Origin of the sequence: Thermophagus sp. OGC60D27 (assembly GCF_052400625.1) — a bacterium.
GTDB lineage: Bacteria > Bacteroidota > Bacteroidia > Bacteroidales > Marinilabiliaceae > Thermophagus.
Genome location: NZ_JBQTGH010000007.1, coordinates 173,015 through 288,357, shown reverse-complemented (window position 1 = coordinate 288,357; position 115,343 = coordinate 173,015). Strand labels below are relative to the sequence as shown.

88 protein-coding genes and 1 tRNA gene (2 of these 89 running past the window's edge) are annotated in these 115,343 nt (G+C 43.0%); 35 read left to right on the top strand and 54 right to left on the bottom strand.

What is annotated here, in order from left to right:
* The 4 genes from ACT29H_RS10860 to pncA all read left to right on the top strand — a co-directional run.
* Nucleotides 1-225 carry the end of a dihydroorotase gene (locus tag ACT29H_RS10860; protein WP_444821656.1) on the top strand. The gene continues 1,110 nt to the left of window position 1, outside the view, so only the last 225 of its 1,335 coding nucleotides appear in the window; the start codon falls outside the window, past its left edge; it ends in the stop codon at nt 223-225.
* 127 nt (nt 226-352) lie between these two features.
* Complete coding sequence (locus ACT29H_RS10855) at nt 353-850, top strand: hypothetical protein (RefSeq protein ID WP_444821655.1); 498 nt, start codon at nt 353-355, stop codon at nt 848-850.
* A 149-nt stretch (nt 851-999) separates the two neighbouring features.
* Complete coding sequence (locus tag ACT29H_RS10850) at nt 1,000-2,496, top strand: nicotinate phosphoribosyltransferase (protein WP_444821654.1); 1,497 nt, start codon at nt 1,000-1,002, stop codon at nt 2,494-2,496.
* Between the two features lie 131 nt (nt 2,497-2,627).
* Nucleotides 2,628-3,242 (top strand): bifunctional nicotinamidase/pyrazinamidase, encoded by a 615-nt coding sequence (pncA, locus tag ACT29H_RS10845; RefSeq protein WP_444821653.1) that lies wholly within the window; start codon nt 2,628-2,630, stop codon nt 3,240-3,242.
* Nucleotides 3,243-3,257: 15 nt separating this feature from the next.
* Here pncA and ACT29H_RS10840 read toward each other — a convergent pair whose 3' ends face one another.
* The 7 genes from ACT29H_RS10840 to ACT29H_RS10810 form a co-directional block, all read right to left on the bottom strand.
* Nucleotides 3,258-4,517, bottom strand: coding sequence for an aspartate kinase (locus ACT29H_RS10840; protein ID WP_444821652.1), 1,260 nt, complete (start codon nt 4,515-4,517; stop codon nt 3,258-3,260).
* Nucleotides 4,518-5,237: 720 nt separating this feature from the next.
* On the bottom strand, nt 5,238-5,606 hold the full coding sequence (locus ACT29H_RS10835) for a helix-turn-helix domain-containing protein (RefSeq protein WP_444821651.1): 369 nt from the start codon (nt 5,604-5,606) through the stop codon (nt 5,238-5,240).
* An 11-nt stretch (nt 5,607-5,617) separates the two neighbouring features.
* Nucleotides 5,618-5,713 carry a type II toxin-antitoxin system HigB family toxin gene (locus ACT29H_RS10830; protein WP_444821650.1) on the bottom strand — a complete coding sequence of 32 codons (96 nt, stop codon included), beginning with the start codon at nt 5,711-5,713 and terminating at the stop codon, nt 5,618-5,620.
* A 24-nt stretch (nt 5,714-5,737) separates the two neighbouring features.
* Nucleotides 5,738-6,154, bottom strand: coding sequence for a DUF3284 domain-containing protein (locus ACT29H_RS10825; protein ID WP_444821649.1), 417 nt, complete (start codon nt 6,152-6,154; stop codon nt 5,738-5,740).
* 407 nt (nt 6,155-6,561) lie between these two features.
* A complete protein-coding gene (locus ACT29H_RS10820) occupies nt 6,562-6,795 on the bottom strand; it encodes a type I restriction endonuclease (RefSeq protein WP_444821648.1) in 234 nt (77 codons plus the stop codon).
* 74 nt (nt 6,796-6,869) lie between these two features.
* Nucleotides 6,870-8,315 (bottom strand): RNA-binding domain-containing protein, encoded by a 1,446-nt coding sequence (locus ACT29H_RS10815; RefSeq protein ID WP_444821647.1) that lies wholly within the window; start codon nt 8,313-8,315, stop codon nt 6,870-6,872.
* A gap of 178 nt (nt 8,316-8,493) precedes the next feature.
* The gene (locus ACT29H_RS10810; protein WP_444821646.1) at nt 8,494-8,919 is read right to left on the bottom strand and encodes an SRPBCC family protein; all 426 of its coding nucleotides are present in this window, start codon (nt 8,917-8,919) and stop codon (nt 8,494-8,496) included.
* A gap of 622 nt (nt 8,920-9,541) precedes the next feature.
* Between ACT29H_RS10810 and ACT29H_RS10805 the strand changes: the two genes are divergently transcribed.
* Genes ACT29H_RS10805 through ACT29H_RS10795 form a run of 3 tightly spaced genes read left to right on the top strand, consistent with a single transcriptional unit; the run spans nt 9,542 to nt 13,670 of the window.
* Nucleotides 9,542-11,908 (top strand): outer membrane beta-barrel protein, encoded by a 2,367-nt coding sequence (locus ACT29H_RS10805; RefSeq protein ID WP_444821645.1) that lies wholly within the window; start codon nt 9,542-9,544, stop codon nt 11,906-11,908.
* Nucleotides 11,909-11,952: 44 nt separating this feature from the next.
* On the top strand, nt 11,953-12,984 hold the full coding sequence (locus tag ACT29H_RS10800) for a sensor histidine kinase (protein ID WP_444821644.1): 1,032 nt from the start codon (nt 11,953-11,955) through the stop codon (nt 12,982-12,984).
* A complete protein-coding gene (locus tag ACT29H_RS10795; protein WP_444821643.1) occupies nt 12,978-13,670 on the top strand; it encodes a LytR/AlgR family response regulator transcription factor in 693 nt (230 codons plus the stop codon). Before ACT29H_RS10800 ends, ACT29H_RS10795 begins: the two co-directional genes overlap by 7 nt.
* A gap of 525 nt (nt 13,671-14,195) precedes the next feature.
* Here ACT29H_RS10795 and ACT29H_RS10790 read toward each other — a convergent pair.
* Entirely contained in the window at nt 14,196-14,537 is a 342-nt protein-coding gene (locus tag ACT29H_RS10790) for a hypothetical protein (RefSeq protein ID WP_444821642.1), read from the bottom strand.
* 563 nt (nt 14,538-15,100) lie between these two features.
* Here ACT29H_RS10790 and mfd point away from each other — a divergent pair.
* Nucleotides 15,101-18,454, top strand: coding sequence for a transcription-repair coupling factor (gene mfd, locus ACT29H_RS10785; RefSeq protein ID WP_444821641.1), 3,354 nt, complete (start codon nt 15,101-15,103; stop codon nt 18,452-18,454).
* 8 nt (nt 18,455-18,462) lie between these two features.
* Here the strand turns inward: mfd and ACT29H_RS10780 are convergent, their stop codons facing one another.
* Nucleotides 18,463-19,551: a response regulator gene (locus ACT29H_RS10780; protein ID WP_444821640.1), complete on the bottom strand. Its 1,089-nt coding sequence runs from the start codon at nt 19,549-19,551 to the stop codon at nt 18,463-18,465.
* Nucleotides 19,552-19,845: 294 nt separating this feature from the next.
* Here ACT29H_RS10780 and ACT29H_RS10775 point away from each other — a divergent pair, with 294 nt between their 5' ends.
* The 6 genes from ACT29H_RS10775 to ACT29H_RS10750 all read left to right on the top strand — a co-directional run bounded on the left by ACT29H_RS10775 (nt 19,846) and on the right by ACT29H_RS10750 (nt 27,705).
* Nucleotides 19,846-20,562: a type III pantothenate kinase gene (locus tag ACT29H_RS10775; RefSeq protein ID WP_444821639.1), complete on the top strand. Its 717-nt coding sequence runs from the start codon at nt 19,846-19,848 to the stop codon at nt 20,560-20,562.
* A gap of 19 nt (nt 20,563-20,581) precedes the next feature.
* A complete protein-coding gene (locus ACT29H_RS10770) occupies nt 20,582-21,826 on the top strand; it encodes a hypothetical protein (RefSeq protein WP_444821638.1) in 1,245 nt (414 codons plus the stop codon).
* Nucleotides 21,827-22,003: 177 nt separating this feature from the next.
* Nucleotides 22,004-23,362, top strand: a complete 1,359-nt coding sequence (locus tag ACT29H_RS10765) for a tetratricopeptide repeat protein (RefSeq protein ID WP_444821637.1) — start codon at nt 22,004-22,006, stop codon at nt 23,360-23,362.
* Between the two features lie 9 nt (nt 23,363-23,371).
* Entirely contained in the window at nt 23,372-23,953 is a 582-nt protein-coding gene (gene lptC / locus ACT29H_RS10760; RefSeq protein WP_444821636.1) for an LPS export ABC transporter periplasmic protein LptC, read from the top strand.
* 272 nt (nt 23,954-24,225) lie between these two features.
* On the top strand, nt 24,226-25,488 hold the full coding sequence (locus tag ACT29H_RS10755; protein ID WP_444821635.1) for a hemolysin family protein: 1,263 nt from the start codon (nt 24,226-24,228) through the stop codon (nt 25,486-25,488).
* Between the two features lie 123 nt (nt 25,489-25,611).
* Entirely contained in the window at nt 25,612-27,705 is a 2,094-nt protein-coding gene (locus tag ACT29H_RS10750) for a SurA N-terminal domain-containing protein (RefSeq protein WP_444821634.1), read from the top strand.
* 210 nt (nt 27,706-27,915) lie between these two features.
* Here the strand turns inward: ACT29H_RS10750 and ACT29H_RS10745 are convergent, their stop codons facing one another.
* The 14 genes from ACT29H_RS10745 to ACT29H_RS10680 all read right to left on the bottom strand — a co-directional run bounded on the left by ACT29H_RS10745 (nt 27,916) and on the right by ACT29H_RS10680 (nt 44,098).
* Nucleotides 27,916-28,371, bottom strand: a complete 456-nt coding sequence (locus ACT29H_RS10745) for a GatB/YqeY domain-containing protein (RefSeq protein WP_444821633.1) — start codon at nt 28,369-28,371, stop codon at nt 27,916-27,918.
* Between the two features lie 42 nt (nt 28,372-28,413).
* Entirely contained in the window at nt 28,414-29,925 is a 1,512-nt protein-coding gene (gene ftsZ, locus ACT29H_RS10740) for a cell division protein FtsZ (protein ID WP_444821632.1), read from the bottom strand.
* Nucleotides 29,926-29,952: 27 nt separating this feature from the next.
* Complete coding sequence (ftsA, locus tag ACT29H_RS10735; RefSeq protein WP_444821631.1) at nt 29,953-31,308, bottom strand: cell division protein FtsA; 1,356 nt, start codon at nt 31,306-31,308, stop codon at nt 29,953-29,955.
* Nucleotides 31,305-32,036, bottom strand: a complete 732-nt coding sequence (locus ACT29H_RS10730) for a cell division protein FtsQ/DivIB (protein ID WP_444821630.1) — start codon at nt 32,034-32,036, stop codon at nt 31,305-31,307. Before ACT29H_RS10730 ends, ftsA begins: the two co-directional genes overlap by 4 nt.
* 13 nt (nt 32,037-32,049) lie before the next feature.
* Entirely contained in the window at nt 32,050-33,453 is a 1,404-nt protein-coding gene (murC, locus tag ACT29H_RS10725; protein WP_444821629.1) for a UDP-N-acetylmuramate--L-alanine ligase, read from the bottom strand.
* A 3-nt stretch (nt 33,454-33,456) separates the two neighbouring features.
* Nucleotides 33,457-34,563: an undecaprenyldiphospho-muramoylpentapeptide beta-N-acetylglucosaminyltransferase gene (murG, locus tag ACT29H_RS10720; RefSeq protein WP_444821628.1), complete on the bottom strand. Its 1,107-nt coding sequence runs from the start codon at nt 34,561-34,563 to the stop codon at nt 33,457-33,459.
* Between the two features lie 81 nt (nt 34,564-34,644).
* Nucleotides 34,645-35,838, bottom strand: coding sequence for an FtsW/RodA/SpoVE family cell cycle protein (locus ACT29H_RS10715; protein ID WP_444821627.1), 1,194 nt, complete (start codon nt 35,836-35,838; stop codon nt 34,645-34,647).
* Nucleotides 35,831-37,189 carry a UDP-N-acetylmuramoyl-L-alanine--D-glutamate ligase gene (gene murD / locus ACT29H_RS10710; RefSeq protein WP_444821626.1) on the bottom strand — a complete coding sequence of 453 codons (1,359 nt, stop codon included), beginning with the start codon at nt 37,187-37,189 and terminating at the stop codon, nt 35,831-35,833. Before murD ends, ACT29H_RS10715 begins: the two co-directional genes overlap by 8 nt.
* Nucleotides 37,186-38,418 (bottom strand): phospho-N-acetylmuramoyl-pentapeptide-transferase, encoded by a 1,233-nt coding sequence (gene mraY, locus ACT29H_RS10705; protein ID WP_444821625.1) that lies wholly within the window; start codon nt 38,416-38,418, stop codon nt 37,186-37,188. The genes murD and mraY overlap by 4 nt, the downstream gene beginning before the upstream one ends.
* 2 nt (nt 38,419-38,420) lie before the next feature.
* Complete coding sequence (locus ACT29H_RS10700) at nt 38,421-39,890, bottom strand: UDP-N-acetylmuramoyl-L-alanyl-D-glutamate--2,6-diaminopimelate ligase (RefSeq protein ID WP_444821624.1); 1,470 nt, start codon at nt 39,888-39,890, stop codon at nt 38,421-38,423.
* A gap of 9 nt (nt 39,891-39,899) precedes the next feature.
* Nucleotides 39,900-42,014: a penicillin-binding protein gene (locus ACT29H_RS10695; protein ID WP_444821623.1), complete on the bottom strand. Its 2,115-nt coding sequence runs from the start codon at nt 42,012-42,014 to the stop codon at nt 39,900-39,902.
* Between the two features lie 119 nt (nt 42,015-42,133).
* Nucleotides 42,134-42,532 carry an FtsL-like putative cell division protein gene (locus ACT29H_RS10690; RefSeq protein WP_444821622.1) on the bottom strand — a complete coding sequence of 133 codons (399 nt, stop codon included), beginning with the start codon at nt 42,530-42,532 and terminating at the stop codon, nt 42,134-42,136.
* The gene (rsmH, locus tag ACT29H_RS10685; RefSeq protein WP_444821621.1) at nt 42,529-43,440 is read right to left on the bottom strand and encodes a 16S rRNA (cytosine(1402)-N(4))-methyltransferase RsmH; all 912 of its coding nucleotides are present in this window, start codon (nt 43,438-43,440) and stop codon (nt 42,529-42,531) included. Before rsmH ends, ACT29H_RS10690 begins: the two co-directional genes overlap by 4 nt.
* A gap of 202 nt (nt 43,441-43,642) precedes the next feature.
* Entirely contained in the window at nt 43,643-44,098 is a 456-nt protein-coding gene (locus tag ACT29H_RS10680; RefSeq protein WP_444821620.1) for a division/cell wall cluster transcriptional repressor MraZ, read from the bottom strand.
* A gap of 686 nt (nt 44,099-44,784) precedes the next feature.
* Between ACT29H_RS10680 and ACT29H_RS10675 the strand changes: the two genes are divergently transcribed.
* The 5 genes from ACT29H_RS10675 to ACT29H_RS10655 all read left to right on the top strand — a co-directional run bounded on the left by ACT29H_RS10675 (nt 44,785) and on the right by ACT29H_RS10655 (nt 50,133).
* On the top strand, nt 44,785-45,327 hold the full coding sequence (locus ACT29H_RS10675) for a glutathione peroxidase (protein WP_444821619.1): 543 nt from the start codon (nt 44,785-44,787) through the stop codon (nt 45,325-45,327).
* A gap of 175 nt (nt 45,328-45,502) precedes the next feature.
* Complete coding sequence (locus ACT29H_RS10670; RefSeq protein ID WP_444821618.1) at nt 45,503-46,354, top strand: 1-acyl-sn-glycerol-3-phosphate acyltransferase; 852 nt, start codon at nt 45,503-45,505, stop codon at nt 46,352-46,354.
* Between the two features lie 56 nt (nt 46,355-46,410).
* Nucleotides 46,411-47,358, top strand: coding sequence for a GNAT family N-acetyltransferase (locus ACT29H_RS10665; protein ID WP_444821617.1), 948 nt, complete (start codon nt 46,411-46,413; stop codon nt 47,356-47,358).
* A 1-nt stretch (nt 47,359) separates the two neighbouring features.
* Nucleotides 47,360-48,880: a dihydrolipoyl dehydrogenase family protein gene (locus tag ACT29H_RS10660; protein ID WP_444821616.1), complete on the top strand. Its 1,521-nt coding sequence runs from the start codon at nt 47,360-47,362 to the stop codon at nt 48,878-48,880.
* Between the two features lie 83 nt (nt 48,881-48,963).
* Nucleotides 48,964-50,133 carry a serine hydrolase domain-containing protein gene (locus ACT29H_RS10655; protein ID WP_444821615.1) on the top strand — a complete coding sequence of 390 codons (1,170 nt, stop codon included), beginning with the start codon at nt 48,964-48,966 and terminating at the stop codon, nt 50,131-50,133.
* Here the strand turns inward: ACT29H_RS10655 and ACT29H_RS10650 are convergent.
* The 4 genes from ACT29H_RS10650 to ACT29H_RS10635 all read right to left on the bottom strand — a co-directional run bounded on the left by ACT29H_RS10650 (nt 50,127) and on the right by ACT29H_RS10635 (nt 54,590).
* Nucleotides 50,127-52,031, bottom strand: coding sequence for an amidophosphoribosyltransferase (locus ACT29H_RS10650; RefSeq protein ID WP_444821614.1), 1,905 nt, complete (start codon nt 52,029-52,031; stop codon nt 50,127-50,129). The two genes, ACT29H_RS10655 and ACT29H_RS10650, sit on opposite strands and share 7 nt — an antisense overlap.
* An 89-nt stretch (nt 52,032-52,120) precedes the next feature.
* The gene (locus tag ACT29H_RS10645; protein WP_444821613.1) at nt 52,121-52,594 is read right to left on the bottom strand and encodes an SPOR domain-containing protein; all 474 of its coding nucleotides are present in this window, start codon (nt 52,592-52,594) and stop codon (nt 52,121-52,123) included.
* 37 nt (nt 52,595-52,631) lie between these two features.
* Nucleotides 52,632-53,471: a universal stress protein gene (locus ACT29H_RS10640; RefSeq protein ID WP_444821612.1), complete on the bottom strand. Its 840-nt coding sequence runs from the start codon at nt 53,469-53,471 to the stop codon at nt 52,632-52,634.
* Between the two features lie 366 nt (nt 53,472-53,837).
* Nucleotides 53,838-54,590, bottom strand: coding sequence for a YebC/PmpR family DNA-binding transcriptional regulator (locus ACT29H_RS10635; protein ID WP_444821611.1), 753 nt, complete (start codon nt 54,588-54,590; stop codon nt 53,838-53,840).
* A gap of 239 nt (nt 54,591-54,829) precedes the next feature.
* On the opposite strand from ACT29H_RS10635, the gene miaB (ACT29H_RS10630) reads away from it, so the two are divergent.
* Together miaB (ACT29H_RS10630) and ACT29H_RS10625 are read left to right on the top strand one after the other, a co-directional pair.
* Nucleotides 54,830-56,224, top strand: a complete 1,395-nt coding sequence (gene miaB / locus ACT29H_RS10630; RefSeq protein WP_444821610.1) for a tRNA (N6-isopentenyl adenosine(37)-C2)-methylthiotransferase MiaB — start codon at nt 54,830-54,832, stop codon at nt 56,222-56,224.
* A 209-nt stretch (nt 56,225-56,433) separates the two neighbouring features.
* Nucleotides 56,434-57,600 carry a 1-acyl-sn-glycerol-3-phosphate acyltransferase gene (locus ACT29H_RS10625; protein ID WP_444821609.1) on the top strand — a complete coding sequence of 389 codons (1,167 nt, stop codon included), beginning with the start codon at nt 56,434-56,436 and terminating at the stop codon, nt 57,598-57,600.
* A gap of 518 nt (nt 57,601-58,118) precedes the next feature.
* Here the strand turns inward: ACT29H_RS10625 and aspS are convergent.
* Nucleotides 58,119-59,873: an aspartate--tRNA ligase gene (aspS, locus tag ACT29H_RS10620; protein ID WP_444821608.1), complete on the bottom strand. Its 1,755-nt coding sequence runs from the start codon at nt 59,871-59,873 to the stop codon at nt 58,119-58,121.
* A 321-nt stretch (nt 59,874-60,194) separates the two neighbouring features.
* On the opposite strand from aspS, the gene ACT29H_RS10615 reads away from it, so the two are divergent.
* Nucleotides 60,195-60,641 (top strand): nucleoside deaminase, encoded by a 447-nt coding sequence (locus ACT29H_RS10615; protein ID WP_444821607.1) that lies wholly within the window; start codon nt 60,195-60,197, stop codon nt 60,639-60,641.
* Nucleotides 60,642-60,727: 86 nt separating this feature from the next.
* Here ACT29H_RS10615 and ACT29H_RS10610 read toward each other — a convergent pair whose 3' ends face one another.
* From ACT29H_RS10610 to amrB, 4 genes are all read right to left on the bottom strand, one after another.
* Nucleotides 60,728-61,558, bottom strand: coding sequence for a T9SS type A sorting domain-containing protein (locus ACT29H_RS10610; RefSeq protein ID WP_444821606.1), 831 nt, complete (start codon nt 61,556-61,558; stop codon nt 60,728-60,730).
* A 412-nt stretch (nt 61,559-61,970) separates the two neighbouring features.
* Nucleotides 61,971-63,143 (bottom strand): hypothetical protein, encoded by a 1,173-nt coding sequence (locus ACT29H_RS10605; RefSeq protein ID WP_444821605.1) that lies wholly within the window; start codon nt 63,141-63,143, stop codon nt 61,971-61,973.
* Nucleotides 63,144-63,256: 113 nt separating this feature from the next.
* Nucleotides 63,257-65,401 (bottom strand): spermine synthase, encoded by a 2,145-nt coding sequence (locus tag ACT29H_RS10600; protein ID WP_444821604.1) that lies wholly within the window; start codon nt 65,399-65,401, stop codon nt 63,257-63,259.
* Nucleotides 65,402-65,460: 59 nt separating this feature from the next.
* Nucleotides 65,461-66,888, bottom strand: coding sequence for an AmmeMemoRadiSam system protein B (gene amrB / locus ACT29H_RS10595; protein ID WP_444821603.1), 1,428 nt, complete (start codon nt 66,886-66,888; stop codon nt 65,461-65,463).
* A 331-nt stretch (nt 66,889-67,219) separates the two neighbouring features.
* Between amrB and ACT29H_RS10590 the strand changes: the two genes are divergently transcribed.
* Nucleotides 67,220-67,295: transfer RNA gene (locus ACT29H_RS10590), tRNA-Lys, on the top strand.
* Nucleotides 67,296-67,665: 370 nt separating this feature from the next.
* Here ACT29H_RS10590 and ACT29H_RS10585 read toward each other — a convergent pair.
* Nucleotides 67,666-69,069, bottom strand: a complete 1,404-nt coding sequence (locus ACT29H_RS10585; RefSeq protein ID WP_444821602.1) for a S41 family peptidase — start codon at nt 69,067-69,069, stop codon at nt 67,666-67,668.
* Nucleotides 69,070-70,225: 1,156 nt separating this feature from the next.
* On the opposite strand from ACT29H_RS10585, the gene ACT29H_RS10580 reads away from it, so the two are divergent.
* From ACT29H_RS10580 to ACT29H_RS10570, 3 genes are all read left to right on the top strand, one after another.
* Nucleotides 70,226-72,469: a glycosyltransferase gene (locus ACT29H_RS10580; protein ID WP_444821601.1), complete on the top strand. Its 2,244-nt coding sequence runs from the start codon at nt 70,226-70,228 to the stop codon at nt 72,467-72,469.
* Between the two features lie 14 nt (nt 72,470-72,483).
* Nucleotides 72,484-73,410 carry a glycoside hydrolase family 130 protein gene (locus ACT29H_RS10575; protein ID WP_444821600.1) on the top strand — a complete coding sequence of 309 codons (927 nt, stop codon included), beginning with the start codon at nt 72,484-72,486 and terminating at the stop codon, nt 73,408-73,410.
* Nucleotides 73,411-73,581: 171 nt separating this feature from the next.
* Nucleotides 73,582-74,589 (top strand): glycosyltransferase family 4 protein, encoded by a 1,008-nt coding sequence (locus ACT29H_RS10570; RefSeq protein ID WP_444821599.1) that lies wholly within the window; start codon nt 73,582-73,584, stop codon nt 74,587-74,589.
* Nucleotides 74,590-74,628: 39 nt separating this feature from the next.
* Here ACT29H_RS10570 and ACT29H_RS10565 read toward each other — a convergent pair whose 3' ends face one another.
* The 3 genes from ACT29H_RS10565 to ACT29H_RS10555 form a co-directional block, all read right to left on the bottom strand.
* Nucleotides 74,629-75,141, bottom strand: a complete 513-nt coding sequence (locus tag ACT29H_RS10565; protein ID WP_444821598.1) for a hypothetical protein — start codon at nt 75,139-75,141, stop codon at nt 74,629-74,631.
* A gap of 28 nt (nt 75,142-75,169) precedes the next feature.
* A complete protein-coding gene (locus ACT29H_RS10560) occupies nt 75,170-75,592 on the bottom strand; it encodes a hypothetical protein (protein WP_444821597.1) in 423 nt (140 codons plus the stop codon).
* A gap of 91 nt (nt 75,593-75,683) precedes the next feature.
* Nucleotides 75,684-76,235: an RNA polymerase sigma factor gene (locus ACT29H_RS10555; RefSeq protein ID WP_444821596.1), complete on the bottom strand. Its 552-nt coding sequence runs from the start codon at nt 76,233-76,235 to the stop codon at nt 75,684-75,686.
* A 245-nt stretch (nt 76,236-76,480) separates the two neighbouring features.
* Here ACT29H_RS10555 and ychF point away from each other — a divergent pair, with 245 nt between their 5' ends.
* Complete coding sequence (gene ychF, locus ACT29H_RS10550) at nt 76,481-77,581, top strand: redox-regulated ATPase YchF (protein WP_444821595.1); 1,101 nt, start codon at nt 76,481-76,483, stop codon at nt 77,579-77,581.
* Between the two features lie 504 nt (nt 77,582-78,085).
* Here ychF and ACT29H_RS10545 read toward each other — a convergent pair.
* The 4 genes from ACT29H_RS10545 to ACT29H_RS10530 form a co-directional block, all read right to left on the bottom strand.
* Nucleotides 78,086-78,475, bottom strand: a complete 390-nt coding sequence (locus ACT29H_RS10545; protein ID WP_444821594.1) for a DUF3859 domain-containing protein — start codon at nt 78,473-78,475, stop codon at nt 78,086-78,088.
* Entirely contained in the window at nt 78,462-80,690 is a 2,229-nt protein-coding gene (locus ACT29H_RS10540; protein WP_444821593.1) for a tetratricopeptide repeat protein, read from the bottom strand. The genes ACT29H_RS10545 and ACT29H_RS10540 overlap by 14 nt, the downstream gene beginning before the upstream one ends.
* Nucleotides 80,691-80,695: 5 nt before the next feature.
* Nucleotides 80,696-84,565, bottom strand: coding sequence for a translocation/assembly module TamB domain-containing protein (locus ACT29H_RS10535; RefSeq protein ID WP_444821592.1), 3,870 nt, complete (start codon nt 84,563-84,565; stop codon nt 80,696-80,698).
* Nucleotides 84,566-84,797: 232 nt separating this feature from the next.
* Nucleotides 84,798-86,681, bottom strand: a complete 1,884-nt coding sequence (locus ACT29H_RS10530; protein WP_444821591.1) for a BamA/OMP85 family outer membrane protein — start codon at nt 86,679-86,681, stop codon at nt 84,798-84,800.
* A 507-nt stretch (nt 86,682-87,188) separates the two neighbouring features.
* On the opposite strand from ACT29H_RS10530, the gene ACT29H_RS10525 reads away from it, so the two are divergent.
* Complete coding sequence (locus tag ACT29H_RS10525) at nt 87,189-88,655, top strand: glycoside hydrolase family 130 protein (RefSeq protein ID WP_444821590.1); 1,467 nt, start codon at nt 87,189-87,191, stop codon at nt 88,653-88,655.
* Here ACT29H_RS10525 and hemE read toward each other — a convergent pair.
* The 9 genes from hemE to ACT29H_RS10480 form a co-directional block, all read right to left on the bottom strand.
* Complete coding sequence (gene hemE, locus ACT29H_RS10520; protein ID WP_444821589.1) at nt 88,647-89,678, bottom strand: uroporphyrinogen decarboxylase; 1,032 nt, start codon at nt 89,676-89,678, stop codon at nt 88,647-88,649. The two genes, ACT29H_RS10525 and hemE, sit on opposite strands and share 9 nt — an antisense overlap.
* Nucleotides 89,679-89,857: 179 nt before the next feature.
* Nucleotides 89,858-91,147, bottom strand: coding sequence for a glutamate-1-semialdehyde 2,1-aminomutase (hemL, locus tag ACT29H_RS10515; protein WP_444821588.1), 1,290 nt, complete (start codon nt 91,145-91,147; stop codon nt 89,858-89,860).
* A 139-nt stretch (nt 91,148-91,286) separates the two neighbouring features.
* Nucleotides 91,287-92,261, bottom strand: coding sequence for a porphobilinogen synthase (gene hemB, locus ACT29H_RS10510; RefSeq protein ID WP_444821587.1), 975 nt, complete (start codon nt 92,259-92,261; stop codon nt 91,287-91,289).
* A gap of 283 nt (nt 92,262-92,544) precedes the next feature.
* Nucleotides 92,545-93,267: a uroporphyrinogen-III synthase gene (locus ACT29H_RS10505; RefSeq protein WP_444821586.1), complete on the bottom strand. Its 723-nt coding sequence runs from the start codon at nt 93,265-93,267 to the stop codon at nt 92,545-92,547.
* Between the two features lie 23 nt (nt 93,268-93,290).
* The gene (hemC, locus tag ACT29H_RS10500; protein ID WP_444821585.1) at nt 93,291-94,214 is read right to left on the bottom strand and encodes a hydroxymethylbilane synthase; all 924 of its coding nucleotides are present in this window, start codon (nt 94,212-94,214) and stop codon (nt 93,291-93,293) included.
* 140 nt (nt 94,215-94,354) lie between these two features.
* The gene (hemA, locus tag ACT29H_RS10495) at nt 94,355-95,593 is read right to left on the bottom strand and encodes a glutamyl-tRNA reductase (RefSeq protein WP_444821584.1); all 1,239 of its coding nucleotides are present in this window, start codon (nt 95,591-95,593) and stop codon (nt 94,355-94,357) included.
* An 88-nt stretch (nt 95,594-95,681) separates the two neighbouring features.
* Nucleotides 95,682-96,104 (bottom strand): hypothetical protein, encoded by a 423-nt coding sequence (locus tag ACT29H_RS10490; RefSeq protein ID WP_444821583.1) that lies wholly within the window; start codon nt 96,102-96,104, stop codon nt 95,682-95,684.
* 51 nt (nt 96,105-96,155) lie between these two features.
* Nucleotides 96,156-97,520 (bottom strand): histidine--tRNA ligase, encoded by a 1,365-nt coding sequence (hisS, locus tag ACT29H_RS10485; protein ID WP_444821582.1) that lies wholly within the window; start codon nt 97,518-97,520, stop codon nt 96,156-96,158.
* Between the two features lie 181 nt (nt 97,521-97,701).
* On the bottom strand, nt 97,702-98,862 hold the full coding sequence (locus ACT29H_RS10480; RefSeq protein WP_444821581.1) for an AI-2E family transporter: 1,161 nt from the start codon (nt 98,860-98,862) through the stop codon (nt 97,702-97,704).
* 1,055 nt (nt 98,863-99,917) lie between these two features.
* Here ACT29H_RS10480 and ACT29H_RS10475 point away from each other — a divergent pair.
* The 5 genes from ACT29H_RS10475 (at nt 99,918) to ACT29H_RS10455 (ending at nt 105,689) form a co-directional block, all read left to right on the top strand.
* Entirely contained in the window at nt 99,918-100,586 is a 669-nt protein-coding gene (locus ACT29H_RS10475) for a ferredoxin--NADP reductase (RefSeq protein WP_444821580.1), read from the top strand.
* A 549-nt stretch (nt 100,587-101,135) separates the two neighbouring features.
* Entirely contained in the window at nt 101,136-102,497 is a 1,362-nt protein-coding gene (gene miaB, locus ACT29H_RS10470; protein ID WP_444821579.1) for a tRNA (N6-isopentenyl adenosine(37)-C2)-methylthiotransferase MiaB, read from the top strand.
* Between the two features lie 48 nt (nt 102,498-102,545).
* A complete protein-coding gene (gene mtaB, locus ACT29H_RS10465) occupies nt 102,546-103,877 on the top strand; it encodes a tRNA (N(6)-L-threonylcarbamoyladenosine(37)-C(2))-methylthiotransferase MtaB (RefSeq protein ID WP_444821578.1) in 1,332 nt (443 codons plus the stop codon).
* Between the two features lie 88 nt (nt 103,878-103,965).
* On the top strand, nt 103,966-104,238 hold the full coding sequence (locus tag ACT29H_RS10460) for a hypothetical protein (RefSeq protein WP_444821577.1): 273 nt from the start codon (nt 103,966-103,968) through the stop codon (nt 104,236-104,238).
* A gap of 140 nt (nt 104,239-104,378) precedes the next feature.
* Entirely contained in the window at nt 104,379-105,689 is a 1,311-nt protein-coding gene (locus ACT29H_RS10455) for an NAD(P)/FAD-dependent oxidoreductase (RefSeq protein WP_444821576.1), read from the top strand.
* A gap of 47 nt (nt 105,690-105,736) precedes the next feature.
* Here ACT29H_RS10455 and ACT29H_RS10450 read toward each other — a convergent pair whose 3' ends face one another.
* The 3 genes from ACT29H_RS10450 to ACT29H_RS10440 form a co-directional block, all read right to left on the bottom strand.
* Nucleotides 105,737-106,438 carry an aspartate/glutamate racemase family protein gene (locus tag ACT29H_RS10450; RefSeq protein ID WP_444821575.1) on the bottom strand — a complete coding sequence of 234 codons (702 nt, stop codon included), beginning with the start codon at nt 106,436-106,438 and terminating at the stop codon, nt 105,737-105,739.
* Between the two features lie 4 nt (nt 106,439-106,442).
* Nucleotides 106,443-106,898, bottom strand: coding sequence for a hypothetical protein (locus tag ACT29H_RS10445; protein ID WP_444821574.1), 456 nt, complete (start codon nt 106,896-106,898; stop codon nt 106,443-106,445).
* A gap of 272 nt (nt 106,899-107,170) precedes the next feature.
* Nucleotides 107,171-107,530 carry a DUF4870 domain-containing protein gene (locus ACT29H_RS10440; protein ID WP_444821573.1) on the bottom strand — a complete coding sequence of 120 codons (360 nt, stop codon included), beginning with the start codon at nt 107,528-107,530 and terminating at the stop codon, nt 107,171-107,173.
* Between the two features lie 553 nt (nt 107,531-108,083).
* On the opposite strand from ACT29H_RS10440, the gene ACT29H_RS10435 reads away from it, so the two are divergent.
* Nucleotides 108,084-109,202, top strand: coding sequence for an adenylate/guanylate cyclase domain-containing protein (locus ACT29H_RS10435; protein ID WP_444821572.1), 1,119 nt, complete (start codon nt 108,084-108,086; stop codon nt 109,200-109,202).
* A 23-nt stretch (nt 109,203-109,225) separates the two neighbouring features.
* Here ACT29H_RS10435 and ACT29H_RS10430 read toward each other — a convergent pair whose 3' ends face one another.
* A complete protein-coding gene (locus ACT29H_RS10430; protein ID WP_444821571.1) occupies nt 109,226-110,071 on the bottom strand; it encodes a hypothetical protein in 846 nt (281 codons plus the stop codon).
* Nucleotides 110,072-110,346: 275 nt separating this feature from the next.
* Here ACT29H_RS10430 and ACT29H_RS10425 point away from each other — a divergent pair, with 275 nt between their 5' ends.
* On the top strand, nt 110,347-112,095 hold the full coding sequence (locus tag ACT29H_RS10425; RefSeq protein ID WP_444821570.1) for a response regulator: 1,749 nt from the start codon (nt 110,347-110,349) through the stop codon (nt 112,093-112,095).
* 24 nt (nt 112,096-112,119) lie between these two features.
* Here the strand turns inward: ACT29H_RS10425 and ACT29H_RS10420 are convergent, their stop codons facing one another.
* On the bottom strand, nt 112,120-115,343 hold the 3' portion of the coding sequence (locus tag ACT29H_RS10420; protein WP_444821569.1) for a ligand-binding sensor domain-containing protein. Its footprint extends 139 nt past the window's final position; the window shows 3,224 of its 3,363 coding nt (coding positions 140-3,363); its start codon lies beyond the right edge, outside the window; it ends in the stop codon at nt 112,120-112,122.

Below are 115,343 nucleotides of genomic sequence, written 5' to 3'. Positions count from 1 at the left end.
GGATTTATTAAAGAGGGCTATTATGCCGATTTAGTTCTGGTAGCCCCTCATCAAAAAAACACCATCAGTGATGCGGCGGTACATTATAAATGCCAGTGGAGTCCATTTTCAGGGACCACCTTCTCACACGCGGTTACCCATACCCTCATAAACGGACAAGTTGTTTTTGAAAAGGGAGTCATCAACCCTAACCGTTCGGGCATGCCCCTTACCTTTAACCGATGATATAATAATAGAGATGGATTGGCATCTGTCTCTGCTTAAAACATACCGATTGTCAAACGTCGTTAATCAGTTAGGATAATAATAGATTGTCAAGGCGGGATAAATCCGTCTCCAAATAGAATCCAATATGAAACACCAACCATTCGTTCCATTAATCATCTTGATTCCCTTGATATTCATGGCTGCCTGTGGAAAAAACAATCCTTCCTCCTCTTCGTCCAACTCCCCTTTAACGGGGATAGAGCTGGCCGACACCATCATTTACCCGGTAGATATTGTCAACCTTGACACCACCGACACCTGGGCCGATCAGCGATTAAAACGCCTTCAGCGCCAACGCATGATCAATTTGCTTTTCGAGTCGGTCTATCAGGGTAAAGCACAGGCATGTGACTATTTTACCGACCAACCTCTCAGCACAGAAAAGCTACGAGAAATGGAGGCATCGGGAGGTTTTGACCGGGATAAAGTCTCTCAGCTTCAATTTGAGGAGGCTTGGCATCTCGACACCGTCAGTAACAGAATGATTAAAGAAGTTCAATCGGTGCTTCTGGCCTGGCCGGTATATGACAACAAGGGGAATTTCATTGCCTATAAGGCGGGTTTTGTGGTGAAGTTTGATTGAGAATGTTGAAGTTTAATTTGTAAATGACGGATAGAAGATAGATTTTTAGATTTAAGCTATAAAATGCAGAAGACATAGACCATTGATTTTAAAATACATTAAACACTCAAATGGTCGGAGCGTCTGCAAAACATATTAAAAACCGGAAAATGGATATTTTAAAAAACACCTATAAAGGTTCTTTAGCCTTGCTCACCGACTTCTATGAGCTGACCATGGGCTACGGATTTTGGAAAAACAACATGCACGACCGACCTGCGGTCTTCCATCTTTTTTTCCGCAATAATCCTTTTAACGGAGGCTTTGCCATAAGCTGCGGATTGGAATACGTGATCGACTACTTAAATGATTTCCATTTTTCGGATTCAGATCTCAGCTATCTTGCCGGCATCAAGGGGAATGATCAAAAACCCATCTTTGAACCGGCATTCCTCGACTACCTTAAAAATATGAAATTCGAGTGTGACCTTGATGCCATCCCCGAAGGCACTGTTGTCTTTCCACATGAGCCGTTGGTAAGAGTCAAAGGTCCCATTCTGCAATGCCAGTTGATTGAATCGGCGCTTCTCAATTTCATCAATTTTCAGACGCTGATCGCCACCAAGTCGGCGCGAATCAACATTGCCGCCAAGGGAGATCCGGTGATGGAGTTCGGATTAAGACGTGCTCAGGGGATTGACGGATCACTGGCGGCCACCCGTGCCTCTTTTATCGGGGGATGTGCCGGCACCTCCAATGTACTGGCCGGAAAAAAATTCGGCATTCCGGTCTTAGGAACGCATGCCCACAGCTGGGTACAAGCCTTTGACGACGAGCTCGAAGCCTTTGAAGCCTTTGCCAACGCGTTGCCCAACAACACCACTTTTTTGGTCGACACCTATAATACCCCTAAAGGCATCGACAAAGCCATCACCGTAACCCAAAAAATGGAAGCCAAAGGATACAAAATTGCCGGCATACGATTAGATTCGGGCGACCTGGCTTACCTGAGCCAACTGGCTCGCAAAAAGCTCAAAAATGCCGGGCTGGGACATCTGAAGATTGTAGGTGGCAACGACGTGGACGAATATATCCTGGCGAGTCTGAAACAACAGGAGGCCGAAATAGACAGCTGGGGCATCGGCACCAGACTGGTCACAGCCTTCGATCAGCCCGCACTGGGAGGTGTCTATAAACTATCGGCCATCCAAAACCGAGAAGGCCAATGGGACGATCGAATAAAACTATCCGAACAGTCGATCAAAGTCAACATTCCCGGTGTTCAAAAAGTTAAAAGGTTTTTCAAAGAAGGTCTGATGGTCGGTGATATGATCTACGACGAACAGACCGATCTTTCGGGAAGGATTAAAATTATTGACCCCGCCGATCCGACACGGTCGAAAGTCCTGGACAAACAAAATCTGGAATGTAAAGACCTGCTTATGCCGGTGTTCAGAAAAGGTCAATGTATTTATCAAAAAGAAAATATTCATGACCTCCAAAAACGAACATCGGAACAGCTTCAATTGTTAGATAAAACCATCAAGCGTTTTATTAACCCGCACAGCTACCCTGTAGGATTGGAAGAAGGACTCTATAAACGTAGATTGGAATTGATACTCAAATATAAAGAAGAATCCCGAAATGGACATTCTCGAAACAGGTAGCTACCGTTTTAACACTGATGGGTAAGCATTCATAAAAACGCTTTGCCCATGAAGAACAGAAAAGATATAACTAACCTTTAAAAACAATTTGGGGATAAACCAAAAATTGATATCCGTAAAAAGAACAAATCATGGATGCTTTACTGATCGTGGATGTACAAAACGACTTTCTGCCGGGTGGCTCTCTCGAAGTGGCCGATGGGGATAAAATCATTCCGGTAATTAATGCGCTCCAGCCGCGATTTAAACATATCATTGCCACTAAAGACTGGCATCCCGCCAATCATGGCAGTTTCGCTTCCAATCACCCGGGACAAAAGCCCGGAGAGGTCATCAAGCTGCATGGACTCGACCAGATATTGTGGCCCGACCATTGCGTAAAAGGCAGTCCGGGGGCCGAATTATCCCCGCTTCTCAACCACGGGCTCATTCAAAAAGTGATATTAAAAGGCTCGGACCCTACGGTGGATTCATACAGCGCCTTCTTTGATAATGGTCGCCGCATTCAAACAGAGCTTCACAACTACCTTCGTCATAAAGGAATAAAACGACTGTATGTTACAGGCCTGGCTGCCGATGTTTGTGTCTATTTTACCGTGAAAGACGCCCTCGAACTGGGGTATGAAACCATTCTGGTGACCGACGCCACCAAGGGGGTAAATCTGCAACCCGACGACACGGCCAGGGCCTTTGCCGACATGCAAAAAAGAGGGGCTACTCTGCTGCGATCCGATGAAATCATCTAAGACCGGGGATAACGGTTAAGCTTCCGTTTTAATCACAAACCGGGCATTCTTGCGGGTGATTTGCGAATCGATAACCGTTCGGCCGCTAAGTTTTTCGTCAATCACGCTTTGCGTGTAATACCTTATTGTCAGAAGCTCCACATGATCATTGTATCGGAGAATCATTGTCTCTTTCAATTTCTCCATCAACGGCATCAGTTCCCTTCGGTTATCCACGCAAGCGGTAAAATTCAACGCCGAAGTTTGCAACAGGTTGATTCTGACATGGTATTTCCCAAACATGGCCAGTATGTCACTTAAGTTACCTTCCGTAATAAAGGAAAAGTCGCGTGGTGAAAGTGTCAGAAACACCTGATTTTTCTTAAGAATATAAACCGGCAGGGTAGGCTCCTCCCCTTGTTGCTGAATAGTGGTTCCGGAAAAATGGGGATTCAGAAAAGATTTCACGTACAGCGGGATTTGTTTATTCTGAAGCGGCTTTAAAGTCTTGGGATGGATCACCTGGGCTCCGTAATAGGAGAGCTCAATGGTTTCGGCATACGACAGCGCATCAATCTTTTGGGCATCGGGGAAGATTCTCGGGTCGGCATTCAACACGCCGGGCACATCTTTCCATACAGTGACCCTTTCTGCATTCATCACGTTGCCGATGACGGCAGCCGTGTAATCGGACCCTTCACGTCCCAGCGTGGTGGTGATATTACTCATGGTACCCCCCAAAAAACCCTGAGTAACATAGAGGTCTGTCTCATCAAAACTGAAGGCTTCCTGCATCAGTTGGGTAGTCAGCGCCCAATTGACATTGGCATCGCGATACAAATCGTCGGTTTTCAAGATCTGCCGAACGTCCACCCATGCAGCCCTGAAGCCCGAATGCTTAAGGAAAGCACTTACCAGCAAGGTGGAAAACAATTCCCCGTACGAAACTATCTGATCATATTCGTAATCAAAGTGCAAGGATGGTTGCTGTTCCAAACGCTGAGATAGCGATTCCACACAGTCGTAAAAAGGACGCAATTCGGGGATATCAACCTCCCCGAACAGGTCTTTTGCTATTTTTTCATGATAGGCGATTATGTTCCGTAACCGCTCCTTCAGCTCCGCATCGTTGCCGGAGAAATAGCTCTCTACCAGCGCTTCCATGGCGTTGGTGGTCTTCCCCATGGCCGATATCACCACCACGAGTGGTTTTTCCAAACCCTCAACAATTCGCACTAAATTACGCACAGCATTGGCATCTTTCACCGATGCCCCGCCAAATTTGGATACCTGCATGAAATATTAGATACTAGATTAATAGATTATTAGATGTAAGATAAAATTCATATACATCTTAAACCATTTAAGCGTGGGTAAAGATAGTATTCGTGGATATGAAATTGAACAAAAGCTGGCGCCAATTTTGAAATAGATGATTAGATGCCAGATTAATAGATTTTTAGATGCAAGATTAAAGATGATTCACATTCATCTTAAACCATTTAAGCATCGGAAATGATAGTATTCGTGAATAGGAAATTGAACAAAAGCTGGCGCCAATTTTGAAATAGATGATTAGATGCCAGAATAATAGATTTTTAGATGCAAGATTAAAGATGATTCACATTCATTTTAAACCATTTAAGCGTGGGGAATGATAGTATTCGTGGATAGGAAATTGAACAAAAGCTGGCGCCAAATTTGAAATAGATGATTAGATTCCAGATTAATAGATTTTTAGATGCAAGATTAAAGATGATTCACATTCATTTTAAACCATTTAAGCGTGGGGAATGATAATATTCGTGGATAGGAAATTGAACAAAAGCAGACCCCAATTTTGAAATAGATGATTAGATTCCAGAATAATAGATTTTCAGATGCAAGATTAAAGATGATTCATATTCATTTTAAACCATTTAAGCGTGGATAAAGATGGTATTCGTGGAGATGAAATTGAACAAATGCTGGCGCCAAATATTATAACTGTACTATAAAGAAAATTACCGAAGTCCCTTATTTGACCAATTGATAATCCCGCACCAGCAAATCGGCTGGCAGATTCAATCGGGTAGAGAGCTTTCGAATCATTTCTACCGTCAGTCTTCGTTTACGGTTTAGGATTTCGGACACCCGACTTTTACCGCCGATTTCCGGAACCAAATCCACCTGTCTCAGATGCATTTCCTCCATCCGTATCTTTATAGCCTCAACAGGATCCGGCGCCTCAATCGGATAGTGTTTCTTTTCATACTCATCTACTAATAATCCAAGAATCTCCAACTCATCGCTCTCGGGTGTCCCCGGCTTTGCATCGAAAAGGTCTTCCAACCTTTTCAGGGCAGCTATGTAATCCGATTCTGTTTTAATTGGCTTCAATAACATAACCACCATTATTAAATACGGTTGGAATTGATCTTATCATACTCTTCATGCGTAGCTATGAAACGGATAAATGCCATTTGATGCTCAAAATTGAATTTTACGACCAATCAACACATCCCCATTCACCCATTTCATGATGTTTCGGACAGTTTCTTCTTCAAATCTCGAATATATTTCTCCTGAATAGCTTTAAGGTTGATAAAGAGAGATGAAAAAAATTTCAGAAAAAGGTTCTTATAGATTATGGATTCTGTAAATGTAATCCTTGTCCTCTCATCCGATAATTTTTCAAAATAACCTGTCCACTCTCCCGAGAAATATTTACTATTCATCGTGAATTGGTAGACTTTAAACTTTTCTTTACGGGTTATATTAAAGCGAATTTCTAAACCGCCCTTGCCATACTCAACAAACTCATTATCATTTAATATCTTAATATTTTGAAGATCGTTTCGCCATTGCCAATTTTTATTATCTGTAATGGTATTCCAAACGTCTTCAACGCTAAAATTTAATACTTCCGAAACTGTTGATACGCTTTTCCTCATGATTTAAAAAATGCAAACATTCAGGGCCGTTTTCCCAAAAATGGCAAAAAATGCCCTATCGGCCAAATTGAGAATTACAACCTGTACATTATTAATGATTCGAGAATTATCACCATCCATCCTTTAATCGGTTGACACAAGGTTTTCCGTAACTCCGGGAAAGTATTATACCAACATCCGGGAAAGGTTATACCAACACCCGGGATAAGGTTATCCCAAGACCCAGGAAAGGTTTTACCAAGACCAGGTATAAGGTTATACCAATACCGTGTATAAGCTTATCCCAACATCTGGTATAAGGTTATACCGACACCATGTAAAAGCTTATCCCAAGACCAGGGAAAGGTTATACCAATACTTGGGAAAGGTTTTCCCGACACTTGCTAACCATTGGGTTATAATTCTACTTACTCTTGGGGATAAAACAACAGAGTTCTTGCAAATATATTTTCTCCCTTCCGTAGTGCTATTAATAAATATCCGGCCCCATGGATGGCTAACCCTATAACCAGATTGAAGTATTGATATAATGAACGAATTCCGTCTTCTTGCTGATTTCTTAAATGTTGCTCTATGGCCTTATCTATTGGGACTTTGACCTTAGGGCTTTTGCACTCGATGACGACAACCGGGATGCACATTGATAAACAATGCCGGAAGTTGTGATATGTGGTCTTCTTTTAATGATGGTATAGTCATTGTCTTTTATTATCCGTTATGAATTGTGAATGATTAGTTTCCAGTATCCTGATCTTTCTCCCTCCATACGCACAAGGAGTTTTTGTTCTTTGAGCTTTTGAATATTCTTTTCTACCCCACGTTCAGTGATATTTAACTTCTTTGCCATTTCAGGAATGGTTATATACTGATTGTAATAGACCATTTCCAAAATTTTTAAAGAACTCTTGCCAATTTTTGAAGTGGCTTTTTCAATCAGTAGTTGTTTTACTGCAGCCCAACTATCAGAAGAACTTTTCCCCGAACTTTTCCCCGAACTTTTTCCCGAACTTTTTCCGAAACGTTGAAGAATAACCGTAAACATCCCTTCCGTTTTAAACTGTGGGGCAGGAAGTTTTGCGGCTTTCATTTGGTCTTTAATTCTTCCAATACCTGAACCAACTTGCTCTACCATGCGAATGCGCACAAATAATCCAAAAACAAGCGGATTTCTACTGTGACTTTTCGTCCCGAAATCTTCGGGAGAAATAGCACTGGTCAACCCACCCGGATTGGTTATTTCGATTCTATCCTTAAAAAGCTCGACAGTAATTCTGGCTCCTTTGTCATAATAATCACGATGACACAAAGCGTTAATCAGCGCTTCTTTTAAAGCCGTTTCCGGAATTTCCCAAATTTCTTTACGAGGACCGCCACCTTCAATCTCATATCGTATATTTAATTTACTTTTAAGCCATTGCATGGCGTGTTCATACTGTTTTAACAAAGGCCCGCCAAAGCTCTTATCATCAATGATCTGGGTTTTATTGGTTCCTTCAAAAGCAAGGCAACGAACTTCTGCAGTCTCAATAAACCGCTCAGGTGCCGTCCCAAAGAATAAAACGCCTCCTTTTTTAAAAGAGCCATCATTTAAAAACAGTTTTAGGTTGTAAAGGATTTGTTCTTGTGAAATGGTTTTAGACAATCCACTTTCCGTACGAAAGGCTTCAAACCAATTTTCATCGATATCCTTTTGAGGGTCAAATTTGGAGCAAGGGGCTTCATCAAAATAAATTCGATTTGATTGTTGAAAAAAATCCCGCATCTGTTCCACTGTAGTCAATTTTTGGGTATTAGGGCCTTGCCGAACATAAATGGCACCGGAAAGTGCATAAGGTTTTTGTGTGCCACTATCTACTTCAATCACCCATACCGTATTCCCTTCTATTTCAACTGAATATAGTTGAGTTGGAATATGAGGGTTTATTTCGTTCAGCGCATTTTGAATAGACGAGCGTCTGGCATTATCAATCTTAGCTCCGCAAATTTTATTTTCATCATCAACCCCAATCAATAAAACCCCTCCGGCTGCATTGGCAAACGCACATATTTCCTCACTAAGCTCCTTGAGTTTATTTGGCACACAAACTTTAAATTCCGCATTATAGCCTTCTCCGGAATGGATAATGCTTTGAATAGCTTCCGAGGTGAGGTGGTTATTCATCAGCATAAAAATTACTTGACTTATTGTACCAATAAAATTTACACATTACACAACAATTCATAAATTGGCAATATTCTTTCCCTTTGGGGCATTGCTGTAAACTTAAGGAATAAGGTACGCATTTTTGTGATGAACCGATTTTTTAATCTGAATTAAATTTCAAACTATCTCAATACATTTAGCCATTTCCGGATGTTTCTCCCAGTTTCTTTTTTAAATCTCTCATATATTTCATTTGGATAGCTTTAAGGTTGATAAAGAGAGATGAAAAAAATTTCAGAAAAAGGTACTTATAGATTATGGATTCTGTAAATGTAATCCTTGTCCTCTCATCCGATAATTTTTCAAAATAACCTGTCCACTCTCCCGAGAAATATTTACTATTCATCGTGAATTGGTAGACTTTAAACTTTTCTTTACGGGTTATATTAAAGCGAATTTCTAAACCGCTCTTGCCACACTCAACAAACTCCTTATCATTTAATATCTTAATATTTTGAAGATCGCTCCGCCATTGCCAATTTTTATTATCTGTAATGGTATTCCAAACGTCTTCAACGCTAAAATTTAATACTTCCGAAACTGTTGATACGCTTTTCCTCATGATTTAAAAAATGCAAACATTCAGGGCCGTTTCCCCAAAAATGGCAAAAAATGCCCTATCGCCCAAATTGAGGGTTACAACCTGTACATTATTAATGATTCGAGAATTATCACCATCCATCCTTTAATCGGTTGACACAAGGTTTTCCGTAACTCCGGGAAAGTATTATACCTACATCCGGGAAAGGTTATACCAACACCCGGGATAAGGTTATCCCAAGACCAGGTATAAGGTTATACCAATACCGTGTATAAGCTTATCCCAACATCTGGTATAAGGTTATACCAAAGCTATGTATAAGCTTAGACCGACACCATGTAAAAGCTTATCCCAGTTCTTGAAATGGGGTATTTAATATTCTTACATAAAACCGCTCTGCGTCATGGCGTCTCTGCGTTTTGTTAGGGAGTGCGATTTCAGGCTTCTGCCACAATAAATGTATCTGACCCAAGAAACCATGCAGGTGACCAAAATAATTTCCCGGTCCATGCCGGCCAACATACTTTTGAATCGGAAAGATTTCCCGAAAGAGGCCTGACAGAAGAGTTGTGAACAACCTTCTTAGCCCGGAGAACCATTTCGGGACCATTCGGAGACCCATCATTCAGAAAAATTATCTGCCATGAAAAAATTATTCTTCCTTTTTGCCTGCATCCAATGTTTCGGCATCTCTCACCTGATTGGCCAAGAATCAATAACCATTCGGGGAAAAATAACCGACGAAGCCAAGGTTCCATTAGTTGGTGCAACCATCTCTATCCCTGACACCGCAATAGGTACCACCAGTGATATAAATGGCGTATTTCAACTGAAAATACCCAAAAATACAACATCGCTAAACATTTCATTTATTGGTTACAGAAGCATAGATGTAGTACCTCATCGCCAAATGACAATTGTGTTGCCCAAGAAAGAAACCGAAATTGACGAAATAGTTGTCACCGCCCAAAAATCTATGGCACAGGTAACCCCCGACAAAACAACTGTATATCCGGGATTATCGTCAACAACCTCATCGGGCACCGCCTATTCGGTATTAAAAAACTTACCGGGCATAATAATAAACAACGATGGGTCCATTTATCTGAATGGAAAATCGGGAGTCAGAATTCTGGTCAACGGCAAAAGCGCCTATTTATCCGGCTCTGAGCTATTAAACTATTTAATGTCGATACCGGCCAATTCGTTAAGCAAAATAGAATTGATAAATCATCCCTCAGCAAAATATGAGGCAGCAGGAAAGGCCGGAATTATTGACATTCATACGCAAAAAAACAACAATGCCGGCTACAACGTCAAACTAAACACCAATTATGAGCAGGGGAAATACGGCCGATGCAACAATAACATTTCTCTTGGCACACAAATAAACCAACTAAACATTTATGGGCTTTACGGATTCTATCGGGGAGATGACTATGTCGATTTAACGGTCACCCGCAATTTTCCGGAAACCACCACTGACCCAACGATTTTTTTTGACCAGGACTCGTACCGGAAAAGAAAGGACCAATCGCACTATTTCAATGTAGGGGTTGATTACAACCTGACGACCCATACATCATTGGGCGTAAAGGCCAGAGGGAACCTTTATCACAGAATAGAAAACGGCGTATTAAATTCTTTGTTTTACACCTCCCAAACCCTCAAAGATTCAGCCATACATTCAACCACTAATAATGATGAAAGTCGTCAAAACTTCATGACTTCTCTTTACTTTCAGCATAAAATGGATTCGTTCGGTAAAGAAATTTCTGCCTCGGTCGATGGGCTATACTATTCCATTAATGAGCCTCAGTTCCATTTCGATAGGGTGTCTGCATCATCCCTCGCCTCCACGGAATCCATATCCCGGACACAAAAAGATGGTCATATAAAAATGATTTCCGGAAATGTGGATTGGACCTATCCCATATCGTCTCTGCTGCGTTTTGAAGCAGGTGCAAAAAGCAATTTCGTCAACATTGACAACGTATCTGCCAGCCAAATCAAAAAAAGGGAACAATGGATAAATGATTCAGGGTTAAGTTCCAACTTTGACTACAACGAGAATATCAATGCCTTATATGTAAACAGTAAGATTCAAACAAAACCCGTAACGATCCATGCCGGATTACGAATTGAAAATACAAATATCACAACCGACTCCATGGACCAATCCTATACCAATTTGTTCCCAAGTTTGATGATTGTCCGTTATTTCCCGAGCCAAAATGCCCTTAGCTTGACTTATGATCGCCGAATCGATCGTCCCAACTATAAAGACCTGAATCCGTTCGTATATGTATTTGATTCCTACACGTATGAACAAGGCAACACGAAGCTGGAACCCCAATTCACCCATCGACTCAGTTTATCCTTCACCATTCGCAAGGCTTACAGATTCAGTCTTTTTTACGCCAACACCCGGCACGCCATCAGCAAATCATATATTGTACACCCCAACAGCAAACGCGTGCTGGTTATGCCTACCAACATGTCGTGGCACAACTCATATGGTTTACAAATCGATGCTGCTCAATTAACGCTTACCAACTGGTTTCATACAAGTCTCCATGCCGAACTTGTACAAAACAACTACAAATGGATTGAGGCAGGTATCACCCAAAAAAATGAAGGTATCACCTTTCAAATTGGAGCTCAGAACCGAATAATACTACCATGGGGCTGGAAGGGAGAAATAAGCGGCTTTTATAACAGTCGCATGCCATACGGACAAATAGATGTTTTGCCCATATGGCAAATTTCGGGAGGTATTAAGCGCGACTTTTTCGATGGGAAGGCAACACTCAACATCTTTTCCTACGACTGGTTTCATTCAAATCGCACACGTGTAGAAGGGATAATCAATGGCGGGTATGCCACCACCCATGAATTTTCGGATCATACCATGATAGGATTATCCCTGACTTTCCGAATCAAAAAAGGACACGAGATAAAAAAGCCCAACGTTCAAAAAGGTTTAAACACAAAACGAATATCTTTGTAAAAGTGCATGAACTCATAATGCCTGGAACGCTATAAAAAAGACTCATGAACCGGACAAACAAATGGTTCCGGATTTCACCCCTAATATTTGGAACCACCGTACTAATTATTATCCGATTAATAAGCGACGTGCCTCTGGAATCGAAGTTCTGGGAACGTCCTTTATCCCAGAACCTCATCGAGTTCGTATCCGTAATCATTATTTCATTTGCCATTGAATACTCGCTGCATGCTTTTGTAAAAAAGCACCGGAAAAAAACGGGAAAGCTATCGGTACAACAGCTGATAAAAGAATACATCATCATACTATTATCCGGCATCGTGATAACGGTTCCTTGCATTTATGTCATTCATTTTTTCACAAACGACCCTGTTGGAATCGACGACCTTGTCATTGCCGAAATCGTCACCTCTTTACTGCTGGTAATTTATTATTCCATTTTCAGAGGAGGCGATATCCTTGAGGCCTATATTCATCAGAAAACCTTAACCCAGCAAATTGAAAAAACTCAAATGGAAACGGAATTAAAATTTTTAAAAGCACAGTTTCACCCCCACTTTCTTTTTAATGCCCTCAATGCCATATATTTTCAAATTGATGAATCGAACCAGGCCCCGCGAAAAGCCATTGAGCAATTGTCCGAACTCTTGCGCTACCAGCTATACGACATTAATCAAACGGTAAAGATCAGGCAAGAACTCAATTTCATCCGCCATTATACGGAATTTATGAAGGTACGCATGAAACCCTCGTTCCACCTAACCATTCATGTTGACCCGCAACTGAATGGGCAGCCCATACACCCATTGCTACTATTCCCGTTGGTCGAAAACGCTTACAAATATATTGGCGGAGAATATTGGATAACCATTGATGCACAGCTAAAAAATGGCGCATTATCTTTTCATATAGAAAATGCCATTCCTGCAATTGCTCATACCGGGAATCGCAAATCCGGTGGCATTGGCCTCCTGAATTTACAAAGAAGACTCAACCTGCTGTATCCCGGCAAACATTCTTTTAGTACCTTTAAAAAGACGAATTCTTTTACTGCCAATTTAAGTATAGAATGGTAAAACTACGATGCATCATAACCGACGATGAACCGATGGCTCGCAAAGGCTTACAAGGTTATATTGAAAAACTTGGTTTTTTGGAACTTGTTGCGGTTTGCGAAGATGCCATTCAGTTAGGAAATGTGTTAAAAGCACAACCCGTTGACCTGATTTATCTCGACATTGAGATGCCCTACCTTTCTGGTGTAGATTTTCTTTCCGGATTAACCGATTCGCCCAGAATAATTATTGTTAGTGCTTACGAGCAATATGCCCTGAAAGGCTATGAATTTGACGTGGCCGATTATTTGCTTAAACCCGTTTCCTTTGAGCGGTTTTTAAAAGCGACCAATAAAGTGTACGATTGGGTTCAAAAAGATAAATCGGCGAATTCCTTATCCGAGTCCATTTTTATTAAAACAACCAACAAATACGAGAAGGTCAACCTGGCCGACATACTTTTTATCGAAGGGATGGACAATTATATCGCCATTCAAACCACCCAAAAGAAGCACATCACACATTCAACGCTAAGTGCATTTGCTCAAAAATTACCGCCACACCATTTTTTAAAGATTCATAAATCATTTATCGTCAACCTCGATAAAGCCACTTCGCTGGAGGGAAACATCCTGGGAATTGACCATTACAAACTACCTGTTTCCAGAAATTACAGAATGGAGGTAAAAAAAAGGTTGTTGAAATAAAGTTCCCGAATCGACCGGCCTAAGCGGTTTTGGGGGGCTCTGTTTAAAGAATAGTTTTTGCCTTTATTTCATTTCCTCCACGCCATTGCCTCTCCGCGTTAATATCCTCATCCCACAATTACCATCAAAAAAATTTGGTTAGCTTAACCCAAAAAATTCTGATTAACCCAGCGGAAAAAATTTTGGGTAACTTAAAGGACATATCGATTGTTCACTTAAGCGGAACATATTCCTCTGCCTTAACGAAAAAAGTTTTTCCAAAGGCTTAAGAAAAAGTTGGGAGAGCCTTAATCGAAAAGTTTGGAAGCCTTAACGGAAAAGTTCGGAAGCCTTAACGAAAAGTTTTGGTTAACCTAACGGAAAAGTTCCGTTAAGGCTCCCAAATTTTTTTGATTAAGCTAACGAGAATTTTTCCAGGTAGTCTAACGAAAATTTTTTCGCATAGGTTAAGTGTCCTCACCATCTTTATAATTTATTCCTCGGGGCCATGGAATCTCGTTTTTTTTATCTATAGGGCTCACTGGCTCATCTTTTCAACGCCCTATTTTTATTTTTTAAGGTCATAATCACCAAGAAAACGGTAACCACAAACAAACCAACAGCGGCCACACCCCTTCTTACCGTATCGTTGAAAGAAGAAAAAAGGGTGATATAAATCCCCACTACGGCAAACAGGAACAGACCTAAAGAGTGTAATCTGTATTTTTTAGGAATAGTCCATTTTGCATTGGTCATCAACAATCCCGAAACACCCATGCCTGCAAAAAGAAACAATCTGGCAAAAGGGCTTTGATGATTTGAAAAGAAATAGATAAGAACAGTTGCAATAAGCAATATCAGTCCGATTATCTTTCTCTGTTTTTTCATATTTCAGAATTATTTCAACATTTCAATTAAGATTGACATTAAATATACAATCACATAAATGGGCACTCTAAGAAAGCCATATTCTCTATCCCTATCTAAAAAACAGATATTCACAAATAAAATAAAAGACATCTACAAAATCAACGAACCAAGGTATTTAATGCAGCACCTATAATAAGTGCCACGACCCCCCCGGCAGGTCCTCCCAATAAATCGCCGGCCCAAGCTGCAAAAATGCGCCCGACACCACCTGTCGTTAATACACCAATCGCAAAAGCTTTTTGATGACAAGTATAATTGTACTCCGTGCACAAAAAAAAGCAGAGAACGAAACCTGCTTACGATTTACCGCCTTTTTTTCTTTAACCATTACACACTTATTCAAATTGAATTTCACTTAAATTAATGGCCAGATAAAATCCGGATGAATCAGTTTATGGGTGTTTCCCTTGAGGTGAGCATCCTTGCCATTCACGGTCCATTTACCTCTATTTCTCTCAAAAACCCTCAGCGTCATGGCGTCGTTGCGTTAAGAATAACTACTTTTGCAAAAATTTTATCCAGTGGAGTGGAGCACGTTATTACAAAATTTTAAAGAACATCCCGGACTAAAAGAGCTTGAGGATTGGCTGGCATCGTCGGAAGAAGACCTTTATTTGAAGGGGCTTTCGGGTTCATCGGCAGCATTGGTGGCTGCCATGAAAGCAGGCCGGCAAAAACACCTGTTTGTCTTATATGATAAAGAAGACGCGGCCTACTTTTATCACGATTTGATGCAGTTGGCGGGAGAATCGTCCGTGTTCTTTTTTCCTTCCAGTTATAAACGTTCGCCTGCCTTTGGACAAACCGACGGCAGTAATGTTATTCTCCGCACCAAAGCATTGGAACAACTTCAGAAAAGTTCCGAAAAATGCCTTGTGGTCACTTACTCAGAAGCGCTTTTAGAGAAGGTGCCTTCCCCAACCGATATGGAAGGGCAATCGATGACCATCCAAGCAGGCGATAAGCTGGACCTGACTTTCGTCACAGAGTTCTTGCAGGACATCGGTTTTCAGCGAGTGGACTTTGTTTATGAGCCCGGCCAATATTCCATTCGCGGCTCCATTATCGACGTATACTCCTACGCCGGGGAGGACCCTATCAGGCTGGACTTTTTCGGCGATGAAGTGGAAAGCATTCGAACATTCGATATAGAGAGCCAGCTTTCACGGACGCGTCTGTCATCGGTTTCCATCTATCCTAACTTATCGGATCCCCCCCCATCGGAAGCCCATTACCTATCACTTCCCGAATTTCTTTCTTCCGCCACTCGGGTATGGATGGAATCGCCCCATCAGATCATGGAGAAGGTGAAGGATATTTATAATCGAGTGGTACAAAAAAATGAACAACAAAAGGAAGAAGACGAAAATCCACAGGATATTCCCTCGGCAGAGGATTTGACCAATCCGGAAATGCTGGAAAAAGGGTTGGCACGAAATCCTAAAATAATCTGGGGGCGGGAACCAACAACGGAACAACACAAGTCGATAACCTTCGAAACTAGCCCCCAGCCGGTTTTTAAAAAGAACTTTGACCTGCTGGAAGCCGATCTTCAAAACAAACAGGAAGAAGGTTACCAAATTTATATACTTTCCGACAATCCACGTCAGCTGGAACGCTTGAAACAAATTTTTGAAGATCGTGGAAAACAAATAGCCTACACGGAAATAAACCGCACATTACACAGCGGCTTCATCGATCATCATCTGAAAATTTGTGTTTATACCGATCACCAGATTTTCGACCGCTATCATAAATTTTCTCTGCGCACCGACAAAGCCAAAGCGGCCCGTCAGTCCTTGTCGATCAAAGAGCTGACCCGGCTGAATCCGGGCGATTACGTGGTGCACATCGATCATGGAATTGGTCGTTTCGGGGGACTTGTCACCACCGAAGTCAACGGTCAGAAGCAGGAAGTCATCAAGCTGATCTACAAGGACAACGACGTCATATTGGTCAACATTCACTCCCTGCATCGCATCAGCAAGTTTAAAGGCAAAGACGGGGAGCCGCCACGCATCAACAAGCTGGGCACCGGGGCCTGGCAACGCACCAAAGAAAAAACCAAAAAGAAGGTAAAAGATATTGCCCGTGAGCTCATTGCCCTATACGCCGCACGGAAGGCACAGCCCGGATATGCTTTTTCGCCCGACTCCTTTATGCAAAAAGAGTTGGAGGCATCCTTTATTTTTGAAGATACCCCCGACCAAAACAAGGCGACTCTGGCCATAAAAAAAGACATGGAAGATAAAACGCCCATGGACAGATTGGTATGCGGTGATGTGGGATTCGGAAAAACAGAACTGGCCGTCCGAGCCGCCTTTAAAGCGGTGAGCGACAGCAAGCAGGTGGCAGTTTTGGTGCCCACAACCATTCTGGCACTTCAGCATTACCAAACATTTAAAGATCGACTCAAAGACTTTCCATGCAGAGTAGAATATATCAGCCGACTGCGGAAAACATCCCAAACCAAAAAGGTAATATCTGAATTGAAAGAAGGAAAGGTCGATATCGTCATCGGGACGCACCGACTGGCAGGTAAAGATGTCGTATTTAAAGATCTGGGATTACTGATCATCGACGAAGAACAACACTTTGGCGTAGCAGTAAAAGAAAAGCTGAAGCGGCTTAAGGTCAATGTAGACACATTAACACTTACGGCGACCCCGATTCCGCGAACCCTTCAGTTTTCATTGATGGGTGCCCGCGATTTATCCATCTTGAACACAGCGCCACCCAACCGCCACCCAATCATCACGGAACTCCATGTATTCAACGAGACCATCATCAAAGAAGCCATCACCTATGAATTGGAACGCAATGGTCAGGTATTCTTCATCAACAACCGGGTACAAAACATTTACGAACTGGAGCAAGCCGTCAACCGCTGGCTGCCGGAAGTAAGAACCGTAGTGGCGCACGGACAAATGGAGGGGCAAAAACTGGAAAAGATCATGCTCGATTTCATGGCCGGAGAGTACGACGTATTGATTGCCACCACCATCATTGAGTCCGGGCTGGATATCCCCAACGCCAATACTATTATCATAAACAATGCCCACCACTTTGGTCTGAGCGATCTCCACCAACTACGAGGTCGGGTTGGCCGTTCCAACAAAAAAGCGTTCTGCTATCTGCTGGCTCCCCCTCTGACGACGCTCACCCAGGATGCCCGGAGAAGACTCCGCATCATAGAAGAATTCTCGGAACTGGGAAGCGGATTTAATATTGCCATGCAGGATTTGGACATTCGTGGTGCCGGCAATTTGCTGGGGGCCGAACAAAGTGGCTATATTTCCGATATCGGTTATGAAACCTATCAACGAATCCTGCAGGAAGCCATGCTGGAACTTCGGGAGGACGAATTCCCCGATCTCTTTAAAGAGGATGTTAAACCGGGTGCAGCGGTGCAGTCCTTTGTTCAGGATTGCCAAATCGAAACCGATGAAGAGGTCAGAATCCCCGACGACTACATCTCCAACACAGCCGAAAGAATGGACCTCTACAGAGAACTGGACAATATCGACAACGAAGATAATCTTAAAGATTTCGAGTTCAAGCTCAAAGACCGGTTCGGCCCCATCCCGGCTCCTGCATTGTCCTTGCTACACATCGTCCGATTAAGAATAAAAGCCCAATCGATGGGAATCGAAAAGCTTATCCTTAAAAACCATACTGCGCGGCTCTATTTTGTGGACAATCCCGGCTCCCGGTTTTATCAGTCCGAATGCTTTGGAAAGATCCTAAGCTGGGTACAAAATCATCCAAAAGATTTTCAGATGAAACAAAAAGGAGAAAGATTGATTCTTAAAATCAAAAAGGCAGACAATGTTCAAACTTTGAAAAAATTGCTGGATGAGATAACGGCTGCTTAAGGCCCCCATCATCCGTTATGCTTATCCACAGCTTCTTTGAGAACAATGATAATTTTTTCCGGCTCACCATCGCCATTGCTCAATACGAAGCCAATACATTTTAAATGATAGGAAGTGGTTTCTATGGTTAAATTAACTGTAGAGTCATCTTTCCGATTGAATATATTGGCCAGAGCCCCACGATCTATACTCATCCATGGGCGAAGCGAAAAAACAGAATGGCCGCGCATATCAAAGGCCGGTGAGACATATTCCCGAAAAGCCGGATTATAATCCAGCACCTCAAACATATTGTTGACAAGCAACACGGCCCCCATACCCGACAATGCTGCTTCGCGCCATTTTTTCAATTCATCAATCTGTCCCAGATAACCGGATACTTCCACCAGCACCAGTTGAAATGCCGCTTCACCGTTAAACGTAATGCGTGAGGCATGCACAAAGACTTTCAATGCCTTTTGGTGAAAAGTTTTAATAATGATGTGGAAGGGTTGAATCTCATCGCATTGATTTTCGTCAAGTCTTCGTTGAAGGACAGGCACAAACTTCTCATCCACAAAATGGATAAAATCCGAGCCGACCATATCTTCCATATAATGAGTTTTGAAAAGATCGAGCGCCAGATTGTTCAGATAACGAATGATCCCCTTTTGAACTATGGCAATAGCGATGGGTGCTTTGGAGATATAGTCCCGAAAACTTTGCTCTCTGCGTTTTTGATCCAGATCGGCTTTATGTTTATAATAGGCCAACTCCATGGTAATGGCCAGCTCCTTTTTTGTGATGGGTTTAACCAGATATCCATACGAATTGGAGATAACAGCCCGTTCTATTACTTCGGTACTGGTGTCGCTGGAAACAAAAATAACCGGTATTTCATATTCCCTCTGAATGGTTTCGGCAGCTTCAATTCCGTCGACCTCCCCTTCAAGATGAATATCCATCAGAACAATATTCGGTGAATTTTCTTTGGCCATCTCCAATGCTTCTTCACCGGTTTTGCATCTTCCGATAATTTCAAAGCCTAAATCCTTTAAAAACAAAGAAAATATGGCTGATATAAATCGATCATCTTCAACTATTAAAACTTTTCGCATAGTATGGTATAATTTTTGGAACGAACACCACTAATCCATTTTAGATTATTGATATCCAGTTACGCGTCAACAGATCAATGCACGAATCCGGGGGTAAAAAAGGGCTAAACAATTCATTACGAATCAACAAAGCATGGTTAAGCATATTACTACAGAGCCACTTAAGAACTACCATGCAAAATTCATTCGGCCCTTAAAAATTTTTATACGGCTAAAGACTCGGATTTTACGCATCCCTCTCTGCAATTTGCAAGAAAGGAATAACTTTGCATTTAATCCATACAATTTGAGCTTATGAATTTAGCAATTGATCAGGGAAACAGCAGCATCAAAATGGGATTTTTTGATAAGGGCAATTTAATTGCCACTTACAAGCTAATTTTTCCTGACCAAAAAAAGATAAGTGAACTTTACCGGCTTCATCAACCCAATAAAGTGATCCTATCATCTGTAACCAAAGAAACGAAACTTATTGAACAATATTTCCAATCGCAGAAAATTCCTTTCCACCTATTGGATCATACCACCCCTCTCCCCTTCAGACACCAATATAAAACACCCGAGACATTAGGGTTAGATCGGCTGGCCGCCATTGCCGGCGCACTAACATTATATCCACAAGAAAACCTGTTGGTGGTTGACGCCGGTACGGCCATCACCTTTGATCTGGTGGTAAATAACACATTTGTTGGCGGCAACATCTCCCCGGGAATTCATATGCGCTTTATGGCTTTGCACCAATTTACCAAAGGACTCCCCAAAATAGAACCCGGCCGTTCGGATTTTTGGGGAAGATCAACAGAGGAAGCCATCAGATCGGGGGTACAAAACGGCATTGCCTTAGAGATCGATGCCTACATCGAAAGAACCCGACAACAATACCCTGATATCAAAACCATCATGACAGGAGGTGACGCAGATTTTTTTGTTACCTACACAAAAAATATCATCTTTGTACATCCAAATTTAGTATTATACGGACTTAACAGAATATTGGAATACGATGCATAAACTTTTCAAATACTCTTTTTTGCTACTAGTCCTCGTGACCACTTCGGCAACCTTCGCACAAAAAAGGACCTATTCCCCCCTATCCCGATATGGCGTTGGCGAACTCAACACCTACGGCTATGGGCAAAATACCGGAATGGGGCACTCAGGAATTGGAATAAGAACCAATGAACATATTAATTTTCTAAACCCTGCTTCCTATTCGGCGATAGACACCATGTCGTTCTATTTCGAAACAGGCCTCACCGGAAATTCCCAAACCTTTGAATCGACCGGTGGTCAGGAAAAATACAACAACATTGATTTCAGCTATTTTGCAATGGGGTTTTCCCTCTCAAAAAACATCAAAACTTCGTTGGGGTTAAGACCCTTTTCCAATGCCGGCTATAAATTTGAATTTTCTGACAATACTTCCACCACCCGAGCTGTGGGAACAGGCAACCTTTCAGCCGCCTACGGAGGATTGTCCATTCGAGTGATACCCCAGTTATCGTTGGGAATGCATGCCACCTATCTTTTTGGGAACTTGCGCCATACCACCTTTATCGAATTCAGTGAGGATGATAACGCCTATAAGTATGGCTTACAAAACGAGATGCACGCCAGTGACTTCTTCTTGGATTTCGGCGCACAATTCAGCCACCAAATCAATGAAACAGACCAGATTACAGCAGGTATAACATTCCGTCCTCAAAGCGAAATCGGCGGAGATTTCCAACGAACAGCAGCGAAAGGGTTGGATTATGCAGAAGACGGCAAACTCTTTTCCAGCAATTACATCATCCCGGAAGCTTCCGACACGCTTGATGTTTCGGGCTTTGAAATGGCCAGATCCGTTGGATTCGGGCTCTCTTATTCCAAGAGCGACTTCCTAACCTTATCGGCCGATTATGTTCTCTCGAACTGGGGAGAGATAAACTTTCCCGATGGTTTGACACAGACCAAAAACAACTCTAGATTTTCGGCAGGAGCTGAAATTATCCCCAATTTCCGGTCCACCAATTATCTTTCTCGCATAAGATACCGCGCTGGCATTCACTATGGTGACCAATACATAATGATTAACGACAACGACCTCAAAAACTTTGGCATAACTTTTGGTCTAGGACTACCATTAAACAGAACAAAAACATCGGTCAACATAGCCTTTGAATACGGCACGGTTAAACCGTCGGGGAATTTGGACATTAATGAAAATTACGCCAAAATATCGTTGAATTTCACCTTTCACGAGTTCTGGTTTATCCAACGTAAATTCGATTAAGCCATTTCAATCTTTATAAGGTTCATATAATTTTAATATCTTTGTCGCTGTTTATCAAAAAAGCCATATTCAAACACGAAGAAGACAAATAACAATCGGTTTATAATTATAAGTTTTCAACAGATAAGAGAGGGGAATTATAAGCTGATTTTATTTTTTTAATAAAATTTTTTTCACATGAAAGCATTTACAATAATAGTATTAGGATTTTTAATTTCCATGCCCCAGATCTATGCACAAAAAGGGGTAGAAGACGGTTCGAAGTACGGACATGGAGAAGACAGCATCCGGTGTCTGAAAAATCTGTCTTTGTACACTGAATTGGCAAAACAAGAGCTGTATGATGATGCCTATCCCTACTGGGAGATCGCCTTTAACGAATGTCCGCTGTCTACTCGTCGCCTCTATACCGACGGAGTGGACATATTAACACACAAGATCAAAAATGCCGAGGATGAATCCAAGAAAGAAGCCTTCTTCCAGGAGTTAATGAAGGTTTATGACCAACGGATGAAATATTTTGGCAATCACTCCCGCTATGGAGTTCCTTATATTAAAGCCACCAAGGCAATAGATATTCTGGAATACAAAAAATCTGATCCCGCCTATAAAAAACAGGCCTATCAATTGCTGTCTGATGCCGTCGCCAATGGTGGCGCCAAATATCAACCGGCAGCGTTCGCCCTCTATATCACGACTTCCATTGCCATGTGGAAAGATGAAGAAATATCCGGCGAAGAGGTGGTCAATAATTATATTGATGTCTCAGAAAAGATAAACAAGCTTATTGCAGATCCCAAAATGGCCAAATACAAAAAAATGTATACCAAACTATCCGGTCAGTTGGAAGATGTATTTGCCGGTAGCGGAGTGGCCAGTTGCGAAACCCTGGATAACATCTATTCACCACAAGTGGAAGAACACAAAGAGGATCTGGAATGGCTGAAACGCGTCAATCGTTTATTGACCAACGCCCTATGTGACGATATGGATTTGCTATTCAAAGTATCGGAATATCTCTATCGCATAGAGCCTAGCAGCTCTGCAGCATTCGGATTGGCCAGGAGATATCTGAAATCAGGAGAATCCGCAAATGCCATAAAATATTATGAAGAGGCCATTAGTCTGGAGGAAAACAAAGAGAAAAAAGCAGACTACTACTACCAATTAGGGCTTGTTCATTTGGCCGGGAAAAATTATGTATCGGCACGTGCCAATGCCTTGAAAGCAATAGAAAATAACCCCAACTGGGGAAAACCGTACATTCTTATTGGTAAAGCGTATGCGGCCTCAGCCAACAGTGTTGGAAGCAACGATTTTGAACACAAAACAGCATACTGGGCTGCCGTAGATAAGTTTGTCAAAGCCAAATCTGTAGATCCGGAAGCCGTTGCTGAAGCCAACGAATTGATCAATGCCTATAGCAACCATTTCCCGAAAACGGACGAAATATTTTTCCAAGGTCTGGAAGAGGGTGCAGCTTATACCGTTGGTGGATGGATTGGTGAAAGAACCTCGGTAAGATCGGCTCGATAGAGAGAGATCATGAAAACAAAATTCTTAACAAATAAATATTTAACAGCAGGCAATTTTATATTGCTTGCTGTTATCGCATTTATATCCTCCTGTCAGTCCAACACTCCGGAAGAGATCAAAGCCGTAGTCGATGAAGACAATTTTCCTTCCCTGTCGGTCAATAACTTGGAAAGCGTAATTACGGATTCAGGGAAAGTGGCTTATCGGTTTATCACCCCGGAGATGAACCAATATAAAAACAGAGAAAAACCGTACACCGAATTTCCGCTTGGACTTCATCTTATCGTTTACAATGCAAAAGGAGAAATTGACGCTCAAATCAAGAGCAATTATGCGGTCTATCATGAAAAAGAAGACCTCTGGGAACTTCAAAACAATGTGGAAGCGGTAAATTTCAAAAATGAAGTTATCAATACTGAACAATTGTTCTGGGATACCAAAAAACACATCATTTATTCGGATGAGTTTATTAAAATTACCACCGATACCGAAATATTAACCGGCTACGGATTTGAGTCGGATGAAAAATTTGAAAATTATACCATAAAAAATATCAGTGGCATATTATCGGTTGACGAAGAAAATCTGTAACAACAACATTTTTGAATAAAAACAGAGGTGTAAATATCAACGACGTTTCTACTATTAGGTTAACAGTTGGAATATTAGGCTGAATAAAATCACAAAAGTGCATGTATAAAACGTCCATTGGAGCCAGAAGGAATTTCAAGCAACCACCTTCACCTTCAAAATATCATCTCCTCAAAGCTAAAAAACAGTTTTTTTTAATTGCTGCTGAATGAATAAAAACAAGATTCCGTAGTTTTTATTATCTTGCCACGAAGTAAGCTGTCTCACAAACAATGGAATATTTACCCGTAATAACTGTTACCATATTAGTTTCAGCATTTTTTTCCGGAAGCGAAATGGCATTCCTTTCCGCTAACAAATTACTCATAGAATTAAACCGGAAAAAGAACCCACGCCTGGCTAAAATAATCGATGTTTTTCTTCGCAAGCCGGGAATGTTTATAACCACCATCCTTATCGGCAACAATATTGCGCTGGTAATATATGGAATCTATACCGCCCGACTATTTGAGCCCTTTATCGCCAGATATGTCAGCTCCGATTTTGGCATTTTGCTTCTTCAAACCCTCTTTTCAACATTAATCATACTGATTACTGCCGAATTTTTACCTAAAATAATTTTCAGGATAAATCCCATTTTCACCTTAAACATCTTTGGAATACCGCTTTCTTTGGTCTACGGATTGTTTTATCCCATATCCAAATTCACACACGGCATATCCAATTATTTGATACGAAAAATCAGCGGCCCGGCCAACCGAAAAAGAACCGAAGATTTGGTCATCGGCCGACTGGACTTTGACGACCTTCTGTCCGAACATAACGAGAATTCACAAGCCGATGAAGAGGTCCCGCAAGAAGTTAAACTCCTCAAAAATGCCCTGGATTTCTCCTCTCTAAAGGTACGGGAATGTACGATTCCCCGCACCGATTTGCAAGCAGTGGAAATTGAAGACAGTTTGGAAATCCTCCGTCAAAAGTTCATAGAAAGTGGTCATTCCAAAATATTGGTTTATAAAGAAAACATTGACAATATTATCGGCTATGTCCATGTCTCGGAACTTTTTAAAAATCCCAAAAAGCTTCGGAACATTATCAATCCGATAAGTATTGTTCCGGAGACCATGACAGCCAACAAGCTTTTGGAACTATTCACCAAAGAACATCGAAGCATCGCGCTGGTGGTGGATGAATTTGGCGGCACAGCCGGAATCATTACGCTGGAAGATATTTTGGAAGAAATATTCGGGGAAATTAATGACGAACATGACATTTCCGATTTGGAAGAAAAAAAGATAGATGATCGTACTTATAAATTTTCGGGTCGTTTGGAAATAGATTACCTCAACGAAAAATATCAGCTGGGTCTTCCTGTCTCCGACGATTATGAGACGCTGGCAGGAATGATCCTCAACTACAACGAGTCCATCCCCAAAGAGGGCGAAAAAATATGGATCGCTCCATTTGAAATTCAAATTTTGGAAGCCAGCAGTTCAAAAATTGAACTTGTAACTGTCATAAAACAGGACGAATAGATTCGGAATCAATTTTTATATCGATTCTAAAATTCATACTGCACCTACTTTAAGAAAAGAGATTGTCCATTTTTTTGTATATTCGTGACCTGATTTTTAAAAACAATATTAATTTGTAACCGAATGGCAACTTTAGAGAGAATCAGAAGCAAAGGAGGCGTTTTAGTAGCCGTATTAATTGGCCTCGCCTTATTAGCCTTCATATTGACAGACCTTTTAAGTTCAGGGACATCCATTTTTAGAAGAGCGCAAATGATGGTTGCTGAAATCGATGGAGAATCGGTATCAATTCAGGACTTTCAGGCCCGTGTATCAGAAATGGAAGAATATGCCAAACTGAACTCAGGCCAATCATCGCTGGAAGCAGAAATGGTAAACCGCTTAAGAGACCAGGCCTGGAATCAAATGGTCAATGAAATCCTATTAAACAAAAAGTATGAAGAACTGGGCATAGAAGTATCCCCCGCAGAATTGCTGGATATGGTGACCGGATCGAGAGTTCACCCGATGATCCTTCAGCTCTTCCGTAACCCTCAAACGGGAGCATTTGACAAAGAGCAGGTTATCAGGTTTCTAAAATCGAAACAATATGACCCAACGGCCAATTTTTACTGGAGTTTTGTTGAAGACCAGCTCATTAATGATCGATTGTACACTAAATATTCCACTCTTTTTCAAAAAGGCTTCTATGCCACCAACCAATGGGTTGAAAGCGAAGCTGAGGCCATGTCTAAAAAAGTGGATTTCAATTTTGTGGTTAAAAGACTAGCTACCGTTCCTGACGAGGAGGTAGCTGTTAGCGAAAGTGAAATCAAAGCTTATTACAATGATAATAAGGATCATTTCAAACAATCGGCCAGCCGAGACATTGAATACCTCACTTTTGATGTAGAGCCCACGGAAGAGGATCGTCAAAGCACGCAAGAACTGATTCTCGACATGAAAAAAGATTTCAGTTCACCCGATATCAATCCGCAACAGTTCGTAACCAACAATTCAGATATCCCCTTCAATCCCCTTTATTTAAAGCCGGAAGCCTTGGAACCTGAAATTCGGGATTTCGTATTGTCGGCTTCTGAAGGAGATGTTTACGGTCCCTATTTCGAGAACAATACTTATAAATTGACACGCCTGGTAGATGTAGCTCAGCTTCCTGACTCAGTAAAGGCGCGTCATATCCTGTTACGCATCAACCCTCAAAATCCGGACGAAGCCAATCAAATGGCTGACAGCCTAATAAATCTCTTAAACAATGGAGCGGATTTTGCCGAATTGGCCAGACAATACTCAGAAGACCAGGGGTCGGCCATCAACGGTGGAGATTTGGGATGGTTCCAACAAGGACAAATGGTTCCGGCCTTCAACGATGCCTGCTTCTTCGGAAAGAAAGGCGATATTGTCAAAGCCAACACCAATTTTGGGTTACACATCATCCACATTCAGGATAAGGGAAAACCCACCACAAAATATCAACTGGCCACATTGGGACGTGAAGTCACCTACAGTTCCAAAACCTATCAGGATATCTATTCTGAAGCAACACGTTTTGCGGCATTAAACAACACTCAGGAAAAATTCAACGCCGCAGTTGAAGAACAAAACCTGGTGAAAAAATATGGCCGTAATCTTCAGAAAAATGACCGCTTTGTAGGTAATCTTGAATCACCTCGTCAGTTGGTAAAATGGGCTTTTGAAGCCGAAGAAGGCGATCTTTCGCCAATCTTTGAATTCGGAGATCAATTTGTCATTGCAGTGCTTTCTAACATCACAGAGGAAGGGATTATGCCGCTGAGCGCTGTAAGAAACAGAATTGAACGTCAGTTAATCAACGAAAAGAAAAAAGAGAAACTGATTGCAGAACTTAAAGACCAAAAAGAAAGTGGCAAATCACTGGAAGAAATTGCGAATGCACTGGAAAGTGAAGTACTAACGGCGTCAGACGTAACCTTTAATACCTTCCAGATAACAGGTGCCGGTACCGAGCCTTCACTGGTCGCTCTTGCCCTTTATTCGCCCTTAAATGAGGTTTCAGAACCCGCTGCAGGGAATAATGGTGTTTACTTGGTTCAGGTCACCAACAAAGAAGAATCGGAAACAGACAAGGAACAGATTAAGCTTCAAATAAAAAGCTTATTAAACCAAAAAGTAAGCTATCAGCTGCTTCCGACCATTCGCGACAAGGCAGAAATCATTGACAATCGTTCTAACTTTTATTAGAAGAACGACTTCTAAACAATATAGAGATCAAATAAAAAAGCCCCAAAATTGGGGCTTTTTTATTTGATTGTTTCCTCAGTAAAATGGTCTGAAATAATACACAAATGTCGTCGTACCGACGCTAAAATGTGGCAAAGCACACCGTACTTTTGTCCATTAAAATAGCACTTCCCCCAAAAGAGAGTTGGCAGATGACAAAAAAAGCGGTGGTTATCCCTCCGCCAAAAGCCGTTTCACGGTATCTGAGATATCCTTTCCATCCGCTTTTCCGGCCAGTTTTTTGGCAGCTATCCCCATCACTTTTCCCATGTCTTTCATCGACCGGGCCCCCACTTCATCAATAATACTTTTAAGTTCCTTTTCCATCTCTTCGGGGCTCAACTGTGCGGGCAGAAATCCGGCAATCACATCCGCCTCAGCCATTTCATTATCATAAAGATCAGCACGTCCTTGGGCCGAATAGATATTGGCCGAATCTTTTCTTTGTTTCACCATCCTCTGAAGAATTTTTATTTCTTCCTCTTCCGATATTTCGCCCCCTGCTTTAGCTGCGGTGCGGGCTTCCAGCAACTCTTTCTTGATACTTCTAAGAGCTTGCAGTCTCACTTTTTCGCGTGCCTTCATGGCACTCTTAATCTCATCTGTAATTTTGTCAATTAAGCTCATATCTAAAATTCTTTGTTTAACATTTCATGCAAGATGCATGGATTAATCCACATTATCGTGCAAATAAGGATTATTGTCGCTGATGCGCGGATTATCCTTTCCTCCTGAGAGGGTAAAACGAGATACCTTTTGTCCGGAAGGGTCGGCAACCTTACCGGATTGACGGGGCTTTTTATCCTCGATAGAGACATTTCTCCTCTTATAGGCAGGAATGCTTTCCATCTCATCAATCAGTTTCTCATCATTCATTTCTTCAGGTGTCAGCGCAGCAGCCGAACCATACTGAAACAAGGGCTTTACATCCTTATTATTGCTGTCTAACGCCCAGGACAAAAGTTCTTCATCATTGACAGACTCTGTACCTTCCTCAGTTTTGGTGTTTTCACCGTATAACCATTCAATTTGGCGTTCTTTTTCACGTTCTATTTCATCAAAGTCAACGACTCGGGCTTCCTCATCTTCCGAAGATTCCATATTATCGAAAGAGGCTTCTTCCTCATCATTAACATTGCCCTCTTCATCCATCGTAAAACGGGTTACCACCTTCTTTTCGACCGGTTTTTCCTGCTTGTTAATAATATGGCCCGAAGCAAATCCGGTGGCAATAATGGTGACACCGACCTCATCATTTAATCGTTCATCGGTTCCCGATCCCCAGATAATAGATGCTGAAGATCCCACCCGTTCCTGGACATAGTCGGTAATTACCCCAACTTCATCCATCGTAATTTCATCCGTTCCGGAAGTTATATTGAGCAAAATATTTTTAGCCCCCCTGATATCATTATTGTTCAACAATGGCGACTCCAAAGCGGCCTGAATGGCATCAATGGCCCGATCCTGTCCTCCGGCTGTGGCCGACCCCATTAAAGCAACGCCACTGTTTTTCATCACGGTTTCCACATCTGCGAAGTCAACGTTGATATAACCGTGAACCGTAATAATCTCCGCGATCCCCTTTGCAGCGGTTGCCAATACATTATCTGCACGAGAAAAGGCATCACTCACTTTCAAATCACCATACATTTCCCGCAGCTTCTCATTGTTAATAATGAGCAATGAGTCGACATGGTTTTCAATTTCGGCAATTCCGTTAAGTGCCTGTTCAATTCTGACCCAACCTTCAAATTTAAAGGGAATGGTAACAATCCCCACCGTCAGAATGCCCATTTCCCGGGCTGCTTTGGCAATAACAGGGGCTGCTCCGGTTCCGGTTCCGCCTCCCATACCTGCGGTAATAAAGACCATCTTAGTATTATCTTCCAGGACTTTCTGTATCACCTCAAGGCTTTCAATGGCAGCTTCACGTCCCTTCAAGGGTTTATTGCCAGCCCCCCGACCTTCTGTGAGCGAGGCTCCAAGTTGTATTTTTACTGGTACGGGACTATTGGCCAAAGCCTGCGCATCGGTATTGCAAACCACAAAGGTTACATCCTTGATGCCCAAACTATGCATATAATTTACCGCATTGCTTCCACCTCCTCCAACACCCACCACTTTTATTATACTATCAGGATTGTCCGGCATATCAAAGTTCATCAGATCATCAATCATGGTTACCTCCTTTCAAATGGGGCAGGATCACATTTCGGTATCCCTTTCGTCAAAGATGCTTGCAAAGTTGCGCTGTAACTTTTCGAAAAGGTCACCCGTAAATTCTGCTTTTTTAGTTTTTTTGGATTTTCTGGATTTGTTTCCGGAAGTTTTTTTCTTTTTCCCGGATATATCTTCTTCGGTTTGCATATCCTCAAAGAGGACCTGCTCCCGTGTTATCATACCGCTACCCGGATACTTCCCTGCCGATATCATCAATCCGATGGCTGTGACAAGCGAAGGATCAGAAAGAGCTTTCTTCTCCCCGTTGGTAAAGGCTCTTGCAGAAGTTCCGATTCTCACATCCAGCCCTGTTTTTAATTTGGTCAGTTCGGCCAAATGATGAAGATTGGCACCTCCTCCCGTGAGAACAATACCGGCACCGAGTTTTTCATAAAAACCGGAACGTTCCACATGATGAATAATAAGTTCAATGATCTCTTCCATTCTGGCCTGAATAATACAGGCAAGGCTTTTAAATGAGATCACCTTTGGTTCCCATCCGGGAATTCCGGGAATGGAGACCACCGCATCTTCTCTTGCGAGCGTCCCCAGTGCTGATCCAAAACGCATTTTTAAGGCTTCTGCCTGCTTTTGCAACACGGCACATCCTTCTTTTATATCACTTGTTATCACATTTCCACCAAATGGAATAACGGCGGTATGGCGCAACACTCCATCATGAAACAAGGCCAAATCAGTGGTCCCTCCTCCAATATCCACCATAACCACACCTGCCTCTTTTTCCTCTTCCGAAAGGACAGATCCGGACGAAGCCAAAGAAGAAAGGATAAGACCATTCAGGCGCAGGCCGGCCCGCTCAATACACTTTTCCAGATTTTTTATAGCAGAGTTACGACCGATCACCACATGGTAGTTACCTTCAATTTTTTGCCCGGAATATCCTTCCGGTTCTTTGATTCCGCTTTCATGGTCAACAATATAGTCCTGTGGGACAACGTGCAAAATTTTCTCATCAGGTTCCAGCACGATGCGATAGCTATCCTGTAACAACTGTTCCAGGTCAAAAGTATTAATAACACTTCCACCTTTTATAAATCTGTAGCAGCGATTGCCCATGGTTCGAATATGCTGCCCGCTGACTCCGGCGAAAACATCACTTAATTTAATACCAAGACGATCTTCCAAAGCAAAGACAGCTTGTTGAATTGCCTTCCCCGTCTCATCTATATTCAGAACAACACCTCGTTTGACCCCGGCACAGGGCACCTTCTCAACGCCCAATACTTCCAGCATTCCGTTAGGGTGCTTGCGGCCTGCAACGGCGACCACCTTGGTAGAGCCGATGTCTATAGCTGAAATAACATTTAATTCCTGACTCATAAATTCCTGTTTTTCGAGCAAAGTACTTGTCCTTTATATTTTAAATTTATTACCTTATACTTGTTCCACTCTCTGGGCGATAACCCCTGTTTGTAAAGCGCTTTCAGATTTCTCATTTTTTCATCTATTCTTTCGGGCGGCCCCAACAGAATCAAATGATCTCCCACTCTTGGAACCAGCACATAATCGCCATTTTTCTTAATATACACCTGCTCAATTTGAGCCGTCCAGAACAGATCTTTCCGAAAAAGACGGGCAAGATATATTAAATGGTCCAATTGACCTTCAATGACGCCGCTCACAATCATTACTCTGGCGGTATAGTTATCGAATAATTGCATTTCATTGCCGTACTCATCGATGTAATAAGAACGTCCCTTTTCAAATACCCGGAAGAGAGGCTTGTGTTGTATCAAATCAATTTTCAATATCCCCTCTATCGTATTGTAAACCTCACAATTATATACCGCCGGATGTTTTTCCACAAATGTTTCTATTTCGTTTAACTTTAAAGCATTTATGGGTTCACCCAAAATTCCATCAAATTTCCCCAGTACCGCATTTTTTATCTCGTGGGGTTGGACAAACCCATTCTTCAAACTGTCGAGAACATTAACTTCCACTTCAGAACAGACCAACTTTTGGTGATGACGCCCCACCAGTCCGAGCATCACCGGGAAATATAAAAGCAATAAGCCCCAAAGTAAAGATTTTTTCACGTTCTTCATCGTAAAATAATGTTCATATACGCTGTTTGGATTTGCAATAATTCTCTCCCCATTCGCAAATTCCGGGAACTAATCTGTCAATATCTCCGGCTCCCATGGTTACCAGAACTTCAGGTTGCAGACGGTTCAAAACAGGGATCAGTTCGTTTTTTTCTACCAGATGACATTTATTAGGCTCCATAAAATGAGCAATGGTTTCACTGGATATTCCGGGTATAGGCTCCTCCCGTGCCGGATATATCGGCAACAAGACCACTTGATCCAACCCTTCATTGAGTGCTTCGGCAAACGCCCCGGCAAAATCACGTGTGCGTGAAAAAAGGTGAGGTTGAAAAACCCCTGTCACGCGTCTTCCCTTCCAAAGATGTCGAACACTTTCCAATGTTGCTTTTATCTCCTGAGGATGATGTGCATAATCATCGATATACACCAAACTGTCGTTATTGATAAACATATCAAAACGTCGGGCTATTCCTTTAAATTGCGGCAAAGCATCCACTAACTCTTCATATTGAGCGCCGCTTATGAGAGCCAGTGATAATGCCGCAACTGCATTTTCCACATTCAGCAGACCGCGGACCCCCATTTTAAATCCCGGCAAAACCCCTTCTTGGGTTTTCAAATCAAAGGTATAATATCCATCAATTTCTTCAATATGAATGGCCGAATAATCGGCATTTCCGCCAAGGGAATAGGTCAATGTCCGAACTCCGGCCGCAAGATTTTCCGGGATCTCCAGACCCGATTTTAAAAGTAAATAACCATTAGGCTTTATCCTCTGCGCAAAACCTGCAAACCCCTTTTTCACTTCCTCAAATGTTCCATAAATATCTAGATGATCTGCATCCATGGATGAAATTAAGCCCAAAGTAGGACTAAGTTGCCAAAAAGAACGATCGAACTCATCAGCTTCCAGAACCACCAATGGCGAACGACTGTTCCCTACAAAGTTGGTATTAAAATTCTTCGAGATACCACCCAAAAAAGCGTTGACACCTATTTTGCACCGGGATAACAAAAATGCTGTCAGTGTGGAAATGGTCGTTTTACCATGCGTCCCAGCCACACAGATCGATTTCATCCCTTCCGTAATCATACCTAATACCCTGGAACGCTTCATCACTTCAAAGCCATGACCTCGAAACCATTGAAGCTGAGGATGCGAATCCGGAACCGCAGGCGTATAGACGATCAACGTTCCGGACCGATCTCTAAAATCCGGGGGAAGTGCAGCCACTCCATCATCCCATACCACACTGATCCCCTCCCTGATCAAAGCATCGGTAACACTACTCTGAACACGGTCATAGCCTGCCACCTGACGTCCGACAGAATAAAAAAACCTTGCCAGAGCACTCATTCCAATGCCTCCTATACCTACAAAGTAGATTCGGGAATATGTATCAAATATCTTCATTAACTATGATTCGGATAATTTTTCTATTTCTTGGGCTATTTTCTCTGCAGCATCGGGCAAAGCAAATTCCTTTATTTTTATTTCCAATTGTTGTCTTTCAGCTTCATTTCTCAGCAAAGAGAGTGCTTCCGGAACCAATTGACGAGCCGCATCCCGGTCGGTTACCATTAAGGCGGCTCCCTCCTTTACCAGCGACATGGCATTCTTTGTTTGATGATCTTCAGAAACATTGGGCGAGGGCACCAAAATAGAAGCTTTCCCCAACAACGCCAATTCACTGATGGTTCCTGCACCAGCCCTTGATATCACCACATCTGCCACCGCATAAGCCATTTCCATATTTTTAAGAAATGGCGCCACCTTAACATTCTCCAAATTTTTAGCGCTCAGCTGCTTTTTTAAATCATCCCAATAATACTTTCCACATTGCCACAACAACTGAACATCGGTTAAACTCATAATATCCTCCAAATGTTCCAGAATACCATTATTGATACTTCCGGCTCCCAAGGAACCTCCTACAACCAAAAGTGTCTTTTTCTCCGGATCCAGATTCAATTTCAGGAAGGCTTCCCTGCGATCGACAGGCTCCAGCAATTTCTTTCTAACAGGATTTCCGGTCAATACAATACGTGGGGCCGGGAAAAAACGCTCCATACCGGGATAGGCCACACATATCGTTTTGGCTTTCCTTGCCAATATTCTATTGGTGACGCCCGGAAAGCTGTTTTGTTCCTGAATAAGTGTCGGCACTCCTGCTGCGGCCGCAGCCTTCAACACCGGGCCGCTGGCATAACCTCCTACGCCAATCACCACATCCGGCTGGAAGGTTCTAACTATTCTTCTGGCTTTTATCATACTGGCAGCCAACTTAAAAAAGAAGGTGACATTTTTAAACGTCAACCGACGCTGAAAGCCCGCCACAGGTAAACCCTCAATCTTGTAACCCGCTTCCGGAACCTTTTCCATCTCCATACGCCCCAACGCACCCACAAAAAGTATTTGAGCTGCCGGATTGCGTCTCATTAGCGCATCTCCAATGGCAATTGCGGGAAAGACGTGCCCGCCCGTTCCACCTCCACTAATGATTATTTTTATTTTATTCCCCATTTCAATTTATTCCTATTCATCCGTATAAAATTCACTTAAGTAATTGGATGTATGAAACTCGTCCATCCATCCTGTTGTTGACTATCGCGCATTATCCTGTGGCAGGACTTCATCATCCTCTGTTTTTTTGTCCTGCTTTTGGTAATGACGGCTGACACTAAGAATTGCGCCCAACGCCAGACAGGTAAACAAGATGGATGTCCCCCCCATACTTACCAGCGGCAAAGGTTGCCCCGTAACCGGGAAAATACCAACGGCAACCCCCATATTAACAAAAGCCTGTATTACCAACATCAAACCTAATCCAAGAACCATAAAGGCAGGGAAGGTACGGTTACATTTCCGGACCAACACCCCGATTCTTCCCAACAGAAAAAAATAGGCCCCAAGAACCAGACCTGCGCCCAACAGTCCGAATTCTTCTGCTATGATGGCAAAAATAAAATCGCTGTAGGGATGCGGTAAAAAGTTACGCTGATCACTGTTCCCCGGTCCCTTGCCAAAAAAACCACCGGTGGCAATGGCTATTTTCGATTGCGTAACCTGATAATCATTCCCATATTCGTTTCCAACAGCATCCTTGTCGAAAAAAGCTTCTACCCTGGCAGCCCAAGTTTCCGCTCTATCTATCAATACAATATCATTCATTGCAAGAATCAACACCAGACTCACCACAAATAATCCTGCAAATCCTGTTAAAAAAAGATATTTAAAAGGGACACGTCCCAGATACATCATAAGCATCACCACCCCACCCAACAATAGTGAGGTAGAAAGGTTTTCGGGAAAAATCAGTAAACACACAATGCCCGTATGAATCATTATGGGCCAAAACGCCCCATAGGTGGGCTCTTTTTCATCCTGATGCTGTGCCAAAACCCTGGCCACATAAACAATCAATGCCAGCTTGGCCATCTCCGATGGTTGAAAGCTCAATCCAATTCCGGGCACTTCAAGCCATCGACTCGCCTCGTTCAGATTTCTGCCCGCAAAAAAAGTTACAATCAGCATCAATATGGAAAAATAAAGAGCCGGTAAACTAAAAATAACAAAATACTTATACGGAATATGATGCACCAAAACAATCAATGATATTCCAATCAACAAAAATGAGAGTTGTTTAAACATAAAATAGGTCGTATTCCCACCCTGAGTTCTATAGGCCAGACTTCCTGTGGCACTGTAAACCGTCAGCAACGATACCAGTGACAAGAAAACAATGATCACCCACAGATTCTGATCACCCTTGATATATTTACGAACAAAACTACTCATAATCGTTTTTAAGATTATTCACTTCCTCTTTAAACATGCGTCCCCGATGCTGATAATCATTAAATAAATCAAAGCTCGCACAAGCCGGCGACAACAATACTATGTCTCCCCGGTTCCCCTTTGTTTTGGCAAGACGAACCGCCTCTTTCATAGATTTGGTTTCCAAAATTTCCGGGATTTTACCCTTAAAAGATGATACCAGCTTACGGTTATCAACCCCCAAACAAATAAGGACTTTTACTTTTTGAACCACAAACTCTTCCAATGGAGCGTAATCATTACCCTTGTCTGTCCCTCCTGCAATCCAGATCACCGGCTTCTCCATACACTCCAAAGCGTACCAAACAGAATCAACATTGGTAGCTTTACTGTCATTGATGTAGAGTACCCCGTTAATTTCATCCACATTTTCCAACCGATGCTCCACTCCACTAAAATCTTTCAATCCCTCTTTCACGGCATCCACAGATGTTCCAACACTAAGCGCCGCCAAAGCAGAAGCCATACCGTTGAAAATATTATGTTTCCCCGCAACAGGAATTTCCGAAAGCGGAAAAGTAAACCGGGATTGGGCACTGTTCACAATCAACAGGTCATTTTCTACGCAAGCGCCACGCCCATAAACATGATCATACGCAAAAGGCAACCGATGCCCCGGATATTCCATGGAACGCAAGCGTTTCATCGTTTCTTTATCATGGGCATTAAAAATAAAAACACTGTTTTCATCATGATTATTCAAAATCCGAAACTTAGCATCTACATACTTTTCAAACCGATAATCATAACGATCCAAATGATCTGGCGACAGATTGGTTATAACGGCCGTATCACACTTAAAATCATACATCTCTTCCAGTTGAAAGCTGCTTAACTCCAGCACAAAATAATCGGGATCACCGGCCAATAATTGGCGGGCCAGACTAATACCCACATTTCCTGCCAGTTTCACGTTCACCCCCCCTTTTTTCATCAGGTGATAGGTCCACATGGCGGTAGTGGTTTTCCCATTACTTCCGGTAATACCTATCATTTTCGCATTTGAAAAACGCCATGCAAATTCGGTTTCGGAAAGAACAGGAATCCCACGTTCCCTGATCTTCCTGACCAGTGGAGAATATCCTGGGATACCGGGACTTTTCACCACCTCCGAAGCTCTCAAAATACGCTCTTCGGTATGTCCTCCACTTTCATATTCAATCCCCGCCTGGTCCATCTCCTCGCAAAATCCCGGTTTGATGGCACCACTGTCGGACACAAAAACCCTCATTCCTTTGGATTTAGCCAAAAGAGCAGCGCCTGTTCCACTTTCGCCCCCACCTAATACAACCAGCTCATTCTCCATCTTCATCGTATTTTCAAAGTAACTATTGTTAACACCGCCAGAATAATTCCCACAATCCAGAACCGGGTCACTATTTTTGATTCAGGATATCCTTTTAACTGATAATGATGATGCAACGGAGCCATTTTAAAGATTCGTCTTCCTTCTCCATATTTTTTACGGGTATACTTAAAATAGCTCACCTGAAGCATAACAGAGATATTCTCTACCAGAAAAATTCCGCACAATATGGGAATAAGCAATTCCATCCTGATTAAAATGGCAAACACCGCAATAATTCCTCCAATGGTCAGACTTCCGGTATCCCCCATAAATATTTGGGCAGGAAATGAATTGTACCACAAAAAGCCGACGGTTGCACCAATAAAAGCACTCATAAAGACAACCAATTCCTCGGTATGAGGAACATATATTATATTTAGGTATTCGGCATAAATGGTGTTACTGGAAACATAGGCCAGAATACCAAGGGTAGCACCAATAATTGCCGAAGTCCCCGTGGCTAAACCATCAAGCCCGTCAGTAATATTGGCACCGTTAGATACCGCTGTGGTAATAAAAATAACAGCCAAAACAAAAATAACCCAACCCCAATATTCGGCGTTATCTCCCAAAAACCATATTAAAGATTTGTAATTAAACCGATTATTCTTAAAAAAAGGAACATTGGTAACAGGCGTCTTAACGTAGGTCACCTCAGACCTCTTTTCCATATTTGGGGTTTGGACTTGCTGAATCTCTTCACTCGCAGGAACTTCAACTTTCACAACCACATCATCACTGAAAAATAAAGTTAAGCCCACAATTAGTCCTAAGCCAACCTGCCCCACCACTTTAAAACCGCCGGCAAGGCCCTTTTTATTATTCTTGAAAACTTTAATGTAATCGTCAATAAAACCGACCAAACCTAACCAAATCGTGGTGGTAATCATTAACAACACATACACATTATCCAGCTTTCCGAACAACAATACAGGAATTAATATTGAAGTAATTATGATAAGACCTCCCATCGTAGGCGTCCCCTTTTTTTGGTATTGTCCTTCAAGCCCCAGATCACGAACCACCTCACCGATCTGTTGACGCTGTAACAGCCTGATAATTATTTTTCCAAATATCGTTCCGATCAGCAAGGCAAAAATGACCGCCATCCCCGACCTGAAAGAAATATACTGAAACATTCCCGCCCCCGGGAAATCAATAGACTCAAGATATTTAAATAATGGGAAAAGCATAGCTATGATTGTTGTTGTTCAAAAAATTCCTTTATTACTTCTCTGTCATCAAAATGCGATCTCCGGCCATTCACTTCCTGATAGGTTTCGTGTCCCTTCCCTGCCACCAAAACAATATCGCCCGACCGGGCAATGGAACAGGCGGTACGAATAGCTTCTCGACGATCGGGAATGGTTAAAACTTTAATACGCTCTGCAAAAGAAACCCCTTCCATCATTTGGTCAATGATCGTTTTCGGATCTTCATTCCTTGGGTTATCTGACGTTAATATAACCTTGGAACTGTTTTTCACGGCCTCCGATGCCATCACCGGACGTTTTGTGGTATCTCGGTTACCGCCTGCACCAACCACCGTAATCAATGACTGACCCGGTCTACGAATCTTATTGATCGCCTCAAGTACATTTCTTAACGCATCCGGGGTATGGGCATAATCAACAATGCCTGTTATGCCTCCTGCCGACCTTATTATTTCAAACCTTCCGCTTACGGGCTTCAAACTGCTCATGGCCACCAAAAGATCTTGTTTGTCCCATCCAAGCTCACAGCCGGCCCCATAAACGGCCAAAAGATTAGAGGCGTTGAACCGCCCAACAAATGGAGTCCAAAACTCTTCGCCGTCAATCGAAAGCTGCATCCCTTCAAAACTGTTTTCCACAATCTTGGCACGATAAGATGCCATCTCCCGCAAGGAGAAGCTCTTTTTTTCCGCTACCGTATTTTGAACAATCACACGCCCATGCTTATCATCTAAATTTGTAAGGGCAAAAGCAGATTCGGGCAAATTGTCAAAGAAGCTTTTTTTCACTCGGATATACTCGTCAAAAGTCTTATGATAATCCAGATGTTCATGGGTGATATTGGTAAAAATACCCCCCTTAAACGACAAACCTTCAATTCGTTTTTGATCGATGGCATGAGAACTGACTTCCATAAAACAATACTGGCAATCGGCCTGCACCATTTCATACATGAGACGATTCAGGGTCACAACATCCGGGGTAGTATGCGTGGCATCCACTTTTTCTTCGTCAACATAGTTAACAACCGTTGAACATAGACCGGCCTTATATCCCAAACTTTTAGCAGTATGGTACAATAGGGTGGCAATAGTGGTTTTACCGTTGGTGCCGGTAACCCCAACCAGATTTAGGTGAGATGAGGGATATTCATAGAATTGCCCGGCAATTTGTCCGAGTGCTGAATGACTATCCTCAACAACTAAATAACATACTTCAGGAATGGTTTTCTCGGGTAATACTTCACAAACTATGGCATTCGCGCCCTTCGAGACAGCATCCGCAATGAAGTTGTGACCATCAATTTGCGTCCCTCTCAAAGCAACAAAAAGGGTGTTTGATACAACTTGTCTACTATCGAAAGTTATATTTTGGATAACAGGATCACCGTCTCCAACTTTTCTGGTCCATGAGAGACCCGCAATACATTCTGACAACTTTTTCTGTATCATTCAATTATTTTATTCAAGATATATCACAATTCTTTGGCCTTTTTTCACAGGTATTCCCGGCTCTACAGATTGACTAACCACCTTTCCCACGCCACGAACCTCTACCTTTAATCCACAATTTTCCAAAACCACTACCGCATCTTTGGCTCCCATCCCTTTCACCAGCGGAACAATTTTCCGAGGAATGCTCTTGGGGCGTAATTTTATGGCATGCTCCAGCGCCTGAGTGGAGACCCAATTGGAATTTAATGCCTGGTTTTGAACAGGAAAGTCCAGTTCTTCAAAAATAACAGATAATTCGTCCATGGGTCCTCCTTTCGACCATGGGAAAAACCCCTCTTTTACCTGGGGACGGGTAGCCTCCACCGGCAATTTATCGTAACTCAACGCATATACTCGGTCTGCTATTTCCCGGAAAACGGTCCCGGCCACCTCATTTCCATAATAAACATCATTCGACGGGCTGTTTACAACAACGATACAGGAATACATGGGCTGATTGGCGGGGAAAAATCCCACAAACGAGGCAACATATTCGACACCATCATCTCCGCGATACCCGGTCCTTCCTCTGGCTATTTGAGCTGTACCGGTCTTCCCGGCTATTCGGTAAATATCATTTCTGATGTTGGTGGCAGTGCCACGCTCTACAACCCCCTTAAGAAGTTCCCGGACTTTCTCAAGCGTGGCAACCGAACAAATAGCAGGATTCAGCACCTGAGGCTCAAATTCCCTGAGTATTTCTCCATGCTGGCTTATGGCCTTCACAAACATCGGTTTTACCAATTGACCATTATTGGCCACAGCATTATAAAAAGCAAGAATTTGCAACGGAGTCATTTTTACCTCATACCCAATCGACATCCAAGGTAATGTAACACCCGACCAGGAAGGATCTCCCGGATACTTAATGACAGGCTCTCCCTCACCTTTAATTTCAATTCCCAAAGGTTTGTTGAGGCCGATAGAATATAATCTGTCCACAAAACGACGGGGATTATCCTTATAGTTTTCATATATCATCCTGGAGATGCCAATATTGGAAGACTTTTCAAAAGCTTCTCTTACTGTTATTTTACCAAATCCACCATAGTGACTGTCACGCATGATGCGATCATAATAACGGTAAGCCCCGTTCCCGGTATCAATGGAATCGGATAGTCTTACCTTCCCATCTTCCAGGGCTGCAATCATTGAGGCCAGTTTAAAGGTAGAGCCGGGCTCCAATGCTTCTCCAATGGCATAGTTAAAATGATCTTCAATGTAGATGCCCGGTTCGCTCCGGTACAAATTAACCATGGCTTTCACCGCTCCGGTTTCCACCTCCATCAGAATGGCCACACCATGATGCGCATCGTGCAGCCGCAGCTGACGCATCAGAGATTGCTCTGCCACATCCTGTAGTTCGATATTCAGGGTGGTGATTAAATTTTTTCCATCTCGAGGTGGTATTTCTTCTTCCGTAATCCAACTGCCGGCAATCCGTTTCCAGGTACTAACACCGTTGGCCCCTTTTAGCACATTGTCATAGGCCCGTTCCAGCCCTACCATCCCGCCTTTGGCGCGCTCACCGTAAAGTTTTCCAATTGTACGGGCCGCCAACGAGCCAAATGGAAGTCGACGCTCCTCATACTGCCGGGGTATGAAACCACCGGAATTTCTTCCTCGGCGGAAAATCGGAAATTCTTTAATTTGCTGAAGTTCTATGTACGACACTTTCCGGGGATGAACCAAATGATATCTTTCGCCCTTTCGTCGTGCCTGGATCAGATCTCGTTTGTAATAGGAAGCTGAATGATCTCCGAAAAACTGAGACAAACAAATGGCCAGACTATCAATTCCGTCATTAAACACCGCGCCGGTCAAACCATTGGCATGTAAATCCATGTAAATCCGATAACTGGGCACCGAGAGGGAAATTTTTTTCCCGTTTTCATCCAGTATATTGCCCCTGTTGGCCTCTATAACAACACTATTGCTCTCGAGTGTTCTGGCTTTCTCTTCCCATTTGGAAGCTTCAAAAATTTTCAGTTTGACCAGTTCAAACAAAATAAAAAGAACAAGGACTCCAAACAGAGAGTAAATAATGCCAAGTCTTATTAATATTTTTTGTTTGATAGTCATGGGTATTAATTAAAAACAAAAAAATAATACGATATTGTCTTTTATCAATATTTTAACTTTTGAATCAACAAATCCGCCTCCGGTATTGATTGTTTAGGTGATGCCCAACAAAAAAATACCTATTCCATTTTTTCAACTTTAAGAATCCTGGGCGGTGTTTTAAGAACTTCCAGATTGATACCGGCCTTACGCACCCGTTCCATTACTTCACTTTGCTTACTCATATTCATCAGTTCGGAAGAGGTGGTAATGGCTTCATATTTCAATTCTTTAAGTTCTTTCATCAAATCTGCCTGCCGATCCAATAAATGTTCCATCTGGTAACGATTTCCAATATACAGAAATGCCAGAAAAACAATAAAAGTCATAAACCCCCAATGGCGTCCTAGTTCCTTTCCTGCCAGGAACCGACCGTGCAAAAATTCCTTAAATGAAATTCCCTTAAGCTCTTTAAACTCTTCCTTTCCGGTAAGAAATTCAGCTTCTCCGGGCTTTTTTTTTGAACGAGACCAAATCATATCCTCTCAGCAATTCTTAGTTTGGCACTTCTGGCTCTTGGATTGTCAGCGATTTCAATTTCATCAGGCACCACGGCTTTTCGAACAACAGCCTTAAAAGGAACATCCCGATGACCGTAAAGATCGGTCTCCGCCTGACTCTGATCATAATGTCCCGACCGGATGAAATTCTTAACCATTCGATCTTCCAACGAATGATATGATATTATTACCAATCGCCCTCCGTGATGTATCACTTCCGGCAATCGGGAAAAAAGTTCTTGTAAAGCCGTCATTTCACGGTTCACTTCAATTCTCAGTGCTTGAAAAACTCTTGCCAGGTATTTATTTTCTTCATTACGAGGTGCGGAATTACGTGCCACCTCTTTGAATTCAAAAGTATTTTCAAAAGAATGTGTCTCTCTATAGCTGAGAATTGACTTCACCAATCGTCCCGGATTCTTAATTTCTCCATACATCTTAAAAATGGAAAATAATTTCTCTCCGGCATAACTATTTAATATCCCTGCGGCGGTAAGGCTCGATCCCGCCGACATCCGCATATCCAGAGGGCCATTAAAGCGGAACGAAAACCCACGCTCGGCCACATCAAAGTGATGCGACGATACCCCTAAATCACCCAATACCCCATCCACCGTGGAGATTCCCAGATAATCCAGAAAGTGCTGCAAATATCTAAAATTGTGCTTTACCAGCACAAAACGTTGATCGTCGGGTGCATTTTTCCATGAATCTTTATCCTGATCAAAGGCAATCAATCGACCTTCAGGCCCCAATTGCTCCAGAATGGCCCGACTATGTCCTCCACCACCAAAAGTCAAGTCAACATATACCCCGGAAGGATTAATATTCAACCCCTCTATGGCTGTTTTTAATAAGACCGGTATGTGATATTGAGTTGACACCATTTCATCAGTATAAAATAAATTTATATAATTACTTTAAAGCTTATTATGTCCATCGCTCACCCATCAATCTCTTAAAGAGGAAAACCATCCTTCCCGCAAAACATGAAATTGATCAATTCCCCTTCTTCCTTTGCACTTCTAACCCTGCCCTTTTATACATTTTGGTTGTGAAATCTCACATCGTCATGCTCATTTCATCCTCTTAAAATGTAATATTATCTCCAAAAATCTTCTCGGCAAGATTTCCCAATTCATCCTGGGTCATATCTTTTCTATAATATCCTTCTTTATTCCACATTTCTATATACCTGTCTACTCCTAACAAAACAACTTCACGATCAATCTCTACTTGTTCCATCAAGCGCTTGGGCACTAAAAATCGACCGTTCCCATCCAATGAAACCTCGGCAGAACCACGAAAAAATAGACGAAGAAACCGGGTGTGCTCCCGATTGTAAGGATTTAAACCCGCCCGGATACGTTCCAGCTTTTCTTCCCAAACGGAATAGGGGTAAAGCACCAAGCAAGGCTCAAACAAATCTTTTCGAACTATCAGACGCAAATCGCCCGCTCCCAATTCCCTTTTAAAGACGGAAGGAAAAACTATGCGACCTTTTGCGTCAGTTCTACACTCAAAATCTCCAATAAATGTGCACATTACGGTTTGAGAAATATTTCCGTAAAGCTACAATTTTTTTGAACCACAATCAACCACTTTACCCCACTTTATTACTTTTTAATAAATAAAACGAGCATGACCAACGAAGTTGGACACAACCAGAACATGTACAAACGAATGGTCATGCGAGTTCCATCAGACCAATGATTTAACCTAATTTTATACGGATGAAATAATTGCTACAAGTCAAATGCCCTCATCTTTTTACCAACGACTTTATCCATCCATATATTGTTGTAATCAACATCAATCCATCGAACAAGCAACCATTTGCATCTTCCTCTTTTCGGAATGCAGACACCCTTTAGGCCAAGCAACTTTATACGCTAAAAATAAACCAAAAACACGGAGCGCTGTTTTACTTATATGTGAAGCCAAAATCCATAATGCACAGCGATCAAAAGCCTGCCAAGCGAATTTAGGATTTAATCTCACCAAGGTAGGTTTTACTTTATACAAAAAACGAGTTATTAAACTTTTGCAAAATAAACCTCAGCGCCTGTCATGGCGCCAAACCACAATGACCAACGCACGAATTAATAGAACCTCAATATTTAGCTTTATGAAACGAGCATGACCAACTTAGTTTGTCACAATAAGAACATGTATAAACTAATGGTCATGCGAGTTCCATTCCACCAATGACTTAAATAAATTATATACGAATGAAAATAAAACTATTCTTCACAACGATTCTTCTTCTGGCCGGTCTTTCCTTCGTGGTAGGTCAGAACGATTTTTACAACTTCAAAGTAAAAACCATTGATGGCGAGACTTTCGATTTTTCCCGGTTGAAAGGGAAAAAAGTAATGATAGTAAACACCGCCAGCAAATGTGGATTTACCCCTCAATACCAACAATTACAAGAGATTTATCAAAAATATGGCGGTAACGGTTTTATCATTCTTGGTTTCCCCGCCAATAATTTTCTGAATCAGGAGCCCGGCACACCGGAAGAAATTCGCAACTTTTGCCAGGTCAATTACGGCGTCACCTTCCCCATTATGGAAAAAATCAGCGTCAAAGGCGACGATCAGCATCCCTTGTACCAATGGCTGACCAACAAAGAATTGAACGGTGTCCTCAGCAGCAAAGTCAAGTGGAATTTCCAAAAATACCTAATCAGCGCCGACGGAAAACTTGAAAAGGTGATCCCGCCAAAAACAAAACCCGACGATCCCGAAATCATTCAATGGATCAAAAATTAAAGCCCAGTCGGGTATGCCTTCTTCATTAAAGGGGCCTACCCTTTCCCCCTAACAATTTTTGCATTGAGATTCTGTACCCCCATCATTGCATGGGAAATCGCTGCGGGTTGTCCGTTCATTCTTGATGAAATAAGCTCATTTTTTTGTAATATTGGCCCATCAAAATATTTACCAAATGGGACCTAAAGGCTTCAACGACGTTAAAACCGAAAAAAAATTCATAGATGTTGAGCAGGTTTTTGCCAGCAAAAACCCTTCTCTGTTAAAGATCATACCCAAGTTTATAATCAACTACCTGAAACGTATCGTTCACCAAAATGAGATCAATGATTTTTTATCGGAAAAAGGTCATTTAAAGGGTGTTGAATTTGCCAGATCCATTTTGGACGACCTGTTTGGTGCCGGCTATACAGCCGTTGGGCTCGACAATCTGCCCGATGAAGGTCGTTTTTTATTTGCCAGCAACCACCCACTGGGAGGCTTAGACGGCATAGCCCTCATTGCGGCCGTTAGTGAGAAATTTCCAGAGATAAAATTCCCGGTAAATGATATTCTGTTGAATCTGAAACCCCTAGATAATATTTTCGTACCCATCAATAAGCACGGCGGACATTCCAAATCGGCCGTTAAACTCATTGAAGAGGCTTATCTGTCCGATGCTCAGGTATTAATGTTTCCGGCAGGATTGGTCAGTCGAAAACAAAAAGGGATCATTCGTGATTTGGAATGGAAAAATAATTTTGTCAGAAAAGCCGTCAAACACCAACGCGATATTGTGCCGGTTCATATTACCGGTCGCAATTCCAACTTCTTTTATCGGCTGGCCAACCTAAGAAAATTTTTAGGTATAAAGGCCAATATTGAGATGTTGTACCTGCCTGACGAAATGTTCAAGCAGTTTAACCAAAAGTTAACCATTCGTTTTGGGACGCCCATTTCCTGGCAACTGATCAAAGAAAGCGGCAATCCCGAAACCTGGGCACAAAAAATTAAAGATAAGTGTTACGAACTGGCAAAAATCGACTAAAATTAGTACAACCCAATCCTATTTTTTTTATTTTGCAAAGCAATAAACGCTAATCAATGGAAAATAAACCTATCATTCCACCTGTACCAAGAGAAGAACTGGAAGCTGAATTAACAAGGGAACGTTTTGTGCGTTACACCAACAAAGGCGAAAACAAAATTTACGACTTTACGGGCAATGAAGCACCGGCCCTGATGAGAGAAGTGGGACGCTTACGCGAAGTATCGTTCCGAAATGCCGGAGGTGGAACAGGAAAAGATTGTGATGTCGACAACTACGACACCGGGGACAATCCTTACCACCAACTTATTGTTTGGGACCCCAAAGCAAGAGAAATTTTGGGTGGCTACCGCTACATCATGTGCGACACACTGAAACCCGATGCAGACGGAAAGATTCCCTTAGCCACTGCGCGCATGTTTCATTTCTCCGAAAAATTCATTAACGAATATTTGCCTAAAACCATTGAACTGGGACGTTCATTCGTTCAACCCCAATACCAGTCGAGCAAAATGGGCGCCAAGAGCCTCTATGCGCTCGACAACTTATGGGACGGACTGGGATCGTTGATTATCAACCATCCAAAAATGGAATTCTTCTTCGGAAAAGTTACCATGTACACCCATTCCAACCCCAAAGTTCGAAGCCTCATCAGAGCTTTCATGGACAAATATTTCAACGATCCCGATAAATTGGTCTATCCATTTAAACCCATCAAATCGGAACTGACCGAAATCGAGATTCAGGAAATTTTTTCAGGAGACTCCTTTGCCGATGATTACCGGACGCTTAGCAAAACGGTCAGAGAACTGGGAGAGAACATACCGCCTTTGATCAATGCCTACATGAATCTGTCCCCTTCACTCCGAACTTTTGGAACCGCCATTAATGAGCGATTTGGAGAAGTTGAAGAAACCGGCATTATCATTACCATTAAGGATCTTTATCAGGCCAAAGTAAGCAGACACGTCCACAGCTATAAACCCAACGAGCCCCACCATTAATATGAGCATATCCAAAGATTCATATCAGTTCGATATTGTTGTGATCGGAAGTGGTCCCGGCGGGTTTGCCGCAGCCAGCAGAGCTCTGGATTTTGGCCTTGATGTGGCGCTTATCGAAAAAAAGCATCTGGGGGGAACGGGCATCATCAACGGCGTTTTAACATCGAAGACCATGTATGAACTTTCGATGGATTATTCAGTCGCTGCTCGAATCGACCGGGGCTACAGAGCTAGCGGGCTGGTGGTGGATTACGGGAAGGTCAGAAATACCGTATTGGAAGCTGCCAGAGAGAAACAATATCAAATGCGCAGCCAGATCGAAACTTTCACCAACAAACCCGATCTGGGGAATCTTAGTTTAATTACCGGACATGCACGGTTCATGAACGAATCGACCGTCGAAGTTAAAGACAAAGACCGGACACTGATCGTTAAAGGAAACTATTTTATCATTGCAACCGGTTCCAGGCCACGTAAATATCCTGACTTAAAGACCGACGGGAAACGAATCATCACGTCGGACGACATACTCTCACTCTCGAAATTCCCGGAACGGATGTTGATTATTGGCTCGGGAATTATCGGATGCGAATTTGCCACCATATTCTCTAACTTCAAACAAACGCAAGTCCACCTGTTAGATCGAGCCAACAGAGTACTGCCCTACGAAGACGATGATTTAAGTCGCTTCGTAGCCCGAAACCTGGAAAACAATGGCGTCAAGATACACCATACTGCCAGGATGAGATGCATCAGGGAATATCCCCGCCATCTGGAAGTGGTCTTGGATTACGATGCGGGGCACAGCAAGGTCATCGAAGTGGATGTGGCGTTAATAGCCATTGGACGAGAACCCAACACCAACGACCTGGGGCTTGAAGCCATCGGGGTCGAACCCGATAAAAGAGGCTATCTCCCCACCACCGAAACAGGAAAAATTACCAGCTCAAAAGGTTTTTCCAACATTTATGCCGTTGGGGATATATCAGGGCATGCCAACCTATACAGTGTAGCGGAATTTGAGGGACGACTGGCGGTGGAAGACATCATGGGAAAGATCTGCTATAAACCCGATTATTCCAACATGTCAACCCTGATGTTTTTTAAACCCGAAGTGGCAGCCGTTGGAGCCAACGAAAAAACACTTCAAAAAGAAGGGATTGGATATAGAGCTGTCTATTATTCCAATCACCTGGTCAACAGAGCCATCGCCATGCGAAACACCAACGGCTTTGTTAAAATACTGATAAGTAACGACAAGAAGCAGCGAATTCTGGGCATGCGGGCAGCTGGGCCCCAGGCATCATCATTCATCGTTGCCGTGGCTCACCTCATCAACCAGGGAAACAGTGTTAGTGAAGTGTTGAAAATATTTTATCCCCATCCAAGCATCTCGGAAGGAATACAGGAAAGCATGAGAGCATTAGTGTCAAAATCCATATACAAACCCGTTGCTTTCCCCGAAAATATCACTGTCAGCCAATGGAACCCCGGCGATCCGCCGACTCAAATCATGGATTAGGATCGCGGACATTCAAATCACAGTCGCTCTTTTCAAGCCTGTCCGGGGAAGCATGGCAAACCAAACACCAAAACTCTATTCGCATGGCAAATTCTTCAAAATCCCGGTTTAAAGGAAAAGTGGTTAAAAGTATCTTAGGTCTTTTTGCGGCTGTCGCTGTGGTAATTATTGCATTGCCCGGTTATCTTCAAAAAGGCCTTTTTTATCTCACCCCGGACATCGACGACTATAAGATCTTTGCCAACCGAACCATCAAGACCGGAGTGCCCGTTCAATGGAATGTGTCACAAAAATACAATACCGTTTCACTGCCGGATGCATTAACCGACTCATTGACAAAATACAATACGGTAGCATTCCTGGTCATTCAAAACGATTCCATTCTTTTCGAAAAATATTGGGGCGGATATACCGACACAACCATATCCAACTCTTTTTCAGCAGCAAAAAGCATTGTCTCTCTACTGGTAGGATGTGCCATCAACGACGGCTATATAAAAAGCTTGGACGAAAAGGTAAAAGACCATCTCCCCTGGTTGGAAGGCCCACACAGCCATCAATTAACCATCCGAAACTTACTGACCATGAGCTCCGGATCCGACTGGGACGAGAGTTACAATTCACCCTTTTCCATTACGACACAAGCCTATTATGGAAACGATCTGGACAAAGTCATTCGGAAAACCAAAATCATTCATCAACCGGGAATAAAATTCAACTACAGAAGCGGTGACACGCAGATTGTGGAACGATTGCTCAAAAAAGTGACCGGCATGGCTCTGTCCGACTATGCCTCTTTGAAGCTTTGGCAACCTCTGGGAGCGGAAAACGAAGCTCTATGGTCGCTGGACAATAAAAACGGCATTGAAAAAGCTTATTGTTGCTTCAACAGCACTGCCAGAGATTTTGCACGACTGGGTAGCCTGGTCTTACAAAATGGAACTTTCAATCAAAAAAGAATTATTTCAGAAAACTACCTAAATGAAATGATTACTCCGGCAGATTACCTGACCGACAAAGAAGGTAATCCGGTCGATTATTACGGACTTTTCTGGTGGGTCATGGATTATCACGGCCTAAAAATTCCCTATGCCAGAGGTATTCTGGGGCAGTACATTTTCGTAATTCCCGACAGAAATGCGGTTATCGTGCGCCTGGGACATAAAAGAAGCGGCAGCTATCTCAATCATCACCCCACAGATGTATATGCATGGCTTAAAACGGCTTTCACCATTCTTGACAGCAATCAATAGGCTCTGCCGTTTTTCCCTTCCATAAAATTAATGAAAGAAGTATTCACCACCTTGTTGCCTCCGGGAGTTGGATAGTTACCGGTAAAATACCAATCGCCCTGATCGTTGGGACATGCTTTATGAAGATTTTCCACGGTCTGATAAACAACTTCCACCTCGGCATCAAGATCCTCGGGTTTTAACATTTCCGCGATCTTTTCGGAAATCTGTTCTTCTGTAAAAGGACGATAGATCTCCTTTACGTAATTCACGATCTCCTCTTTCGGAAGATTTTGCTGCTCCTTACATTGCTTGTAAACATGGTCAATCACATCGGCCTTCCCGGTATCTTTCAGCAGCTCTATGGCCGCCGAAAAAGCACAAAAATCCTTCAAGCGAGCCATATCTATACCATAACAATCGGGATAGCGTATTTGTGGTGCGGAAGAAACAATAATTATCTTTTTGGGATGCAGACGATCCAATATTTTCAGGATACTCCTTTTAAGCGTAGTCCCCCGAACAATGGAATCGTCGATGATGACCAGGGTATCCACCTTATTTTTTACAATCCCATAAGTCACATCATAAACGTGCGCCACCAAATCATCCCGATTATTGTCATCGGTAATAAAGGTACGCATCTTGACATCCTTAATGGCAACTTTTTCAATACGTGGTTCGAGACCTAATATTTCGGTCACCCTTTCCTTGGTAAATTCCTCTTTCGGCAAGGAAAGAATTCGTTCGGCCTTCACCTTGTCCATATGCTCCCTGACGCCTTCCATCATACCGTAGAAGGCGGTCTCTGCTGTATTGGGAATATAGGAGAAGACGGTATTCTCAAGATCCCAACCAATTTTGTCGAGAATGATGGGCGAAAGCAATCGTCCCAGTTCTTTCCGTTCTTTGTAAATGTCGCGATCACTACCCCGCGAAAAGTAGATCCGCTCAAAGGAGCAGGATTTACGACTTTGCGGTACCGACACCATTTCTTCACTAACGCGACCATCTTTTTTTATAATTAAGGCATGCCCGGGCTTCAGTTCTTTAACCTCAACAGAACGGACATTCAGGGCTGTCTGGATTACCGGCCTTTCCGATGCAACCACTACAATTTCATCATTATAGTAGTAAGATGCCGGTCGGATGCCCCATGGATCTCGGGTAACAAATGCATCTCCATGTCCCAGCAATCCGGCAATCACATAACCACCGTCCCATCGTCGGCTCGACCGTTCCAACACCTTCCGCAAATCCAGGTCTCGCTCGATAAAGGACGAAATCTCCTTGTTGGAATACCCCTCATTCTTAAACTGCCGAAAAAGCAACTGATTCTCCTCATCCAAAAAGTGTCCCACATTTTCCAGCATCGATTCCGTGTCGGTATAATCTTTAGGGTGCTGTCCCAAATCTATCAATGTCTTAAATATCTCATCAACATTGGTAAGATTAAAATTTCCGGCCAGCACAAGGTTACGAGAGCGCCAGTTATTCTCCCTCATTACGGGATGCACATAGTCGATGCTGTTGTTTCCAAAGGTGCCGTAGCGAAGGTGTCCCAAATATAATTCGCCCACAAAAGGCAAATTCTCTTTGGCCCAAACCGGATCGTTCAGCAATTCCGGATGATGATCATGGACTGAATCAAAATGACTGTGAATACCTGAAAAGACTTCCTGAATGGGATTACCTTCATTGGATCGTTCTCTGAAAAGGTATTTCTTGCCCGGCGGCTGATCTATCTTCAGGCTTACGACCCCGGCACCGTCCTGACCCCTATTGTGTTGCTTTTCCATTAGCAAATACAATTTATTAAGGCCATACATCCATGAACCGTATTTTTTCTGGTAATAATTCAGGGGCTTTAAAAGCCTTATCAGCACAATGCCACACTCATGTTTTATCTGGTCGCTCATAGTTATTTTGAAAATAGAAGCAGCAAATTTATTGCAATTTATTGAAAAGGCCAACCAACAAAAAAACCCGTTTCATGATAACGGGTTTTTTACTCAAAATCGTTAAGTGAGATATCATCCGTTCGGACGATATAACAGGCCGGAAACTCTTCCTTTAACTTTTCCATCAAAGGCAATGCTTCATGCTTATGTCGGAAGCTCCCGGCACGGACTCGCCAAAAGGGGGCGCTGTATTCTATAAAAATATTTTCATCCGGAAATTGAGACAACACTTTGGCCTTGATCTCCTGTGCCTCCTGACGGGCTTTACTGCCTACACCGCTGAACAACTGCACCCGAAAACCTTCCACGCCCGCCGCCCGCTTATTCATGGCAATACGGGTCATGACCAATTTTTGCATACGCCCTGACTGTTCAATGGTTATAATGCCCTTTCCGTCCTCCACTTTTTGCAAGTGCTCAAATGGGGTGGATTGGGGTGCAGTACCTTCCACCGGCAACTGTCCCATCGCCCATGGGACAACCATTAAACAAAACAACGTTGATAACAAATATCCCTTCATAGTTTTAACGTCTCTTTGGACGGTAAAAATACAATTTTTATTCCTTAACAGGCACAACAAGAACGGGGATATCTGAAATGTTAAGCAATTCATTGGCGAAAGGCCGGAAAAAACTATCAAAGGGATCCGCAGATTTATTCAGGTGAATGGCGATGACGGTGGCCGACTTTTGGTGGGCAAGTTCCAATATATTTTTCACATCACCACCCCATTTAAATTTTATCACACTGGCCTTCAGAGAAGTGTTATTTCTGACATATCGTTCGGCTTGGATGGCATAGATATCGCTTCTTCCCGGCACTAACCATTTGGATTTTTTCTGCAGAGATATGATGCTTATTTCAGCTTTCAGCAACTTACCTAAACCGGCCACCACGGGAACGATCTTACGTGTCAGCTTATGGTGGTCGATGGGAAGCACTATATTATGTGGGGCTGCCCATCTCATATCTTTGCGGATGGTGAGAACAGGACAGGGCGCATGGGATACCAAGCGATAGGCATTGCTACCCAGCCATTTTTCTTCAACACCGGAGATTCCATGAGTCCCCACAATAATAAGTGAAGCATCGTCATACCGGGCCTGGTTGGTTATTTCCCGTACCACATTGCCCTCACGCACCTTGTAATCAAACTCTCCTCCTTCCACGTGATATTTCGGCAAAAACTTTTCAATGAGCAGATCCAGCCACTTCCTCGACTGACCCAACACTCGTGCTTCTGGATTATCGCCTAAAAACTCAGGCGCATATTTTTGCCCGGTCTGAACATGAATTATTCTCACTGCAGCCTGAAGCTGATTGGAAAGATCTACGGCCACCTGCAGCGCAAAAACTGAATTATCAGAAAAATCGATGGGAACAAGTATTCGTTTCATCCGTATAAAGTTTATCTATTTTATTGATCTGATGGAACTCGCATCACGCAGGGTTTATACATTCTCTTTGGTGATAAACCTACATCGTCATGCTCGTTTCATTCGTATATCGTTTTATCTGAGTTATTGTCTCCCGAACAATGGAAAGACTCGCATAACCAACGTTTATACTTTTACTTTTCCCGTAAGACAGAAACGGCGTGTGACAAGCGCGCTTGTCACACCCCTTTCACATCATCAATATCAATAAGGCTGCGAATGTGAGATTCTTTTCCCGCTGCTCTCCGGATATAATTTTTCGCACCTTAAATCTCTCACTTTAATACGTTTCAGATGGCCAAGAGGTTGCATCGACCCTTCACTTTCTTATTCAGATTCAAGCGATTTTGCAAGTTCGTCGGTCATATCCAAATTATGATAGACATTTTGCACATCATCGTTGTCTTCAAAATCGTCGATCATGCGCAGAAATTTTTTGGCCGTATTAAGATCTGCCTCTTTATAAGTATTGGGCACCCTTTGCAGGCCGGCATTTTCCACCTGAACACCCAATTGGTCCAATTTTTTCTGAACCGACCCAAAATCTTCCTTTGCGGTGGTCACAATAACCAATTCCTCCTCCATTTCAATTTCCTGAGCTCCGGCATCAATAAGTTCCAATTCCAGCGCTTCCAGATCCATATCATCATTCTTGACAATTTGGAACACCCCTTTTTGTTCGAAAAGGAAGCTCAATGATCCATTGGTTCCCATACTTCCCCCTCTTTTATTAAAGATAGACCGGACAGCACTCACCGTACGGTTGTTATTATCGGTCATGCACTCCAAAAAGACCGCCACGCCTCCGGGCCCATACCCCTCAAATGTAATCTCCTGATAGCTGTCGCCTCCTGCCTCCGAAGCCTTGGCAATGGCCCTTTTGATGTTATCTTTGGGCATATTGACCGAGCGTGCGTTCTGAATGGCCAACCTAAGCCGGGGGTTACTCTCCGGGTCGGGACCACCTTCTTTGGCCGCTACTTGTATCTCTTTCGTTATCCGCGTAAACATCTTGGCTCTTTTGGCATCCTGAGCTCCTTTTCGATGTTTAATATTAGCCCATTTACTATGTCCTGCCATATATCAGATAGTTTTTTAATTTTTAGAATTTTGTTTTTTTAACTTCTGAAAAATATTGCTCTCAACCTTTCGCATACAATCCCTGACGGGAAAGAGGGTTGCAAATTTACGAAAAACAAAAAAATCACACAAACCACTGATTCTATTCAACTTACAAACAACCAACCAATCCTTCTATGATACAATCACTTGGGCAAACCATCCATAAACCGTAAATTAGCGCCCAGATTATTTTCGATATGAAAAACAGCGAACTAAATAGCATTGAAACCGGTGAAGCCATTCTCACCAACCACGACGACGACAAAAAGCTATACATCGAAACGTATGGTTGTCAAATGAATATTGCCGATAGTGAAGTGGTAGCATCCATCATGCAAATGAATGGATACGAAACAACCCCCGACGTTGCCGGAGCCAATGCAATATTTATTAATACCTGCTCGATACGGGAAAATGCGGAACAACGTGTTCTGGGTCGTATCAGAGAATTTAAAGCACTGAAAAAGAAAAACCCCCGGCTGATTTTGGGAGTTATCGGATGCATGGCCGAACGGGCCAAAGAAGAGCTTTTGGAAGAAGGGGTGGATCTGGTTGCCGGACCCGACGCCTATCTTGATCTTCCCAATCTGGTAAATATGACCGAACAAGGTCAAAAAGCGATCAATGTAGAGCTTTCAAAAACACAAACCTATCGGGACATCATCCCCAAACGACTTGGTCCCAACAACATATCGGCGTTCGTCAGCATTATGCGCGGATGCAATAACTTCTGCACCTATTGCGTAGTACCTTACACCAGAGGCCGAGAACGTAGCAGAGATCCGCTCAGCATTAATCAGGAAATAAAAGATCTTGTGGCTAAAGGCTATAAAGAAATCACCTTGTTAGGGCAGAATGTCAACTCTTATCGCTTTGAAGATCAGAAATCGAAAATGAACTTTTCGCAATTGTTGGATTTTCTGGCCGGCCACTTCCCCGAAACAAGAATCCGATTCACCACCTCGCACCCCAAAGATATGAGTGACGAAACCCTCCAAGTGATGGCCCGCCACAACAATCTTTGCAAACACATCCATTTGCCTTTGCAATCGGGGTCGAGCAGAATGTTGAAACTAATGAACAGAAAATATTCTGCCGAAGATTACAAAAACAGAATTGAAGCCATTCGAAACCTATTACCCGGTTGCGGACTATCAACAGATATCTTGAGCGGCTTCCATTCAGAAACAGAAGAAGATCACCGGCAAACCCTCGAACTGATGAAATGGGCCGGTTTTGACATGGCCTACATGTTTAAATACTCCGAACGCCCGGGAACCTTTGCTGAAAAAAAACTCCCCGACGACGTTCCTCCCGATGTCAAAAGCCGACGACTCAACGAAATTATTGAGTTACAAAATCAGTTGTCACTCCAAAGTAACCAAAAAGATATCGGAAAAACTTTTGAGGTACTGATTGAAAATATTTCCAAAAAGTCGAAAGAAGAATTTGTGGGACGCACCTCCCAAAACAAAGTGGTGGTATTCCCCAGGGCAGGCTATAAGGTTGGCGATGTGGCCAACGTCAAAATTGTAGAGGCCACCCAGGCAACCCTCATTGGCATGCCTGTTCCAGGCACTCAAAAGCCATAAATATTCCCCCTTAAACATTGACAATAAATTATATGCCAACGATTTAAGATCAAGAAATTTCAACCCTAAAAATACAAATTGTCAAAATTACGGCTACCTTTCATCAATCTTTGTCCGTAATTTTGATAATCTATTTTAAATTAATAGAGCTGTTTATTTTAAAAACCGGCTTGTTTAAGTAATTTTGTCTGTAAATCAAAAAGTCAAAAATGACCAAAGAACTGGATTTTGAATCGATACGTCCTTATCAGGACCATGAAATTCAACAGGTATTTGAACGGTTAAAAAAAGAAACCTCCTTCATCGAACTTCTCGGTTTTCTTTATCCTGAATTGCCTCCTCAGAAATTCCTTAACAATATGATGCAAATCAAAAGCATTCGGCAATTTCAGCAGGAAGTTATTTCTCCGTATGTAAAAGAAGTCATCAAGAATACAACCAAAGGGGTTACCTCCGAAGGACTTGAAAATCTCCATCCGGACCAAGCCTATCTTTATATTTCCAACCATAGAGATATCATCCTTGATCCGGCCATCCTCAACATCATTCTTTTTGAGCAAGGGTTTGACACAACCGAAATTGCCATCGGCGACAATCTGCTAATCTATCCCTGGATCACCGATTTGGTGAAACTCAATAAAACCTTTATTGTGAAAAGAAACCTTCCGGTGCGTCAAATGATGGAAAATTCCACCCTCCTCTCAAAATATATCCGACACACCATTACCAATGTGGGGCACAGCATCTGGATTGCACAACGTGAAGGCCGGTCAAAAGATGGAAACGACAGAACCCAGCTCAGCCTATTAAAGATGTTAAACATCAGTGGCAAGAAGGATGCCGTTGCCGAGAACTTCAAAGAACTAAAAATCGTGCCGGTATCCATATCTTACGAATATGACCCTTGCGACTATCTTAAAGCACTCGAATTTCTACACAAACGCGACAACCCCGATTATACAAAAACGGCCGCCGACGACCTCAAACACATGGGAACAGGGCTTCGGGGCAGAAAAGGTCGCGTTCATTTTGCGTTCGGTCGACCCATTTGCGGCAATGAGTTCGACAAAATAAAAAACGTGCAAAATAAGAATGAGAAGTTTGAATATCTTGCCCGGTTAATTGATGAGCACGTTCATGAAAATTACAAGCTTTGGCCCGGCAACCTTATTGCCTGGGACATGCTTAACCCCGGCAATGAATACCGCGAGAAATACACCCCGCAAGAAAAAGAGACTTTCCTGAATTATATCGATGAACATCTCAATCGAATTGATGAGGGCGATAAAGAATTTCTGCGTCGTACGCTTTACGAAATGTACGCCAACCCCGTTGCCAACAAACGGGAACTACTGGGAAAATCGGTTTTAGGATAATCGTCTCAACACCCCAGATGGGAAGATCCTATCCGGGGTCTAAATAAACATCATTGAATCCCTCAATCAAAGAAAATACAAAAGGCTGCCCGTTGATTTTCGGACAGCCTTTTCTTTATGGAAAGCCGCTTAGCATTTAACCATTGTTTCATCTATCGTCCCAGAATGTTCCGACCAGTCACATAGTCCGATAGCCATTAATTTTTTCATCTAAGAATACCGCTTCCACTCTCCAATGCACAAAAACCGATTTACCTGCAATCCTTTTCAAAGTTTAAGAATTGGTCTTGGAAGCTGTTTTTCGACCTAAAAAATTTTAGATTCAATTTCAGCCGATGATTTTCGACCTGAAAAATTTTAGATTCGATTTCAGCCAATGGTTTTCGACCTAAAAAAATTTAGATTCAATTTCGAACCTCCAATTACCCTAATTATGCAACCGGAGGCCCCCCGCCAATCTATCGTTCAACCCAGAATAAATAGTTCTTACGTTCGGATGAATAGAGCATGATCATGCTCTATTCATGATCCTTAATGGCTATTCCCAACTCATCGAGTTGCTCTTTGCTGATAGAAGAAGGAGCATCATTCATAATATCCCGTCCAGCATTGTTTTTAGGGAAAGCAATCACCTCTCGGATGGAATCCACCCCGGCAAACAAAGAGACCCAACGATCAAAACCAAAGGCCACACCACCATGTGGAGGGGCTCCGTATTTAAAGGCATTCATCAGGAAGCCAAATTGTTTTTCGGCCTCCTCTTCGGTGAAGCCCAAAACTTTAAACATCTTTTGCTGCAAAAGATCATTATGAATCCGAATGGATCCGCCTCCGATTTCTACTCCGTTAATAACCAAATCATAGGCATTGGCTCTTACGGCTCCCGGGTCGGAATCAAGCAGTTCAACATCTTCTTCCTTAGGTGAGGTGAAGGGATGGTGCATGGCATAAAACCGTTTCGAGTCCTCATCCCATTCGAGCAACGGAAAATCAACCACCCAGAGGGGAGCAAATTTATTTTTATCGCGGAGTCCCAAACGATTTCCCATTTCCAGTCTTAATTCGCCAAGGGCCGTAAGGGTGTTTTTTCGCGCCCCGGCAAGGATCAGCAATAAATCTCCGGGTTTGGCACCGCACAGGTCACACCAGGCTTTAAAATCATCTTGCGAGAAAAACTTATCTACTGAAGTTTTAAAGGAACCATCGTCATTATATTTGACATATACCAATCCTTTGGCACCCACCTGAGGTTTCCTGACAAAGTCGGTCAGCTGATCCAGTTCTTTCCGGCTGTATCCGGCGCATCCCTCGGCGCAAATGGCGCCAACATATTCCGCATCATCAAAAACCCTGAAACCTTTATTGGACGCATTTTCGGTAAGGTCAACAAATCGCATCCCAAAGCGGATATCCGGCTTGTCGGTTCCATAATAGTTCATGGCATCGGCATAGGGCATTCTCGGAAAGTCACCCTCAAACTCCACCTCACGAATCATCTTAAAAAGGTGTTTGGTCATGCCCTCAAAAGTATTCAACACATCTTCCTGTTCCACAAACGACATTTCGCAATCAATCTGGGTAAACTCCGGCTGACGATCGGCTCGCAGGTCTTCATCTCTGAAACATTTTACAATCTGAAAATAACGGTCAAAACCACCCACCATCAGAAGTTGTTTAAACACCTGGGGCGACTGAGGCAAGGCATAAAATTGTCCGAGATTCATGCGCGAAGGAACCACGAAATCGCGTGCACCTTCCGGGGTAGATTTCATCAACACCGGCGTCTCTATTTCAATAAAATGTTGATCATTAAGATACTTACGTACTTCGAGCGCCATCCGATGTCTCAATTCCAGAGCTTTCCGAACAGGATTTCGACGCAAATCCAGATATCTGTATTTCATGCGCAGCTCTTCGCCGCCGTCGGTTTCATCTTCAATGGTGAAAGGCGGTAAGTCTGCTGAATTAAGAACTTTCAACGAATCCAAAAGAATTTCAATGTCGCCGGTTGGAATTTTATTGTTTTTGCTGCTTCGCTCGGCCACCTTGCCCTCCACCTGCACCACATACTCGCGTCCAAGCGCCTTCACCTGTTGATTCAGCTCATCCTCTTCCTCACCATTGACCACCAACTGAGTAATTCCGTAACGGTCACGAAGATCAATAAAAGTCATCCCACCAAGATTTCGGACACGCTGAATCCATCCGCTCAAGGTTACCGTTTTGTTGACATCAGACAATCTCAATTCTCCGCAAGTATGTGTTCTATACATTATTCTTTATTTTTATGAGGGTAATTGTGCCCCCGGGTCCACTAATTTTGATTTTGCAATATCTTTGCGAAAATATAAAGAAAAAAAGAAACCAACGGCACTGCTTGGAAAAAAGGTCACTGTTATAAGCGATAGATTTTTCGATTTATCGATTTTAAGCGCTTCCATCTAAGCACCAGGAGGCAATCGAAAACCCGGGAATGGCCGAAAAGCGTTAACTTGGAGTTGGGGAGTCGCCAAAAACAATCAACTCGTCACCAACCGTTCTTCCCGGCATTTCAAAAAAATTACCTTTACAAATTCATTTCAAAAGCTTATTGAATGGGAAAGATTGATTTTACCGACCAGTATTTTATGCAACAAGCCTTACGCCAGGCAAAAGAAGCATTAGCCAAAGACGAGGTTCCCGTGGGCGCAGTAGTCGTGAGCGAAGGGACCCTTATTGCCGGAGCACACAATATGACCGAGACGCTCAATGATGTCACCGCTCATGCCGAGATGCTGGCCATTACTGCAGCATCGGAACAGTTGGGCAGCAAATATCTTCCCAACTGCACGTTGTACGTCACCCTGGAGCCCTGTGCCATGTGTGCCGGCGCCCTTAATTGGGCACAAATAGGACGTATCGTTATAGGGGCCAAAGATGAGAAAAGAGGTTATCAAAGATTAACGCCTTCGCCCATCCACCCACGAACCGATGTGACGGAAGGCATTCTCGAGGCAGAATGTCAACAACTGCTAAAACAATTTTTTGCCACCAAACGCTAACGTTCGTTTTCTTTTGGATCCAAAAAAAATTCCCTCTTCCGGGGATGCCGAAAGAGGGAATAACCCAAGTAACCCTATGAAGTTAATTAGCGAACAGCCACTTTCTTCATTGTCATTTGGCTACCTAAGGCAACGCTCACAATATATATATGGCCGCCTGCTAATTCAATTTGATTCAATCCGGCATTGGCCATCCGGCTGGTCACCTTGCGACCGTTCAGATGATACACCTCAATCTGACCGGAAATTGCCGGATTATTCAGCAGATGACTGCTGATATCCACATTTAAAGTTTCATTTTTACTGAATACCCGAATATTTGCTGCGTCGCTCTCTTCATCCAATATTCCGGTAGGAACACGTGCGGTGGTCTTCCGCGTCAAATGAAGGACAAACCGTTCATGCTCGATGCCTATGGTGGTAGGCGTGTAGCTGTAGGACGTTGTACGAAGATTTGAATAACGTTCCAGTTCTTTATCTTCAAGCACCACATCAAATTCTTCCGTAAAATCCGACAAGTCGGCAGATATGGTACAATCATCCGATACTCTGTTTCTGACGCTTAGAGGAATTGCCACATAATTTTTTTCTTCCAGAGAAGAAAAGCCGTTTATGGCAAAATTCTCATTTCCAATTCGTGTGAAAACCTCCGGAATCTTCTCGGATGAGTTAAACATTTTATCCGAATCCTCGGGTCCGCGACCATCAGCAAATCCTTCATAAAAATAGATGACTGCCTGATCGAAAAGATAGGGATTTTCTATTTTTACACGAATTAAATCGTAAATGGTGGTTGATTTCAAAGATCCTGAGGAGTTAGAAACTCCTGTCAATTTATTTTCCTGATTTTGGCCGTTAACACTTTCCATTAAAATGGGAAAAGCAGCCAAAAGAACCATGGCGTAAAACTTCTTCATAGGGTATCCATTTTAATCCTTACTACTTCGGTTACTTCGGTACTTGGGGTTGACGAACGAAGGATAATTTTTGATGAATGGTTAATTATCTTTGACGAACGTCTTTTCCATGTAACGCCATTCTTCTTTAAAAAGTTTCAGAAAACCATTAATATTTTTTTGACGACCGGAGCATTTTTTTCCGGGAAAAGAGATCAATTATTTATGAATGATCAATTTGCAGTGATCAACATTCATCAAAAAAAAGCAGCATGGCTAAAGCCCTTCTTTTAAAAAAAGACAAAGCGCGCGCTCTTTCAAGATGATGATAATCCCGAAAATTAAAATTTGAAAAATAGAGTGGAAAGGGAGGAATCAATAAGGCCTATGAGAAGGCCTATGAGAAGTTAGGTGGGGTTTGTTAATGGACAGTTCAGTTGTCCACTTTACGCAGGATTCTCCAATCGACAATACACACTACTTTATCTCGCAAAACCGGGCACTTATCCTCAATAATTTGCCGAACCTCGGAAGATCTCTCCACGTGAATATCAAACAATGATTTAGGGAAGGCGACCTCAGCAAGCTCAGGTTCCGTATCCATGTTGCGAATGCCAAACGTCCGAACAGATACTTCCTCAAATCCTGGCATCAATTGGTTGACTTCACGAACATAGCTGAATGCCCCGATACGATCTTCGGCATAAACCGGATGCACGTGAAACGCCAGATCGATCTGCTGCATCAAAATTTGACGAAACTCACGGGCAGCAATACCCGAAACCATCGCAATCACCATCCCCCCCGAAATAATTATTTCGAAAGGTTGATAACGCTGGTAATTGTAGTGTGAAGGATGCGTATTTTTCAAGTAGGTGGACCAAAAAAGATTCTCACTTTTTCCGATGGGCCGAACATAGGGATGAAGAATTAAATCTCCCCGATGGAACGTTAACACCACATTTTCCATACTGATACTTCGTGCCCGTGCAATGATCTTTTCTTTAAACAGGTTGTTGTGATACGGTTCTTTTCGATGAGAAGAGATGGTTTTACGAGGATTGACCTCCGGAAACAACGAAACACGGATCAGCGAAAAAACCGGTTCTCCTTTCTGGTTAAACAACAAATGAGAGGACTCAATCACGGAATAACCGGGCTCGGACGCTTTGTAGATATTGGTAATTTTAATGGTACACGAGAACGTATCGCCCGGGAAAGCCGGATTTAAATAGAGGGCATCGCGGACTGCCAGTTTCAAAACGCTGGAATGGGCAAAATTTTCAACACCAAGACTCAGCGTCAGATTAAGCAAAAAACTATAGGGAAGAAAGATCTGATGAAAACCAAGCCTACCGGCAAATTCACGGCTGCTCTCGGGGTAGGATGAGGTGGGCATAAAACCACTCCACATACTAACAACCGACTCATCCACCGTAATATTATAACGGCTGAGGATTTCTTTTCCGATAAATACTTTGTCCATCTCGAGCCCATACTCAACCCGACGATTTGGTTTTAAAAATTCTTCCATATACTTAATCTCTTCCCCACAAAAATAGGAAAAGCCTTCGACCCGTTCAAACCTTTCCGTCCGTTCAATCACTATTTATTCCTTCCACTTCATAGAAATATGCCCCCGGCAACATTCCATTCGGGATCCGTGCTGATTAATAACAATAAAGGCAACTCGTTTCTTCCGGATTTCAAAAAAACAAATTATGACTTTTTTATGAGCAACAATCCCCCAATAAGCAACCCCATTCCCAAAAGGTATCCGGTATTGACCAGACCACTAAAAGGCACCAAAAAGATGGCCGTCAGGAACGACCCCAGAGCTCCACCTGCCACATCGGCACCGTAGGTGATGGCGGCATTGCTTTCTATACGTCCCCGACACATCGACAGCCCAACCACAAATATTCCACCACCCAAAAGAGCCAGCAAAAAGCCAAAGACAAAGACCATGAATGGGAAAATCATCAAATTGGCCAGTCTATCTAATATTGGAATAGCGATTTCGCTCAACAAACCCATGGCAACTAACATCACCGGAAAATAGCGCTCCCGGAAAAAAAAGAATTGTTTTTTCCCCAACACACCCCCCAATGCCAGTCCGCCCATAAAGACAGAGAACAAAACACCTGTTGCCCGATACAAATCACCCATTACCAGCTGCCAGAAAAGTAAGATAACGACCTGCATTCCCCCTAATACGATGCCCGACATAAATACCCCCCGGGAACTTCTTCTGAAAACCAATAAGCCCACAAGCACCATGATCCCCAGAACTAAAGCCAGCCAAGTCATCTTTACGTTCAAAAAGTTCTCCATGTCATGGAGCGCCATGCGAAACAACACCGGTTTAATTCTGGTATTTACCTGTCCATCTCCTGATAAAGCTGTTGCGATTGGTCTGATTCGTTTTTCCAAAGTTTCGGAGGGAAAATGATCCTCATTAACAAAGCTGTTTTGGGCAACTACCTTAGGGTGGTAATCCCACCACCCGGCACGAACTTCTGAATCCGATGCCACAAAATAAATTTTCTCGCCGGCCCATATCCGAATATAGGGCAGCACTGCGCCGAGCGTTTCTTCCAATGAGTTTAGAATGGTCTCCACAGGCCCACTGCCAAAAGAATGATAATCCATTCCGCCGGCAACCAGCAACCCGCCATCATTCATATGCCTTTTTAGAGCGGAGAAAAAATCTATTGTTAGAAATCTGGTAGAAGCCAAATCCTTAGGGATTCCTCCACCGACCAAAACCACATCGTACCCTTCAGCCGATTTTTTATTCAGGTAACGCACAGGATCATCCGGGATAAATCGAACCCGCGCCACCTTGTCATCTCTGGTTGCAAGGAGCGTTTTCTCAACATCGATACAGGCTTTGTCGGATGAAAGAAAATCGATCTGCAAGGACTCATATTTTAGAGCCTCGGATAAAAGGCCGGGGCCCACATTAATCAACAACAATCGTTGCGGATGGGGATGTAATAAAAGCGCCGGATGGAGTCTCTCTTCCCTGTTTTCAGCCTGCAATTGACCGGCAAAAAAATGACCTTTTCCAAAAAAATCAACAGTCTTCTCTTTTCCCAAAACATCAATGGATCCATATGGCGAAAAAAAGGTCTTCCGAACAGGCGTTCCAAGCACTTTCTCCCTGGCATAATTATATTGAGGCGAAAACACCATTAAAGCAATCACCAACACCGACACAAAAAGAATAACCCTGTAGACCACCCTTTTAACAGGGGGAATCAGAAAAAGAAATACCAGAAAATTGATCAGAAGCAAAAAGGAGATAACAGCAAAGGCATCAAGCCACAAGCCTGCCCCCAACGAAAAAAGCAATCCGGCAATCAAGCTTCCCAGCTGCTCCGATACATATACGCTTTCCGTTTGGCGCATCTGTGAAATTTGACTCAAGGATGCCGAAAACCACGTAAACATCATACCGGCCGGGAAACAAAACACAAAGGTTATTACAGCTGCAATAACCAACCACTCCCCCAGACCGGGAGCCACATCCACCGGCACCAGCCATGCTTTGGACAGGTAGAGCACCCACAAGGAAAGATAGGCAGAAACACCTGTCAACAAAGGAAACAATCCTGAGTATCGCCATTGAAACGACTTAAAATACCTGGCAGTAAAAGCACCTGCCCCGGCAAATAACATCCAAAATGAGAGAAAAACACCCACAATCAGTTCATTCACGGCAAACAAGGAGGTCAGCTCCCGAAGCAATAACACTTGCACCATTATCATTGTGAAACCACTGACAAATACGGCAACTCTTCCTTGTCCTAAACCAGAGAGTGGCCATGAAGAAATTATTCGCTTTTTTATCTTTAGCATTCTTCTCTTCTGAAATATTATCTGACAATTAATATAAAACGAACCGTTTGATTTATTTTTCACGATTCACCAAACACCATGGCTTCATAGATAAAGATATCAGCCTCTTTCCATCCGTCCCATCCGATACCGGCTTTATCCCGGGCACAATACCCCAGCAACTCTTCTCTCCCCCATCCCGTTTTGTTGGCCACCTGGGGTAAAAAGGTTCCTCTGGCTCGGCCTTTCTCCACCACGATACCATGCCGTCCGGGGATTATTTCTGATAGCTCTTTAATCTTTTTCATGGGAGTGAGTACAGAAATCTCTAATCTTATGTCATCAAGTTCATCTTCTTTTACGGACAGGAAACGCGTGTCATCAAGTGCCGCAGATTTGGTCATACGATCCACCACCTTCCACAAAGGTTCAGAAGATCCAAATTGCCCCACACATCCTCTCAATTGACCTTCTTTATACAAAGAGACAAAAGCCCCGGTATGCACCTTCACCCGCTCCGGCGGAACTCCTTCCGGCGCCTTAGTAATTTCCCCTCGGACCACCCATTCGAGCACCTTTCGCGCCCGCAACAACAACCATGACTTTTCATTTTCGTTTAATGAGAAACCCCTTACTTCCATTTTTGTTTTAGGATTCCGCGAAATGGTGATGGCGTGATAGCCCACTACGCTTGAAGAATCACCAAACTCGACATCCCCGGAATTACGGTATTCAATATGACGGAAATGCAGGCCGGATAGTTCTTCGGTAACATGCAAAAGAGTAAGCACCGAGGTCCACCCGCAAAGGCTGGTTGCCAACCGTTCAACACCCAGTTTATCATTCTCCTCAAGGGTCTGCATCAACAAACGGGGATTATTTTTCAAAATAGCATTGGCAGTTATTCTATCCACTTTTGAGGCATCTTCATAGGCGGGGTAGTGAGAAAAATCGGTGCTGACAACAAATAAATTTCCCGGCTTAAAGTATGGCTTCAGAGCTTTCGCCACATGCTCTGCTCCTTTGGCATCACGAGGACCCATCACCACCGGAACCAGTTTGAACGGCTTTTTAAGCCGATACTGCAAAAAGGGCAGCTCCACCTCCAGGGAATGCTCTTCCAGGTGTGGTGTCGAATAACCGGTTATAAATGGCGATGAATCAACCAGCTTTTTGGCCAGTGCTTTGTCCACTTCCACCCGCCCCAATGGGGTCAAATAATCGCCGTTGGTATATACCGAAGCCCCATCAAAAGCCATACGGTGACTTGAACCAATTAAAAACACTGTTTCATAGTCCGCATCTTCAGGTATTTGATTAAAGGCTGAGGCAGCAACCACCCCGGAATAAATATAACCGGCATGTGGTACAATGACAGCCATAATTTCCTCTTCACCAACTGGAGGTTTGGCGTCATCGAATAACCGACCCAAGTCTTCCTTTAAGGCAACGGGATTTCCTTCATAGAATATTCCCGCAACCACCGGTTCTCTATCTTTTATCTCCATATCTTTTCTGTTTTGCCCTACACCATTGAAGCGATTCCCCTAAAATGACCTCACTCTCTTAATTCAAGAGCAGACCTTTTTCACACACTAAATCTCGCTAAATAAAAACGGTCAAACATTTTTGCAGGCTTGTTAAATTTTATCGAAACCGAAAATGGCAATATCTAAAGGTACAAACTAAAATTTTCCGCTCAAAAAAACCAATAATTAATCGACTAAAAACTCGGTATTTACGGGCTATGCAACATTTTTTAACGACATTTTTTTACACGAATCCTTGCGAGTTCCAAATTAACCCCCTATTTTTGCACCGCGTTTAAGAAAAACGGATGACTCAGTAGCTCAGTTGGTAGAGCACATCCCTTTTAAGGATGGGGTCCAGGGTTCGAGCCCCTGCTGGGTCACCACTCAAAAAAGCCACCTCAAAAGGGGTGGCTTTTTTGTTTTTACCTCATTTCAAAAAATGGAATGAGTCGTTTTGAAATCCCTCTTCAACCCCAAAGAAAAATCCTCATCTACATCGTAAAAAAACATCATCCCACCAAACACACCAACAGAAAATCAATCAACACTCGATGTCCGGTAATCCGGATTACAACTACAGTTTATTGCAGATAGTCGTTGAAAGATCACCACAAAAAAAGCCGTCCGACTTTAAAAATCCCAAAGTCGGACGGCTGAAATGCTTTATAGCAAAGTCAGACCGCAAAGAAGCAGTCTGAACAAAAACCATTATTCGAATAGTATAAGACCCCTCACAAAAAACTTAATTTCTTTTTAAAAGTCGGCTTCCAACAACTGAGGACGTTCAGAAATAATAAGATTTCTCTTCATTTCAAGCTGAGCCGGCACTAATTTTCTATACTTAGCAGATGCGGATTTCAGCCCCTTTTCGGTGGTCAGATCTTGTCCGGTTGCAAGGCTCAAGGCTTTTGCCAGAGCGGGATCCGACAAATCTCCAAACGGCGTAGAAGACAAGAGATCCATCCCGACCTCATAGTCACTAGGTATTCCATCCGTAAAATCGGTATAGCCATCAGCATTGGCATATTTCATCACAATGGGAATGATGGCCCATTCTTCTTTATCATCCGGCAAAACCCAGGCGCCATAACATTTCCCGTACGTAGCTTCACCAACCGTTACCACTTCCGTATAGGGCATCAATCCGGAAATAACCAATTCGCTGGACGAGGCTGTCCCGGAAGAAGTTAAAAAGTAAACTCTTTCCTTCATATTTACATTTTCAACATCATTTCGAAAATAATAATACAAATTATCCTCACGCTCATAATACTCAAAATAATCCTGTAGATCCTTATTATATTTCATTGAAATCAACACCTCCTCGTTTGAGGAAACATCAGCTGGTGCAATGGCCGATGCCAGATAGGCGGCGGCATCAATATCACCTCCGGGATTGTATCTAAGGTCCACAATAAGATCGGATATTCCGGCGGCTTTAAATTCAGAAAAAACCACATCCAACGAGTCTAGAAATCTACCCCCTTCGCCTCCAGTGATAAATTCTGCATACACCAGGTAACCGACCTTGTGCCCATCCAAATCAATCACGTCATAATGCAACACCGGATTGGTATCAACCACTCTTGCCACTAAATCGATCGATTCTCCCGTATATGAAATAACATTCTCCTCTATCTCAGCCAACTGAACAGAATAAGCATCCTGGCTATACAAATCATAGTAATTGGTGGTATTCAAAGATGTACCGTCTATCGAAAGAATAATATCCCCTCTTTCAATACCTGCTTCCTCTGCCGGCGAGCCTGCATACACATAATCAACAACGATAAAGACACTTTCATTATCACTCATCAGATAAAAAGAGGGACTATACCCCATCTGAACCGGAACACCATCATACTCTGCAGACAGCGAGGCATAATCATCGGTAATCCATGACCATCTGTCTTTCTCCTCATATATCAATTTAGAAAAATAGTCTATCGGATCTTCTTCCTGCTTATAATCTATGTCAGGCATTTGTTCACTCCATAAATATGCTTCCATATTCTCATAGATCCATTTGTTCACGTCCAAAATATCCTGCGATATGGACTCCTCATTAATTTCCTCTCCCGTTTCATTATCATCATCACTACAGGAATAACTCAGTAATAGAACACCGAGAATTAATAAAAAAAATCTAATTTTCATCCGCATAAAATTTATTTAAATTATTGATTGAATGGAACTCGCATGACAGATATTTATACATACTCTTTTGTGACAAGCTGTCTTGTCGTACTCATTTCATTCGCATTTTTTTAGCTTGAGTAATTCTTAGAAAAACGCCTCTTTTATAATCACGGTTAAACGCATTCTCAAAAAGGCCAAACTTAACCATCACAGCAAATAATTATAACGTATAATTTATGTCTTTATACTTCACTATTACTACAAACTGATGTAAAGATAACATAAATTCCGGACCCATCTTCATATTACAACAGGCCCTATCACCTCATTCATTCTGATACACCTCCACAAAAGAAACGAATATATTGAGGGTTGATAGATTTTCTCCTAAAGCAAAAACAAAAAATAAACATGCTATTTCAATCCCCACTCAGAGACTTAACCGACTCAGATACCGCAAATCTCTTTCTTGAAAAACCCAATTATTTTTTTAAGACAAAATGTCACCCTTCCATCCTATTTAACCATCCAACCTATGACATATTTTCAATCACCTCATCATAAATCACTCCAAATATAAAATAGCACTCACTTTTTCACTAGTATATAATTTATTTACCGGATATAAGTTAAATCTCGTACAGCAAATATTCATATATGTTATTATACCCAATAGGTCGGAACAATGGAAGAGAACTTTCTTTCTTTAATCGTTTAAGTACTTTGGAATAGCAAATACAATTTAAAGATAATTCGACAAAAAATGGTCTACAATTTGCTTATTCAGGAATAATTTCTTATTATCCTACAACACTATTTTATTCAAAGGGCAAGGAATCATTTGTCCGGTGGTTCATAAAAATACATTTTGCCAATGATGGGGCATGACAAGGATTGCAACGAAATATGCCAACCCGTGCGATTAAGGCAATAGTATTAATGATCAATCATGTCAGATTTATCCTTTCTCTCCCACCTTTTGGGGAAGATTAGGGATAAGAATCAAACCATCCATTGGCTGCCAAATGGGATTAACTCTCATTAATATTCTACAAAAAAACATTCCGGTTATTTAGGACATCAGAATGATGTCAAAACAACAACGCATCTCTTGAATACAAACATGTATTTGCAGACTGTTTTTTGATCACATACAAAACTAAAATACAGCATTATGAAAATTGCATTTATTGGAACATATCCACCACGTAAATGTGGGATAGGTACCTTTACCAACAATCTGGTAAAAGCCATTCATGCGAATACTGAAAACAATAGAATTGCCGACACGGCCATGGTCGTGGCCATCAATGAGAATGGGAGCCAATATGAATACCCGGAAGAAGTCAAACACATTATCCGCCAAAACCATCAAAGAGATTACGTTCATGCAGCCAAAGTCATCAATTACAGCGACACCGAAGTTTGTATTCTAGAGCATGAATTTGGTATTTTTGGCGGTGACGACGGCGTTTTTATCTTACCATTGATTCATCGATTGGAGATCCCACTCATTGTCACTTTCCATACCGTTCTTAAAGACCCCACCTACACACAACGATCGATTGTTCGGGAAATAGGGAAGAAAGCCGCCAGGATAGTGGTAATGAGCCGTAGAGCCGTTGATTTTCTGGAAGAGATATATGAGATACCCAAAGAAAAAATTGCTCTGATAGAACATGGAGTTCCTGAATTTGAACAAATATCAAGAGAAGTAGCCAAAGAAAAACACGGACTTAAAAACCGAAAGGTACTGCTCACTTTTGGATTACTTAGCCGCAACAAGGGGATCGAGACCGTTCTCAACGCGCTGCCTCCGGTTGTCAAAAAACACCCCGATCTTTTATATGTTGTGCTAGGTGCTACCCATCCTTCCGTCTATAAAATTTCCGGTGACGAATACAGAAATTATCTGAAACGTTTGGTCAAAAATCTGAATCTGGGGAAAAACGTCTTTTTCAACAATGATTTTGTTTCCGAAGCCAAACTATTTGAATATCTCACGGCCAGCGATATTTACATCACACCATACTTAAGTGAAGCTCAAATAACGAGCGGCACCCTATCCTATGCAGTAGGTGCCGGTTGTGCTGTTGTTTCAACACCCTATTGGCATGCGCAGGAACTGTTGGACAATAACAGAGGCCGACTTTTCAGCTTCAAAAATTCCGAAGAGTTGTCCAATATTTTATTGGAATTGCTGGGCGACGATACAGCAATGGAAACCCTGCGAAATAATGCCTTCGAATACGGAAAAAAGATTCGATGGCCAAAAATAGGCAAACAATACCTCTATGTGGCAGAATATGTACTCGATAATTGGGAAAAAGAAACAGAGCCGAGAAAACTCTCCATCGACGTCTCTTTGATGCCATCATATAATCTGTCGCATATCAAAAGACTTACCGATGACACCGGCATTGTCCAACATGCCAAATATGGGATCCCCAACCTGAAAGAAGGCTACTGCATGGACGACAACTCGCGCGCTCTGATCATGACCTTAATGGCCTGGAGACGAAACAAAGATAAAGAGGCCTTGTCGCTAATGCCCATCTATCTGAGTTTTATCCATTACATGCAACGCGAAAACGGAAACTTCAGAAATTTCCTTAGCTTCAACCGTCAGTTTCTGGACGAATATGGCACCGAAGACTCATTTGGAAGGACCATCTGGGCTCTTGGATACCTAGTTCGATTTGCTCCCAACGACGCCTTTAAACAAATCGGAAGAGAAATATTTCTCAATTCTGTGCCTCACTTCGACCATATCGAAACCATCAGAGGCGCCGCTAACACCACCATCGGAATCAGTTACTACCTCAAAGATTCCCAGAACGATGAAGGCATGGTTAACGCCCTAAAAAAATTGTGTGACAAACTTACGCAGGCCTATTACGACACTTCCTCTGACGACTGGCAGTGGTTCGAAAACCAAATGACCTACGACAATGCCATTCTTCCTCTGGCTCTTTTCACCGCCTATGAGGTGACCGGAGTGGAGGAATATTTTGACATCGCCATGAAAACAACGCGTTTCCTCGAAAGTGTGGTTTTCCGATCAGAGTTTTTAATCCCGGTCGGAAATCAGGGGTGGTATCATCGCGGCGAAAAAGTACCCGAATTTGATCAACAATCCATCGATGTCATGGCTATGATATTACTTTATTATCAAGTTTTCCAGATCACCAAAGAAAAAAGTTATATCGATAAGATGTTCACCAGCTACCTTTGGTTCCTGGGAGAAAACTCATTACGCTTACCCCTCTTCGACCACGAAACCATGGGCTGCTGCGACGGGTTGGAATCTCAAGGCATAAATCGCAACCAGGGCGCCGAGAGCACCCTGGCCTATTGGATTTCACACCTGACAGTCTTGGCTGCACAGGAAAAAGAACATATTCTTGAAAATATCTGATAAATCATACTATCATGTTGGTAAATCGCTATCAGTACAATCCCGTTTTAACCCCAAAGGATATCCCTTATCCGGTGAGTACGGTCCATAATGCAGGGGTCACCACTTTCAAAAATGAATATATTATGCTGTTCCGTTCTCACAAAAGGAACGGACGCAGCATTTTAGGCTTGGCAAGAAGCACCGACGGCTTCCACTGGAAAGCAGACGGTCAACCATTTATGGAACCGGCGAAAGAAGGAATTTTCAGTGAATATGAAGAATATGGTGTGGAGGACCCTCGAATTACCTTTATCGACGGGGAATACCTCATTACCTATTCCGCCTATTCGCGTCATGGGGTTCGAATAGGATTGGCAAAAACCAAAGACTGGAAAAAGGTGGAACGCTATTCTCTCATCACAGAAACAGACCACCGAAATGTGGTGATCTTCCCTGAAAAATTCAACGGTCTATATGTCAGACTGGATCGTCCCCACAGTGAAATCAGCCCTTGGTCCATGTGGATCAGCTACTCCCCTGACCTCCGTTATTGGGGCGATGCCCGCAGAATCATGAGTCCGATGCAATATCACTGGGATGAAATGAAAATTGGTCCCGGAGCGCCTCCCATAAAAACCGACAAAGGTTGGCTTAACATTTATCATGGTGTTTTCCCAACCATGGATGGGAGTGTTTATCGGCTGGGAGTGGCCTTGCACGATCTCAAGGACCCTTCAAAAATCATTGGGGTTGGTGACGACTGGATTTTGCAGCCGGAAGAACCATATGAACTTACCGGATATGTTCATAATGTGGTTTTCACCTGCGGGGCTATACCCGAAAATGACGGAACCATCAAAATTTATTGGGGCGCTGCAGACTCTGTCATGTGTGTCGGAACTGCAAAAATGGATGATCTGGTAAAATTATGTCTGAGCAACAGCAGGCCCCCTCTCTAACCATAATCTTAATCGGGGTTGCTTTTTGAACCATCATTCAGAAATGTATTCGAAGTCAACAGGCACCATTCTGCCTATTAATGCCTGAATGACACGCCAAGTTAAATTTCAGCAACCTCTTACTATCACCCTTTTTTACACACAAAAAAATATGATTAAAAAAGAATTACCATGAAGGTCGCAATACTATCACCAGTTGCATGGCGAACCCCTCCCAGACATTACGGTCCTTGGGAGCAAATGGCATCCAATCTTGCCGAAGGGCTTGCTGCAAAAGGTAACGATGTCACTCTTTTTGCCACACTCGATTCCAAAACGCAAGGAAAACTGGATGGATTAGTACCCGTGGGATATGAAGAAGACAAAAGTGCCGATCCAAAAGTACTGGAATGTCTTCACATTAGCTATGCAATGGAAAAAGCAAATCAGTTTGACATTTTGCATAATCATTTTGATTTTCTTCCCCTCACCTATTCTCGTCTGATAAAAACCCCCATGATTACTACCATCCATGGTTTCTCATCACCCAAGATCATTCCTGTTTTTAAACGGTACAACGACACAACCAATTACGTATCTATCAGCAATTCTGACAGAAATCCTGAGTTAAACTATATCGCCACCGTTTATAACGGGATTAATAAAAATCTGTTCGACCTCAACTTAGAACCCGAAGACTACTTGCTTTTCTTTGGAAGAATACATCACGACAAAGGCACCCATGAAGCCATAAAAATCGCTAAAAAGGCGAAAATGAAGCTTATTATTTCCGGCATCATTCAGGATCAGGACTACTTTGATCAAAAAGTAGCCCCCTATATAAACAATGAAGATATTGTTTTTGTAGGCAGTTCGGGTCCTGAAAAACGCAACCAGCTGCTTGGAAAAGCCAAAGCATTGCTGCATCCTATAAACTTCAACGAACCGTTTGGTTTAAGTGTTGCCGAAGCGATGTTTTGCGGCACTCCGGTAATTGCCTTTAATCGCGGTTCAATGCCAGAGGTCATCAATGACCCAATCACTGGTTTTGTGGTCAATGACATTTCCGAAGCAGTTAAGAAAATCCAACAACTGGATCAAATAGACAGAAAGAATTGCCGGGAATGGGCAGAAAATCATTTCAGCCAAGAGAAAATGGTAACTGATTATATCAAATTGTATAACCAGATACTAACTTAATTGGTGAGAGATTGGATGCCAAAATGAAAACCAATCTTTTTAAACCGGATCGGAAACCTTAACTCCTATCCCCTTTTCAGATTCGGTACAGGATGTTGGCTTTCCTTCCCTGAGAAGATGAAGCATATTTTTCTTGAACTCATATTCGGCACCATATAGCTTAATAATCTGATCGATGGTCAGGATTTTTTTAAATTTTTCATGATATTCCTTTTGAAGGATCGATTTTTTATAATGATAATCAACAAATTGATCTAAAACAGCTTCTTTCTCTGATTCACTCAATTTCTCTTTTGGATGATACAACCGGTTGACAAGCTTTTTCTTTTGGTCCCATAGCTTATCCATTTTTTCTGACATTTCATTATAGAGCGGCCAAAACTGCTGTGCTTTCTCGGCCGAAAGACCTATCTTTTCGGTCAGATAGGCCACCTTTTGCGACTTTAACCGATCTTTTCGTGCTTCCTCTTCATTTTTCTGGGCAGCACCTGATAAAAAAAATGCCTGCCCAAAAACAAATAGCGATAATAACAGGGCTTTTATTTTATTCATAGCAATAACTTTTAAACTTGTTCAATAATTATTCAAAATAGGTGACTGCTGCCAGCTCCTCTTCCGTAAACTCACCAACAAACAAAGAATCAGGAGGAAAAACCCAAAAGGTATCTTCTTTAATTACCAATTCATTGATCTCATTTTCATCAAAAATTAAAGCCAACGAGTTGATATATTCCTCTTCCCACTCTTTAGAAAAAGCTGTTTCTTCCACATCACCAAAAAGGTGAGGCGCAAAATAATAAACCATTGCGATAACCAAAAAGGATGCTGCCATAGCCAACCAAGGTTTAATAACTGATTTGATGGTTGTGATAGAATCCTGTCTGTGTAACTTTATCTCCGCCTCCGGCTCCAGATTCTTCAACATACGTGCTTCAAAATCTTCAAAATAGTTTTCAGGAACCTGAAACGGAGACTCTTTTTTTCCAAATTCTTTTTCATCCATAATAAACCCCCTTTTCCTTTCTAACTCAAACGCTACGGCAAATAAAGTTAAGTGCTTTATTTAGAACGATTAAAACTTCAAAGGTTTAATATTAAAAAACTTCATTTTTAATAAAAGCTTCTATTTTTCGGACCGCATGGAAATAAGATGCCTTCAATGCACCAACGGAAGTCCCCAGAATTTGAGAAATCTGCTCATAGGTCATATCGTCAAAATATTTCATATTAAATACCAGTCGTTGTTTTTCCGGAAGTGCCAGCAAACATTTCTGCAACCTTTTTTGTATTTCATCACCGGTAAAAAGAGGATCGGTTTCCAACTTGTGTCCCAACATCAGCTCCATGTCGGCATCTTCATTTAGTAAAGCCTCTTTCTTTTTATTTATATAGTTTAAAGTTTCATTGGTGGCAATTTTATACAGCCAGGTATAAAGGGATGCATCACCTCTGAAACTTCCAAGGTTTTTCCATGCCTTCATAAAGGTGTTCTGCAACAAATCGTCCGCATCTTCATGTACAATCACCATCTTGCGAATATGCCAGTATAGTCGTTCCTTGTATTTTTTCATCAACAACACCAACGCTTCATTCTGCTTATCGGCTCTTTGTGCAAGATGCAATATTTCCTTATCGTCAGGCTGCATGTGGGATTCTCTTAATTAATTCCTGCTAAGATAAAAAAGAAATAGTTTATTCAAATCGCGAAAGTATTGAATTACCCGATTTCAGAACCATCTGCTGAGAGAAATCGTCCCAACAGGATGACAGCACACAACAAAAGATGATTCTCTCTTTCCCAAAAAACAACTACCTTTGCACACTTAATTTATTTCGGGAATAAGTCTCTAGTAGTTTTACAAATCGGAATTCAAAATAAACAGAAAATAACATGGCCTTACAATGCGGTATCGTTGGGTTACCCAATGTTGGAAAATCAACCCTTTTTAATTGTTTATCAAATGCCAAAGCCCAGTCGGCCAACTTTCCTTTTTGCACCATCGAGCCGAACGTGGGGGTCATAACGGTCCCCGACGAAAGACTGATTCAGCTGGAAAAACTGGTAAACCCCCAAAAAGTAACGCCCACCACCATCGAAATTGTGGATATTGCCGGACTCGTAAAAGGGGCCAGTAAAGGCGAAGGTCTGGGAAATAAATTTCTTGCCAATATCCGGGAGACCGATGCCATCATTCATGTACTCCGCTGCTTCGATGATGATAACGTCACCCACGTCGACGGATCGGTAAATCCGGTACGTGACAAGGAAGTTATTGATCTGGAACTTCAATTTAAAGACCTGGAAACCATTGAAAACCGAATCGGGAAAACAGAAAAAATAGCCAAAACGTCTAAAGATCCGGAAGTTAAAAGATTATTAGATGTTCTTCTCAAGTATAAAGCAGCACTGGAAAGTGGTAAGTCGGCCAGAACTGTCCCCCTCACCGAACAAGAGGAAAAAGTAGCAAAAGACCTTTTTCTACTGACCAACAAGCCCATTCTCTATGTTTGTAATGTCGATGAAAAATCGCTCACTGCAGACAACAAGCATGTTATTGCTGTTAAAGAGGCGGTTAAAGAAGAATCGGCCCAGGTGCTGGTCATTGCTGCCCAGACCGAAGCAGAAATTGCTGAACTGGAAACTTTTGAAGAACGGCAAATGTTTTTGGAAGATATTGGGTTAAAAGAATCAGGGGTTTCCAAACTGATCAAATCGGCCTATAAATTACTTAATCTAAAAACGTTTTTCACAGCAGGAGAAAAGGAAGTACGGGCATGGACATTTCCTGCCGGGGCATTGGCTCCTCAGGCCGCAGGTGTCATCCACTCCGATTTTGAAAAAGGCTTCATACGAGCCGAAGTTATTAAATATGAAGACTATGTAGCGTTAGGCTCTGAACAGGCCTGCAAAGAAGCCGGAAAAATGCATATTGAAGGCAAAGAATACGAAGTGCAGGATGGAGACATCATGCATTTTCGTTTTAATGTTTAACTGCCCACCTTCTCTTACAAAAAAAATCATTTCTAAAATAATAAAGATCACTCTCCGGCTTCCAAAAGTCGGAGAGTATTTTTTGAAGCCCCATCCGCAGCACTGTCAAAGTCCTCCTTGCGGCAATCCAATAAATAGGGAAACGCCCTTTCCGAATTATCCTACCAGATTCCTTGTACAAACTTCTACACAATTATACAACATCCATCTTCTCCAAAATTTTGAAAGAAATCCTTAAATACTGAAAAAAAGGCCTTAACAAATCGTTTAAAAATAGTTAAAATTTCACAACGTTAGTTTCCCCTGTTCTAATTTTCTCCAAAAAACTTTTCCTTTGTACAAATGAATATTCTTAAAAAAATGAACACGAGAGAGAATGAAAATGACACTATAGCAAAATTAAAGCGAAAGATTTTAATTTATTCGATCATTGAAGTTGCTATCGTAATTGTATTGATTATTTTCGGGGCTTTCCTTTTTAACATCACCTTTGCTTAAGTGCCATTAGGGCAGGAATAAAATAAATTTTTTCCGTGCGATTTCTTTATTCTGAAGTCTGGTAACAAGGATCCATTCGCCGGCTTTATCGTCATATGGCTCCCATACGGTATCTCCAAGGAAAAATTCCCAATCATTTGAGTTTATCAACACCTCTCCCGTAAAAGGAGGAACAATTTTCCCGTCCTGATCCTTAAAGGGTGGGTGATGAATTTCATATTCCAGGATTTCTCCCTTTGCTTTTTTAATTTTCAAGACATAACCAAATTCCACTTCCGGATTAACGGGGATTTGTGTGGTAATTTCTTTCAGCTTTGGCAACTGCTTTGATAATTTATTCCACTTAGTGTAAATGCCGTAGCTGTATAATTCTACATCAGGTTTATTTCTGGGCATTATTATTCTCTTCTAAATAGTATCGCAATTGATCCAACATTATGGGCACATCGGAAGGTTCCACATTATGCTTCAAAAGCACTTCTTTATCTGCTTCAAAGGCATCGATAAACTCTTTAAGGGAGAAGTCTTTGTGACGGATAGATTTCAAGTACCACTCCAGGGCCTCCTTTCGTCGGGCCCTACACCAAACGATATGTCCCATATTCATTAAATCGTGTGGGGTAGGATTCTCTTCAAGTGATTTCAATCCGTACTTTTCGGCCTGATCAAGCTTTCCTTCCATCAAGCAGCACCAGGCAATGGGTCTCCATACCCTGTGATTGTCGGGGGCCAGATATTCTACCTTGAAATAATATTTCAGAGCTTCATCATAACGTTTAAGCTCAAGCAGGCAATGACCAATACTTACCTGAGTATGCAAATCGTCAGGTTTTTGTTGTTCTGCCAGTTTATAATATTCAAGGGCTTTATTGGGATTTTTCAAATAACGGTAACAAAGAGCAATTTTTTTGAGGTTCCACACTTGAATATCGCCATAAAGCTCGGCCTGCAAATAATAATTCAATGCCTGCTCGTAATCTCCAATCTGTTGATAACAAAAGGCCAATTTTTGCAATATCTGCACATCCGGCACTTTTTCTTTTTGAACTTCCATCAAATAAACACCTGCCGCCTCTTCAAAATCATTTTTACTAAACAAATATTCCGCCAGCTTTAAAGGCAGATTATGCTCCGGTGCCAACAAAGCAAGGAACCATTTATTATGAAAGTCGAAAGTCCACTCAAAGGGATCATCAAAGGACCCTCGTTGCGGGTGAAGCTTAAAGAAGCGATATAGGTCCTGAACATATTGATTCGAGATATAAAGAATTTTCTTTTGTGGGTCGACCAGCTCATCACTTTTTTGTATCTCTTTCATCGCTTCAATTTCAGAACCAAACATATTGCCCATCATTTCCTTCTGCATAGCCGGCATTTGCGAAATACTCATTATTAGAGAGTATTTATCGGAGTTGCAAAGAACACCCGACTCGGCCATGGAACTAAGCATTTCACTGTCATTAAACGGTCCGGATTCATTCTTCAAGGCCTCCTGGACAATTGGATTCGGATAATAAAAAGGCAGAAACCAATGATAAATTTCATTGAAGAAAGGGAAGTTTTTCAGCATCCTGAAGGTCGACATAAACAAATCGGCTCCTTCCATCTGCATCCGACTCAACTCTTCCAGTTTGTCCATAAGTTCGGGAGAGTCAGAAAAAATATCTTCCCAGTCGGGATTTTTATCTTCCGGAAAAACATCCCCCAACAAATTGTCCAAATCCAGTTTTCGCCGAAGGTTTGGTTGAATGCGTGCCACTTCCGGAAGAATCTCCTCATTCATTTTTTTGGTCAGCTTTTCAGTCTCCCGGGTACGTAAAATTTGGATCAATATGGTTTGAATCATCTCAGGAGAAAAGAGGTCATTAAGCTTTTCTATGCGTTCTTTCACACCCGAAATGAATGGAAGTCGGGAATCATATTTGTACAAAACAAAGATAAGTCCGGTAAAGGCCCTCAGCCGAACCTGAGAATTAGAATGCTCACAAAGATCAAAAAGCAATGCAAGATTATTCCTATTGAAAGTGGTAAGCAGATTTAAAGTCAATGCGCTAACCATAACACTTTGCCAGGGCCAGAAAAACCCATCACCAAAGAAAACAGTCCGAATATTTTTCTCCCTTTCTTTGTAAAATTCGGGAAGGGCAGCAATCATCTCAAAGAGGCGGTCCAATGACTTCTCCAGTTGATAGGGAAAAGAAATCCCCGTATCCACAGTATACGCCACCATAAATTTATCAGACTCTATGAGATAATTTTCCACAATGCTGTCCAGCTCTTCCGCCGGCAGACTGTTCAAATATCGTCGGGCATCGAAAAGCCATCCTTGCCCCCAACGCAAACTCAGTGCCCCCATCACTTTATCGGCCAGCAAATAAATGTCCCCAATCAGATGATTATATACTTGTTGCCGTTCAGGATCAGAAAATCCCTCTACCGTATATTTCAACAGACTTTTATAGGTCATTTCCAGGTGATAAAGTCCGTCTATCAGATCACTGTTGTGCGTTTCTTTTACAAGGTCCGATAAATAATCCAGCGTCTCTTTTACCCTTTTTTCATCCAAAAAGGTATAAACCTGCTTTTGCTTTTTCCGAACATTGCCATCCATATAATTTATTTCTTTTCAAACTTTATAATAACATCAATACCAGAATCTTTAAAATCGCCTTGAGTCAAGCGAATAAACAAATTTCGTATGAACTCATACTCCAAAGATACCGTCTGGTGAAACAAAGCACCGTCTTCATTTACCCCAAACCCTCTTTGGTAAGTTACAAAAAGATTATTGGAAATATATTTCCCCACCATAAAAGTAGCACTTTCCCAATCATCACCGGCCTGAATCTCCAACATATCCAAATCAAATTGTTTCCCAATTGTTTTTGTCAATTGTGCAGAGACCAACCCTGACACCATGGCAGTTGGCAAATTGACCGAAATACCCCCCCTATTTCCGAAACTCAACTCATCAAATGACTGATTAAATATAAGATAAGCCATAGCATCCCGCTCACTAACGGCCGATCCGTTAAGGGTAAATAACAGCTCCGGGTCAAAGGCCGTGCCACTCACATTCATGATCAACTCTTTTTTTTGTTTATCCCTTCCCCGAAAGGTATAGCCGGCCTCCAGTTCTATACCTGGATTCATCTCTCTGCCTCCCGAAAAGGTCAATTCCCCTTCTTTGATATTGAGCTTTCGTCCATATAGCGTATAATATCCTCTGGTAATCCCCAAAACGCCAAATATTTCAAAATATTCATCATTCTTTAAAAGATCCACATCTCCATAAAGCTCCAGATTCATATCCTCCGAGCGAAGCCAGGTATTTCGTGGAATTTTTATATTTATCTTGCCTTTGAGCGATTTCATCCAATCGCCGGCATCCTTGCCCATTCCGGGCTCCATCCTAATGTCAGAATCTTCTATTACCATACTATCTTTCAACTCCTTCAACAATGACTGCACCAGAAGGGGCTCATCCTCTTTCGAGGATCCTCCCATATCCATTAAAGCCGGCAAATACAATTTTGATCGTAGTACGGTAAGCGTTCCTCCATATACGGAATTTCCTCCGTCTTGTTTTAACCAGGTATCGGCATCAATCTGTATTACATGATTGGGATGCCGGGAAATAAAAAAGTCACGTGCCTTTAGTGTCAAATTAAGCAGGGAAAGGTTGCCTGCAACAACATCGGGGGCAAAAGCCGCATTCCCCGCAATTAATAAGGAACCTTTGTCTTGACCCGCATACAAAGAATCTACTTGTATCCGGTTACTATCAATCCTTACTTTCAACTTCATGTCATGGTAAGCAAGCCCATATGAAGGAATAGACATCTCTCCCCCTGTGATATTCACAAAACCTCTTAAAACAGGATGCATCAAAGGCCCGTTCAATCCCACATCCACATCCACCAAAGCTCTGACATATTGATTATCGGGATTTTCAAATTCAAAAAAAGCAGAAGGTCGAACCTTTTGCGCCACTATTTTTCCAGTTACCTCCCTGATGGAAGCAACCATCTGCGAATCGCCGACACTGATCTGAACCGGTGACAGCAAATCAATGATCAATGAATCCCCTTTCTGACTTTTGGCCACAGCCGAAGCCCTCAGTGTGTCATGGCGCTGTTCCATATTCACTCGTATTTGCTCGACTCTTAATGGATTAGCTTCAACCCCATTTAACAGCAACATCAACGTCAGATCAAGATCGCTAATCGTTCCTGACGAATGGATTCCCAGAGAGGCCTTTCCCTTCAGAGGGAGTTCCACAAGTCCGAATTTTTCAAATAGTGAAAGATCCAAATCATCTACGGATACATCCACCAAAACAGAATCGCCAACCCAATATTCACCATCCACCTCTATCTTGCTACCGCCATTTTCCCGACCGGTCAGAATAAAACCTGTCAATCCATACCGATTCGTCCCTATCGTCATTTGGGCACCCTCTCCCTTCAGCGAATAAAAATCATACTGGGTAATAATATTCAGCTCCGAAAGGGAAATATGACAGGGAATGACCATATCTCCTGAAGCTTTGGCCTTCAAAGACAATGAATCCGTAATGCGGACCATTGATTTCATGTTCCACCGTTCCGGTTCTACATAACCCTCAATCCTCACCGAATCTAGGTTCGTCCCCGATATGGCAATGCCACTGGTTTCTATCAGGGTCTCCCCCCAAATGTTGCCCTCCTTAAAAAGGAACCGGTCAACCCATATCTCTGCATTTTCCACCTGATATACCGAATCATACCTTAATGTCTGGCCTTTGAGATGAATTTCTGCCGATAGGGAATCCACAGTTCCGCCGGCTTTGCCCGACAGTTCCAACGAATTCCAGGTGGCCGGAATTGCCACATAGTGATGGAATGCTGATAAATCCTTAATCCGGCTGAATAGATCGGCACGCAAAACACCTTTGTTGGAATAGGTACCACGTCCAAAAAACGCCACCGATTCGTTCATGATTTGCAAGGTATCAAGCGTCAGATCTCCCTTTTCCATTTGGCCGACGGCCCTTAAAGAATCCACAGGAATTCCGGCCACCACCGATTCTTCCAGGAACAAATCAAAGTGGGCCCTTAACGATGACAACGAACGGCCGTTCCCAACAATGTTAAGATCCATATTCACCCAAGTGCTGTCGCCCCAATCCGGAAGAAATCGCCCCGCCGGAAAGCGGTCCGCCCTAACCCTTAATTGAACCGGCGCCTGTCGGTCATTAAACTGCGCTCGTCCCTGCACATTAAACACCCCATCTCTGGTAACAATCCTTGAATTGACCTCGGTGGCTCCATCCAGATAACTACCCCCCAATTTCAATTCTTTAAAGGGATAATTTTTCCACCTGCTGTTTGAAAAATCAGCCTTTAATGTCAAAGGAAGATGACTCTTTTCCAACCCATTACCTTCAACTTTTATTGTCCCGTTCAGAATCACCGGTATGTCAGACAGCATAAACCATTTCCCGGGATCAAAGGCCTTTAACGTTACATCAACATCCGATATTGCTTTATGTCTCAATGAATCGCTCAGAAGGCCAACGAAGTTGGTAATAGTTCCTCTCAGTCTGATTTGCTGAGCCTCATATTCTGCCAGCCAATCTATTTTAATGTCCTTATCCTGAAGACTGGTTTGCAAATCCAGTGTTGGTTTCACCCCTATTTGAAAATCCGGAAGAGCCCAGGTCAAATCCTCAGCATCAAAAGGTTCTGACTGAAGAGAAAGCTCAGATCCATTTGCCTGTCGAGCCGAATAATCGCCATTGGCCCGGATATTATTCTTTTTTGTCTCCAGGGCAAAATCTGATAATGAAAAAATCGAATCTTTCAGTGCGGCATTAAACTGCAAGTGTTTTAAATCGGGAAATGCTTCCGGCGTCTCAAAACCCAGATGAGTTAGATTAAGACGCATCGATCGGGAACTGTATTGTGCACCCAGGTCCATATTCAATTCCGAAATACTAATCGGTCCGGGGCTCCCCAAAAAATTCAGGGTAACATGGCCATTGGTTATCCCTAAGCGCTTTACGACAAAAGAAAGTGAAGTTGGTTCTGTCACTGAGTCCTCATCAGCCACCTCCGTCGTTGGAAAAAGTTTTTCAAAATTCCATAAAGAGTCGGCCGACTGTTCCAACTTCACCACCGGACGTACCATGCGAACAGAGTAAAGATGAACTCTGCCCTTCAACAAGGGCCATAAGGAATATCCTAGCGTCAGATCATCCATCGCCATTAATGTATCGCCCTGATTTGTGCCAACAAACAAACCACTCACAGACAATTGGTTGTAGAAATTCCCCTCCAACGACTCTATTCTTACCTCTCCATTTATCGTCTTATTAAGGGCTTTCACCACCTGTTCTTTGACAATACGATGAAAAGCTACCGTTTGGGCAAAGAGCACCAGCAAAAGAACAACTACAACAATAGCTGTAAACGAAATCAATAGGTATTTAATAGCTTTATTCACAATCGGGACGTATTGCCATTATTCTTCAAAAACAATCTATTCAGTTTGTATTAATTGTAAAATTTCCTAACAGAAACTTCATGAACACCCGTTATGCCATCTCTTTCTGTGAACATTTCACTTGCCATGATCTTTTCACAACATCTCTTTATACAATCATCTAACAATCACACAAAAAACAATATATAGCATCGTTAAATTATTCAGATATTCAATTCCGGTTGTCCTGTCATTAAAACGAATGACCGATATTCAGATGAACTTGCCACTGACTGGTATCATCAAAAACAGGACGGGCAAAATCCAATCCCACCGGACCTATAGGCGTGGAAATACGAAATCCGGTACCTACCGCCCAATGAATTTCACCGATCTTAAAGGTCTTCTCCTTTCGCCATACATTTCCGAAATCAGTAAAGAAAACAAGGCTAAAAGGACCTACTACTTTAATGCGTGGTTCAATACTCCCCTCAACAAGCGAATTTCCACCCAAAGGGATCTGATCTTCATCTAACGGTCCCAGCATATATCTGCCCCAACCACGAACCGACTGGCTGCCACCGGCAAAGAAACGCTCCTCCACAGGTGTTGCCTCAGACGCTCCCATCCGCATTATGCTCCCGTTTTTGAGGCGAAGGGCCAGCACCACTCCATTCATTACCGGCTGAAAACGCTTCACCTCAACCAGATATTTCAAAAAAGGATACGGCGAATCGAAAATAATACCATTCGCTTTGGTATTCACTGCCAAAGACCACCCTTGCGTTGGTTCTGTCTTGGGTTGGAAATTGTTAAAGATCAGTCCAACGGAAATTCCATTCTTGGAATAAGTACTCAAATCCATCTCCTCCAGCGATCGTTCAAAATCAGAGGTGATGTCAATATCCACTCGTTCATAAAACAGGGATACGGATCCCGTTAATCGACTACCAAAGTTATGGTATAACGACAGATCACCTCCCCATTGCAAAGATTGAAAACCTTCTTCCTTCCTCCTCCGAACCGATGGATTAAATTCAATTGAAGAATTGGGTCCCAATAGGGATGGCTGAGTCAGAACGGCTTCGAAACGATATGGTTCCAACCCCGAATGTTTAGCATAAAATTTTGTACGCATGGTCTTTCCCGGAAAGCTCAAGAAACCCACATCCAAAAAGGTTCTAAAATGATCTTCCAGCCCGTATCCTACGCCCACACGGGTGGATAGACGAGGTGCCTCTTCTGTTCTAATTTTCACGGATAAGGTGTCGGTTGGAGGATCGGAAAGACTTACCTGGAACGAGGCGATTCGAAAAAGGCCCAATCCGTAAACCTGCTTTTGCGATCGTGATACAGCTTCCGAATTGTAAATCTCCCCCTTATTGAAGGTGATTTGCTTTCGAATGGCGTCCGGAGGGATGCGGTTATTTCCCTCAATGGTAATATCTCCGAACCGGCACAACGGTCCTTTCTCGATCAACCAGGTGATACCGGCCTCTAGCGTATCGGAGGACAATGATATTTCAGGCGTCACATTTACGTAGGCATAACCTCTGGAACCAAACCATTCTGCAATACGCTCCTGATCTCTTTTCACCTGGCTGTCAATAAACCTGTTGCCAACATCCGATTCCAGTTTATGTTTCAGCGACTGAAGAGATGCAGACCCAATCAGAGAATCCGACTCCGGGTTCCCTGCCGCTTTAAATGAAACGTCACGAATGATGACGGGTGGTCCCTCTTCGATTCCGATGGTCAGATCAACACGATATTTCCCCGAAACCTGCTTAAGTTTTTCAGGAGTTATCTTGACGTGCATATAGCCATTCCTCTGATAAAGGGCCACCAGCCGGTCTTTATTCATAACCCAGGCTTCGGAGCTGTAGATCGAAGGGTCTTTTTTAAAGAAAGTTTTGCCCACCCAGGAGGTGCCGGAAAAGTCTATCTTTTCCAGTAATTCTCCCCTGCTGAATGTCCGATTCCCCTTAAAACGGATGCGTCTTATTTCGGAATTCTCCTGAGCACCTAATGCCACGGTTCCCCCAAAGGCCAAAAGAAATACCAAAAATATGTGAATGATGGTTCTCAGCGAAATAAGTATTTTAGGGTTAATTCTGTATAATCTGATTCGTCTCAACTAATATAACAATTTTTGGTAAGCTTCAGACCATCCCTTGGCACGTCATTTGAAATCAACCTCAAAGTTGTTTCTCAGATCTATCCTGCCACAAAATCGATGGCCCGAACAAGGTACAGACAATTATCAAAAAGCGCTGAAAAGGAACGGGTTTTATTCCGCAAAACAAACGTTATGGAATGCCAATTTTTCGATAGAGCGCCTTAATATTCCTACTCAATTATTGCTATATGGATCGATTAATTCATAAATTTGCAGGCATTATTTTTGGATTCAAGAAAAATGAAATGAGAGGTTTGGTGAGGCGAAGGGCTTATACATCCAGCCACCACCCGACCATATAATTATGAAGTTTTTAACAAGCTTCGAATTGCAATTATTGAGTAGTAATCTCTCATTCAGAATCTAAAAATTCAACGATCTATTGAAATACTATTCTCATGAAGCGAGCCTCCCGCGATGGAGACAAGTTTCATTCGGCCAATAACTTAGATAAATTTTATACTGATGAAATTATCTGTAGTCCGCAAAAAGACGATCATTTACCCAAACAACAACCGGGTGATTGCCCGCTTTTTCTTCAACGGCGACCAACGTGCCACCAAGGTGATTCAGAACATTCTGAAGATGCCCGAGCAGGAAGTAAATGTCAACATGAATCAGATACTTCGTGAATTTACTCGGCGACACCGTAGTATCACCACTCTCTTTAAAAAACACTATAACAAAGTAAGACATTTGGTTAGCGGATTGAATGGCAAATCGATGCTTTCCGAGAACCGGAAACTCCTCATAGGCGCTTACTTTACCATGGAATATGCCATAGAATCGGCAGCTCTCTTCAATCCCTCCATCGTGGAAGACCCCGATCAAAGCGGCTTGGAAGAAGGACAAACCCGGGTCATCATTAGTTTAAGGGGTACCGGGGAAGGACATATCTCATCGCTGATATTCCGCCGAGCCATCATCGATCAAAACAACGACATTCACCTACAGAATGAAGGCAATCAGATTGATGAAGCCGAGTTGGTCAAAAGCTATCACTACAACAAAGATCTTTTCATTAACCGACTAAAAGATATGGGGGTGAAACCTCATCTCTACGAGAAAGTGACCAACCAGTTGCCCGAAGAATTCAATTATGATCAGGTTCGGGAAGCCGCACAGAATCTGGAAGCCGAAGAACCGGAGCTGACGTTGGAAGCCCAAAAAGCACTACAGGAAATTTTATGGTTGGCAGGATCCTATACAGAAATCAGATTTTCTCTGGATACCGATCTCTCCGAACGTGTCATCTTTCCATTGTCAAAATTTGAAAAAAATGGCATTGAAGATGCCCGGTTCGTTCGGTTTATCGAGGACGACGGAACGGTGACCTATTATGCCACCTACACCGCTTATGATGGTTACACCATCCTCCCCAAGCTTTTGGTCACCAAAGATTTTTACCGATTCAGAATTTTCCCCATCCACGGGAAATTTGCCAAGGACAAGAATCTGGCTCTTTTCCCCAGACGTATCAATGGCAAATATGCCATGATCGGACGGATCGACGGCGTGAACAACTACATAATGTATTCCGATGACTTGAGCATGTGGAGCCAGGCGGAAATTCTTCAGGAACCACTTTATCCCTGGGAATTGATGCAAATTGGCAATGGGGGTTCCCCTATAGAGACCGAACACGGATGGCTGCTGATCACTCATGGCGTCGGACCTGTCAGAAAATACTCCCTGGGCGCCAGTCTCCTTGACCTGAAGGATCCGACCAAAGTGATTGCCCGCTTAAAAGAGCCGCTCCTTATCCCTTCCGAAAACGAAAGAGCCGGTTATGTGCCCAATGTCGTCTATTCATGTGGCTCTTATATCCACAACGGTGAATTGATCATTCCTTATGCCATGAGCGACTATGCCTCATCCTTTGCGACGGTTAACCTGAATGATCTTATTCAGGAACTAAAAGCCTCATCCTAACCAGTTGGCTCCCTTAACCCAATCCACCACCCATTTTGCATTTTGATACGGAACATCGGGGAGGAAACCATGTCCCAGATTTATGATCAAATTGGGGAATTCACGATAAAAGGGGATATAATCTTTCAGCGTTTTTTCTATTTCCGCTTTGGAGGCATATAAAAGGCGAGGGTCTATATTTCCCTGCAATCCCACCTCATGGGGAACCAACTCACGGGCATGCCGCAAGGGCATTTGCCAGTCGATACTCACAAAATCTGCCACATCGGGAGTGATATACCGAATGCCGGTTCCCAGTCCTTTGGGGAAAAATATAAAGGGAGTGCCTGTTTGACGCACCGCTTCGGAAATTTTGTGAATCGCCGGCCAGAACAGCTCCATATACAACTCTGCCGGAATCAGGCCGGCATGGGTATCAAACAACTGAAAAACATCGACACCGGCACGTATTTGATTTTGGGCATAAACCACCGACATCTCTGTGATGACATCTATCAATCTTCGGGCATCCTCCTTATTGGTATAAAGATACTTGACGGCCTCCGGAAAATTAGGATTTCTGGCAGTCCCCTGAATCATATAGCACAGGGTTGTCAAGGGGGCACCGCAAAAACCGATCAGAGGCGTATGGTCTGGTCGATGACCAATAATAGCTTTGATATTACGATAAATATAGTCCAGCTTTGCAGCATCCGGAATTAAGGCTTCCGAAGGACGGTCGGTTTTAAATAATGGTTTTTCAAACACAGGACCCCGATCGGTAAAGGACAGCTCCATACCCAAAGCGACCGGAATTACCAGTATATCTGAAAACAAAATAGCTGCATCCACGCCCAAATCATAAATCGGCATCAACGTCACCTGAGCAGCCAGTTCAGGATCCCCCATCAAATCCTGAAAGGAATGCTTCTCTTTCAGCCGTTGATAATTGGGCAATATTCGCCCTGCTTGTCGCATAAACCACACTGGCGGACGGGCTGTGGAGTGCCCTTTCAACTTTTTTATCAGAAGAGCGTCATTCATTCGTATAAATTTTTTCTAAACAATTGGCCAAATGGAACTCGCATGACAATGGTTTACTTGTTTTTTGTGACAATCCTTCATCGCCATGCTCGCTTCATTCGTATCAAATATATTTTATGCACCGGTTCCCAAAACAATCGAGGAAGGCAGAGAGGCGTCTCTTCGTTCAGCCAAATGCCTTACATCTGATTCAATACTTTTCCCGACACTTCTATCAATCGGTCAATATCATCCATGGTGTGGGCTTCAGACACAAAAGTACACTCAAATTGCGAAGGGGCCAGATAGATCCCGTTTTCAAGCATCCTTTTGAAATAAGTGGCATAACGGCCGGTATCGGATTTCCCGGCCTGCTCAAAATTGGTCACTTCCCGTTCGCCGGTAAAAAAGAGGGTCATCATTCCTCCCAACCGGTTTATCACAGCAGGAATACCGGACGCTTCGACATTCTTTCTTAAGCCTTCTTCCAGACGAGCAGCTTTTGCCTCAATGGTTTTATAGATATCCGGATTATTTTCCAGGATTTGCAGTGCCGCTTTTCCGGCTGCCATGGCCAAAGGATTTCCAGACAGAGTCCCGGCTTGGTAAACGGCCCCTTCCGGCGCCAGATGGTTCATAATGTCAGCCCGTCCGCCAAAGGCTCCTACGGGAAGACCGCCACCGATGATCTTACCCATAGTGGTCAGGTCGGGCGTCACACCCAGGTATTGCTGCGCTCCTCCCGGTGAAAGACGAAAACCGGAAATCACCTCATCAAAGATCAGAAGCGCACCATAACGCCGGGTCACCTCTCTTAATCCTTCCAGAAATCCCGGTTTTGGCGGGATAACACCCATATTTCCGGGCACCGGCTCCACGATGACTGCAGCAATTTGTCCGTCATATTCTTCAAACAGTTTTTCTACGGATGTCAAATCATTATAAGAAGCAATCAATGTATCTTGAGCGGCAGCTTTGGTGACACCGGGGCTGTCGGGAAGACCAAAAGTCATCGCACCCGAGCCGGCCTGTATCAAAAAGCTGTCGGAATGGCCATGAAAACAACCGGCAAATTTGATCACTTTATCTCGTTGGGTATATCCACGTGCCAGACGTAAGGCACTCATCGTAGCCTCGGTACCCGAATTGACCATCCGAACCTTTTCAACGGAAGGCACCATCCGGGTGATCATCTCAGCCATCTCATTTTCCAGAAGGGTGGGTGCGCCGAAACTGGTACCATCCATCGCTGTTTTTTGAATGGCTGCCACCACCTCATCACGGGCATGCCCCAGAATCAGAGGACCCCATGAGGCCACAAAGTCGATATATTCGTTGCCATCAATATCCCAAACCCTGGCACCTTTCCCTTTTTGGATAAATACCGGATTCCCTCCCACACTTTTGAACGCCCGAACCGGTGAATTAACCCCCCCGGGCATCAACTGACAAGCCTTCTTATAGGCTTCTATGCTTTTGGTCGTATTCATCAATATATAATTTGGTTAATTCATTGGTCTGATGGAACGCGCACGACGCGGTTTAGAGATTGCCTTTGGGGCCAATTCTGCAGAGTCATGCCCGTTTCATTAGAATAAAATTTGACTCATCTGTTGAGCGATTTTGAACTTATTGATTGTTCAAAATAAATTCTTTGGCATGATAAGTAATGATCACATCGGCACCGGCTCGCTTGATGGAGGTGAGAATTTCCCTGATGATGCGCTGCTCATCAATCCATCCGTTTTGGGCAGCCGCTTTCACCATGGAAAATTCACCGCTCACGTTATAGGCCACCAGCGGCATATTAAAGGTTGCTTTCACCCGGTTGATCACATCCAGATAACTAAGGGCCGGTTTCACCATCACCATATCGGCGCCTTCAATGATATCTTGCTCCACTTCCCTCAATGCTTCATCCGAATTGGCAGGATCCATCTGATAGGTCGAACGGTCTCCAAATTGGGGTGCACTTTCGGCTGCATCACGGAACGGCCCGTAAAAGGCAGAAGCATACTTGGCCGAATAAGCCATGATGGGGGTATTCTCAAAACCATTTTCATCCAATGCTTTGCGGATGACGCCCACACGACCGTCCATCATGTCGCTGGGCGCAATGATGTCGGCGCCGGCCTGTGCCAACGTCACCGACTGTGCCGCCAGCGTCTTCAACGTCAGATCGTTGTTGACATCGCCATCGACCACTGTTCCGCAATGGCCGTGAGTGGTATATTCACAGTTACAAACATCGGCGACAATCATCACCTCCGGCACCTCTTTCTTCAAAGCTTCAATAGCACGAGGCACGATGGCATCATGCCTGCAGGCCACGCTGCCGTCCTCATCTTTCTCTTCGGGAATGCCGAATAACAATATTTTATCGATTCCCGTCGTGCTATAAAGATCTTTGATCTCCTTCACCAGCAGATCGATGGACCACTGATAATTTCCCGGCATGGAGGGAATGGGATTTTGTACCCCCTCGCCCGGGCATACGAAATAGGGCATTATCAGATCATCCCGGTTGACGATGGTTTCGCGAACCATATTCCGAATAACCGGGGATTTACGTAAACGTCTCAGACGTGTGATTGGAAAACTCATAACCTATATTTTAAAAATTATCGTTGTTTCTGTTTGTGACGGATGGGGTACCGGTTAATTTTTTTTTGGACGGATGGTGATCCGTCTCTACGGACTGACGGATGATTATCCGTCTCTACTGACTGACGGATGATTATCCTTCGCTACGGACTGACGGATGATTATCCTTCGCTACGGACTGACGGATGATTATCCTTCGCTACGGACTGACGGATGGTGATCCATCGCTACTGACTGACGGATGGTGATCCGTCTCTACGGACCGACGGATGGTGATCCGTCGCTACATATTTTTAATGGTTTGCAATGCACAAACGGCCATTCCCTCATAACTCTGCTCCCGTGCTGTGGACAGGGGTTCTATTCCCAACCGGCGGGCCGCATCCGACGTCGTCTCACCGATACTTATCACCCGCAAGGGACGCGTTAACTTGTCATTCGTCAATGCTGCCAGGTTTTTAATCCCGGAAGGACTACTTACCGCAATTAAACTGTAATTATCCGCCATAACGCGTTTCAAAATATCTTTATCAATATTATTGGGCTTTCGTGTTTCATATACATCGACCCGCTCTACCCGGTTTTTAGGTTCCAAAGCCTCATTCAACCGGTTGGGCGCCAAATTACCAAGGGCCAGAAGGATGTTTTGCCCCGAACCAATTACGCCGTTCAATTCCCGGGCAAATAGAACGCCCGACTGTCCGCTACCCTCAAAATCCGGCTCATAACCATTATCTCTTAAAACAGAGGCCGTTCCCGAACCCAGTACGGCTATTTTATTTGCTTTCGAAAAAGAATGCTGCTTCAAAAAAGCGCGAATTCCATTTTTACTGGTAAAAACAACCCAATCATACGCCTCCAAACCACGATTTAACCGGAAGGACAAATCACGTATCTCTATCATCGGAAAAGACAAAACAGAGATTCCATGACGATTCATCACCTCCCGGAAACGATCGCCGGTCCTCCAAGGCCATGTGGTAATGATGGTAGGTGCTTTTTCCATATCAGGACATTCATCAATTGGACTTATCTTATTTCCTCAAGTATTTGTCGTCCTCCCATTTCCAGCAATTTCACAGCCAGTTGCGCTGCGGCCGCATTGGCTTCTTCCTGCAAACAGTCCACCGACTCGCGCAACAAAACGCTTCCATCCACCGAGGCCACCATTCCGGTAAATCTGATGCGGTGATCCATGAATTGCGAGTAGCAAGCCACCGGCACCTGGCATCCGCCTTCAATGGTATTGAGAAAGGCGCGCTCCGCCTCTGTTGCCAGCAAGGTAGGTTGATCGGTAATCGCTTTTACTAAAGGCTCCACACGAGGGTCGGCCGAGCGTATTTCCATGGCCACAGCGCCCTGACTCACCGCCGGCAATATTTCATCGGGATCGAGAAACGCTGTTATTTTAGCCTCCAGACCGAGACGGATAAAACCGGCACCGGCCATCACCAGGGCATCGCACACGCCTTCCTCCATCTTGCGAAGACGCGTCTGCACATTACCACGAATATCCACCACCTTAAGCTCAGGATAGCGGTGTAAAATCTGCGCCTGACGACGAAGACTCGACGTTCCGATCCGATCATCTGGCGTCAGCTCTTTCAGGGTTCTACCGTCGCGCGACACCAGCACGTCACGGACTTCTCCACGCGGCAGGACACCTCCCAGCATCAACCCATCGGGCAATTGGGTCGGCAGATCCTTCAGACTGTGAACGGCTATATCAACATCGCCATCCAACAAGGCATTTTCTATTTCGCGCGTAAAAAGGCCTTTGTCACCAATTTTAGATAAGGCCACTTCCAGAACTGCATCCCCTTTGGTTTTAAATGGAACAATATTGACTTCCATTCCGGGATAGCGGTGTTCCAACGCATCCTTTACCTGATAGGCCTGCCAGAGGGCCAGCTTACTGCTTCGGGTTCCTATGTTTATGGTCTCTTTAGTCATTATCCTGTACACCCCAAAAATTCAAAATTATTTTTTATTGCTTTGATTAATCCATCGCTCCCTTCTCAGCCTAAATCCCGGATCTTAGAATCTTAAACCTACTATCTAATCATCTTAAATCTTCACCCAGGGCCTGTCTCCTACCACTCAAAGAGCCGATTAATGATCTGGATCAACTCCTCTTTTTGTCCGTTTTGAGTGGTGCTTTTAAGATTTTTGATCAACTTTCTGGTCAGTTTATCGGATAGGTGCTGCCCGTAACTCTTCATAATTTCAATCTCATCCTCCGATTTGGAAGAACGAAAGGTGTCGATGCCTTCGCTGTTGACTTGTTGAACCGAAGACAGAATGCGTTGGATCGCCGGAGATAATTTGAGGGTCGCCAGCCATTCCTGAAACTCATCGGTTTTGTTTTCGATGATTTGTTCAGCCGTATCGAAGTAACTTTTCTTTTTCTCCTCGTTCTGTACCACCACCTTTTTGAGATCATCAATATTGAGCAGACGAATATTTTTCAAGGCTCCCATCTGAGGATCGATGTTTCTGGGGACCCCCAGGTCGATCATCATCACTTTATGGTCGGGGCCCTTCTCTCCGATCAGCGACGGATTGATATAATACTCACCGATAATGGAAGTAATTACTATTTCTGCTTCGGGGATGGCAGCGGCGAGATGCTCGAAAGGGACGATATTGGCATGGAAGCGTTCGCCCAGCTGTTGGGCCTTGGATAGGGTTCGGTTGGCAATGGAAATATGCTGGCATCCGCGTTTATAAAGATTTTTTACAACCAGCTCACCCGTTTCCCCGGCACCGATTAAAAGGATTTTTCTTTCCTGCAGGTCGGAGAAATGTTCACGACACTTTTCCACGGCGGCATAGCTCACCGAGAAGGCCCCCCTGCTGATCCCGGTCCGTGTTCTCACTTTTTTTCCGACCTCAAGCGCTTTGATGAAGAGACGATTCAGAACTTTATCCATGGTACCCAGTTTTCGGGCATATTCCATGGCATCCTTAATCTGTGAAACAATCTGATATTCACCAAAGACCATAGACTCCAAACCGGAGATAAGCCGGAAAAGATGAACCACCGCATCGCGTTTGAAATAATGGTAGAAATATTCTTTGCTAATGGTTTCATCGCCTGAAAACTGCGACAAGCTATTATTGATCAGCTTTATGGCACCACTAAGACATTGGGTGCGGGCCGAAAAATAGAGTTCAGTACGATTACAGGTGGATAATATTAAAATTCCATCTATCTGCTCATGTTCCAGAATAGATGCCGATAATTTTTCAATGTCTTCGTTGTTAAAGGCATACCGCTCCCTCACCTCCAGCGGGGCGGATTTATGACTTAATCCGATAATTCCAATCATATTGAAACATGGTGTTGGATATTAAATATTGACATGACTTCAACCGGCCGATTGTCCGGTTACGCCTTCAAGTTGCATGAAGTTATTCCTAACAATATTGGAGGGGAGGTGACAGTCCGGACCAATAAAACTTTGCCAGACGACTGCTCAGGAAATCTTTTTGATTCAACCGGATCTTCCATATCACCGATTGAACAGGACAGCAAACCATCCGCTTCAGAAGCGCTTTCCCTTTTTCTTTACGGTCACACTTTTTTAAAGAAAATTCTGCAATCTCATTGACCGAAGCCCAATAATCCGAACCCTCAGATGTATCAACAGGCAATAGTTCGGGATGATGTGCTGGCAACGGATCGTTTCCGCAATTCAAAGCATAATCAGCCCAATGGACCGGTGCATCCAAAGAACAAATAAACACCATGCCCAATACAAAGAGATAAGGAAGAAAAGAACCCGTTATGCCAACTAAAAACATTTTCGATATAGGTTGCTCATTTGCCTGAAAAAACAAAGATAGTAATTTTGAACAGGCAGAAAAAAGAAAAAGGAGAAAGCCAGCCGATTACTTTCCGATACAACCCGGAATCTCTTCCGGTGTCACGGATCTCTGCTCCCCGCTATTCATATCTTTCAGGGTAACGGTTCCGTTATTAATCTCTTCTTCACCCACCAGTGCCACAAACCCGATATTCTTTTTATGGGCATAATTCATCTGTTTCTTTATCTTGGCACTATCGGGAAACACTTCCACACGCAGTCCCTGCGCTCTCAATTGTCCGGCAAGGCTAAGACAATGAAGTGCTTCGCGTTGCCCGAAATTGACAAACATCAGCTGAGTAGTAGACGTTACTTCGGGCGGATAAAGATCCAACTGATTCATCACATCGTAGATCCTATCGGCACCGAACGAAATACCCACTCCAGAGACCTCTTTCAAACCGAAAATACCGGTCAAATCATCATATCGGCCACCGCCGGTGATGCTTCCGATCGCCACGTCGAGGGCTTTTACCTCAAAGATGGCTCCCGTATAATAGTTAAGACCACGCGCGAGCGTCAAATCCAATTCTACGTCGGTGGCTATTTTCAGTTCTTCCAATACATTCAGTACTTCTTTAATTTCCCCGACGCCTTTGAGGCCGGTCTCCGACGCCACCAATATTTCCTGCAGGCGATTCAGTTTCTGATCATTGGATCCGCTCAGCGACAAAATAGGTTGCAATTTATCAATGGCTTCGGGCGACAATCCTTTTTCAGCAAGCTCGGCATTTACTTTTTCGAGACCAATTTTTTCCAGCTTGTCAATGGCCACGGTAATATCGGTAAGCCGGGTTGCTTCCCCAATGGTTTCGGCAATACCTGCCAGCACCTTTCGGTTGTTGAGCTTGATAACCACCCTGATTCCCAATTTTTGAAAGACCTCATCCACAATCTGAATCAATTCCACTTCATTGAGCAGACTATTGCTTCCCACCACATCCACATCGCATTGGAAGAATTCACGGTATCGTCCTTTCTGCGGACGGTCGGCACGCCACACCGGCTGGATCTGATAGCGCTTAAAAGGAAAGGTTAGTTCGCCCTGATGTTGTACCACAAACCGAGCAAATGGAACCGTCAAATCGTAACGCAGTCCCTTTTCACAAATCTGACCGGTTAAACGGTTGGCATCTTTGGCAGACAGCAGATTTTCATCGGCTTTACGCAGAAAATCTCCCGAGTTCAGAATTTTAAAAAGCAACTTATCCCCTTCATCGCCATATTTTCCGAGGAGGGTATCCAGATTTTCCATAGCGGGCGTTTCCAATGGCATATAGCCATATTTACGGAATACGCCTTTGATGGTATCGAAGATATAGTTGCGCCGTACCATTTCGGCCGGCGAGAAGTCACGGGTCCCTTTGGGAATGGATGGTTTTTTGGCCATTTTATTCTTTCTGTTTTAATTCGGCAGCAAATTTAGGAATTATTCACGGGCGAAGAAGAATAGTTTTAAAATTGACGATCATTACCGGCCAACTCATGGCCCTCCTACCATTTCCCCAAAGGTCTTCAAACCTCCCGAAATACTGAAAAACAAACTATTACCATTGATCATTCCGCAACAACTACTTCCCCGACCCGGCGGAAGACTCTTTTCTTAATATTCGCCTCCAAAGGCTTTTTATCTTGTCGAGGGTTAGTGAGTGTTTTGCCGTACCCTGATCGCCCAGCAAAAAAGCAAACGGCTTCATGGAATCGATATGAGAAAAGACAATTCGGGTTATGGCCAGAAAGGGAACAATAAGCAGCAAGCCGGGAATGCCCCATATGAACCCCGCGGCCAACAGACCGGTAATGATAAAAAACGGATTCACCCGAACATTACCTCCTACAATATTGGGCGTAAGAATATTGTTATCGATAAATTGAATAATGGCAAAAAGGATTACCACCCGAAATGCCAGAGAAGGATCCCCTTCCCCTATCAGCGCAAAAAGCAAAGGAACAGCTCCGCCCAGCAACGTCCCGAAATAGGGAATAAAATTGAACAGCGCGGATATGATACCAAAAGCAATGGGATAACGAAACCCAATGATCATCAGCCCCGACGAATTAACCACACATAATATAACCACCACCATCAGCACTCCCGCCATGTAGCGCACAAAAACTTTAGACACTTCTCTCAGTATTAATATCACCTTCTGCCGGTTTTCCCGTCCGAAATTCATCATCAGAAAACGGGCAAACTTGGAGCGATAAAACAAAAACAGAAAAAGATAGACCGGCAGAAGACCGAAACTAACGATGGTACTGGCCGTAGAATTAAAAATATTCTGAAAGTATTGCCCGCCCGACGACATCATATTCTCCACCTGATCCTTGATAATTCTCTTGGTTTCCTGACGGTCAAAACCAAAATGGGCACTCATCTCCGAAACAAAATCGGCCAGTTTTCTCATCCCCGCCTCCGCCAACCCCGGCAAATCATTGGCCACCGAGGAGATTTTGCTGAAGGCCAACAACCCCAGACTCGCCAAAATGCCCAAACCGGTAATGATGGCGATGAAATTGGCCAATATTCGCGGAACCCGGTGCCGCTCTAGCCAACGAACAACCGGATAAAACAGATAGGACAGTAAAAATCCAAAAGCAATGGGCCACAAAAAGTCACGAATGGCAATAAGGCCGTAAACAAACAGTATGATTGCCAGCAAACTGTAACTGACACGTTGGGCCAATAAATATCTTCTCTCCGAACGTAGGGTTTCCATTCCTTTTTTCATATTTAGTCTGGTTTTGAATGTTTTAATTTCTGATCTTCCTGTTTGTTGAATAAATTTTCACCAGTATAATATTAGGTTAATTCACTCGATACCACCATTCTATTAAACCCGAATTATGCATTAAAACTTCGTCATGAAAATTAAAAGTGCAATCAATCAAGAACTTGTTGAAATAAGGCATAGCATCGCTATGGTGAATGGAGACAAGTTAGCTTGCGACTTGATTGGCAGCAACTTTAATTCGTAATAGATTTTCTAATGCATTTTTCGGGTTAAACCTGAGCACATCGAAATGTCGACGCCTACCCCATTTTTTATGCTCACGCCATGCTTATCAATCATTCGGAAAAACACTCGTGATCACTGAAAATTCTTTGTTTTCTCCTCGAATTTTTCACATTCCCCGTCAATTTTTCGTATTCACCGGGAAATTTTCATTTTCACCGCAAAATTTTCGTTTTCACCGATTTTTTTTGACGATCCCCGTCGAATTTTCGTATTCATCGAAAAATTTTCATTTTCACCGCGAATTTCTGATCATCCCCGTCGAATTTTCATATTCACCAAGAAATTTTCGTTTTCACCGGAAAATTTTCGTTTTCACCGCGAATTTCCGATCATCCCCGTCAAATTTTCATTATTTCCGCTAATTTCTGACCATGCCCGTCTAATTTTCATCTTGCCCGAAAATTTTTGATCATGCCCGTCGATTTTTCATCATGCCCGGAAAATTTTCATCATGCCCGGGAAATTTTGACCATGCCCGAGAAATTTTCATTATGCCCGAAAAATTCTCACCATTTCCGGAAATTTATTGTTATTACCCAACAATTCAAAAATCCTAAAATAAAAAATTCCTCCCATTCTATTAAATCCAAAAGAGAGGAACCTTAATGGTAAGAAGCAGTCTCCCGACCAAAACCTGGAATTTTCGGCATCGGTGTGTTACGAAGTTAATGAAAGAAGAGAAAGAACAAAACAAAATGATTCAGGACTTCTTCATCCTTTATTCCTAAAAACACTATCTTTGTGGCCCAAAGAATTATTTTTCAATCATGCTGCAGGTTATTGACACAGAGCAAAGTTATCACAAAGTTTGGTCCCTGCGCTGGCTGACCGATGAAACATTTTCGTTGAAGATGCCGGCCCGTGGGTTTCGTTTTCGTGCCGGCCAGCACATTACTTTGGCCATCCCCGGCGACACCCAAAGCCGGGAATATTCCATCTACAGCGGAGAAAACGACCAGTATCTGGAAGTTCTGGTCAAAGTGGTCAAAGAGGGTTATTTCAGTCGTCGTCTGTCACGTCTGAAGCCCGGCGACCCACTGGAGGTGGATGGGCCCTTCGGTGAATTTGTTATAGACCCCGCAAAAGCGGATCACTGTCCGCATTTGTTGATTGCCAGCGGAACAGGTATTGCGCCATACAGAAGCATGGTGCGTACCTATCCCAATCTTAATTACAGGATCATCCACGGTGTCAGATACGGAAATGAAGCCTACGACAAAGAAGCCTATCATCCCGATCGTTATACCCTTTGCACCTCGGGTGATGAGACCGGAGCGGTGCACGGGCGCCTGACCAAACACCTGAAAAAACTTGATTTTGAACCCAATACTCAATTTTACCTTTGCGGCAACAGCAATATGATTTTCGATGCCTTGGACATTCTGAAAGAGAAAGGTTTCAGCCGTGAACAAATACATTGTGAAGTTTATTTTTAAATATTTGGGAAGAAGGACTGTTAGGCTAATAGGGCAATAGGTCAATAGGTTATTAGGTCATTAGGCCATTAGGCCAATAGGTCGTTAGGCCAATAGGTCAATAGGTCAATAGGTCAATAGGTTATTAGGTTATTAGGTCGTTAGGTCGTTAGATAACGAGATTGAAGATTCTTCCATAATGTGGCTTCTGACGAAGCCCAACCGGTAGTGGGGACACCCTATGGTCAGGTCTTTTTGATGCCGCAGGCATGACATTCGGTGATGCAACGAGCACGACAACATCCGGTTTGAGCAAAAGAACATGGATAAAAAACAAAAACTGAAGTGAACAGGCAGAAGAAAGAAGAAGTGAACAGGCATTGGTGTTAATCTACGAGTGACTAAAGACCAACCACTAATGACTACTTTTAGAATCAACATATCAATGAAGTAAGTAAAATTTATACGAATGAAACGAGCATGGCAACTTTTGCCACAAAAGAGCATTTATAAATTTTATTAAGCCATGCGAGTTCCATTCGGCCAATGAGTTAAATAAATTATATACGAATGAAGTATCACCTCATAACATTAGGCTGCCAGATGAACATAGCGGACAGCGAGCGAGTAAGTGCAGTATTGGAAAGTATGGGTTACGAACGAACCGAAAAGGAAGAAGAAGCCAATTTGTTGGGCATGCTGGCCTGTTCGGTCCGCCAAAAACCCATCGACAAGGTTTATAACCAGATCGCCCGTTGGAACCGCTGGAAAAGCCGGCGTAACCTGATCACCTTTATTTCGGGCTGCATCCTTCCGGCCGACAAGGAGAAATTCCTGAAGCAATTCGATATCATCTTTGCCATGAGCGAATTGTCGCAACTGCCCGATATGATTCGTAACTATGGCGTGGTCAACGAGGCATCGGTACGCCCTCCCGAACCCCTGATGCCCAAGAACAAAAATATCTTGGGATTGTGGGGCATAAAACCCAAATACCACTCCTCTTTTGAAGCATTTGTACCCATTCAGAACGGGTGCGACAAATTTTGCACGTTCTGTGCCGTACCCTATACAAGAGGACGAGAAGTATCGCGCCCCTCGGAGGAAATACTGGAAGAGATCACCCAACTGGTTGATAAAGGTTATAAATCCATCACCCTGCTGGGACAAAATGTAAATTCGTACGGATTGGATAAAAAGGGAGCTGAAATATCCTTCGCCCAATTGCTGCAGGAGATCGGGGAATTAGGCAACCGCTCGGGAAAGGAATTCTGGGTTTATTTCACCTCTCCACACCCACACGATATGACCCGGGAGGTGATCGAAGTGATTGCGCAATATCCGTGTCTGGCCAAACAAATTCATCTGCCCATGCAGAGTGGCGACGAAAAAGTCCTAATCAAAATGAACCGGCGACACACCATGGAAAAATATCGCCAGATTGTCAAAGATATTCGCGAACTATTGCCCACCGCCACCTTGTTTACCGACATCATTGTTGGGTTTACCGGCGAAGATGAAAACGCCTTTCAGAACACGCTGTTGGCAGTGGAAGAATTTAAGTTCAACATGGCCTTTATCGCCATGTATTCGCCACGGCCCGGCGCTGCCAGTTACCGGTGGGACGATGAGATTCCCCTGGAGGTAAAAAAAGAGCGACACCACCGCTTGTCGGAAGCCATGAAACAACATACCCGGCAATACAACGAAAGCCTGGTTGGGAAAACCCTCAGGGTGCTCGTCACCGGCCGTGACCGCAAAACAGGTTTCAGCAACGGGTTAACCGAAGGAAAAATAACGGTTCGTCTCGATCGATACCTCCCCCAATTGAACGGACAAATGGTGGATGTAAAAATCACATCCGCCGCCGACATGTCCCTCAGCGGGGAATTAAAAGAAAATCCGGTAACGACGGATTATTATCCGGCTTGATCCAAGCCGTTCACAAAAGACATCACCACACCAACAGAAGAAGAAAGCATGATGAAACACGAAAATATCAGAAAGGTAGCGTTTAAAACGCTGGGATGCCGTCTGAACCAGTACGAGACCGATGCGTTGGCATCGCAATTTGACCAAGCAGGCTATCAGATCGTCGATTTTAAAGAGAAGGCCGATGTGGTGGTGGTAAACACCTGCACGGTAACCAATCAGAGCGACCAGAAGTCGCGCAACCTCATCCGCCAGGCCGTCAGAAATAACCGCGGCTCCATCGTGGTGGCCACGGGCTGTATGGTCAATAACCACAAAGAACAACTCGAAAGCGAAAAGAAAATCACCTATGTGGTGGAAAACAATCGCAAAGGCAACATTCTGGAGTTGGTAGATGCGCACATGAAGGGCGAAATCATCCATCCTTCCGATTTTGAGAGCGATGTGTTTCGTTTCAGTGCGGTAGATAAAAGTTTTCATACCCGCAGTGCCATCAAGATACAAGATGGCTGCAACAATTTCTGCACTTTTTGCATCATCCCTACGGTACGAGGCAGAGCCGTGAGCCGTCCCCTCCCGCAAATTGTGGAAACGGTAAAACAGACACTGGATAATGGTTTTAAAGAGCTTGCAATAACGGGCGTTAACATTGGTCGCTACCGGTGGGAGAATAAGACCTTTGAAGATGTTCTGGAAGCCATTCTGGAGATCCCCGGCGATTTCAGGGTGCGGATATCGTCGCTTGAGCCCGATGGCTTTGGCGACGGCTTTTATGATCTCTTTACCCATCCCAAACTGACGCCCCATTTGCATCTGTGTCTGCAAAGCGGTTCGGACAAGATTTTGCTCCGAATGCGCCGCATGTACGACCTGGAACTCTTTTCCTCTATTCTGGAGCGGTTCAGAACCATTCGTCCCGACTTTAATTTCACCACCGACATGATTGTGGGTTTTCCCGGCGAGACGGACGAAGATTTCGCCGCCAGCATGGATGCCGTCGAACGCTTTGGCTTCAGCCACGTCCACACCTTCAAATACTCGGTTCGAAAAGGAACACGCGCCGAACGCATGGAGGACCATATTCCGGAAACAATCAAAAATGAACGGTCGGCCCTGTTAAGAGAACTTTCCCAAAAAAACAAAGAACATTATTACGCATCATTCATCGGGAAACGACAGCGCGTCCTGATTGAAAAAACGGATCAAAACGGATGGGCACACGGATACGGGGAGCATTACATTCCTTTTAGGCTACAATCCAAAAATCTGAAAAAGAACACGTTTGTAACAGTAGCCGCAAAAAACATTGATTATTACGAAGATAAATGCATTTTATCGGGAGATGCCCTATCTTTGGAGAATAGATCGATGGAATTATAGAATTTAGATTTAAGGACCGTTAGATTTGAGAAGTTCTGATTTAAGAGGCTTTTTTTAACGATTTTTTTTAGCAATCAATCAACACCATATGGCATTAAAGGATTACAGAGGACTAAGAAGGTTACTGGACGATATACGGGAATGGCCCCAACTCTATATGTTCAAATTCATCGTACCGAACCAGTACGGCAAAGTAGATAAGGTGGTTTCGTTGCTACCGGAGAAAGGGAAAGTCTCGTTCAACCATACCAGGAGCCTTCATTACGTGGCGGTGACCTGCCAGGCAGAGATGCACACCCCCGACGACATCGTAAAAATTACGCAGGAGGCCACGGCCATCGAAGGGGTTTTGGCACTTTAACCCGAAGGACACTCTTTGGGGCCGGCAATCATCAATAGAATAAACCGACCGTATTTATTGGGGATCATAGACCCGATGCCTGGTCGGGAAAGTCTCCCGAAAACAATGTCATTGAGCAAGATTTATAATTCTTACATAATATGATGAGCACCACTAGTCGGAACACCCCATCGGTTCAAAAAAAAAGAGTCATTGTCGTGGGGGGCGGCTTTGCCGGTCTTCAGCTTGCCCGTAATCTGGACCATCGGCTTTTCAATGTTTTATTGATAGACCGCCTCAATCACCACCAGTTTCAGCCCTTGTTTTATCAGGTTGCCACCTCGCAAATAGAGCCGGCCAGTATCTCGTTTCCCTTTAGGAATATCTTCAAAGGCAAGAAACATATTCAGATTCGTCTGGCCTCATTACTCCGGGTTGATCCTCAGAATCAAACCATCACCACCGACATTGGTGATTTTGATTATGACTATCTGGTAATTGCCATTGGCTGCAGAACCAACTATTTTGGCAACCAAAACATTCAGAAAAACACGTTCTCTCTTAAGACGACTTATGATTCCATCACCATTCGCAATCATATATTGCAGACCTTCGAACGCGTGATGGCTGCCCCCAAAGCAGAACGGGAGAGTCTGTTAAATCTGGCCATTGTCGGCGGCGGCCCCACCGGCGTAGAATTGGCCGGCGCCTTTGCCGAAATAAAGAATGAGATTCTACCCAAAGATTATCATGATGTGGACTTTTCCAAGTTCACCATCCGACTGATCGAAGGGAGTGATCGTATTCTGGGAAATATGAGTCCGCAATCGGGCGAGGCAGCCACCCGCTATCTCAAAAAAATGGGCGTCATTCTGCAAACCAACACGCTGGTAAAAGATTATGACGGGCAGACCTTAACGCTCAGCACGGGAGATCAAATTAAGGCCAAGAACGTCATCTGGGCTGCCGGAGTCACCGGCCGTACCATAGAAGGGTTACCTGCCGAGGTGACAGTTGCCGGCAACCGCATAAAAGTGGATCGTCATAACCTGGTACAAGGATTCGACAACCTATTTGCGGTTGGAGATATTGCCTACATGGAAACGCCCAAGTATCCCAGGGGGCATCCCCAGGTGGCCAACGTAGCCATCAATCAGGCAAAGCTGTTGGCCAAAAACCTGAAACGTCACCTTCGCAACCAACCACTAAAAGATTATGAATATGTGAATTTGGGGACAATGGCCACCATCGGCAGGAATAAAGCGGTGGTAGAGTTTCCGTTCATGAAATTCAAAGGCAATCCGGCCTGGTTGGTGTGGATGTTTTTACATCTGATGTTAATATTAAGCGTTCGGAACAAGCTGATCATTTTCATCAACTGGGGCTGGCTTTATATTACCAAAAACACGTCGTTACGTCTGATCTTAACCCCACCCGGACCATCCGGCAATAAACGGGAAAAACCGGCTTAAGTGGTTTTTTAAGATGTGCAATCATCAAGGACCAGTTAAGTTTTCCGCTATCCGTGGATAGACCGTTTTACAATTTCTTTTATGTGCAATTGAGTGGTGTTGAGAACCGGCAGTCCCCGGTAGGCGTTTTGTGGCAGAATCAATGGCAATTCGGTGCATCCCAGAATAATGCCATCTATATCATCGGTTTGTTTCATACGATCAATAATAGTCAGGATACCTTCCCGCGTCTCCTCCTTGAAAATGCCCAGTTCTATTTCCGAAAAGAGTTTCTGATTCAGATATTTTTTATCTGCTTCGCCGGGAACCACCACACGCATCCCCATCGTTTTAAACAGCTCATCAAAAAAGGGGTAATTCATCGTCACCGCGGTTCCCAGCAATGCCGGTTTACGTAGTTTTAGCCGTTGAGCTTCTGCCGCAGTGGCTTCAACAATGCTAACCAGTGGCAACGACACTTTTTTTTGCAATTCATTAAAAAACAGATGCGGTGTATTGGCCGTTAATGCCAAAAAATCAGGTTCCGCCTTTTCCAGCATGTGAAGCTTGGTCAACAGATAATCAATGGCCTGATGGTTTTCTCCGGCACTAACCAAACCGATGAATTTGGAAATATTGACGCTATAGATAATAATGTCGGGATAGTTTAGCGAACCGTCATTAATGACTTTGAATTCATCAATAATTCCCCGGTAATACTCTACGGTGGATTCCGGCCCCAATCCTCCAATCAAACCGATCTTTTTCATAACCTCAGGATTTTAAACATGAATTGTTGGCATTCAAAAACCACTTAAAAGAAAGAATGACCAGAGAAACGACCTTAATCAGCTCCAGCACCACATAGATAATATGCAATGGCGATGCGGGCAGCGTTTCTCCATCAATAATCCGCAGGGCGCGTTCGGCAAGCGATGGCAATAATGCAAAACTTTGAATAATGAGAATTACCAGCACCACCCCCGAAAACCATTTTATGCCATTGCTCAGCCCCTTAAATTCCCGGATGGCTACCACCACATATCCGGTGGCTAGGATCCATTCAACCAGATTAAGCGCACGAAAAACCCGCATCCCGATACTCAAACCGATGGGCAGCGTGACGCCCGGGGCCTGGAATTTTATCCAGGCCTCCATAAAACTAATGGCGCAAACGGCTCCGGCCCAAAACATCAGCACTACGGCCCCAATAAAGAGAGATAACTTCATATGATTTGTTGATTTGCAGTTAATATTAGGACAAAAATAAGGAAGCTGACAATAAAGGACAAATTTATCCTTTATTATCAGCTTCCTTATCCGGCGAAACGAAAATTTCAGGGTCTGTTGTATCACCTCATGAATGCAGCAACCTGCCCAAAATGGTGATAAAATGCCTAATGATTTATCAGTTGACGGATGCTTACCTCTGTAAAAAATGGCCGATCAATGAGTTGTTCTTCACCATCGGCAAAGCCCTTCTCAACCATACGGGGCAGCAACTACTTAATCAATCTGAGATTAAAAGGATATTGATAAGATCGTCCATCGTTGGCGGCCATAATGGCCTTAATCACAAAAACAAAATCCAGGATAATAATTGCAATCAAAAGAGGAATTCCAATCAGGACAACACTTAATAACCCGGCAATCAGGGTGGCTATACTAACCGTAATCTGAAAATTCAAGGATTCTTTACCTTCCTGTTCCACAAAGGCATATTCATCTTTTTTTATGAGCCACACAATCAGTGGGCCGAGCAAGTTACCAAAAGGAACTATTAATCCGGCAAACGACGCCAAATGACAATACATTCCCCAGTTTCTTTCATCGGTGGTCTTTGAAGAAAAAATTTTTTCCATCTCTACTTAAAATTGTTTGACATTAAACTCAATGATAAACGCGTTCATGGATCGCGCCCCATGCTATTTTCCAAGCCAAGAGATTGTTTGCATCAAAGCCTTATACGCCTTGCCTACATAGAACCATCTGATGCACCAGATTAGGACTCAAAAAAACATTCATAAGGGCTGCTTATTCAAAGATAAACAGAAAATGGATGCATCCTCTGCTTTTGGTCTGTTAAATTTTATATTAAACCAATATTCGCCTTTCGCTCACCCAACCAATTGATACCTGAGCTGGCACAATCAAGGCCAAAGACGATTCAACCAAAACACACCCCCTTCAGCATATTGGCATCACTTAAAATATACAAAAGAAATTATACCATCAATAAAAACTTAACAATTTAACAATATCAAAATATCCATTACTCAACACATTTAATCCATTCGTCTATATATTAGTATGCATTCGTCAAAGATAGAGACAACTAGAATAAAATAAGATAAATATTTTCCGACAACTATTATTACAAAACTATATATTTGTTACCCTTAAAACCCTAAATAAATGGCTTCAGCCCGACCAACCATACTGATTGCCGACGACATGGACAGCATCGCTCAATTTGTTGAGGCGCATCTGTCTTCATTAAAAGAAAATATTCAATTTTTAAGGGCCGGCAACGGATACGAAGCTTGTCGTCTGGCGATGGAAAACCGTCCTGATCTCATCCTCCTGGATTGGGAAATGCCAGAAATATCGGGCATGGACGCTTTAAAAAACCTCAAACAAAACCCTAAGACACAAGATATTCCAATAATTATCATCTCCAGTTTTACCGGCTCCAACAAAGTAAAAGAAGCTCTGGAAGCGGGAGCTATTGATTATGTAAAAAAGCCTATTGAACCGGAAGAGCTGATTGCGAGAGTTCGGTCGGCAATGACACTGGCCAATACTCTCCGGGAATTAAAAAGTCGGACCCACCAACTGGAAGAGGAACAAAAAAAGACCCAAAACATATTAATGAACATTCTTCCGGCTGAAATTGCCAAAAAACTCATTCAGGGAGTTGTCATCCAACCCCGTCCCTACAAGGATGTAACCATTCTGATGGCAGATTTGGTCAACTTCACGGAGAAAGCCACGCGAATGTCTCCCCGCAAATTACTGGAAGAGTTGCGAATGCTATTTACCAAATTCGACGAAATATCCCAAAAATACAATTGTGTAAGAATAAAAACCATAGGAGATGCCTATATGGCTGCGAGCGGCTTGTTTAGCAATTCAAAAGAACATGCCCTCAGGGCCGCCAAAGCGGCCAATGAAATGCGTGACTTTATCTCGCAGCGAAACCGGACCAACACCATTAAGTGGGAAGTCAAAATAGGCCTTAGTTCCGGAAATGTTATTGCGGGTTTTATCAGCGAACACAATCTATCCTATGATATTTTCGGGGACAGCGTAAACATGGCCTCCCGAATGCAAGCATATGGCGGGCCCATGCAAATCAACGTCAGCGAATCGACCAGAAAGCTCTTGGAGCCACACTACACCTTTGTACGTCGCGTTCCGCAAAGAGTCAAAGGCAAAGGAATGATCGAGATGTATTATCTGCATCAACCAAAAAAACCGGAAACATCGAATGGACATATATCCAGACGACATTCCGGCTCGGAAATTCTTTAATTTTACGCCATGGGTTCAGACAACTAGCGGATCTTTTTCAGATCCTTGGCCTGAAACGCATCATCCTGAGCTTTTTTCATCATTTGATAATCGAAGTAATAAATTGAAGGTTCACCGGCTCCCACCAATACTTTATAAACTCGTGCTCTGATACGTGTACTTTCGGGGCCCACTTTATGTAAAAAGACAACGTCTTCCCAGTGATCACGGATGGCTTGTGCCACTTCTTCCCGGGTAACAATTTTAAAATCATGAGGATAAATAGCCCTAATCTCAGCCTCGGTATCAATATCTCGGGCCAAATCGTCCTTAACAAGGAAAAGCGTTTTTTGAGCCAGTTCCTCTTTTTTCTTTTTGTTGTAATACTTAAACGGATCGCTTCCGATCAATTCGGGATGGTCCAACATCAATTGAACATGATTTTGCATAAACCTCAAGAAGGCTTCAATCTTATAACTATAATTATCGTCTTCCACCTGGACATAGCTCAACGGAAGGGAACAGAGATCGGGCATATCACGGACGCTTTTTCCCCGTTCGGCCCTGAGCAAACTCAGAAAACGGTACCTGGCTTTTGTGCGGTCTTTGTCAAACGATGCAATGGTAATCATCAAAAAAGAATAATTGGAATTATTCCGATAGGCTTCAAATTCAGCATCATCAATAAATTCGTAAGGAGTCAGCGTCCAGGTGTTTTTCATCACCTTCCGGATAACCAGATTAAAGTCACTCATTGGATTCTTCTCCAACAGCACCAGCGTTTTGCTTTTAGCAAAATTCTGATAATCTTTCAATTCCGGAACATGCTCCTGAGCAAAAGCAATCAGCTGAAATGAAATCAGCACTAACAATAAAGAGAGTCGTTTCATTTTTATTGGTATATAATTAATTTAACTTATTGAATCCAAAAGTTTCGAATGAATCAACCTAGCAACCAACCAAATACAATTAACGAAAAACCGGGCCATGAACAGTTCATTTTAATACTCAATAAAGATTAGATGTTATGCCATTCATCCGCCCTAAATAAACAAAAAATTTCCGATATTTAACCAATCGTTATGGCTACTCCTATTTTAAAAAGTAAAAATTTACACCCTGCTTTTCAGGAGAAATCCTCAACCGACAGAAAAAGACCCAAAAGATGTTTGCACAGTTTTTCAACCAGATAATCAGCCAGTTTATTCCCGACAGAGACGATCAAACAGATATGGAGTCCGGGACCAGGTTACTGTTGACCAATATTACCCATTTTATATTTTTCTTTGCCACCCTCATACAGGGAATCTTTTCCCTTATTAATGAGAATCTGATTCTGGCAGCTTTTCTTCTATTTCTGGTGTTACTGTTTGCTGCCACCTACTTTTTATTCAAAACCCAAAAGGAATTACCCCGACAAATTTCGGTACTCATTTTATTGTCATTGACATTTTTGGGTTTGTTCATCACGGGGGGGAATACAGGATTTGATGGATACTGGTCGGTATTTTTCCCACTGTTGTCATTAACGATTGCGGGAAGAAAAAGGGGGGGATATTGGTCGTTATCCCTTTTAGTAATCCTATTCATCTGTTTTTTCATTCCCGTCAGTCCCTATTCCTGGATAGCGTCCTATACGACAGGCCAAAAAATCTTTTTAACCACCACCTATGTAATTTCTTTTTTTATCGGGTATACGATTCAGTTTATCCGTTCGGAAGTATCGCTGGAAAAAGAACGACAAATTCTGGAGTCCGACAATCAAAACAGGGCCCAGGAAAATTTAATCAACAAATTATCGTATCAGATCAGGACTCCTCTAAATAACATAACCGGCATCCTTGAACTTTTGGAAAGCACCCCGATGGAAGAAAAACAAAAGGACTACCTCAATACCATCCGGGCCTCCGCCAACAATCTGATCGATGCTGTGAACAACCTGGTTTTTTCTTCTCAAACCGTACTCCAGGAGCCGGAAAGAATTATCAATTTTAACCTATATACATTGCTGAATAATACTGTCCGGCTATTCTCGAGAAGTTCAGGCAAGAAAAAGCTCCGGTTCAATCTCATATTAGCGGCAGATATCCCCAACACACTAAGGGGCAATGACATAAAAATAAAACAGATATTATTAAACATTCTCAACAGCATCCTTAATCACAACCACCAAACCAACAGAACAGTTACCATTGAAGTGGAACGGATGGAAGAAATGCCCGGCAAAATAGAATTGTTGTTCAGGGTGCTCTCCAACATGACGATTCCGATCAGTCATTCCGTCCTCTCGGAAGAAGGATTCTTCAACTCTAAAGACATTGACAGGATTAACCATAGCCGCATCATCGATTATTTGGACCTTGGCATAACCTTGAAGATTATCGAATCGGAAGGTAAAACATTTCGTATTCATCCGGAAGGCCATAAAACCATTTTTGAGTTTACCTCCACCTTTTATGATAATTTTGAAGCAATCGGTGAACAGATTCGGATAAAACCCAAGATTTTTTTTAATGAACGAACGCCAAGTCAGAGGAAGGCTCTGCAAGATGCCAATATACTGTTGGCGGAAGATAATTTAAGCAATCAGCAAATCATCCAGCTATACATTAAAAATTCGGTAAAAAGAGTAGATGTGGCATCCAACGGCAAAGAGGTATTGGCCAAATTCGGACGGATGAAATACGACCTTATACTCATGGACATTCAAATGCCTCTAATGGATGGTCTGAAGGCGACCCGAAAAATCCGGGAAATAGAGCAGAGTACCGATTCCCACACACCGATAATTGCTGTAACAGCCAATGCCTTTCAGGAAGACAAGGAACGTTGTCTGGCATCCGGCATGGACGATTTTATCTGCAAACCGTTCCAACCGGAAGATCTGTTAAAAATGATAGAACGACACCTATAGGTATCATTTGAGCCCCCAAAAGAATTATTCCGTTTCCCCGGCAATAAAACCTTCCAGAGGCATAAATCCCAGGACCAGCATATCATCGATCTGTTCATTTTCTCCATTCATCCATTCCTCTACTTTTTGGTGTAAGATGGATTTTTGCTCCGAAAAAGGCAGTTGATGGTGGTTGAGCAGAAGCAATCGGAATCTTCTGTATTTAAACTTTTTACGATTGGGACCACCAAACTGATCGGGTAAACCATCCGAAAAAAGATAAATAACATCCTCTTGTTTTAATGGTAACTCCTTCTCCGTAAACACCGGCAATTCATCATCCTTCAGATAACCAACGGGGAAGCGGTCGCCTTTATAACTATGAAGTTCGTTGTCTCGTATTAAGTAAAAACCGTTATAAGCCCCGGAAAAAGTCAGCTTTTTCTCCTTTCGATCAATAACCAGGAGCGACAGATCCATGCCATCTTTAACATTTCCGTCGGTGAGCGAAGGAGGGTCGTGATGAAGGGTCCGGATAAGCTCCCCATTCATGATCTCCAAAATTCTGGATGGCGATTCTACCCCCTGAAATTCCACGACATTTTTCAGTAAATCCATCCCTATAATCGACATAAAAGCACCGGGAACGCCATGGCCGGTACAATCGACGGCGGCCACAAAGACTTTATCTCCTTTCTCAAAGAACCAAAAGAAATCACCGCTCACGATATCCTTTGCTCTCAAGTAGACAAACGACTTGGGGAAAACTTTTGAAAAAGCATGTTCAGAAGGCAGCATGGCCCGCTGAATTCGTCGGGCATAATTAATACTGTCGGTTAAACTCAGATTTATCCGTGTAAGCACTTTCCGCTGATCTTCAATCTGCTTTTTATTGACGGTTTTTTCCTGCAGCTCTCGATTCATTTTTCGGTAATGCCGAATTCGATAACTAATGAAGATATGAATGACAAAAATTATCACCAAAAAATAGAATGCAAAAGCATAATTGGACATCCAAAGGGGCGGTTTTATGCTGATCTGTAACACCAGAGGGTCATTGTTCCAAGTAAAATCATTGTTGGAAGCGATCACTTTCAGGGTATAATCTCCCGGCAACAAATTGGAAAAAGAAACTCTGTTTTCAAAGGTTACCGGCCGCCACCCCGAATCATATCCTTCAAGAAAAACCTTATAACGGTTTTTTGAGGGGTGGGTAAACTCAAGTCCGGAAAATTCAACTTCTATATCGGTAAATGGCTTGTAACGAAGTTCCAGAAGTTTCCGGTTTGTCCAAAGATTAGTTTTTTTATTTCCTTTTTCGGTAACGGAAATCCGGGTAAATGCCGGTGTCGGTTTGGTCAGGTTGTAACTCAGTGAGTCGGGATGGAACCAGCATAAGCCATCTGCACTACCAAAGAATAGTGTTCCCTCTTTGTTTCTATAGACGCTGTTGTTGTTGAATACATAATCAGGCAACCCATCACGAACGTCAAAGTTAAAGGTTGTTCCGTCGGGATTGAGACAGGCAATCCCTTTGTTGGTAGCCACCCAAATCCGGTTGGTATGATCGGCAACCACCGCCTTAATCACGTCATTGCTCAGGTCGGCATATCCCGGCACCATTTGTGGCCTTGCATTCGGGGCATCCAATTCCCATAGTCCCGACCGGGTTCCGATCAATATTTTTCCCTGATAAGAGAGATTAATGGATAGAACCGATGTTCTCAACTTGTTTCCGTTCATCCCACGAAAATCAACTCTCCTAAATTGCTTGGATTCATGATCCAGATAGTTCAGCCCTTCCGAAGTTCCGATCCACAAATTGCCTCGTTCATCGAGACAAAGCGCATGAATATGATCACTTAGCAGACCGTTTGACTCTCTATTATCTGAAAAATAGCTAAATACATTTTGACCATCGATCCGATATAAACCAAACCGGGTACCAACCCAAAGATTACCATCCAAATCGTTTTGAAGGGCATAGATGTGATTTGTTTTCAACAGATTTTCAATGCCAAATTCCAAGTGGTTATCAAAGGCCACAAACTGGTCGGACAGCCCCTCATAAAAAAACAGGCCGCTGTTGGTTCCCGCCCATAGTTTTCCGGACTTATCTTCGTACAACACATAGACCCCCAAAGAACCATCTTCACGTTCATTCCTTCCGGGCACCTTATATTTTTTTGCTCGATTGGTTTTAGGAAAGAATCGGTAAATCCCTGCATCCGGAGTCCCAAACCAAAGACTTCCGTCTTCATGCTGGCAGACGCTCTGAAAATTGAAGGAATTCAATTCGTCCTGAACCACGGAATTCGAAAAAGGAAAAGTATGAAATTTAGCTGGAGAAAGATCAATCTTATAAAGCCCATTAAACAAAGTTCCAACCCAAAAAATGCCCGACCTGTCTTGAAAAATGGAAGTAATATGCTTCGTAATCTTGCGTCCTTGGGGGTCCGGGAACTCGAGCTCTTTCCCTGAAACTGCATCAACGATTTTCAAACCTCGACTTGTACCGGCAAAAAGAGTTCCGTTATTTCCATTCACAAGTTTTTGAACCGTAAAGTCTCGATTGTCAAAAAAGGAGAATTGAGCATCAAACTCCAGCTTTTCCCCAATCGTCATTAATTCCAATCCGGTAGAGGATGCAACCAGGTATTTTTGATAGGTCAGAGGTAAAATGTCGTAAATAGTACTCCTACAGGAAAATCCGTCATCAGAGCGCTCAGTAAATCTGGTAAATATTTTACTGGCAATATTGAACCGATTCAAACCATCTTTTGTCCCGACCAAAATTAAGGAGTCCGACTCCTGGATAATGGGATATCTGGATGATTCGGATAAATTAAACACATTGCTAAAATGGCCGTAATTCTCAAAACCGGCCGAATCCCCCTTAAATAAAGAAAGATAAGAAAGCGTCTTTACCCATAAACGCCCCTGATTATCGATCAATAATCCGAAAACTCCATTTTCGGGCAGGGAATTGGAAGAATCCGGATGGGCTAAAAAAGTTGAAAACTTACCGGAGGCATAATCCAACTTATTGAGTCCATTATTTTTAGTTCCGATCCACAAATTTTGTTTTTTATCCTGTGTTATGGCTAAAATATGGTTGCCTGAGATGGAATTTTCATCGGAAGGATTATGTCTGAAAGTCACAAATTCATATCCGTCATACCTGTTTAGTCCGTCTTCGGTTCCAATCCATAAAAAGCCAAAGGAATCCTGAAAAATAACTGTAATCGAGTTACTGGACAAACCATCTT

Excerpts from the sequence above, each read along its gene's own strand:
- ychF (WP_444821595.1), top strand. The coding sequence starts at position 76,481 with ATGGCCTTACAATGCGGTATCGTTGGGTTACCCAATGTTGGAAAATCA.
- ACT29H_RS10635 (WP_444821611.1), bottom strand. The coding sequence starts at position 54,590 with ATGGCAGGACATAGTAAATGGGCTAATATTAAACATCGAAAAGGAGCT.
- ACT29H_RS10795 (WP_444821643.1), top strand. The coding sequence starts at position 12,978 with ATGGTAAAACTACGATGCATCATAACCGACGATGAACCGATGGCTCGC.
- ACT29H_RS10825 (WP_444821649.1), bottom strand. The coding sequence starts at position 6,154 with ATGAGGAAAAGCGTATCAACAGTTTCGGAAGTATTAAATTTTAGCGTT.
- ACT29H_RS10430 (WP_444821571.1), bottom strand. The coding sequence starts at position 110,071 with ATGAAACGACTCTCTTTATTGTTAGTGCTGATTTCATTTCAGCTGATT.
- ACT29H_RS10625 (WP_444821609.1), top strand. The coding sequence starts at position 56,434 with ATGACCAAAGAACTGGATTTTGAATCGATACGTCCTTATCAGGACCAT.
- ACT29H_RS10600 (WP_444821604.1), bottom strand. The coding sequence starts at position 65,401 with ATGCTAAAGATAAAAAAGCGAATAATTTCTTCATGGCCACTCTCTGGT.
- ACT29H_RS10850 (WP_444821654.1), top strand. The coding sequence starts at position 1,000 with ATGGATATTTTAAAAAACACCTATAAAGGTTCTTTAGCCTTGCTCACC.
- murD (WP_444821626.1), bottom strand. The coding sequence starts at position 37,189 with ATGAAGATGGAGAATGAGCTGGTTGTATTAGGTGGGGGCGAAAGTGGA.
- ACT29H_RS10560 (WP_444821597.1), bottom strand. The coding sequence starts at position 75,592 with ATGGATGAAAAAGAATTTGGAAAAAAAGAGTCTCCGTTTCAGGTTCCT.
- ACT29H_RS10660 (WP_444821616.1), top strand. The coding sequence starts at position 47,360 with ATGAGCATATCCAAAGATTCATATCAGTTCGATATTGTTGTGATCGGA.
- ACT29H_RS10765 (WP_444821637.1), top strand. The coding sequence starts at position 22,004 with ATGAAAGCATTTACAATAATAGTATTAGGATTTTTAATTTCCATGCCC.
- miaB (WP_444821610.1), top strand. The coding sequence starts at position 54,830 with ATGAAAAACAGCGAACTAAATAGCATTGAAACCGGTGAAGCCATTCTC.
- ACT29H_RS10445 (WP_444821574.1), bottom strand. The coding sequence starts at position 106,898 with ATGAAGTTATCTCTCTTTATTGGGGCCGTAGTGCTGATGTTTTGGGCC.
- amrB (WP_444821603.1), bottom strand. The coding sequence starts at position 66,888 with ATGGAGATAAAAGATAGAGAACCGGTGGTTGCGGGAATATTCTATGAA.
- ACT29H_RS10695 (WP_444821623.1), bottom strand. The coding sequence starts at position 42,014 with ATGACTATCAAACAAAAAATATTAATAAGACTTGGCATTATTTACTCT.
- ACT29H_RS10450 (WP_444821575.1), bottom strand. The coding sequence starts at position 106,438 with ATGAAAAAGATCGGTTTGATTGGAGGATTGGGGCCGGAATCCACCGTA.
- aspS (WP_444821608.1), bottom strand. The coding sequence starts at position 59,873 with ATGTATAGAACACATACTTGCGGAGAATTGAGATTGTCTGATGTCAAC.
- ACT29H_RS10800 (WP_444821644.1), top strand. The coding sequence starts at position 11,953 with ATGAACCGGACAAACAAATGGTTCCGGATTTCACCCCTAATATTTGGA.
- ACT29H_RS10545 (WP_444821594.1), bottom strand. The coding sequence starts at position 78,475 with ATGCCCAGAAATAAACCTGATGTAGAATTATACAGCTACGGCATTTAC.
- ACT29H_RS10805 (WP_444821645.1), top strand. The coding sequence starts at position 9,542 with ATGAAAAAATTATTCTTCCTTTTTGCCTGCATCCAATGTTTCGGCATC.
- ACT29H_RS10675 (WP_444821619.1), top strand. The coding sequence starts at position 44,785 with ATGAAAATAAAACTATTCTTCACAACGATTCTTCTTCTGGCCGGTCTT.
- hemE (WP_444821589.1), bottom strand. The coding sequence starts at position 89,678 with ATGAATGACGCTCTTCTGATAAAAAAGTTGAAAGGGCACTCCACAGCC.
- ACT29H_RS10440 (WP_444821573.1), bottom strand. The coding sequence starts at position 107,530 with ATGGAAAAAATTTTTTCTTCAAAGACCACCGATGAAAGAAACTGGGGA.
- ACT29H_RS10645 (WP_444821613.1), bottom strand. The coding sequence starts at position 52,594 with ATGAAGGGATATTTGTTATCAACGTTGTTTTGTTTAATGGTTGTCCCA.
- ACT29H_RS10480 (WP_444821581.1), bottom strand. The coding sequence starts at position 98,862 with ATGAAAAAAGGAATGGAAACCCTACGTTCGGAGAGAAGATATTTATTG.
- hemB (WP_444821587.1), bottom strand. The coding sequence starts at position 92,261 with ATGAGTTTTCCAATCACACGTCTGAGACGTTTACGTAAATCCCCGGTT.
- miaB (WP_444821579.1), top strand. The coding sequence starts at position 101,136 with ATGAAGTATCACCTCATAACATTAGGCTGCCAGATGAACATAGCGGAC.
- ACT29H_RS10665 (WP_444821617.1), top strand. The coding sequence starts at position 46,411 with ATGGAAAATAAACCTATCATTCCACCTGTACCAAGAGAAGAACTGGAA.
- ACT29H_RS10690 (WP_444821622.1), bottom strand. The coding sequence starts at position 42,532 with ATGATTTGGTCTCGTTCAAAAAAAAAGCCCGGAGAAGCTGAATTTCTT.
- ACT29H_RS10730 (WP_444821630.1), bottom strand. The coding sequence starts at position 32,036 with ATGAAGAACGTGAAAAAATCTTTACTTTGGGGCTTATTGCTTTTATAT.
- ACT29H_RS10790 (WP_444821642.1), bottom strand. The coding sequence starts at position 14,537 with ATGAAAAAACAGAGAAAGATAATCGGACTGATATTGCTTATTGCAACT.
- ACT29H_RS10780 (WP_444821640.1), bottom strand. The coding sequence starts at position 19,551 with ATGCGAAAAGTTTTAATAGTTGAAGATGATCGATTTATATCAGCCATA.
- ACT29H_RS10610 (WP_444821606.1), bottom strand. The coding sequence starts at position 61,558 with ATGAAGAAGTTTTACGCCATGGTTCTTTTGGCTGCTTTTCCCATTTTA.
- murC (WP_444821629.1), bottom strand. The coding sequence starts at position 33,453 with ATGAAGATATTTGATACATATTCCCGAATCTACTTTGTAGGTATAGGA.
- murG (WP_444821628.1), bottom strand. The coding sequence starts at position 34,563 with ATGGGGAATAAAATAAAAATAATCATTAGTGGAGGTGGAACGGGCGGG.
- ACT29H_RS10815 (WP_444821647.1), bottom strand. The coding sequence starts at position 8,315 with ATGAATAACCACCTCACCTCGGAAGCTATTCAAAGCATTATCCATTCC.
- ACT29H_RS10525 (WP_444821590.1), top strand. The coding sequence starts at position 87,189 with ATGAAATTATCTGTAGTCCGCAAAAAGACGATCATTTACCCAAACAAC.
- mtaB (WP_444821578.1), top strand. The coding sequence starts at position 102,546 with ATGATGAAACACGAAAATATCAGAAAGGTAGCGTTTAAAACGCTGGGA.
- hisS (WP_444821582.1), bottom strand. The coding sequence starts at position 97,520 with ATGGCCAAAAAACCATCCATTCCCAAAGGGACCCGTGACTTCTCGCCG.
- ACT29H_RS10820 (WP_444821648.1), bottom strand. The coding sequence starts at position 6,795 with ATGTGCATCCCGGTTGTCGTCATCGAGTGCAAAAGCCCTAAGGTCAAA.
- ACT29H_RS10460 (WP_444821577.1), top strand. The coding sequence starts at position 103,966 with ATGGCATTAAAGGATTACAGAGGACTAAGAAGGTTACTGGACGATATA.
- hemL (WP_444821588.1), bottom strand. The coding sequence starts at position 91,147 with ATGAATACGACCAAAAGCATAGAAGCCTATAAGAAGGCTTGTCAGTTG.
- ACT29H_RS10670 (WP_444821618.1), top strand. The coding sequence starts at position 45,503 with ATGGGACCTAAAGGCTTCAACGACGTTAAAACCGAAAAAAAATTCATA.
- ACT29H_RS10840 (WP_444821652.1), bottom strand. The coding sequence starts at position 4,517 with ATGCAGGTATCCAAATTTGGCGGGGCATCGGTGAAAGATGCCAATGCT.
- ACT29H_RS10570 (WP_444821599.1), top strand. The coding sequence starts at position 73,582 with ATGAAGGTCGCAATACTATCACCAGTTGCATGGCGAACCCCTCCCAGA.
- ACT29H_RS10650 (WP_444821614.1), bottom strand. The coding sequence starts at position 52,031 with ATGAGCGACCAGATAAAACATGAGTGTGGCATTGTGCTGATAAGGCTT.
- ACT29H_RS10565 (WP_444821598.1), bottom strand. The coding sequence starts at position 75,141 with ATGAATAAAATAAAAGCCCTGTTATTATCGCTATTTGTTTTTGGGCAG.
- ACT29H_RS10755 (WP_444821635.1), top strand. The coding sequence starts at position 24,226 with ATGGAATATTTACCCGTAATAACTGTTACCATATTAGTTTCAGCATTT.
- ACT29H_RS10435 (WP_444821572.1), top strand. The coding sequence starts at position 108,084 with ATGGCTTCAGCCCGACCAACCATACTGATTGCCGACGACATGGACAGC.
- ACT29H_RS10680 (WP_444821620.1), bottom strand. The coding sequence starts at position 44,098 with ATGTGCACATTTATTGGAGATTTTGAGTGTAGAACTGACGCAAAAGGT.
- lptC (WP_444821636.1), top strand. The coding sequence starts at position 23,372 with ATGAAAACAAAATTCTTAACAAATAAATATTTAACAGCAGGCAATTTT.
- ACT29H_RS10425 (WP_444821570.1), top strand. The coding sequence starts at position 110,347 with ATGTTTGCACAGTTTTTCAACCAGATAATCAGCCAGTTTATTCCCGAC.
- ACT29H_RS10580 (WP_444821601.1), top strand. The coding sequence starts at position 70,226 with ATGAAAATTGCATTTATTGGAACATATCCACCACGTAAATGTGGGATA.
- ACT29H_RS10775 (WP_444821639.1), top strand. The coding sequence starts at position 19,846 with ATGAATTTAGCAATTGATCAGGGAAACAGCAGCATCAAAATGGGATTT.
- ACT29H_RS10575 (WP_444821600.1), top strand. The coding sequence starts at position 72,484 with ATGTTGGTAAATCGCTATCAGTACAATCCCGTTTTAACCCCAAAGGAT.
- ACT29H_RS10655 (WP_444821615.1), top strand. The coding sequence starts at position 48,964 with ATGGCAAATTCTTCAAAATCCCGGTTTAAAGGAAAAGTGGTTAAAAGT.
- hemC (WP_444821585.1), bottom strand. The coding sequence starts at position 94,214 with ATGACTAAAGAGACCATAAACATAGGAACCCGAAGCAGTAAGCTGGCC.
- ACT29H_RS10715 (WP_444821627.1), bottom strand. The coding sequence starts at position 35,838 with ATGAGTAGTTTTGTTCGTAAATATATCAAGGGTGATCAGAATCTGTGG.
- ACT29H_RS10585 (WP_444821602.1), bottom strand. The coding sequence starts at position 69,069 with ATGAAAATTAGATTTTTTTTATTAATTCTCGGTGTTCTATTACTGAGT.
- ACT29H_RS10555 (WP_444821596.1), bottom strand. The coding sequence starts at position 76,235 with ATGCAGCCTGACGATAAGGAAATATTGCATCTTGCACAAAGAGCCGAT.
- ftsA (WP_444821631.1), bottom strand. The coding sequence starts at position 31,308 with ATGAGTCAGGAATTAAATGTTATTTCAGCTATAGACATCGGCTCTACC.
- pncA (WP_444821653.1), top strand. The coding sequence starts at position 2,628 with ATGGATGCTTTACTGATCGTGGATGTACAAAACGACTTTCTGCCGGGT.
- mraY (WP_444821625.1), bottom strand. The coding sequence starts at position 38,418 with ATGCTTTTCCCATTATTTAAATATCTTGAGTCTATTGATTTCCCGGGG.
- ACT29H_RS10810 (WP_444821646.1), bottom strand. The coding sequence starts at position 8,919 with ATGAGGAAAAGCGTATCAACAGTTTCGGAAGTATTAAATTTTAGCGTT.
- ACT29H_RS10750 (WP_444821634.1), top strand. The coding sequence starts at position 25,612 with ATGGCAACTTTAGAGAGAATCAGAAGCAAAGGAGGCGTTTTAGTAGCC.
- ACT29H_RS10855 (WP_444821655.1), top strand. The coding sequence starts at position 353 with ATGAAACACCAACCATTCGTTCCATTAATCATCTTGATTCCCTTGATA.
- ACT29H_RS10745 (WP_444821633.1), bottom strand. The coding sequence starts at position 28,371 with ATGAGCTTAATTGACAAAATTACAGATGAGATTAAGAGTGCCATGAAG.
- ACT29H_RS10505 (WP_444821586.1), bottom strand. The coding sequence starts at position 93,267 with ATGGAAAAAGCACCTACCATCATTACCACATGGCCTTGGAGGACCGGC.
- rsmH (WP_444821621.1), bottom strand. The coding sequence starts at position 43,440 with ATGGTGTCAACTCAATATCACATACCGGTCTTATTAAAAACAGCCATA.
- ACT29H_RS10615 (WP_444821607.1), top strand. The coding sequence starts at position 60,195 with ATGGGAAAGATTGATTTTACCGACCAGTATTTTATGCAACAAGCCTTA.
- ftsZ (WP_444821632.1), bottom strand. The coding sequence starts at position 29,925 with ATGATTGATGATCTGATGAACTTTGATATGCCGGACAATCCTGATAGT.
- ACT29H_RS10640 (WP_444821612.1), bottom strand. The coding sequence starts at position 53,471 with ATGAAACGAATACTTGTTCCCATCGATTTTTCTGATAATTCAGTTTTT.
- ACT29H_RS10835 (WP_444821651.1), bottom strand. The coding sequence starts at position 5,606 with ATGTTATTGAAGCCAATTAAAACAGAATCGGATTACATAGCTGCCCTG.
- ACT29H_RS10475 (WP_444821580.1), top strand. The coding sequence starts at position 99,918 with ATGCTGCAGGTTATTGACACAGAGCAAAGTTATCACAAAGTTTGGTCC.
- hemA (WP_444821584.1), bottom strand. The coding sequence starts at position 95,593 with ATGATTGGAATTATCGGATTAAGTCATAAATCCGCCCCGCTGGAGGTG.
- ACT29H_RS10700 (WP_444821624.1), bottom strand. The coding sequence starts at position 39,890 with ATGATACAGAAAAAGTTGTCAGAATGTATTGCGGGTCTCTCATGGACC.
- ACT29H_RS10540 (WP_444821593.1), bottom strand. The coding sequence starts at position 80,690 with ATGGATGGCAATGTTCGGAAAAAGCAAAAGCAGGTTTATACCTTTTTG.
- ACT29H_RS10455 (WP_444821576.1), top strand. The coding sequence starts at position 104,379 with ATGATGAGCACCACTAGTCGGAACACCCCATCGGTTCAAAAAAAAAGA.